Source organism: Klebsiella sp. KTE92 (assembly GCF_000398905.1).
Classification (GTDB): Bacteria; Pseudomonadota; Gammaproteobacteria; order Enterobacterales; family Enterobacteriaceae; genus Klebsiella; species Klebsiella variicola.
Map to the genome: position 1 here is coordinate 872,678 of NZ_KB976100.1, position 114,423 is coordinate 987,100.

The following is a 114,423-nucleotide window of genomic DNA, read 5'->3' on the forward strand; positions in this document are numbered from 1 at the left end:
TGCTGGAGGTATCAGAAGTGCGAATGCTGACATAAGTAACGATAAAGCGGGTGAAAAGCCCGCTCGCCGGAAGACCAAGGGTTCCTGTCCAACGTTAATCGGGGCAGGGTGAGTCGACCCCTAAGGCGAGGCCGAAAGGCGTAGTCGATGGGAAACAGGTTAATATTCCTGTACTTGGTGTTACTGCGAAGGGGGGACGGAGAAGGCTATGTTAGCCGGGCGACGGTTGTCCCGGTTTAAGCATGTAGGCGGAGGTTCCAGGTAAATCCGGTACCTTTTAACGCTGAGGTGTGATGACGAGGCACTACGGTGCTGAAGTAACAAATGCCCTGCTTCCAGGAAAAGCCTCTAAGCATCAGGTAACATCAAATCGTACCCCAAACCGACACAGGTGGTCAGGTAGAGAATACCAAGGCGCTTGAGAGAACTCGGGTGAAGGAACTAGGCAAAATGGTGCCGTAACTTCGGGAGAAGGCACGCTGGTGTGTAGGTGAAGTCCCTGCGGATGGAGCTGAGACCAGTCGAAGATACCAGCTGGCTGCAACTGTTTATTAAAAACACAGCACTGTGCAAACACGAAAGTGGACGTATACGGTGTGACGCCTGCCCGGTGCCGGAAGGTTAATTGATGGGGTTATCCGTAAGGAGAAGCTCTTGATCGAAGCCCCGGTAAACGGCGGCCGTAACTATAACGGTCCTAAGGTAGCGAAATTCCTTGTCGGGTAAGTTCCGACCTGCACGAATGGCGTAATGATGGCCAGGCTGTCTCCACCCGAGACTCAGTGAAATTGAACTCGCTGTGAAGATGCAGTGTACCCGCGGCAAGACGGAAAGACCCCGTGAACCTTTACTATAGCTTGACACTGAACATTGAGCCTTGATGTGTAGGATAGGTGGGAGGCTTTGAAGCGTGGACGCCAGTCTGCGTGGAGCCAACCTTGAAATACCACCCTTTAATGTTTGATGTTCTAACGTAGGCCCCTGACCGGGGTTGCGGACAGTGTCTGGTGGGTAGTTTGACTGGGGCGGTCTCCTCCCAAAGAGTAACGGAGGAGCACGAAGGTTAGCTAATCCTGGTCGGACATCAGGAGGTTAGTGCAATGGCATAAGCTAGCTTGACTGCGAGCGTGACGGCGCGAGCAGGTGCGAAAGCAGGTCATAGTGATCCGGTGGTTCTGAATGGAAGGGCCATCGCTCAACGGATAAAAGGTACTCCGGGGATAACAGGCTGATACCGCCCAAGAGTTCATATCGACGGCGGTGTTTGGCACCTCGATGTCGGCTCATCACATCCTGGGGCTGAAGTAGGTCCCAAGGGTATGGCTGTTCGCCATTTAAAGTGGTACGCGAGCTGGGTTTAGAACGTCGTGAGACAGTTCGGTCCCTATCTGCCGTGGGCGCTGGAGAATTGAGGGGGGCTGCTCCTAGTACGAGAGGACCGGAGTGGACGCATCACTGGTGTTCGGGTTGTCATGCCAATGGCACTGCCCGGTAGCTAAATGCGGAAGAGATAAGTGCTGAAAGCATCTAAGCACGAAACTTGCCCCGAGATGAGTTCTCCCTGAGACTTTAAGTCTCCTGAAGGAACGTTGAAGACGACGACGTTGATAGGCCGGGTGTGTAAGCGCAGCGATGCGTTGAGCTAACCGGTACTAATGAACCGTGAGGCTTAACCTTACAACGCCGAAGCTGTTTTGGCGGATTTGAGAGAAGATTTTCAGCTCTGATTCAGAGTCCGAAGGATTTTGCGCTGAGACAAGGCGGCAAACGAGGCGATGGAAGGAGCATACATAAGTATGTGACTGACATTCGCGAGAGCAGCCAACGCAGTATGAGCGCAAAAGACACAGGACGAGCACAAAGAATTTGCCTGGCGGCACTAGCGCGGTGGTCCCACCTGACCCCATGCCGAACTCAGAAGTGAAACGCCGTAGCGCCGATGGTAGTGTGGGGTCTCCCCATGTGAGAGTAGGGAACTGCCAGGCATCAAATTGCAGTAAGCCGGGGTGACAACCGGTGGTAATAAAGCGAAGAAATTCGGTGGAGCGGTAGTTCAGTCGGTTAGAATACCTGCCTGTCACGCAGGGGGTCGCGGGTTCGAGTCCCGTCCGTTCCGCCACTTATTAAGAGCCCTGAGCATTTGCTCAGGGCTTTTTTGTTTGATCTGTTCTCTATTATTGCTAATTCAGCAAAAATCCTCTGCATTAATCGCTCTTTTTCTCCTCCACACCATCAGCCATAATTTCATCCGTTAACCGAAATGAAGAAATAACGAGGAAAATCATGGCAATCCCTGCATTTGGTCTTGGCACCTTCCGTCTGAAAGATGATGTTGTTATCGCATCCGTAAAAACCGCGCTGGAGCTGGGCTATCGTGCTATCGACACCGCGCAAATCTATGACAACGAAGCCGCGGTGGGTCAGGCCATCGCCGAAAGCGGCGTGCCGCGTGATGAGCTGTTCATCACGACCAAAATCTGGATCGAAAACCTGAGCAAAGACAAACTCATCGCCAGCCTGAAAGAGAGCCTGCAGAAGCTGCGCACTGACTATGTTGATCTCACGCTGATCCACTGGCCGTCACCGAACGATGCGGTAGCTGTTGAAGAGTTTATGGCAGCCCTGATGGAAGCGAAGAAGCTGGGGCTGACCCGTCAGATCGGTATCTCCAACTTCACTATTCCACTGATGGAGCGCGCGATTGCCGCCGTTGGCGCTGAGAATATCGCGACTAACCAGATTGAGCTCTCGCCGTATCTGCAAAACCGTAAAGTGGTCGATTGGGCGCGTGAGCACGGCATCCATATCACCTCTTACATGACGCTGGCCTACGGTAAGGCACTGAAAGATGAAGTGATTGCCCGCATCGCGGCGAAACATGGTGCGACCCCAGCGCAGGTTATCCTGGCATGGGCGATGGGCGAAGGCTATGCGGTTATCCCATCGTCCACCAAACGTGACAACCTGGCCAGCAACCTGAAAGCGCAGGATCTGCAGCTGGATGATGAAGATCGTAAAGCGATCGCCGCACTCGACTGCAACGATCGTCTGGTGAGTCCGGAAGGTCTGGCTCCACAGTGGGATTAATCTCCCGCTTTCGGCATGCCGTTCGCACTGCCGTCTGAGACGATATTACGACAGCTCCTTCGGGAGCTGTTTGACGTGCTCACTTAGAAAGTCAATAAATGCCCTGATGCGCGTGCTGACCGCCCGGTCGCTGTAGTACACCGCACTGAATGGCATCTCCACCGGCAAGCGTTTGTCGGCAAGTAACTCCACAAACTCCCCACGGCCAATCTCTTTATCCACCATATAATCCGACAAACAGGCTATGCCGTTACCGGTCAGGCACAGCTGCTTGAGCGTTTCGCCGCTATTGGAGGACACCGCCGATTCGATCTCTAACAGCTGACCATCGCAACAGGAGACCGGCCAGGTATTCAGCGATACCGGCTCGGTGAACCCGAGGCAGTGATGCTGTTTCAGATCTGACGGATGCTGCGGCATACCGTAGCGCGCGACATAGTCTGGCGAGGCGACGATCTTACGATAGCTGGTAAATAGCGGTCGGGCGCGCAGGCTGGAATCCGTTAAGGTCCCGGCCCGAATGGCCACATCCACTTTTCGTTCAATCAGGTTAATAAACGTCTCTGAAGAGACGAGCGACAGCGTCATTTCCGGGTAGCGCTCGCGAAATGGCTTCACCAGCGGCATGAGAAAATGCAGCATCACCGGCGTCGCGGCATCCACCCGCAGCAGGCCCCGCGGCGTTGTGCGCGTTTCCAGCAGGTCATTCTCTGCTGCCGCCATTTCCTGCAAGACCACCTGCATCCGGCGAAAATAGCGCTCGCCTTCCTCCGTCAGACTGAGCTGGCGGGTGGTCCGATTGAGCAGGCTTACGCCTAGCTTTGATTCCAGCTTCTTGACCGCCCGGCTGACGGCAGAGTTGGCCTGTCCGAGCTGCTCGGCCGCCCGGCTGAAACTTCCGCTTTCCACCACCGCCACAAAGATGGCGATCTCCTCTGATGTGGCTCTCATTATTGCACCTGTAGCAAAATTCTATTGATACTTTGATAGTTTTTGTTATTTATACAACCCTTCATACTACGTGTCATCTTAATCCTGATGCTACGGAGTAAATTATGCCACTGGCGCTATTTGCCTTAACTATCGGTGCCTTCGCGATTGGCACCACTGAATTTGTGATTGTCGGCCTGGTCCCGACTATCGCGCAACAACTCTCTATCTCTCTGCCTTCGGCGGGACTGCTGGTCTCTATCTACGCGCTGGGCGTGGCGATTGGCGCTCCGGTGCTGACGGCGTTAACGGGGCGTATGCCGCGTAAACAGCTGCTGCTGGCGTTGATGGTCCTGTTTACGGCGGGTAATGTGCTGGCCTGGCAGGCCCCGGGCTATGAAACGCTGATCCTGGCGCGATTGCTGACCGGTCTGGCACACGGCGTGTTCTTCTCTATTGGCTCGACAATCGCCACCAGCCTGGTGGCAAAAGAGAAAGCCGCCTCAGCTATCGCTATTATGTTCGGCGGCCTGACGGTCGCGCTGGTCACCGGGGTGCCGTTCGGGACTTTCATCGGTCAGCATTTTGGCTGGCGGGAAACGTTCCTCGCGGTATCGATTCTGGGCGTGATTGCGCTTATCAGCAGTCTGCTTCTGGTGCCGAATAATATTCCGGGCCGCGCCAGCGCCAGCCTGCGCGATCAGATGAAAGTCTTAACTCATCCTCGCCTGCTGATGATCTACGCCATTACCGCGCTGGGCTATGGCGGCGTATTTACCGCCTTTACTTTTCTTGCTCCGATGATGCAGGAGCTGGCCGGTTTCAGTCCGTCTGCGGTTAGCTGGATCCTGTTGGGCTACGGTGTCTCGGTCGCTATTGGCAATGTGTGGGGAGGCAAACTGGCCGATAAGCATGGCGCCGTCTCCGCGCTGAAGTTTATCTTCGCCGCGCTGGTTGTGCTGCTGCTGGTCTTCCAGTTGACCGCCAGCATCCACTATGCTGCGCTGGCAACGGTGCTGGTAATGGGTATTTTCGCCTTCGGCAACGTGCCGGGTCTGCAGGTATACGTGGTGCAAAAAGCCGAACAGTATACGCCTGGCGCCGTCGACGTCGCTTCCGGTCTCAATATTGCCGCCTTCAATATTGGTATTGCGCTGGGGTCCATCGTCGGTGGGCAGACAGTTGAACGATATGGCCTGGCGCAGACGCCGTGGATTGGTGCGGTGATTGTGCTGGTCGCCCTGCTGTTGGTGATGCTGAGCGGTCGTTTAGATAAATCGCCGCGTCGTTCGACAGCGGTTTCTCTCGAAGGCTAGGGTTTATCGCAAATTGCATTGAAAGTGGATGGGAAAATCCCTATAACAGAAGAACCAGTCGTTGTTGGGCTGGTTTCTGTTATTGAGGATTGATGCCCAAATTGCGAAAGAATACCTATGCCATGCGCTACGTCGCCGGACAACCTGCGGAGAGGATATTGCCTCCGGGGGCGTTTGCGGGCGTCAGTCCGGTTTATCCTGCCGGCACGCCGTTAAGCAGCGATGAAAAGATCCGCGTGCTGGTATGGAATATCTTCAAGCAGCAGCGCGCAGAGTGGCAGTCGGTCCTCAAAAATTTCGGCAAAGATGCGCATTTGGTCCTGTTGCAGGAGGCGCAAACCACCCCAGAACTGGTCAGGTTCGCGACTTCAAACTATCTGGCCGCCGATCAGGTGCCGGCGCTGGTATTGCCGCAGCATCCTTCCGGCGTGATGACGCTGGCCTCCGCTCACCCCATCTATTGCTGTCCGTTGCGCGAGCGCGAGCCTATTTTGCGATTGCCGAAATCGGCCTTAGTGACCGTTTATCCGCTGCCCGATGCGCGGCTGCTGATGGTGGTCAACATCCATGCGGTCAACTTTAGCCTTGGCGTCGATGTCTACAGCAAGCAGTTGCTGCCGATCGGCGATCAGATCGCCCATCACAGCGGGCCGGTGATTATGGCCGGGGACTTCAATGCCTGGAGCCGGCCGCGAATGAACGCGCTGTACCGCTTTGCGCGTGAGATGTCGTTACGCGAAGTTCGTTTCTCTGACGATCAGCGCCGCCGTGCGTTTGGTCGTCCGCTCGATTTTGTGTTCTATCGTGGGTTAAGCGTGCACGATGCTTCCGTGCTGGTGACCCGCGCCTCCGATCACAACCCGCTACTAGTCGAATTCAGTCCCGGCAAGCCTGATTAATTTAAGGTATGTCAGGCCTGCCATCGGGCAGGTCTGCGTTCAGCACGATGCTGCCCTAAATTACTCACACAACCGAAGGACAACACAATGACAACACGCTCTCACCATGACAACGTCGAAAAGCAGTTCGGCTCCCAGGCCAGCGCCTATTTGACCAGCGCCGTGCACGCCTCCGGGCGCGATCTGCAGCGGCTGGCTGAACGGCTGGCCGATTTCCCTCAGGCGAAAGTGCTGGATATGGGCTGCGGGGCAGGGCACGCCAGCTTTACCGCGGCGGGACAGGTTGCCGAGGTGACCGCCTATGATTTATCAAGCCAGATGCTGGAAGTGGTTACCGCGGCGGCAAAAGAGAAAGGCTTTAGCAATATCGTGACCCAGCAGGGATATGCTGAAACGCTGCCGTTCGCTGATGCCAGCTTTGATGTGGTGATTAGCCGCTACTCCGCGCACCACTGGCATGATGTCGGCCAGGCGCTGCGTGAGGTGAAACGTGTTCTCAAGCCGGGCGGGGTGATGATCATAATGGACGTGATGTCGCCGGGTCATCCGGTACGTGATGTCTGGTTGCAGACCGTGGAAGCGCTGCGCGATACCTCGCACGTGCGTAATTATTCCAGCGGCGAGTGGCTGGCGCTGGCCAATGACGCAGGCCTGGTGATTAATCATTTATCGACCGATCGCCTGCCGCTGGAGTTCAGCTCATGGGTGGCGCGGATGCGCACCCCAGAGGCGCTGGTAGAAGCGATTCGCTTATATCAGCAGAGCGCTTCGGCGGAGGTCAAAGCCTACTTCGAATTACAGCAGGACGGGTCGTTTACCAGCGATACCATCCTGTTCGAAGCGCATAAAGCGGTTTAATACGGGCAACAAAAAAGGCACCGGGGGAAGTCGGTGCCTTTTTATCGAACCCTGACGTATCAGGACTCTGGTCGATCGCTGTTTTTCACAAACAGCGTTAGCTGATCGCCAGGCCGCAGATTGTCGGTATCGCTGTTCCAGCGCATCACGTCGCGAATATTAACACCGTGACGCTTGGCGATGCTCGACAGCGAATCACCTTTGCGAACACGATAGGTGATGCTATCGCTGTTGTTCGCCAGGCGCTGTGCGCTGCTACCTGCGCCGACAACCAGACTCTGCCCGACTTTTAACCCTGAACCGCGCAGATTGTTCCACTGCTGCAAATCCCGGGTCGTGACGCCGAGACGCGAAGCAATCCCGGAAATCGTGTCGCCAGAGCGTACCTTATAGCTACGGCTGGTCAGCGGCGTATTGTCCGCGAGCTGCGTTGGCTGCACGGCGGCAATGTCGCCAGAGGCCAGCGATTCACGCAGCTGAGCGGCGTGCTTCTGCGGCACCATGACGTACTTTGGCCCACTCGCGCCCAGCGTTGACCCCTTTACGCCAGCGTTGAAGGTTTTCAGTTTGCTGACCGGCATTCCTGCCATGTCCGCGAGCTGAGAAATATCAACCGGGTTGTCGAGGCGAACGCGCGCCAGCGCACGGCTTTCATCGGCCGTGGGCAGCTTTACGCCGTAACGCTTGCTGTTTTTGAGAATGTCGCTCAATGCCAGCATTTTCGGTACGTAGATTTTCGTTTCATGCGGCAGAGACAGCGACCAGAAATCGGTGGGTTTACCACGCGAACGGTTCGCTTTTACTGCTTTCATGACCCGACCTTCGCCGCTGTTATAGGCTGCGACCGTTAATAACCAGTCGCCGTCGAACATTTTGTTCAGACGTTGCATCATGTCCAGCGCCGCGGTAGTAGATGCGACGACGTCACGACGCGCATCGTAACTGCGGGTCTGTTTTAAACCATAATTGCGCCCTGTGCTCGGAATGATCTGCCAAATGCCTGCGGCATTGGCGCCAGACGTCGCGTGTGGGTCAAAAGCGCTCTCCACTATGGGTAGTAATACCAGTTCCATTGGCATGTTACGTTTCTTAACCTGCCCGGCTATCCAGTACATATACGGCTCTGCCCGTAAAGTTACATCGTGGAGATAGCTCTTATTTCTTAAGTACTTCTGTTTCTGTTCGCGAATCCGGGGATTATCCGGTATTCCCATCTTTAGCTCGTCGCCTATGGAAGTCCACAGATCCTGGTCTTGCGCGTAGAAGGTTCCATCATCTAACCAGCGCGCTTGACTTGTGAACTTACCTGCTTCCCCTTGACCAGCCGCAGAAAGGCTCTGTGCTCGCTGTTCGACGGTGCCATCGTGCTTAGACGCCTGGCACCCCACCAGCAGGACAGAGGCGAGTAATATCGCTCGTGCCTTCATGTGTGTGTCAATAGTTGCTTAAAAGACGACCAAGGATAACGGCGAAGTTGGCCGATGACAAGAATTAAATATCAGAAGTCGTCTTTCTTTGACCTTAACCATGCAAATCGCGCCACAGAGTGTTGCAAATTTGTTTCTTGGTTAATTTTATCAATTAAATCAATATCATTTGCGCGTAAAAATAAATTTATACGACGCTCATTTTTCAGAGTTACGGGTAGTGTTTTTTGTTTTTTTGCACGTAACTCATTAACTTTATGATAGTAATCGTTTATGTCCCTATCATCTGGCAGGATACTCAATGCAAACTTCATATTCGCTAACGTATATTCATGTGCGCAACATATGAGGGTTTCTTCAGGAAGGGCGTTAATTTTCATAAATGATTGATACATCTGCTCTGCAGTACCTTCGAAGAGCCTTCCGCAGCCGCCGGAGAACATTGTGTCGCCACAGAACAGATAAGGTTCGCTGTAGTAACAGATATGTCCTAATGTGTGACCTGGCGTAGAGAAAATGGAAAAATCGTGCCCGAGAATTGACAGCCGATCGCCATCGCCTACCACCTGAGTGACTCCCTTATCCTGGGTTTCCGCCGGCCCGTAAACCACTATAGAAGGGAATTTTTCACGTAATTGTTTTACGCCGCCGACGTGATCCTGATGGTGATGGGTTAGTAAAATGGCTTCGGGCTGCCATTGGTTTTCCTCAATGGCCGCCAGAACCGGCGCGGCTTCGCCTGGGTCAACGATGATGCAGCGGCCGTTATTCTCACTGAGAACCCAGATGTAGTTGTCCTGAAACGCGGGAATACTGATAAGATTCATAAATTACCTCTAAAGCGTAGCGGAAGGTGGCAATGAAGCCGGCAAGGATACCTCACACAGTGACAGCGCCTGAGCATTGGTCCAGTATGCCATGGGGCGAATACTATCGCGAAACGCTGGAGCAGCAGATGAAACCATGGCTGGCTAAATTATATGGCTTTCATCTGCTTAAGATTGGCAATCTGAGCGCGGAAATCAATACTGAAGCTTGCGCCATCTCGCACCAGGTCAATGTCTCGCTGGCAGGAAATCCGATGCAGGTTCGGGCCGATCCGCTGCATTTACCCTTTGCCGAAAAGTCCGTCGACGCCTGCCTGCTGGCGCACACCCTGCCGTGGTGTAGCGATCCGCATCGTCTGCTGCGGGAAGCCGATCGTGTACTGATCGATGATGGCTGGATGATCCTGACAGGGTTTAATCCGGTCAGCCTGATGGGGTTGCGTAAGCTGGTGCCGCTCCTGCGCAACGGTACGCCTTATAATAGCCGTATGTTTACGCTGATGCGCCAGCTGGACTGGCTGTCGCTACTCAACTTTGAAGTGCTGCACTATGGGCGTTATCAGGTTTTACCCTGGTCGCGCCACGGCGGCAAACTGCTGAGCACACATCTGCCAGCGCTGGGCTGTTTGCAATTGATTGTCGCCCGCAAACGGACCATTCCGCTGACGCTCAATCCGATGAAATCCGGTAAAGCGAAAACCCAGCTGCGGCCGGCAGTCGGCGCCACCCGGCAGTGGCGCAAGGGGCAGAATTAGCTCTCCGGCTGGTAGCCGATGTCGTCCTGAGTGGGATGGGAGGCCGCCGCGCGGGCCAGCTCGTCGCAGCGTTCGTTTTCTGGATGGCCGGCGTGGCCCTTCACCCACTCCCATTTGATCTTATGCTGGCCAAGCGCAGCATCCAGCCGCTGCCAGAGGTCGACATTCTTTACCGGTTTTTTCTCTGCCGTTTTCCAGCCGCGCTTTTTCCAGTTGTGGATCCACTGGGTGATCCCCTGGCGGACATACTGGCTGTCGGTGCTGAGTACCACCTCACAATGCTCTTTTAACGCCTCGAGAGCGACGATTGCCGCCATCAGTTCCATGCGGTTATTGGTGGTCAGACGGTAGCCGGCGCTAAAGGTTTTTTCGTGCTGGCGGTAGCGCATGATGGCGCCGTAACCGCCGGGTCCTGGATTTCCCAGGCAAGAGCCGTCGGTGAAAATTTCTACCTGTTTGAGCATCTCTGGTAGACTTCCTGTAATTGAAATCGATTTGTAAACGATAAGTCTGACATAAATGACCGCTATGAGCACTGCAATTACGCGCCAGATTGTTCTCGATACCGAAACCACCGGTATGAACCAGATCGGGGCGCACTACGAAGGACACAAGATTATCGAGATCGGCGCCGTGGAGGTGATCAACCGCCGCCTGACCGGTAACAATTTCCATGTCTATCTGAAGCCCGATCGGCTGGTGGATCCTGAAGCATTCGGCGTGCACGGGATCGCCGATGAGTTCCTGCTGGACAAACCCACCTTTGCCGACGTGGCTGATGAGTTTATGGATTACATCCGCGGCGCGGAGCTGGTGATCCATAACGCCTCGTTCGATATCGGCTTTATGGATTATGAGTTCGGTAAGCTGAACCGCGGCATTGGAAAAACCGAGACCTTTTGTAAAATCACCGACAGCCTGGCGCTGGCGCGGAAAATGTTCCCCGGCAAGCGCAACAGTCTGGATGCGTTATGTTCGCGTTACGAAATAGATAACAGCAAGCGTACGCTGCACGGGGCATTACTCGATGCCCAGATCCTTGCCGATGTCTATTTGATGATGACCGGCGGCCAGACTTCGATGGCGTTCTCTATGGAAGGCGAAAGCCAGCAGCAGGCGGGAGAGATGGGCATTCAGCGCGTCGTCCGCGCCGCCAGCCAGTTACGGGTGGTTTATGCCTCTGATGAAGAACTGGTGAACCATGAATCCCGCCTCGATCTGGTACAAAAGAAAGGCGGAAGCTGCCTGTGGCGTGCCTGATAACCACTAAAATGGATTAAAAGTAGGCGGTTGGGCGATTTTTGCAGCAAACGATTCAAAACGGTAGAAAAAGCGTTGACGGGGTAGAGGGGAATCCGTAATATTCGCCTCGTTCCCAACGGAACAACAACGCGGAGCGGTAGTTCAGTCGGTTAGAATACCTGCCTGTCACGCAGGGGGTCGCGGGTTCGAGTCCCGTCCGTTCCGCCACTATTCAGAAAGCCTGAATCAGCAATGATTCAGGCTTTCGTCGTTTTCGTCGCCGAATTTCAGCGCGCCTCTTGTTCCTCCTGCATACACTGCATGAATACCCGCATCGCCGGACTGATTGCTTTCCCGGCGTGATGGGCGCAGAGCGCATGGATCGTCAGCGGCGTCTCGCTGAACGGCAGCTCGACCAGCGTCCCGCGTTTGAGTTCCTCCTCTACCGCAAAGCGCGGCAGAAAACTCACCCCTAGATTGCCCGCCACGCACTGCTTGATGCTTTCAATACTCCACAGTTCGATGGTGTTCTCCATGGTAATGCCGCGCTGGCGCAGGGTACTTTCAAAAATCTGCCGGAACACGCACTGGGGTTCGTTGATGATAAAACTCAATGGGATATGCTGCCGCGGGCGCAGGAAGTCGACCGGCGCCTGATCGACTGACGCGACCAGCGCCAGCGGCTGCGGGCCAAGTTCCATCATGGTGAGCGCATCATCGTTGCCAACCCGGTAAAACACCCCCAGGTCGACTTCGTCAGCGAGCAGCGCATCACGGATGCTGTAGCAATTGAGCGACTGCAGTGACAGGCGGACCTTCGGGGCGCGTTGCTTAAAACGCTGCAGCACCGGCGGCATTTTGTACGCCAGCAGGGTTTCACCAGTGGCGACGCGAAGTTCGCCGCCGGGTTCATCGTCCTGGCGCGCCGCCTGGCGAATCGACGCCATCACTTTGGTCAGATCGTAGACGTGCGGCAGGACATTCTTACCCGCGGCGGTGAGACACATCCGCCGGCCAATTTTCTCAAACAGCGGGATAGCAAGCTCCTGCTCAAGCTGCTGGATATGAAAGGTTACGGTGGACTGGGTGCAGCACAGTTTCTGCGAGGCGCGCAGAAAGGATCCTTCTTCGACAACCGTTTTGAAGGTGATAAAGCGTCGCAGATCCATATTTCCTCTTTATATCGACATTCTCGAATTCAGAATGAAAAAACATTCATTTTTTTAAATTATCAGCTTCGGGTACTGTCTGCCAGTCAAGAGGAGAAAACACGTGACACCTACCCTGATTAGCGCCTTTTTAACTTACACCCTGATCACCGCCCTGACGCCCGGGCCGAATAATATTCTGGCGCTGAGCAGCGTCACCGCGCACGGCTTTCGACGGAGCATGCGGGTTCTGGCCGGCATGAGCCTGGGGTTTGTGATCATCATGCTGATTTGTGCCGGGCTGACGTTCACTCTCGTTACCCTGGATGAGGGGATAACCTCCCTGCTACGCTGGGTCGGCGCAGGGTATATCCTGTGGCTGGCCTGGCACATTGCCCGCAGCGACCCGGCCAGCGGTGGGCAGGAGGAGCGGCCTGTCAGCTTCTGGGCCAGCCTGGGGCTGCAGTTTGTGAATGTAAAAATTATCCTGTACGGCATCACGGCCCTGTCGACCTTTGTTCTGCCAGTGACTCGCGAGCCATTCTGGCTGGTGATGATAAGCCTGTTGCTATCAGTAATAGGCGTTGCCGGCAATCTTTGCTGGGCGCTGGCCGGTCAGCTGTTTCAGCCGGTGTTCGAACGCCATGGAAGAGGGTTAAATCTGCTGCTGGCGCTGCTGCTGGTCTGGTGCGCGGTACGAATGTTTATGGAATGAATTAAGGGAGCGTAACGCTCCCTTGAGGTTATTTATCCTGCGGCAGGGCGGGTTGCCCTTCATTTACCCAGGTCATGAAGATCCGATAACCGATGGCCAGCAGGGTGGCGCCGAGAAACATACCGAGAATGCCGTTAGAGGCCATTCCGCCGAGGGCGCCCAGCAGCACTACCGGCATTGGCGCGTCGACTCCGCGCCCCAGCAGCAGAGGTTTGAGGACGTTATCGGCCATGCCGGCGACGATCAGCAGGATGGTGTAGAAGATATCCATGCCGGTACTGTGGGTGCCGAGACTCCACATTAGCGCAATGGCCGGTGCCGTCACCAGGATCACCGGCACCTGGGCAATGCCGAGGATCAGGGCCAGAATAAAGAAGATCCCGACGGCGGGAATGCTGGCCATCAGCATGATCACGCCGACCAGCAGCGCCTGGATCAATGCCACCCCGATGACGCCCTGGGCGACCGCGCGGATGGTGCTGGTGCACAGGCGGGTGAGGGTCACGCCTTTATTTTCATCGGTAATACGGATGGCAATACGCTGGGCGCTGATGGCGCCCGCTGCGCCCCAGGCCATCATAATTCCTGAGACGATAAATGAAATAATAAAGCCAATCAGCCCGCCGCCCATGCTGGCCAAAATACTGAGAAACTGTTTGGCAATGTCGCCGATTTGTGAGCGGTAATTACTGAGCAGTCCCGGGAGATCGACGGAAGCTCTCATCCACAGGGCGCTAAGCCGTTCGCCAATGATCGGTAACGCGGCAATGCGCGAGGAGGGCGGGGGAATGGTAAAGCTCTGGCTGCCCATCTTGTCTATCATGGCGCTGGCGCTTTCCGCCAGCGAGGTGATCATCAGCACCGTGGGGATGACGATCAGTAAAATACCTAACAACACCAGCACCACTGACGCCAGTCCCTGTTTGCCCGCTAACAATCCGGCAAAATATTGATGTAAGGGATAGAGCGCCACGGCGAGGATCAGCGCCCAGAGCATCATATTGATAAAGGGAGAAAAGACGGTAAAACAGAATGAGGCCAGCGCCAGAATAAGCCCAAACCGAATAAACATATCGAGAAAGCGGGTGACCAGCCGTTTTTCAATCAACAGCAGATTATTATTATCCATTTTCTTTTACGCTCACATAATATTCTTACGCCAACGCTCAGCGTTGTTTAACAAAACACTCCAGCAACAGAAAATTCATGATTTACAACGCAGAAGTGAGTTGAAGGTGATCTCCGCCCATTTGGTTGTGGGGGCTTTTAATGAGTGTAGAACAGAAATGAATGGCGCCCGGCAAATATTCTGCGGTGCGCTGGCGGGCGAAATCCCGCTTTCTTTACCTGCTAAATGAGGAAGAAAGCGGAGGGAGATTAACCGAGGGTAAAAGGATCGGCATCGCGCCAGGCGGGAAATTTTTCGCGATATTCCTGGAGGGCAGCCAGCGACAATTCGGCATCAAGACGGGTGGCCTGATGCGGATCGGCAGTGGCGACAATCTCCCCCTGGGGACTGATAATCCGGCTATCGCCGCGGTAATGATGGCCGTTACCGTCAGTACCGACCCGGTTACAGCCGGCGACATAGGCCTGGTTCTCGATAGCGCGGGCGACCAGCAGCGACTGCCAGTGCAGGGAGCGCGGCGCCGGCCAGTTGGCAACATACAGCGCCAAATCATAGTCGTTCAGATTACGCGACCATACCGGAAAGCGCAGGTCGTAACAGACCAGCGGCAGGATACGCCATCCGCGCCATTCAAAGACCACGCGTCGGTCACCAGCCTCATAATGATGGTGTTCATCGGCCATACGGAACAGGTGCCGTTTATCATAATGGTGCACCGTACCGTCGGGCTCGACCAGCAGGAAGCGGTTAACAGCGCCGTGTTCGGTTTGCAGCGCTGCGCTGCCGGCAATCAGCGCCTGGGTTTGCGCGGCCCGGGCATGCATCCACTCCACCACGTCGGCTTCGGGTAAAGACTGTTTTGCCGCTTCCATGGCAAAGCCGGTGGTGAACATCTCCGGTAAAACAATGACATCGCGCCCAATAATCCCTTCCAGTTGGCGATCAAAATGGCGCAGGTTGGCAGGGCCGTCCATCCAGACCAGCGGTTGTTGCAACAGCGTAATTTTCAGGCCAGGCACAATGGTCAACTCCATTCTCATGAGGGGGTTAGGTTAACTGTAACACCATATCAGCCTCGCGGCGGTCAGCGGAATATTTTGTTAAAAAAATGCTACTCACAGAAGCCACGGAGGAGGGGGGACGAAAAAAAGGCGGGGAAAATTCCCCGCCCGGCGTGTGATGTGGTGATTGTTTTATTATGCGGCTTCAACTTTGCGAACTTTTTCCGGCAGCTTTACCGGCTTTGTCGCCAGCTCCTCTGGCGCAAAGTCGTCGACGTTGATGCTGCGCAAGCGACTGTGCTCTGCGCGGGTCAGAATAGCGGCTTCTTCCTGATTTATTAATCCTTTGGCCAGCGCGTTGTGTGCCAGCTCATCCAGACGGGTGAACGGCAGGTTTTTACCCAACTCTTTGCAGATCCGCTGGTGGATAGGATCGGCCGCCATCACTTCCAGCAGGGCCTCTTCCAGCAGACCAACCGGGTTATGCTCGCTCGGCGTCAGGTACTGACCGCGACCGATGCGGGAGCGAGTGGCGCTGGGCACCTGCAGAATTTTAGCGACTTTATGGTCCAGCTTATCCGACGGCGCATGATGATGACGCCCGGTCGGGAAGATGGCCACACGCATCGCACCTGCCACCAGACGGTTGGGGAAGTTTTTCAGCAGATCGTCGATGGCCTGTTCAGCCTGGTGCAGCGCATCCTGCACTCCCCAGTGAACCAGCGGCAGATCGGCTTCATTGCGTCCTTCATCGTCATAGCGTTTCAGCACCGCCGAGGCCAGATACAGCTGGCTTAACACATCCCCCAGACGCGCGGAGATACGTTCGCGACGCTTGAGGCTGCCGCCCAGTACCGCCATCAACACGTCTGACAGCAGCGCGAGGTTGGCACTCAGACGGTTCATTTGCTGATAGTAGCGACGGGTGGCGTCACGGGTCGGCGCGCTGCTGGTGCGTCCGCCGGTCAGGCCCAGCCAGAAACTCCGGACTTTGTTACTGCCGACATGGCCGATGTGTTTGAACAGCAGCTTATCGTAGGCGTTCAGGTCGTTATTCTGCGCGGCGGCCATCTCTTCCAGCACGTAAGGGTGGCAGCGAATAGCCCCCTGACCGAAGATCATCATGCTGCGGGTCAGAATGTTTGCGCCTTCAACGGTGATGGCGATCGGCGCGCCCTGGTAAGCCCGGGCGAGGAAGTTACCTTCGCCCAGCATAATGCCTTTCCCGCCGGTAATATCCATCGCGTCGATAATGGAGCGCTGGCCGCGGTGGGTACAGTGATATTTCACAATCGCGGACAGCACTGCCGGTTTCTCGCCGAGCATAATGCCGTAGGTGATCAGCGACGCCGCGGCGTCCATCACATAGGCGTTACCCGCGATGCGCGCCAGCGCCTCTTCAATCCCTTCCATTTTGCCGATCGAGATTTTGAACTGACGGCGAATGTGGGCGTAGGCGCCGGTCGCCATGGCGACGGATTTCAGGCCGCCGGTGGCGTTGGAAGGCAGGGTAATACCGCGGCCCACGGACAGACATTCAACCAGCATGCGCCAGCCCTGACCGGCCATGCTCGGGCCGCCGATGATGTAATCGATCGGCACGAAGATATCCTTGCCGCGGGTTGGGCCGTTCTGGAACGGGACGTTCAGCGGGAAGTGGCGACGGCCAATTTCCACGCCCGGCGTTGAGGTGGGGATCAGCGCGCAGGTGATGCCCAGCTCTTCCTCGCCGCCCAGCAAACGGTCCGGGTCAGAGAGTTTGAAGGCCAGCCCCAGCACGGTGGCGATTGGCGCCAGCGTGATATAGCGTTTGTTCCAGGTCAGGCGCATCCCCAGCACCTGTTGACCCTGCCAGTCGCCCATGCACACCACGCCTGTATCCGGAATAGCGCCGGCGTCAGAGCCCGCTTCCGGACTGGTCAGTGCGAAGCAGGGGATTTCCAGGCCGCGCGCCAGACGCGGCAGATAATGATTCTTCTGTTCTTCGGTACCGTAATGCTGCAGCAGTTCGCCCGGGCCCAGCGAGTTCGGGACGCCGACGGTGATCGCCAGGATGCCGGAGACGCCAGAGAGTTTCTGTAGCACTCGTGCCTGAGCGTAAGCGGAGAACTCAAGCCCGCCATACTCTTTCTTGATAATCATCGCGAAGAAGCGGTGCTCTTTCAGATAGGCCCACAGCTCGGGCGGCAGATCGGCCATTTCGTGGGTGATGGCGAAGTCGTTAGCCATCCGGCAGGCCTCTTCCACCGGGCCGTCGAGGAAAGCTTGCTCTTCGGCGGTCAGGCGCGGCTGCGGATAGTTATGCAGCTTGTGCCAGTCCGGGTTGCCGCGGAACAGATCGCCTTCCCACCAGGTGGTGCCGGCGTCGATGGCTTCTTTTTCCGTACGCGACATCGGCGGCATCACCTTGCGGAAAGCGCGAAATGCCGGTGCGGAAATCATCGATTTACGCATGGGGGCAAAGTTGAACGGCAACAAAATAATGGCCAGCGGCAGCAGCAGCCAGATATTCCACACTCCGGCTGCGCCGAGCGCCGCGGTCCAGGCGAGCAAAATCACACTGCTGAGCAGCAGGCTGACCCGGTGATAGAAGAGCGCACCGAGTAAAACGACGGTTGCAACAATACTCAAAATCATCATAGAGAAATGCTCCCTGAGCTTGTAGGAGGTCTGACCACTTGTGATGTATTGGTTGTAGTGCATGCGTTTTTATTTAGCAATGTGTTTACAAAATAATTACAACCTCGCTCACATTGTTGTATGCAAAAGCGGCACATAAAATCAAAAGGGCGGGGGATAACACTGCCTGCTGCTTCTCGCTTCGGCGGCTATCCGGTACACTGCCAGGGTTATTCCACTCATACTGAAGGATTATCCTCATGTACCAGGATCTTATTCGTAACGAACTGAACGAAGCCGCGGAAACGCTGGCTAACTTTCTGCAGGACGAAGCCAATATCCATGCTATCCAGCGTGCCGCTGTTCTGTTGGCGGATAGCTTTAAGGCGGGTGGGAAAGTGCTGTCCTGTGGTAACGGCGGTTCCCATTGCGATGCGATGCATTTTGCGGAAGAGCTGACCGGTCGTTATCGCGAAAACCGCCCGGGTTACCCGGCCATCGCGATCTCCGACGTCAGCCATCTCTCCTGCGTGAGCAATGATTTTGGCTATGAGTATGTGTTCTCCCGCTATGTTGAATCCGTCGGCCGTGCGGGCGATGTGCTGCTCGGCATCTCCACGTCAGGTAACTCCGGCAACGTGATCAAGGCCATTGAAGCCGCGCGGGCGCAGGGGATGAAAGTGATCACCCTGACCGGCAAAGACGGCGGCAAAATGGCGGGTTCCGCCGATGTTGAAATACGCGTGCCGCACTTTGGCTATGCCGACCGCATCCAGGAGATCCACATCAAAGTGATCCATATCCTGATTATGCTGATCGAAAAAGAGATGGTGAAAGGCTAACAGGCAGGCGAGTGTGTACTGTTGACGGCGGCCTCGCTTTGGCGCCGTCGTGATTTGTGAGGGTGAGGTGATCTATGTGCGAACTGCTCGGGATGAGCGCCAATGTGCCAACAGATATCTGTTTTAGCTTTACCGGGCTGGTGCAGCGCGGGGGCGGGACGGGGCCGCATAAAGACGGCTGGGGCATTACCTTCTATGAAGGCAAAGGCTGTCGCACATTCAAAGATCCGCAGCCGAGCTTTCAGTCGCCGATCGCGAAACTGGTCCAGGATTACCCGATTAAGTCCTGTTCCGTCGTCGCCCATATCCGTCAGGCCAATCGCGGGATGGTGGCCCTGGAGAACACCCATCCCTTCACCCGCGAACTGTGGGGGCGCAACTGGACCTATGCGCACAACGGGCAGCTCAAAGGCTATAAATCGCTGAAAACCGGTAATTTCCATCCGGTAGGTGAAACCGACAGTGAAAAAGCGTTTTGCTGGCTGCTGCACCGTTTAACCGAGCGCTATCCGCGCACGCCGGGCAATATGCTGGGCGTTTTCAAGTATATCGCCACCCTGGCGGGTGAACTGCGTGAGAAAGGGGTGTTCAACATGCTGCTGTCGGACGGGCGCTACGTGATGGCGTTCTGCTCGACCAATCTGCACTGGATCACCCGGCGGGCGCCGTTTGGCGTGGCAAAACTGCTGGACCAGGATGTGGAGATCGACTTTCAACGCGAGACCACACCCAACGATGTGGTCACGGTTATCGCCACGCAGCCGCTGACGGCCAATGAAACCTGGCACAAGATCATGCCAGGCGAGTGGGCGTTATTTTGTCTCGGGGAGCGTGTAGTTTGAGGCCAGCTGCGGCTGAACAACCTCGTGGCTGAGCGGCTTGCTTACCACATAGCGGCCGTCGGTCACTGACACAATCGGCGGTTTGTGGGTCTGCTGGAAATAGTCATAGCCAGGCTTAAGCTGTTTCCAGAAATCTGCATAGTAGGAGTATTTGTGGCGTTCCATATTGGCGTTGGTCATGCGGAACGGATAGATACTCACCTGCACGCTTGGCTGGCCGAAGACTAAGGCGCCGGTCACAAACTGGAAGATCTCATCGATCCCGCTGTCGGTCATGGCGTAGCAGCCGACTGAGACACAGTCGCCATGGATCATCAGGTATTTCCCTTCATAACCATGGGCGCGATCGTAGGCGTTCGGGAAGCCGATGTTAATGGCTTTATAGAAGCGGCTGTCGGGTTTGAGCTGGCTGCGGGTGACGCTATAGAACCCTTCCGGACTCTTGAAATCACCCTGACGCTGTTTCGGACCCAGGCCACCGGAATAGTTGCAGATCCGATAGCTGTCGAGGAGCTGGTAGGTTTCACCCATTTTGACGTAAAGGTCGAGCATGCGCTCTTCTTTAAAGATCTCAATGTAAACCGGTGAACCCATTAATTGCTGCTTGTATTCTTTGCTAACCGGCGTCGTCGGGCTATTGCTGCTGAGCAGCCCGGCAAATGACACGCACGGCAACAGAAGCATCGCAATAAATAATGCGATTTTGCGCATACTGCTTGTTCCTTGATAAAACAAAATAGCCACATTGCCAGGACGGCAAGAGAGACCCGAAATCAGAGTTTTCTGGATTTAGAGCGCTCACATTAGCATCACGGCATTTTTTCGCAAGGGCGACGTGGCGGCGTTTACAATTCAGCCTCACTTTATAACCCGCTTACGGCGAAAACACAGTCAGAACTTTGCGCAATAGCTCGCATTTTAGAAGCACTTATTGCCCCTCGTGCTACAGCCGCCGCTCACGAAATGTTACACTTGCGTCGGTTCATCACCAGAGTAAGAAAGGAGGCTTCTCTTCCGTCATGAGCGCCACTGGCGCCGTTTCGCCCTTTCTTCTCTGCCATTCTGTCAATAAGCTGGCCCCGGCCTGCGTCGGGGTTGAGGTTACGGATACCTGCTAACGATATGATTAAAATCACGAAAGGGCTGGATTTGCCCATAGCTGGCATGCCATTACAGCAGATCTCTCCTGCGCCAGCGGTGAAGCGCGTCGCGCTGCTCGGCGAAGAGTACGTCGGGATGCGTCCCGCTATGGCGGTCAAAGAGGGCGATCGGGTCAAAAAAGGTCAGATCCTGTTCGAAGATAAAAAGACCCCCGGCGTCTACTTTACCGCCCCGGCGAGCGGGGTTGTCAGCGCCATCCACCGCGGTGAACGGCGCGTTTTACAGTCAGTGGTGATTGATATCGAGGGCAATGACGCGGTGGCCTTTACCCGTTACGCCGCGGACGCACTGGCTGAGCTGCCGCGCGACACCGTACAGCAGCAGCTGCTGGCCTCGGGCCTGTGGACCGCGCTACGCACCCGGCCATTCAGTAAAACGCCGCGCCCGGGCAGCGTGCCCGCCGCTATTTTTGTCAACGCCATGGATACCAATCCGCTGGCGGCGGAGCCGCAGCCGATTATTCTGGCCGAGCGTGCCGCCTTCGATGCCGGTCTTACCGTGCTCACGCGTCTGACCGACGGGAAAGTGCACGTCTGCCAGCCCAGCGGCGGCAAGCTGGGCGGCCATCCTGCCGGCCAGGTCTGTTTTAATCAGTTCTCCGGGCCGCACCCGGCGGGGCTGCCGGGAACCCATATTCACTTTCTGGAGCCGGTGAGCCTGAATAAACAGGTCTGGCACCTCAATTATCAGGATGCGATCGCTATCGGTCAGCTTTTCCTTGAAGGTGAGCTGAACTGCGAACGGGTAATTGCGCTCGGCGGCCCGCAGGTGAAGTCGCCGCGGCTGGTCAAAACGACGCTGGGCGCCAGCCTGGACGATCTGCTGGCGGGCGAGCTGGAGGAGGGGGAAAACCGCGTCATTTCCGGCTCGGTACTTAGCGGTACCCGCGCCCACGGCCCCCACGCTTTCCTCGGGCGTTTCCATCTGCAGGTGAGCGTGGTTCGCGAAGGTCGGGAAAAAGAGCTGTTTGGCTGGGTGATGCCGGGCAAAGAGAAGTTCTCGATTACCCGCACTACGCTAGGCCATTTCTTCAAGCGCAAGCGCTTTCATTTCTCCACGGATACTAACGGCGGCGAGCGGGCGATGGTGCCGATCGGCAACTATGAGCGGGTGATGCCGCTGGATATTCTGCCAACCATATTGCTGCGCGATCTGCTGGCCGGCGATAGCGATAGCGCCCAGGCGCTGGGCTGTCTGGAGCTGGATGAAGAAGATCTGGCGCTCTGCACCTACGTTTGTCCGGGCAAATATGAATACGGTCCGGCGCTGCGCAGCGTGTTAACCCAGATTGAGCAGGAAGGATAAGAGATGGGCTTAAAGCACCTGATTGAGAAACTTGAGCCGCATTTCACGCATGGCGGCAAGCTGGAAAAATATTACCCGCTGTATGAAGCGGCGGCGACCATCTTCTACACGCCGGGGCAGGTCACCCGCGGCGCGGCGCACGTGCGCGACGCCATCGACCTCAAGCGGATGATGATCCTCGTGTGGTTTGCCGTATTCCCGGCGATGTTCTGGGGCATGTACAACGTTGGGCTGCAGACCATTCCGGCGCTGCACAAACTGTACGGCGCCGAACAGCTGCAGCAGGTGATCGCCAACAACTGGCATTACAGCGTCGCCCAGTGGTTAGGGGTCAGCTTCAGCGCTGACGCCGGCTGGCTGAGCATGATGGCCCTGGGCGCGGTCTTCTTCCTGCCGATCTATATCACCGTTTTTATCGTCGGCGGCTTCTGGGAAGTGCTGTTCGCGATTGTGCGCAAACATGAGATCAACGAAGGCTTTTTCGTTACCTCAATTCTCTTCGCGCTGATTGTGCCGCCTACGCTGCCGCTATGGCAGGCGGCGCTGGGGATCTCCTTTGGGGTGGTGATCGCCAAAGAGATTTTCGGCGGTACCGGGCGCAACTTCCTCAACCCGGCGCTGGCGGGGCGCGCGTTCCTGTTCTTCGCCTACCCGGCGCAGATTTCCGGCGATCTCGTGTGGACGGCGGCGGACGGTTTCTCCGGCGCCACGCCGCTCTCCCAGTGGGCCAGCGGCGGCGGTGAAGCGCTGGTTAACGTCGCGACCGGCATCCCGGTGAGCTGGATGGACGCCTTCCTCGGCAACATTCCCGGCTCAATTGGCGAAGTCTCCACGCTGATGATCCTGATCGGCGGCGCGATCATTCTCTTTGGCCGCGTCGCGTCCTGGCGCATCGTCGCCGGGGTGATGATCGGCATGATCGCCACCGCCACCCTGTTTAACGTTATCGGCTCCGATACCAACCCGATGTTCTCGATGCCGTGGTACTGGCATCTGGTGCTCGGCGGCTTTGCCTTCGGCATGATGTTTATGGCGACGGACCCGGTATCCGCCTCGTTTACCGATAAAGGGAAATGGAGTTACGGCGTGCTGATCGGCGTGATGTGCGTGCTGATCCGCGTGGTGAACCCGGCTTATCCGGAAGGGATGATGCTGGCGATCCTCTTCGCCAACCTCTTCGCACCGCTGTTCGATTACCTGGTGGTGCAGGCCAATATTAAGCGGAGGAAGTCGCGTGGCTGAGAAGAAAAGTAACGATAGCATCGGCAAAACGCTGCTGGTGGTGCTGGTGCTTTGTCTGGTCTGCTCCATCGTGGTAGCGGGCTCGGCCGTGGGGCTGAAATCCCGCCAGCAGGCGCAGCGGGTGCTGGATAAACAGCGCAATATCCTGGCCGTCGCCGGCCTGATACAGCCCGGGATGGATGCCGATGCGGTAGCGGAAACCTTCGCGGCGCGCATTTCGCCGCGACTGGTGAATCTGGCGACCGGCGAGCTGCTGGAGAAAGACCCGGCAAAATTTAATCAGGCCCAGGCGCTGAAGGATCCACAGCAGAGCATCGCGCTGGACGCCAGCCAGGATCCGGCCGGCATTAAGCGGCGTAGCAACCTGGCGGAAATTTATCTGGTGCGCGACGCGCAGCAACAGATTGAGCAGATGGTGCTGCCGATCTACGGCAATGGCCTGTGGTCGATGATGTACGCCTTTGTGGCGCTGGACGTTGATGGCCGCACGGTGAAAGGCATTACTTATTACGATCAGGGGGAAACCCCGGGGCTGGGCGGCGAAGTGGAGAACCCGAACTGGCGCCAGCAGTTTATTGGCAAGCAGGTGCTGGATGACAACGGCATTCCGGCACTCCGGGTGGTGAAAGGCGGCGCGCGCGCCGGTGACCTGCATGCAGTAGACGGTTTATCCGGCGCCACGCTAACGTCTAACGGCGTGCAGCACAGCTTTGATTTCTGGATGGGCGAACTGGGCTTTGGTCCGTTCCTGAAAAAAGTGCGTGAGGGAGGGCTGAATAATGGCTGAACAGAGCGATATGAAAGAGGTGAAGCGTGTGCTGGTGGGGCCGCTTATCGCCAATAACCCCATCGCCCTGCAGGTGCTCGGCGTCTGCTCCGCGCTGGCGGTGACCACCAAACTGGAAACCGCCTTCGTGATGACCATTGCGGTGACGCTGGTGACGGCGTTCTCCAGCATGTTTATCTCGATGATTCGCCACCATATTCCCAATAGCGTGCGCATCATCGTGCAGATGGCGATCATCGCCTCGCTGGTCATCGTGGTGGATCAGCTGTTGCGGGCTTTCGCTTATGAAACCTCTAAGCAGCTGTCGGTATTCGTCGGGCTTATCATCACCAACTGTATCGTGATGGGTCGCGCCGAAGCCTACGCCATGAAATCGCCGCCGCTGGCCAGCTTTATGGATGGTATCGGTAACGGTCTCGGTTACGGCGCGATCCTGATAATCGTCGGCTTCCTGCGCGAGCTTATCGGCAGCGGCAAGCTGTTCGGTATCACGGTGCTGGAGACGGTGCAGAACGGCGGCTGGTATCAGCCGAACGGCCTGTTCCTGCTGGCGCCGAGCGCATTCTTCATTATCGGTTTGCTGATCTGGGCCCTGCGTAGCTGGAAGCCTGAGCAGCAGGAAAAGGAGTAATCGATGATGGCTCATTACATTAGCCTGTTTGTCCGCGCGGTGTTCGTTGAGAACATGGCGCTGGCCTTCTTCCTCGGGATGTGTACCTTCCTCGCGGTGTCGAAAAAGGTCTCCACCGCCTTCGGCCTCGGCGTCGCAGTGACGGTGGTGCTGGGTCTTGCTGTGCCAATCAACAACCTGGTCTATAACCTGGTGCTGCGCGACGGCGCGCTGGTGGAAGGCGTAGATCTCAGCTTCCTGAACTTCATCACCTTTATCGGGGTGATTGCGGCGCTGGTGCAGATCCTCGAGATGATCCTCGATAAGTACTTCCCGGCACTCTATAACGCGTTAGGGATCTTCCTGCCGCTTATCGCCGTTAACTGCGCCATTTTCGGCGGCGTGTCGTTCATGGTGCAGCGTGATTACAACTTCCCGGAATCCATCGTCTACGGCTTCGGCTCCGGCATTGGCTGGATGCTGGCGATCGTGGCGATGGCGGGGATCCGCGAAAAAATGAAGTACGCCAACGTGCCCGCCGGTCTGCGCGGGTTAGGGATCACCTTTATCACCACCGGGTTGATGGCGCTGGGCTTTATGTCCTTCTCCGGCGTGCAGCTATAAGGGCGAATAAGTATGGAAATTATTCTTGGCGTCGTGATGTTCACGCTGATTGTGCTGGTGCTGTCGGGGCTTATCCTGGCTGCGCGCTCAAAGCTGGTGAACGCGGGCGACGTGGTTATTGAGATCAATAACGAAGCGGATAAACAGATCCGCACCCCGGCGGGTGACAAACTGCTGAACACGCTGTCCAGCAACGGTATCTTCGTCTCTTCCGCCTGCGGCGGCGGCGGCTCCTGCGGCCAGTGTCGGGTGACCATCAAAGAAGGCGGCGGCGATATTCTGCCGACCGAGCTTTCGCATATCACCAAACGCGAAGCCAAAGAAGGGTGCCGCCTGGCCTGCCAGGTGGCGGTGAAGCAGAATATGAAAATTGAGCTGCCGGAAGAGATTTTCGGCGTGAAAAAATGGGAGTGCGAGGTTATCTCTAACGATAACAAAGCCACCTTCATTAAAGAGCTCAAATTACGGGTGCCTGATGGTGAAGCGGTGCCGTTCCGCGCCGGCGGCTATATTCAGATCGAATGCCCGTCGCATAAAGTGGCCTATGCCGACTTTGATATTCCTGATGAATATCGTTCAGACTGGGACAAATTCAATCTGTTCCGCTATGTCTCTGAGGTGAAAGAACCGACCCTGCGCGCCTACTCGATGGCTAACTATCCGGAAGAGAAGGGCATCATTATGCTCAACGTGCGCATCGCCACGCCGCCGCCGAAGGTCCCGGATGCGCCGCCGGGGATCATGTCGTCCTATATCTGGTCGCTGAAGCCTGGCGATAAGGTGACGATTTCCGGGCCGTTCGGCGAGTTCTTTGCTAAAGAGACCGACGCTGAGATGGTGTTTATCGGCGGCGGCGCCGGCATGGCGCCGATGCGCTCGCATATCTTTGATCAGCTTAAGCGGCTGCACAGCACGCGCAAAATCAGCTTCTGGTACGGCGCCCGTTCGCTGCGCGAGATGTTCTACGATGATGAGTTCGAGCAGCTGGCGCGCGACAACCCTAACTTTACCTTCCACGTCGCGCTCTCCGATCCGCTGCCGGAAGATAACTGGACCGGGCATACGGGCTTTATCCATAATGTTCTGTATGAAAACTATCTGCGCGACCACCCGGCGCCGGAAGACTGCGAATTCTATATGTGCGGGCCGCCGGTGATGAACGCCGCGGTGATAAAAATGCTCAAAGACCTGGGCGTCGAAGATGAGAACATCATGCTCGACGACTTTGGAGGCTGACGATGCTGACGGTATTTGTCGCGACCTTTGTGATTTTTGCGCTGGTGATCCTCGGTATGTCGCTGGGCTACCTGGTGAAGCGCAAGAGCATTCAGGGCAGCTGCGGCGGGATCTCGTCGCTGGGGCTGGAGAAAGTCTGCGACTGTCCGGAACCGTGTGACGCGCGTAAGAAACGTCTCGCTCGCGAGGCGCAGCGTCAGCAGCGGCGTATTTTGTAATGCCCGGCGGCGCTGCGCATGCCGGGTCTGCTGCTTCGGTTTTGTAGGCCGGGTCAGCCGCCACCCGGCAACAACATGCCAGCAATGTGAGGCCGCTTTCGCGGCCTTTTTAGCCGTTGACTCCCTTACTGCCAGCTTTTCGCCTGTGCCGGAGAATCCACCATCACCCCGTCGGCACCCAGCTCCTTCGCCGTGCGGTAGTCTTCCGCACTGTTGATGCCGAAGAAAATAATGTGCGCTTTGCCCTGTGAGCGGAAGCAATCCATCGCCTCTTTATCCCAGGTGAGCGTTGCCGGGGAGATCCCTTCGCCAAGGGTAAACTTCTCCACCACCTCCACCTTGCGCTTCAGCTCCAGCCCATACCACTGCTCGCCCTCGTGCTGGCTGCTCAGTTGACACTGGTGGCTGAGTGAAATAGTCGCAAGTTTAGTGCGAGTCTCGCTGCGGGTGACGAAGCGGGGAATAGCCGATGGCAGGGCGGCGATATAGCGGTCATCGGTGGAATAGACCCGCACGCGATCGAGGCTGTCGGTGGCTTTTAACACCGCCAGCAGGCGTTCGCCCATCACCGCCGGATCGGCATCTGGAGATTTGATATCGATATAGAAAAAAGTGTGCGGCCACTGTTGCAGCACGCTTTGCAGGGTCGGGATCGTGGCCTGCTTACCGCGCCACGGGTGGCTGTCATCCCCCCATTTCCAGCCGGCGTCGACTTTCGCCAGCTCGGCGGCGGTTAAGCTGGAGACCTTACCCTCGGCGTTGGTCAGGGCGGAGAGATCGCTTGAACGGTAGAGTACCGGTACGCCGTCGCGGCTTAACTGCACCGTGACCCAGATGGCCTCAGCGTGGTTCTCCAGCGCCAGTTTAATAGCCGGCAGGGTATTTTCCGGGGCATCGCCGGTACCGCCGCGGTGGGCAATCAGCTGTGGGTTAGCTAAAGCGCTGCTGGCGGCCAGCAGGCAAAGGGCGGTGAGTCGTTTCTTCATGATTGTATCTTTCAGATTAGTTGATTAACGTTATGAAAATAAACATGATTTATTGCACTTTTATGTTGTCAGCGTTTTTTTGACCACCGCAGTAAAAAAAGCATCAAACTGGCGCGCAGTTTTTGCTATGCTGTATGGGTATACAGTGTTGAGTCTGACGATGCGTAAAATTATCCATGTCGATATGGACTGTTTCTTTGCGGCGGTGGAGATGCGCGACAACCCGGCGTTGCGCGATATTCCCCTCGCGATAGGCGGCAGTCGGGTACAGCGTGGCGTGATTAGTACCGCGAACTATCCTGCGCGCAAGTTTGGCGTGCGCAGCGCCATGCCGACGGCGACGGCGCTCAAGCTGTGCCCGCATCTCACGCTGCTTCCCGGCCGCTTCGATGCCTACAAAGAAGCCTCGAATCATATCCGCGAAATTTTCTCCCGCTATACCTCGCGCATTGAGCCGCTGTCGCTGGATGAAGCCTACCTTGACGTCAGCGACAGCGTGCATTGTCACGGGTCGGCCACTCTGATAGCTCAGGAGATCCGCCAGACCATCGAACGGGAGCTGCACCTCACCGCCTCGGCGGGCGTGGCGCCGGTGAAGTTTCTCGCTAAAATCGCTTCCGATATGAATAAACCCAACGGCCAGTTCGTTATCGCTCCCCATCAGGTGGCAGAGTTTGTGCGGGCGCTGCCGCTGGCGAAAATACCCGGTGTCGGAAAGGTGTCGGCGGCGAAGCTGGAAAATATGGGCCTGCGTACCTGTGGCGATGTGCAGAACAGCGATCTGGCCATGCTGCTCAAGCGCTTCGGTAAATTCGGCCGTATTCTGTGGGAGCGCAGCCACGGGATTGATGAGCGGGAAATCCATAACGATCGGCAACGTAAATCGGTGGGTGTGGAGCGGACGTTAGCGGAAGATATCCACGAATGGTCAGCGTGCGAAGCGATTATCGAAAATCTCTATCCCGAACTGGAGCGGCGGCTGGCGAAGGTCAAACCGGACCTGTTGATCGCCCGCCAGGGGATTAAACTGAAATTCAATGACTTCCAGCTGACCACTCAGGAGCACGTCTGGCCGCGGCTGAACAAAGAGGATCTGATTGCCACCGCCCACAAAGCCTGGGATGAGCGGCGCGGCGGACGGGGCGTGCGTCTGGTTGGGCTCCATGTGACGCTGCTCGATCCGCAACTGGAAAGGCAGCTTTTATTAGGGATTTAACCATGCATATTCGTGCTTACCGCGACAGCGATTTGCCATTGCTCTGCCAGATCTTTCTGCGCGCGGTGCAGGAAACGGCGAGCCGGGACTATACCCCGGCGCAGATTGCGGCCTGGGCGCAGGTGGATGAGATGCGCTGGCGACAAAAACTGGCCGACTCAATCGGCTTGGTGGCGGAGGTAGAGAGTCAACCGGTTGGCTTTATCACCGCCATCGGGACGCATATCGATTTGCTCTTTGTCTCGCCGGATCACGCCCGGCAGGGTATCGGCGGCGCGCTTATCGAGGCGCTCTGCGCTCAGTATCCTGAGCAAATCCTGACGGTGGACGCTAGCATTACCGCAAAGCCCTGTTTTACGGCCCATGGATTTAAAGTGGTGGCGGAGCAGCGGGTGGCAGCCCGTGGGGAGTGGTTTATTAACTACCGGATGGAAAAACGCGTGGCGCTACGGTGATGCGGGGGAAAACCGGCGGCAGACTGCCGCCGGTGGTGGGGCTTATTTAGCCGGAATGGCTTTCAGCAGCTCGGTCAGCAGCGTCCAGTACTGACCGACGCTCTCGATATGTACCTGCTCATCCGGGGAGTGCGGACCGGTAATGGTTGGCCCGATGGAGACCATGTCCATCTCTGGATACGGTTTTTTGAACAGACCGCATTCCAGACCGGCGTGGATGATCTGGATGTTCGGCGTCTTGTTGAACAGACGCTGGTAAGTCTCGCGCACCAGGTGCATTACCGGCGAGTTGGCGTCCGGCTGCCAGCCAGGGTAAGCGCCTTTGGCTTCGGTTTTCGCCCCCGCCAGTTTACCCAGAGAATCCAGCATGCTGACCACGTAGTCTTTGCCGCTGTCGATCAGCGAGCGGATCAGGCAGTGGATCTGCACGTTGTCATCGGTCATGGTGACGACGCCGACGTTCAGCGAAGTTTCCACTACGCCTTTCGCCACGTCAGAGTTGCGGATAACCCCGTTCGGCGTGGCGTTCAGCAGGCGGATGAAACCGTCGCGGGAAGTCTGCGTCAGCGCTGCTTTGTCGTTATCGACCGCTTCCAGGAGCACTACCAGGTTCTTCTCTTTGGCCTCCAGCTCGTTTTTCAGCAGCGCCTGGTAAGTATTCACCAGCGCTTTCAGCGCATCGGCTTTATCCGCGGCGACGGCGACGGTCGCGTATGCTTCGCGCGGGATGGCGTTGCGCAACGTACCGCCGTTGAAATCGACCAGACGCAAATCCAGCTCATCGGCGTGGCCGGCGAGGAAGCGCGACAGCAGCTTGTTGGCGTTACCCAGACCCAGGTGAATGTCACCGCCGGAGTGGCCGCCTTTCAGCCCTTTTAAGGTTACTTTAAAGCTCTGGAACCCGGCCGGAATCGCTTCGCGAGTCAGCGCCAGGTTAGAGGTGAAATCGATCCCGCCGGCGCAACCCATGTAGATTTCGCCTTCTTCTTCGGAGTCGGTATTGATCAGGATATCCGCCTGCAGCCAGTTGGCCTGCAGACCGAACGCGCCGTCCATACCGGCCTCTTCGGTCATGGTCAGTAGCACTTCCAGCGGGCCGTGAGCGACGCTGTCGTCGGCCAGCACGGCCAGTGCGGACGCCATCCCGATGCCGTTATCCGCGCCCAGCGTGGTGCCGCGCGCTTTCACCCATTCGCCGTCAATGTACGGCTGGATCGGATCTTTGGCGAAGTCGTGGACGGTATCGTTGTTTTTCTGCGGCACCATATCGAGGTGCGCCTGCAGCGCTACCGGCTTGCGGTTTTCCATACCGGCAGTCGCGCCTTTACGAATCAGAATGTTGCCAACCTGGTCACGTTCCGCGTGTAAGCCTTTTTCTTTTGCCCAACCCATAATGTGCTCGGCGAGCTGTTCTTCGTGATAGGACGGGTGCGGGATGGAGCAAATCTTGGCAAAAATATCCCAAAGCGGCTGCGGGGATAGTTGAGACAGTTCAGACACGGTAAGTCTCCTTACAGACTCCTGCATACAGCGGTTGCAGGACGAGGGTTAGCGTTAAAATACACAACAAGCCCGGGCTTGCGCGATGGGGTTGAGAATACCACTTTCCACCGCCGCAGGTAGTGTAAACAACGCAAAAAGCGTTGCGCAAACCGCTTAACACTGGTTTTTAGTGCGTCAGATCTCTATAATCTCGCGCAACCATTTTCCCCCTCGAACATTATTTAAGCCGTATTACACAGGCTGGGACACTTCACATGAGCGAAAAATACGTCGTCACCTGGGACATGTTGCAGATTCACGCCCGCAAACTGGCCAGCCGTCTGCTGCCGGTTGAGCAATGGAAAGGCATTATTGCCGTCAGCCGCGGTGGACTGGTACCGGGAGCCTTACTGGCGCGTGAACTGGGCATTCGTCATGTTGATACCGTATGCATCTCCAGCTACGACCATGATAACCAGCGCGAGCTGAAAGTGCTGAAACGCGCGGAAGGCGATGGCGAAGGCTTTATCGTTATCGACGATCTGGTGGATACCGGCGGTACTGCCGTGGCGATCCGCGAAATGTATCCAAAAGCACACTTTGTCACCATTTTCGCCAAGCCGGCAGGCCGCCCGCTGGTGGACGATTACGTTGTGGATATTCCGCAGGACACCTGGATTGAACAGCCGTGGGATATGGGCGTGGTGTTTGTACCGCCTATCGCAGGTCGTTAATTCTTCAGGACAGTGCTATTTACCACGCCCGGCTTGCCGGGCGTGGTTTTTTTTATCCTTTAGCAGGTTACAATAACAGGAGTGGCACTACGACGGAGGCTGCACATGTCACAGGCTAACCTCAGCGAAACGCTGTTTAAACCCCGCTTCAAACATCCCGAAACCTCTACGCTGGTGCGTCGGTTTTCCGCCGGAAAACCGCAGGCGATGCAGTCGGCGCTGAGCGGCAATCACGTCGATCACTGGTACCGTCTGATCAACCGTTTGATGTGGATCTGGCGCGGCGTGACCCCGCAGGAGATCCTCGATGTGCAAGCGCGCATTGTGATGAGCGAGGCCGAACGAACGGATCCAGAACTGTTCGATACCGTTATCGGCTATCGCGGCGGCAACTGGATCTTTGAGTGGGCGAAAGAGGCCATGCAGTGGCAGCAAAAGGCCGGGCAGGAAGCCGATCCTTTGCTGAGCGGCCGCCACTGGTTGCATGCATCGAACCTGTATAGCATTGCCGCTTATCCGCATATTAAAGGCGATGAGCTGGCCGAACAGGCGCAGGCTTTAGCCAACCGGGCGTATGAAGAGGCCGCCCAGCGGCTGCCGGGCTCGCTGCGCGAACTGGAGTTCACCATCCCTGGCGGTTCGCCAATAACCGGCTTTTTGCATATGCCAAAAGGCAATGGGCCGTTTCCGACGGTGCTGATGTGCGGGGGCTTGGACTCACTGCAGACGGATTATTACAACCTGTATGAGAACTACTTCTCACCGCTCGGTATTGCCATGCTGACGATCGATATGCCTTCCATCGGCTTCTCGTCAAAATGGACGCTGAATCAGGACACCAGCCTGCTGCACCAGCACGCGCTGCGCCATCTGGAAAATGTACCGTGGGTCGATCATACCCGGGTCGCGGCCTTTGGCTTCCGCTTTGGCGCCAATATCGCGGTCCGTCTGGGTTACCTGGAGCCGCAGCGGCTGAAGGCCGTGGCCTGTCTGGGCCCGGTCGTTCATGGTCTGCTGGTGGATCCTCTGCATCAGGGGCGCGTGCCGGAGATGTATCTTGACGTGCTGGCCTCACGGCTGGGCATGCATGACGCATCCGATGAAGCGCTACGCGTGGAGCTCAACCGCTACTCGTTAAAAACCCAGGGACTGCTGGGGCGCCGTTGCCCGACGCCGATGCTCTCGGGCTTCTGGAAGGACGATCCGTTCAGCCCCGAAGAGGAGTCGCGGTTAATCACTTCGTCATCTGCCGATGGCAAACTGCTGGAGATCCCGTTTAACCCGGTGTATCGCAATTTTGATCACGCATTGCGACAGATCGCCCGCTGGATCAATCATAGATTTGGTTAATTTATTGCTAAATTCTATTGGTTTGGTAAAACAGTTGCATCACTAAAGGAGATCGCAATGACGTTACCGAGTGGACACCTGAAAAGTAAGTTGATCAAGAAATTCACGGCGCTAGGGCCTTACATTCGCGAAGAGCAGTGCCATGACAACCGTTTCTTTTTCGATTGCCTGGCAGTTTGCGTCAATGTTAAGCCCGCACCGGAGAAGCGTGAATTCTGGGGCTGGTGGATGGAAATGGAAGCACAAGAGTCACGTTTCACCTACAGCTACCAGTTTGGCCTGTTCAATAAAGAAGGTTCATGGCAGGCGGTCGACATTGACGACCCGGAAGTGAGCGAGAGACTGGAAAAAACGCTGCGCGAGTTCCACGAGCGCGCAGCGGCGCTGCTGACCACCTTTAATCTGAAGCTGGAACCGGCCGACGATTTCAGCGAGCCGGTTCGCCTGCGGGCCTGATTGATCTACGGATACGATTTCTCCACGCCCGTGCGGCGTGGAGGAGCGTAGCGAAGACTTTGCCGCCTCATCAGTACTCCCAACCCCACCCTCTGACTCACCCTACCTGTGGCTGCAGCTTGCCAGCCATCGCCTGCTGAATAATCGGGATCGGGGTCAGTAAGTGCTCGCGCATCAGCGCGCTGGCTCGCCCGGCATCGCGCGCCAGAATGGCGTCCAGCAGGGTCTGGTGCTGGACATGCTTATCTTCCAGCATCTCTACCGACAGCACGGTGGTGCGCAGCCAGATGAAGCGGTAGCGCGCCGCCAGATCGAACAGCCTTTCGCGCATCTGCAGCAGATACTGGGAGCCGCAGCCGGCGACGATGGCGGTGTGAAACGCCTGATGGCGCTGGTCCCATTCATCGAGTAAGCGCTCACTGGCGTCACAGGACTCCAGCTTGTTGAGCAGATGGGCGCGGGCCAGCAGCTCGGCTTCCCACTCGTCGCCGCCGCGTTCGATGGCGAGGCGCACCAGCATGGCTTCCATATTGGCGCGCGCGTCGAAGATATCGAGAAGCTCCTGCTCCGACATGGGCGCCACCCGATAGCCTTTCTGATTAACCACCGTCACCAGCCTTTCCGCCACCAGCTGCGAGAGCGCCTCCCGCAGCGGCCCGACGCCGAGCTCATAGCGCGACGTCAACAGGCTCATCCGCAGCTTCTCATCGGGTTGGTAGACCCCGCGGATGATGTCGTTTTTCAGCCAACGGTACCCGTCAATGGCCGTCGCCTGGGGAATGGCGGTCATGTTCTTACTCCTGAATACTCTTCCCGGCGGGCGCCGGGAACAGGGTTAACGCGTATTTTGCAGCGGCAGTTTTTGCCACAATACCAGCTTTTTCCAGCGCGACATAATCGGTACTGTACAAATAATTCCCAATGCTAACAGGCCGGTAGAGATCACCTCCAGTTGCTGCGCCGGACGGAACAGCATCACCACCAGCACGAAGGTGATAAAGGCGATCACCAGCCAGGTCAGGTACGGATAGAGCCACATTCTCAGACGGATCTCGCCGCCTTGCGCCTGAAGGATTTTGCGCATCCGCAGTTGTGAAACGGCGATCACCAGATAGACCAGCAGGGCGATGGCGCCAGAGCTGTCGATGAGGAATTTAAACACCTTCGCGGGCGCATAGTAGTTCACCACCACGGTGAGGAACGCCGCGCCGGTGGAGAGCAGCACCGCCACGTACGGAGTTTTGCTGCGGTTGGTCCGGCCCATGATGGCCGGCGCATCGCCGCGACGGCTCAGGGAGTAGAGCATCCGCGAGGCGGTATACAGCGCCGAGTTCAGACAGCTGGTGACCGACAGGAGGATCACGCCGTCCATAATCAGCTTCGCGTAGGGAATATGCAGCAGCTCGAGCACCGAGCGGTAGGAACCGATGCTCTTCAGCCCCGGCATATTCCATGGGATGAGGGCGACGACGATAAAGATCGAGCACAGATAAAAAATAGAGATACGCCAGATCACCGAGTTGGTGGCGCGGACGATGTGTTTATCCGGCGTGTCCGATTCGGCGGCGGCAATGGTGACGATCTCCGCGCCCATAAAGGAGAACATGGTGATCAGCATCGCGCTCAGCACCGCGCCGAAGCCGTTCGGCATAAAGCCGCCGTGGTCCCACAGCCGCGAAATGCCGCTGACCTCGGCATAGGGATAAAAACCGGTAATGGCGACCGCGCCCAGTACGATAAACGCCAGAATAGCGATCACTTTGCACAGCGCCAGCCAGAACTCGAATTCACCGTAGTTCTTGACGCTCAGCAGGTTACTGCCGGTGAGGGCGAGAGTGATGACCAGGGAGAACAACCACACCGGGACGCCCGGCACCCACGAATGCAGAATAATCGCCGCGATATTGGCTTCCAGCGGAATAACCAGTACCCAGAACCACCAGTACAGCCAGCCGATGGTATACCCCGCCCAGCGGCCGATGGCTTTGTCGGCGTAGGTGGAAAAGGAGCCAGTATCCGGCGTGGCGACGGCCATTTCGGCCAGCATACGCATAATCATCACCACCAGCAGCCCGGCAAACAGATAGGCCAGCAGCACCGCCGGGCCCGCTTCGGCAATGGCGACGCTGGAACCGACAAATAAACTCGCGCCGATCACCCCGGCGATAGATAACATCGTGACGTGGCGCGACTTCAGTCCCGCCCCTAAATCCTGTGATTGCGACAGTTGCCCCATCATTTACCCTCTCGAAGTGTGTCACCTGGGAGAGCGCCCCGACATTCCCGCGCCGGGGCACGCGTATTATTGTTGTTTTGCAGGTCTCGTCTTCATTCCCTTACGAACGTACTTCGCTTCCGCATGTGTGCTGTTCTATGCCTGTTTCGCCTCAGTAAAGCAGTCGGCGATGATCTTGAGACCCTGCTCGATCTGCGCCTCTTCGATGGTCAGCGGCACCAGGATGCGCAGCACGTTGTAGTACGGCCCGCAGGAGAGCAGGATCAGGCCTTTGTCGCGGGCGCGGGCGACGATATCCGCCGTCAGCCTGGCGTTAGGCTTGCTGCGGTCGCCCTCTTCAAACAGCTCAATGGCGATCATCGCCCCCAGACCGCGAACGTCACCGATCTCCGGATGCTCTTCTGCAATCGCCAGCAGGCCCTGGCGCAGGGTGTCGCCGAGCTGGTTGGCTTTTTCCAGCAGGTTCTCCTGCTCGAAAATCTGTAATACCGCCAGGGCGGCGGCGCAGGCGATGGGGTTGCCAGCGTAGGTGCCGCCGAGTCCGCCGGGGGCGATGGCATCCATCACCTCCGCCCGCCCGGTGACGCCCGCCAGCGGGAAACCGCCGGCGATGGATTTGGCGAAGGTGGTGATATCCGCCGCCACGCCCATCTGCTCCATGGCGAACAGCGTGCCGGTACGGCCCGCGCCGCTTTGGACCTCATCGGCGATGAGCATAATGCCGTGCTCGTCGCACAGGGCGCGCAGGCGCTGCATAAAGGCCGGGGAGGCGGCATAGAATCCGCCTTCACCCTGCACCGGCTCGATAATGATGGCGGCGATATCTTCCGGCGCGGCATCGTTTTTGAAGATGCGATGGATGCTGGCGATCGCCTCGTCATCACTGACGCCGTGCAGCGCGCACGGGTAGAGGGCGCGATAGACGTGGCCCGGCATTAACCCCATACCGGCGGAATACGGGTTCACTTTTCCGGTCAGCGACAGGGTGTAATGGGTACGGCCGTGATAGGCGCCGGTGAAGGCGATGGCGCCGCTGCGCCCGGTTGCCGCGCGGGCGATTTTCACCGCGTTCTCCACCGCTTCCGACCCGGTGGTGACCAGCAGGGTTTTCTTGGCGAAATCACCGGGCACCTTCTGGTTCATCTTTTCGCACAGCGCCAGGTAAGGCTCGTAGGCCAGTACCTGAAAGCAGGTATGCGACAGCTTTTTCAACTGGTCTTCGACGGCGGCGACAACCTGCGGATGCAGATGGCCGGTATTGAGCACCGCGATACCGCCGGCAAAATCGAGATATTCCCGGCCTTCGACGTCCCACACCCGGCAGTTCTCCGCGCGTTCGGCGAAGATAGGGTGGATCTGGCCGACGCCGCGCGGGACCGCATCGCTGCGACGCGCCATCATTGCTTTATTGCTGTTCATCCATCGCTCCTGTTAAAGGCCAATACACATGTATTTGATTTCTAAATAATCTTCGATACCGTACTTCGACCCTTCGCGGCCAAGGCCGGAGGCCTTGACGCCGCCGAACGGGGCGACTTCGGTGGAGATAATGCCGGTGTTGATGCCGATGATGCCGTACTCCAGCGCTTCGCCGACGCGGAAGACGCGGCTCAGATCGCGGGCGTAGAAATAGGCGGCGAGGCCGAACTCGGTATCGTTGGCCTGGGCAATGACGTCGGCTTCATCCTTAAAGCGGAACAGCGGCGCCAGCGGGCCGAAGGTCTCCTCTTTCGCCACTTTGGCGCTGTCGGGAACGTTGACCAGAATGGTCGGCTGGAAGAAGTTGCCGCCCAGGGCGTGCGGTTTGCCGCCGGTGACGACTTTCGCGCCTTTGGCGATGGCGTCGGCAATATGTTCTTCAACTTTGGCGACGGCTTTCTCGTCGATCAGCGGGCCGGTGGTGACGCCATCCTGCAGGCCGTCGCCGATGCGCAGTTTTTCCACCGCCTGCTGCAGTTTTTCAGCGAAACGGTCATACACCCCGTCCTGGACGTACAGTCGGTTGGCGCAGACGCAGGTCTGCCCGGCGTTGCGGAACTTCGACGCCAGCGCCCCTTCGACGGCTTTATCAAGGTCGGCATCATCAAAGACGATAAACGGCGCGTTGCCGCCGAGTTCCAGGGAGACTTTTTTGATGTCTTTCGCGCACTGCTCCATCAGCTGGCGGCCAATCTCGGTCGAGCCGGTAAAGGAGAGCTTGCGCACCAGCGGGTTGCTGGTCAGTTCGCCGCCGACGGCCCCGGCGGAACCGGTGACCACGTTGAACACCCCGGCGGGGATCCCGGCGCGATTGGCCAGTTCGGCCAGCGCCAGCGCTGAAAACGGCGTCTGGCTGGCCGGTTTCAGGACCATGGTGCAGCCGGCGGCCAGCGCCGGGCCCGCTTTGCGGGTGATCATCGCCGCCGGGAAGTTCCACGGGGTGATGGCGGCGGTAACGCCGATGGGCTGCTTAATCACCAGCAGGCGTTTGTCGGCCTGATGGCCGGGAATGGTATCGCCGTAAATGCGCTTACCTTCTTCGGCGAACCACTCAATAAAGGAGGCGGCGTAGCTGATTTCGCCTTTGGCTTCCGCCAGCGGTTTTCCCTGCTCGAGGGTCATCAGGCGGGCGAGATCGTCCTGATTCTCCATCATAAGATCGAACCAGCGGCGCAGAATATTCGCCCGCTCTTTGGCGGTCAGGGCACGCCAGGCGGGAAGGGCGCGATTGGCGGCTTCAATTGCTTCGCGGGTTTCGTCGGCGCCCATTTTCGGCACACTGCCGAGCTGCTCGCCGTTGGCCGGGTTGGTCACCGCAATCACATCGCCGTTGGGCGCATCGCGCCACTGACCATCGATCAGCGCCTGCTGGCGAAACAGTGTCATATCGTTGAGTTGCATAATCGCTTCCTGTCTTAAGGGGGTTAACGGGTAAAAGCGGCGTGTAGTGTCTCCACGCTACGTGCCGCACGCAGCGTGCGTCCGGGGTTGCTCTGGCTTTCCAGCAGGGTCTGCACCTTGCTGACGATGTGCGCGCCGATCGGGATAGCGGAGGTGGCCGCCGGCGATGGCGCATTGCAGGTATGTATCGAACGCGCGGTGGTGACGAAGAGAAAATCGTCGATCAGTTTGCCCTGCGGCGATACCGCCTGCGCCCGCACGCCGGCGGGCCACGGGCGTAAATCGCTCAGCGTCAGGCTCGGGCAGTATTTCTGCACCAGCCGCAGATAGCCGCTTTTGCACAGCGAATTCTTCATTTCGCCCAGTCCGGCGCGCAGGTTGTTTTGCAGTACCCGGCGGATGCCGGGCGAGGTGAGGATCTCCAGGGTATCGGCCAGCGAGATATCGCGCTTGCGGTAGCCTTCGCGCTTCAGAGCCAGCACGGCGTTGGGGCCGACGGTGACGCTGCCGTCGATCATGCGGGTCAGGTGGACGCCGAGGAACGGCATCGCCGGATCGGGGATCGGATAGATCAGATGGTTGACGATCTGGTTGTGCTGCGGCGCCAGCTGGAAATACTCGCCGCGGAACGGACAGATGATAAACCCGGGATCGACGCCGATCATTTTCACCAGCCGATCGGCCATCAAGCCCGAACAGGCGATCAGCGTCGAGGCCTCATATTCTCCGCCCTGGCGGGTGCGGATCACCACGCCGCTGGCATGTTCTTTCAGGGCGCTGACTTCGGCGTCGTAGACGATCGTTCCGCCTTTTGATTCGAAGATCTTCGCCATCGCCGCCGCCACGTCGTGGTAGCTGACGATGCCGCTGGAAGGGACGAAGATCCCGCCGAGCCCGGTAATGTTCGGTTCGCGCTCGCGTAGCTCCCCGGCGCTTAGCCACTCGCGCTGCAGGCCGTTGGCGGCGGTGCGATCCCACAGGGCGCGCATCCGCTCCATCTCCAGCGGCGAGGTGGCGACCAGCATTTTGCCGCAGACGTCATAGCGGATGCCGTTCTGCTCGCAAAACGCTTTGGTGGCGCGGTTGCCGGCGAGGCAAAACTGCGCCTTGAGGCTGCCGGGAGTGTAATACACCCCGGCGTGGATCACGCCGCTGTTGTGGCCAGTCTGATGGCAGGCCGGACCGGTCTCTTTTTCCAGCAGCGCAATGCGGGCGTCCGGGTAAATCTCAATTAACTGCATGGCGGTCGACATGCCGATGATGCCGCCGCCGATAATCACGAAATCATACATCCGCTCAATTCCTTCGCCTGAGAACCCTTATTGATGAGTCTGGTAATGATTCGTGGAATACGCAAAGTAGCCGCGCTGGCGCATCAGTTCGCGGCGCAGGTCCGGGTGCGGCGTAAACCGGTCGCGGCCGTGCAGCCAGAACAGGTTGTTAATCAGCAGAAATTTGCCCACCGGTACCGGTATGGAAAGGATGTTTTTGCTGGTTTCCAGCGCGTCGGAAAGGCGGCTCAGCCAGGTGCCTTCTTCGAAATCTTTCGGCTGGACGAACTGGTCGATATAGCGCATTACCGGGCGGCCCAGCGAATCGACGTCGAACACCGGATGGAAGACATCCTTGCTGACGTTTTTGCTCGGCGGCGCGGCCCAGCGCATTGGGCGGCGAGCCAGCGGGTCGCGGAAAAATTCGTCGAGATGCTCCCAGTCGTCGAGATGCAGCAGCAGGGAATTACCGCCCTGCATGTTCTGCTCGTCGATCTTCATCATTAACACGTAGTCGGTTTGCTCTTCGACGTAGGTGCCGTCGTTGTGCAGCTCCATCACCCGGTGCGGCTGGCGCAGGTAGCTGTCGGAGTTATCGACATTTTTCACCACAAAGCGAGCGTAATACTGACCGCTCATGGCGTCGAAGTTGGAACGGCCAATCAGATGGGCGACGGCGGTGGCCAGCTTGACCATCTCCTCGGCCTGGCTGACGTTATCGATCCCTTCGCCGTTGATCAGCAGCGCGCCTTCCGCACGATCGAGCAATGTTTTGATCAGCAACGGCTGCAGCTGATTGCCGCACAGATCGTCGAGGATCTTGCCGACCTGGAAGCGTAAGAAAGATTTGTATTCCAGCGCCTGCACCGGCCACTGCGCGACCTGCTGCAGGAACTGCGTGGTTGTTTCGGCGGAAAAGGTGAGCTCCAGTAGGCGCGGCGACTGTGCGGAAGGGGCAATGGAAAAGCCCGGATATGGCTGGGCTAACGGCGCGGGTGTCGGTTTTACTGCGGTCAGGGCGTTCATCAGGATCGTTCCTCGCTGTAAGGTCAGGGTGATGTTCATTTCGTAGCCATAAATTAAAAATATCTACATTTTTATAAAATGCGTACGAAATGGCCTTTTTGTTTCTATTTTGTGATCTTACAACAATTATTTAACAATGCGGGGGGGGGAGATAAGGTGGTGGTTAACCTTGAGGAACAGAGCGGGTGGCGGAAAGCGCAAAATGCGGGGAAGGCTGAGGGGAAATCGTAATACCGGTCACAGTTTTTAATCTGCGCCATACCCTTATGAACTGAGGGTGTTAGTATTCAGCGCGTTAATACCTTTCAATGCTTACCGAGGCTTCGATGCTGGAGAATGTCATTATCAGATAATCAGTTCCCCGACCTGCCCAGGCCGGACTGATTATCGCTGCGCTTAAACCTTACGCACACACCTGCGGGTGTAGGCATGTTTTCGCACATGATAATGAACAGGTTTCAGTATGAATTTATCCCGTCAGGAACAACGGACCTTACACGTTCTCGCCAAAGGTGGCCGTATTGCGCACGTCCGCGATACCTCCGGCCGCATTACCGCCGTCGAATGCTACACCCGGGAAGGGCTGTTGCTGAACGACTGCACCCTCGCGGTCTTCAAAAAGCTCAAAACCAAAAAGCTGATTAAGTCGGTGAACGGCCAGCCGTACCGGATCAACACCACTGGTTTGAATAACGTTCGCGCGCAGGCGGACAACCGCTGATACAGCGACCCGGGCAGGGTCGCTGCCCGGGCGTATGGCTCTCAAGGAGAAACACCCATGATCGATATCCCTCGCATTTTTACTATCAGTGAAAGCGAACACCGTATTCATAACCCTTTTACCCCGGAAAAGTACGCCACCCTGGGACGGGCGCTGCGGATGGCGCCGGGCACCGCTATTCTTGACCTTGGCAGCGGCTCCGGCGAGATGCTCTGTAGCTGGGCGCGCGATCATCAGATCGTCGGCACCGGCGTGGACATGAGCCTGCTGTTCAGCCAGCAGGCGACCGCCCGTGCAGAAGCGCTCGGGGTAAGCGACCGGGTAACCTTTGTGCATCAGGATGCCAGCGGATACGTCGCCAGCCAGCCGTGCGATATTGCCGCCTGCGTGGGAGCCACGTGGATCGGCGGCGGGGTGGCCGGCACGATTGCGCTGCTGAAGCAGAGCCTGCGGCCCGGCGGCATGCTGCTGATCGGCGAGCCATGGTGGCGTAAACGTCCGGCCACGGCGGAAGAGGCGGTTGCCTGCGGCGCGCAGACTCCCGATGACTTCCTGACGCTGCCGGCGCTGGTCGCCCACTTTGGTGAACTGGGCTATGACGTGGTGGAGATGGTGCTGGCCGACCAGGAGGGCTGGGATCGTTATGAAGCGGCGAAATGGCTGACGATGCGCCGCTGGCTGGAGGCCAATCCGCACGATGACTTCGCGCCGGAGGTTCGCCAGCAGTTGACCACCGCGCCGCTGCGCCATGTCACCTGGACCCGGGAATATCTCGGCTGGGGCGTGTTTGTCCTGATGGCGCGTTAACCGGTATGTCGGTAGCGTCAGGAGGCGCTACCGACCATCTTCAGACCTTCAGTTCGTCGTAGCTGACCATGACGTGCTGGCGAAAGGCAGGCCGTTCGGTTAGCCGTGCATAGTAAGCCGCCAGATGGGGGAGGGAATGACGGGTGATATCGATGGCAAAGTAGCGGTACAGCACATGGCCAAACTGGATGTCGGCCAGGGTGAACGTATCGCCCACCAGATAGCGACTGCCGGCGAGACGTGCCTCGGCAATCGCCAGCTTTTGCTCCAGGGCCATCACCGCCGCGGCGATGGCCTGCGGATCCCGCTCGGCGGCAGGCGTGCGCACCACGCGCCAGAACACCGGCACCGTAAAGCCGAGGGCGATATTCTGCTTTGACCACTCGGCCCAGCGATCAACCTCAGTGCGAGCCAGCAGGTCGCCCGGCCAGAAGGCGTCATCGGCGTAGCGACTGGCTAAATAGCGAAGGATCGCGCCCGTTTCCCACAGCGGCGGATTATCGCCATCCTGCAGCACTGGCACCGTGCGATTGGGATTGAGCTGATAAAACGCCTCGCTGTCGGTACCACCATAGCGATGCCCCACGTCGAACCGGAGATAGTCCAGCCCAAGCTCGCCAACACACCACATCAGCGCCTGCACGTTAGAGGAGGTTTTTCGGCCCCAGATGGTCAGCATTGAGTTCTCCAGAGAACAGGGAAAGAAGGAGCATAGCAGGTTGGATTGAAAACGTGAGGGGGCGCAAAAGAAATGAGCCACCTCGCCGCGCAGGGGGCGGACGCGCTGGTCAGATGTTCAAACCAGGGGCGTAGCTGAGCCAGCTATTCAGCGCACAGAATAAGAGGAAGAAACAGAGGGCAACAGTTTGCCCTCTGTTTACTTGAGTGGCCTTGTACTAAGGTGTGGCGCTAAAAAACTCGCCAAATTTGACGGCCAGCCAGCCGACAGGCGTCGTGGCGCCGCCGACGATATTGGTGATCTCGGCCATCCCTTCCGGCACCGGAATATGCGAGTTCACCGCCGCCTGAGTGTATTCTTGCGAAATGTCCGTCCCGACATACAGGATGCAGGTCACGATCAGGGCTCCGGTTATGAACATGCGGAACATATTTCGTTTACAGAACGGCGTGACCATTGCCAGCAGGAACATTAATGAAGCCAGATCGACAAAGGGCAGTACGCGGTTGCCGGGCAGAATGATAGACAGCACCACAGCCATAGGGATTAACAGCAGACCGGTCGCCAGTACCGAAGGTTCCCCGATCAATAACGCTGTATCCATCCCGATGTAAAAATCGCGCCCCGGGAATTTAGCCTTCAGTTTTGCTTCAGCGGCATCACGGACAATCAACAATCCTTGCACCAGAATTTCAATCATTTTAGGCAGCAGCAGCATGGCGGCTGAAACCTTAATGGCCAGTGAAACGGCAGCGGAAACGTCATATCCAGCCAGGAAGGCCAACAGCAGTCCCAGCACAAACCCCAGGGTAAGAGGCTCGCCAAAAACGCCGAATTTTTTATTAATACTTTCCGGATCGAAATTGATTTTATTGATAAGCGGGATCTTATCAATGATGTAATTACAGGCAATGCCAAACGGCACGTAAGCTATACAGGTAAGATGTGGGAATGATATCCCTTTTAGATTATAGTTTTTTTGTAAATATGGAGCCGTTAAATCTGCCGCCAATAGCGTCAACACAAAAATAGCGAATGTAATACCGACCGAAAGCCAGTAATTTCCCGTTCCGGCATAGACCACGGACCCCATGATCAGGAAGATCCAGTAGTTAAAAATATCGATATTCACCGTTTTGGTTAATTTCAACAGAAGCATGGCCAGGTTGATGACGATAAAGCCCACTACGACGGGCAGCATCAGCGGCGAACCCCAGCCAATGGTCGATGCGGTAGGCCAACCGGTATCAACGACCGTTAACTGCAGGCCGATACGCTCAACCATCGCCTGCGATGCCGGGCCCAGGTTTGTCAGCAGCAGGCCAATCACCAGCCCCACCCCTTCAAAACCAATGCCTACCAGCATCCCTGCTTTAAATGCCGTACCGATTTTAACGCCAAAGCAAAGCGCGATAATAAAGAATATTACTGGCATCATTACTGATGCCCCCAGACTAATAATGCTGTTGATAATATCCATAATGATTCCTTAAAAGGCGGGCGAATTGGGCACGAGTAAACCCGTGCCCATTGGGCCCTGTTAATACCTTTAATGGTTCTTTTAGTATTTAACTGAGTTTCTTTAAAAGGATCTCAGCGAAGAGTTTGGGCGAATTACTGAATGCGTCAATGGTACTCCCGGCAATATGCGGCGTAATGGTCACGTTATTCAGAGTATAGAATTCACTGTCGTCAGGAAGCGGCTCGTCATCAAACGTATCAAGCGCGGCGCCCATGATTTGCCCGGATCTGAGCGCATCAATCATCTCTTTTTCATTGATTAACCCGGAGCGTGCTGTGTTAACAATGATGGCACTGCGCTTCATCAGCGCGAAATGGTGTGCGTTAATCAGATTTTCGGTTTCCGGCGTCAGGCGAGCATGTAACGAGATAACGTCGGCGCGTTGTACCAGTTCGTCCAGAGAATCGACTTTCTCATAACGTTCATGGCCTGCAACGTACTTATCGTAAAAGATAATCTCCGTGCCAAAGCCGCTGAGAAATCCCGCGACCAGTTGGGCAATATGACCGAGGCCAACCAGCCCCACGACTTTTCCGCCAAGCTCAGGGATTGCCTGATGGTTCGGGCTGTCTTTACGCCAGTATTTGTCACGCAGGGCATCGTGTGAACGGGCGATATTGCGCATTTCCGCCAGGATCATGCCGACCGTGAATTCGGCGACGCTGCGAGCGTTACGCCCCGGGGTGTTCATCACCTCAACGCCCCGGGCGTTCGCCACCTGAAGATTCACGTTTTCCACGCCACCGCGGAGCACGCCTACATATTTCAGCTTTGGTAGTTTATCGAACACCGCAGTATTGACGGGGGCAAACTGAGTGATCAGGATGTCAATATCATCCGTTCCCTGAAGCAGCGCTTCCGGTAAGGCCACGGCTTCTGCTCCTTCCTGTTCAACCCGCAAATTATCTTCCTGAAGTTTCTCAACGGAGTCATGTGACCACTCGCGTACTTCTACTTCAATCCCCTTATCCCTGAGTGCTTTCAGTCCTGATTCCATCATCGCTGCATTGATAAACAGATCGGCAATTGCCAGACATTTCATAATGATTCTCCCTAGATTAACGCATCAACATACCGCCGGTAACGTCCAGAGTTGCTCCCGTCATATAGCTGGTCTTAGGAGAAACCATGAAGACACCGATGTCGGCAATTTCTTGCGGCTGGGCCACGCGGCCCACCGGAATACGACTGACGTAATAGTCAGGGTTTTGCTCAATGTTCTTACGGATCATCGCAGTATCCATGATCCCGACGGCGATATTGTTCACATTGATTTTTTGTTTGGCGACTTCCCGCGCCAGTGAGATAGCAAAGGCGACCAGGCCGGCCTTACTTGCCGCGTAGTGCGCATGTCCCGTCGTGGAGCCATGGAACGCAGCCTGCGAGGTAATATTCAGAATGCTGCCCATCTGGTCATGCTGCAGGCAGTGATTTACAAACAGCTGGCTGAGATGGAAGATGGCTTTCAGATTGACATTCATCACCAGATCCCAGTCCTGCGGGCTGATCTCGGTGACGTAGCCGCTCAGCCAGATCCCGGCGTTATTCACCAGAATGTCGGCTTTGCCCAGTCTGTCGATACAGGTGGCAAACAGATTTTCCCGGCTCTGTTCGTCAGAGAGATCGGTTTTAACCGCGATGATCTTTACGTTCGCGCTGGCCTTCACCGTTTCGATCAGCCGTTCGGAACACTCTTCCTCACGCATATAGGTAAAGCAGATATTGACGCCTTCTTTGGCGAGAGAAAGAACAAACTCTTTCCCCAGGCCGGTTGCGCCGCCTGTCACAATGGCCGTACGATTCGTTAAATTAAGATCCATTTTTTTCCTCACTTAGTGCGCGATGTAGTTGCTGCAGCTTTTCCACGGCGACTGCATTTCTGATAACAGGTTTTTATAAAGCTGGTATTTGGTCTGGTAGACCCGGTGGTTTTCCGGATTAGGGGAGACGGTGCGTGAGACATGGACCATGTCGTTTGAGGCAGCAAATACCTCTGCAAACCAGCCCACCATGACGGCGGCGGTCATCGCGGTACCCAGGGTTCCGTGTTCTTTGACGTCAACGATTTCCAGCGTGGCCTGGAAGATATCGGCGAATATCTGCAGCCAGACCGGGGAGTTCGTGACACCGCCAGCAATACGAATTGTGCGGCTTAGCTTCGGGTTAATATTGCGTAAGCGCTCGGTGTGGTAGAGATGGCTGAAGGCCACGCCCTCATAAATCGCCCGCAGAAAATGGGCTTTTTTATGAAAGCTGTTTACACCGATAAAGCCGGCCGAGGCGTCGGGAATGGTGTTAGAGCCAAACACGAACGGAAAGAACAGCAGGTGGCTTTCATCCGGCGTCGTTGACGAAACCAGCTTATTGCACAGGTCATAGACCGACGATCCTTGTTCGGCGGAGGTTTTCCGATCGCTCTCCATAAAGTTGTTAATAAACCACTCCAGGTTGCTCGCGGAGGTAGGGCTGGCCTCGGTGATGAGCCATTTACCCTCAATGGGATAAATGGAGGTCATAAACAGATCTTTATCAATAACCGGGTGGTCGGTAACGTATTCGTTTATGCTCCAGGTGCCGGTGACGATCGCCATCTTATCGAGACTGTTAATCCCCGAGGCAATGGAAGAGGCCGAGATATCAAACACCCCGCCAGAAACCGGCGTACCTGCGCATAAACCGGTCAGACGGGCTACGTCGTCAGTGATTTTTCCGCAGCATTCTGTTGAGCGTTTGATGGGGGGCAATTTATCCCACAGTTCATCAAGTCCCCACCATGCCAGTAGTTCATCGTCATACTTGCAGTCACGTACGTTGATCAGGTTGGTCCCTGAGATATCGGTCAGCTCAAGAAAAGCCTCTCCGGTCAGGTAAAAACGGATCAGGTCCTTGACCATAAAAATATAATGCGCTTTTTGCAGCGTCTCGGGCTCGAAGTCCTTCAGCCATGCCTGCAGGGCGACAGGTTGTCCGGCCCAAATGGACTGCATTGTTTTTGGCAAAATGTCGGTAAGGAATTCTGGCGAACGTTGCCATCTCTCAACGTACTCTTTTGCCCGGCTATCGGTGGATATAATGCCGTTACGCACCGGGTGACCTTCTTCGTCAACCAGATACAGACCGTTACCATGACCGGTGACGGCCACTCCTTTTATCTGGCTGGCGTCGATACCTGATTGCTCAATTGCTTTTTTAATCACTTCGACATTAGCGGCCCACAGCTCATCGATACTGCGCTCTGTGTGGAATTCCTGGGGTGTCAGCATCTGCGTGGATTTTGAGGCGATGGCGAGCACCTGTCCTTTACGGTCATAGATGGCTGCCTTGGTGACGGTTCCACCATTGTCGATGCCCATGACGTATTCATCTTTCATTCGCGTGGACTCCTTATTGGTTACCATAAGCCGGGCTCGCTGGTGGTTATCCCTTTAAATCCGGCATGGAATATTTTATCTACAAGGTATTTGCGCTTAACAAAGCCTCCGGCGATGAATACCACATCAAAGCCTTTCAAATTTCGGCTAATCAACTCCAGGCACTGGCAGGCATATTCAGCAGGTAAGATTTCAATTGCGTCCGGTGGACTGTGCTTAACAATATCGAGCGACTGATCAAGCGATCGCGAATCGATAAGTAAAACCCGATATACGGTTATCAATCCCTCTTTTTTGGCGTAGCGTAGCGCGGAGAGATTGGAAGAAATAACACCATCAACCTTGTAATAATTTTTCAGCAGATTGATCCCCGCCTGATCCGGTTTAAAGCCGCCCAGTAATTCAAGGTGAACGAGGACCTTCTTACCGCTTTGATGGCATTTGCCAATCAGCGACTGCAGATTGCCGATATTCGCTTCGGATAGCAGCACATATTCTGACTGGCAGGATAATGCTTTCTCAAAGTATTTATACTTCCTGATGGAAGGGATGATGGTGTTATTTGAAATCATATTAATTTCCGATGTTATTTAGCCATGTAGAGGCTGTATGCATCTTCTGCTGTTGCGTTTTCATGGATGATGGCATTCAGACCTGCTACCACTTTCGCTGGCTGCGGATCCTGGGTAATGTTTCGTCCCACAGCCACGCCTTTCGCACCCATCTGCATACAGTGCTGAACAAATTTGAAGTAACCGTCGATGCCGGTTTTTGGCCCTCCTAAGGCAAGCACCGGCACGCCAGCAGCTTCAACGATCAGTCGGTCCTCTGGTGAACCGGTAAAACGCGTTTTGATGACGTCCGCGCCTAGCTCCACTGCTGCGCGGGCCGATGCAGCGATGATGGCCGGATTGTTAGAGTCATCGCTGGTGACGGGATAACCATACGGGAGCGATTCGACAATCAGCGGTACGTTCCAGCGATCCGCTGCCTGCGCGAGTTGCATCGCCATAATGTGGGTTTTTTCTTCATTGAAGGCGCCGGGGAAGGTCATGCAGACCACACCCTCGGCAGCGACTTTAAGCGCATCTTCGACGGAAAAAACGGGGGTTGTATCGGGAACGGTATTGTCAAAGATACTGACCGTGCTGTCGACGCGTAACACAACGGGAACGCTGTTTAATGCTTCCCGATAATTCTTCAACATGCCGTACGTGACGAGCGCGCAATCCAGGCCGTGTTCCACCAGAGCAGGGAGCTGATTTATTGTATTATCAATACCATTTGTTTTCGTGGAAAAATAGTAGCCATCCAGCGCTAAGGTCACGGATTTACCATCTTTTGCGAATATTCTTGAGAGACGACGTTCTTTAGACATTTATTTACTCCTGAGATAAAAAAACAAAAAAAAGCCCTCAGAGACTCGCGTCTCTGAGGGCTTTCTGTTCACATACCCTTTTGATAATGGTTCGGGATTCCAAAGCATTATCAATGCAATTTTTTAGCAAGGTGAGAAAGGTTTAACTTTTTTAAATTAAATCTGTTCTCTTGCGTGATTAAATAACTAACACACGCGATAACTTATTGTCCAGTTGGTATCGTTGAAATGAGAGATTCATCACATCAATATGTAGTATTCCATGAGAAGTGCCGGGTTAAATACAGAAACAGAACCTTTAAAAACCAGGCAATAACGCATCCGGTCAAGGGTGAGAACGCCAGGCGTTTATTTCATCCGCATGAAGATCGCATCCATGCATGCCTATGCCTGCAGGTCGTCATCTACAACGCGCATTTATTCCTGTCCGGATGGCGTACGAAAACGCTATAGCAATGTTGTCGGCATGGCGGTCTGTCCCCGGGATGGTTTCTTCCTGCCGCCCGGGCAAATTACTCGTCCGCTTTGTGCGCCCAGGCAGGCATCGCCGTCAGGTAACGTTTTGCCCGTTTCCGTGATTCCGCTACGCCCACCTTTTGCCAGGCGTCGAGAAAAGCCGCCAGACCGGATACGGCCTCTTCCCAGGATTTCAGATTACCGTCGCTGTCGCTGCAATACGCGCAATATTTATCGCTGGCCCCTTGCGCATCAGGTGCGGACATCGGCATTCCGCAGGCCTGGCAAAACCTTTCGTGCTGTGTCATAGAGCGCTCCTCCTGTCGTTTGGTTGTCTACTAAACATACAGAATTTACGCATGGCACTTAGCGTTTCAGATCAATAGATCCTGCCGTAACCGTTGTTGGGGATCTTCTGCCGGGGAGTGCGGGAGGGATAACGGGAACTTACTCCGTATCGCGCAGCTATCGCCTCCCTTATTTTTTATTGATGCAACGGATGGTCGCAGGCCGCGAGGATTGACTCATGCATCGCTTCGGAAAGTGTCGGATGCGCAAAGATCATCGACAGAAGACTTTCATCTGTGGCCTCCAGGTGACGGGCGATACCAAACCCCTGGATCTGTTCCGTGACCTGTGCGCCAACCATATGCGCGCCCAGCAACTCGCCGGTTTCAGCATCGAAAATAGTCTTCACAAAACCCTCCGTCTCGCCGCTGGCCAGCGCCTTACCATTGCTCTGATAAGAGAACTTACCGATCCTGACGGGTCGTCCTCTGGCCAGGGCCGTCGATTCCGTCAGGCCCAGACTGGCAACCTGAGGCCGGGAATAAGTGCAACCGGGCACATAGTCGCGATCAAGCGGGTGGGTGCCTTCGACACCAGCCAGTGTCTCAATGCAGATCACGCCTTCGTGGCTGGCCTTGTGCGCCAGACACGGCGGGCCGGCTACATCGCCGATGGCATAAAGCCCAAATACGTTAGTGCGACAAGCCGCATCCGTCTTGATAAAACCGCGGTCTAACTCGACGCCCAGTGCTTCCAGCCCCAGATCTTCAATATTCGGCTGTACGCCAACCGCCAGCAGCACGCGTTCGACTTCCAGGAAAGATTCGGCGCTCGTATTTTTCATTGTACAGCGCACCCCGGTATCGGTGAGCTGTACTTGCGTTACCTGGGTCTGGGTATGGACCTGAATCCCGCGCTTTTCGAATGACTTACGCACCGCCGCTGACACTTCGGCATCTTCCACGGGCAAAATCTGCGACGCTAGCTCGACCAGCGTCACTTTACAGCCCAGATCGTTATAAAGGCTGGCGAACTCGACGCCAATCGCGCCTGAACCGATGATTAATAGCGACCTGGGCAATCGCTTAGGCTGTAGTGCCTCGTAATAGGTCCAGATATATTCGCCATCTGGCTCTATGCCTGGTAATGCGCGTGGTCGGGCGCCCGTGGCCAGGATCACGTGATCGGCCCGGTAATCGTGCGCTTCCCCCCGGGCATCCGCTACCGTTATTTGTCCCTTACCGCGCAGCCGCGCGGTGCCATCAATCACCCTCACGCCATTTTTCTTCAACAGATACTCAACCCCGCCGGTGAGCTGTTGCGAAACGGCACGGCTAAACTGCACCAGTTTCTGCAGATCGACATTCACCTCACCCACGCTGATGCCCAGCTGACTGGCATGGGTGATACTGTGCGCGACCTCAGCGCCATGCAACAGCGCCTTGGTTGGAATGCATCCCCAGTTCAGGCAGATGCCGCCCAGATGTTGTTTTTCCACTAAGGCGGTACGAAGACCTAGCTGACCGGCACGGATGGCGGCCACATACCCCCCAGGACCCCCGCCGATGATCAGCACATCGTAATTATCGTGCATAGCTCGTCTCCTGGATAAACATCAGGGTAGGGGTTTCAGTCAGTCGCTTGAGTTCCTGGAGAAAAGCTGCACCTGCCGCCCCATCGATGACCCGGTGATCGCAGGATAGCGATACCGTCAGTTGGTGGCGCGCGACGATTTGCCCGTCGCGTACTACCGCCCGCATCTCGCCGGTGCCAATGGCGAGGATTGCGCTTTGCGGTGGATTGATGATGGCGTCAAACTGCCGTACGCCGAGCATCCCCAGATTTGACACGCTAAAGGTCCCCCCCTGGAACTCTTCCGGCTTCAGCGTGCCCGCTTTGGCCCTGGTCACCAGGGCGTGAATTTCGGCCGATATGTCGCTGATCGATTTCCGGTTCGCCGAGCGAACAATGGGGGTAATTAGCCCGTCAGGCAGCGCAACAGCCACTGAAATATCGGCATCCGCAAAGCGGCGGATACTTTGTGTCGCTTCATCAAACTGGATGTTGACGTCTGGCACGGCCACCAGCGCCAGGGCACAGGCTTTCACCAGCAGGTCGTTAACCGAAATCTTGACGCCGGGTACTTCGCGGTTAATTTCCTGACGAAACGCTAACAGTCGTTCCAGATCGAGATCGACACTCAAACGGAAATGGGGAGACTGTTGCTTAGAGGTTTGCAAGCGAGAAGCGATAGCCCGCCGCATACCGGACATGGGGATGCTCTCAAAGGGTGTCGGGGCACTCTCCTGCACAGGGCTGACCGGCGGGTGCCCGTCGAGCAACAACGCCGCAGCCAGCACATCATCGCGACTCACCCGACCGCGTGAACCGCTGCTTCGGCAGTCATGCAAGTTGATACCCAGCTTGCCGGCCAGGCGGCGCGCCAGCGGGGTGGCCGATACCTGGCTATCATCGGCATGCGAGCGGGGCGCTTTGCTGCGATGAACGGGTGGCGTCGGAGAGGCCAGGCGACCGCCGGCGGCAACGATCGCGCTTTCCAGATCAGAAACAGAGATACGATCCCCGCGTCCGCTGCCGCGGACCTTTTTCAGGTCGACACCCCAGCGGGCAGACAGTCGTAACGCATGGGGCGTGGCATTAACCTGAGTCACATCGGTCACGCCTTGCAGACTGACGGGGATGACGGTCTGCCCAATAGGGGGCTCCGGACTGTTGGATGGCGGCGAAACAACGGAAGGTGGCTTAGCGCCTGCCTGTGCCGCTACGTCCGGCGCGGCAGCCTCCGGGTCAGGGGCTGCGGGTTTCACCGTCGCCAGACTGGCAGCAAATTCGTCCAGTTCAGCATCGCTGACTGAAGCGTCAGCCACCAGAGCCAGCACGGCGCCAACCTGAAGCGTCTCACCCTCCCGGGCGATTATCCGGCGTAATGTACCGGCAAAAGGTGCCTCCAGCACATTGACGATTTTACTGGTTTCAATCTCACAGATTTCCTGCCCTCTGGTGAAATCGTCACCCTCCTGGATTGCCCATCGAGCGAGCAAGCCTTCCTCCATGGAAAGCCCCCACTTTGGCATTTCAAGCGTCTTGATTTCGCTCATAGGTTAATCCTCCAGCACTTGACGGACGGCGGCTTCGATACGTTCAACGCCAGGGATCCAGAGTTTTTCGAGAGCAGGGGAGAACGGGACCGGCGTGTGTGGCGGCGTTACCAGCAGTACGGGCGCTTTGAGGAAATGGAATGCCTGGGACGCAATCAGCGCCGCGACATCATGAGCAAAACCGAAGCGTGCAGCGGATTCGTCGACAATCACTACCCGCCCCGTGGAAGCCACCGATTCCAGAATACCTTCCTCATCCAGCGGCGAAATGGTTCGCGGGTCGACCACCTCGACCGAGATCCCCTCTCTGGCCAGTTTGTCCGCCACCTGGTTTGCTTTATGTACCATTGCCGACAACGCAATGATGGTGACGTCCTCTCCTTCGCGAGTGTAGTTGGCTACACCTAGCGGGATGGTATAGATCTCGTCCGGTACCTCGCCCTTGAGGTCGTACAGCATTTTATGCTCGCAGAATACCACCGGGTCGTCGTCGCGAATGGACTGGATTAACAGACCCTTGACGTCATAAGGCGTCGAGGGCACCACCACTTTCAGTCCAGGCGTGGTGGCAAAGATATTATAGGGTGACTGTGAATGCTGGGCCGCGGCGGAAAACCCTGCGCCGATCATCCCTCGCATTACCAGCGGAGCTCTGGCTTTGCCACCAAACATGTAGCGGAACTTAGCCGCCTGGTTATACAGTGCATCGTGACTCACACCAAAAAAATCCATGAACATCAATTCCGCGACTGGCCGCAGCCCCGTTGCTGCGGCGCCGGCCGCCATACCGATAATGGCCGACTCGGTAATGGGCGTGTCGATCACCCGATCGGAGCCGAACTGCGTCCACAGCCCTTTAGTGACACCCAGCACACCGCCAAAGGCTTCAATCTTTGCCTCTTCGGGCGCATTTCCGCCATGACCGCCACGCAAGTCTTCACCGATGAGCACTACGCGTTCATCGCGTTCCATTTCCTGAGCCAGGGCTTCCTTGACCGCTTCACGATAGGTTTTTATTGTCATGGTTATCACCCTCAGTATGAGACGTACACGTCTGTCAGCAGGTCTTCCGGAGCCGGGTAGGCAGCGGCGCGGGCCTTCAATACGGCATCGTTGACCAGGGCTTCTACTTCCTCGTCAATCGCCGCCAGTTCTTCCTGGGTGATATGTTGCTTGACCTTAGCGGTGAAAATCTTCAGCGGATCATGTTGTTCACGCAGGCGTTGCACTTCACCTTCCGCGCGGTATAGCGCGGGATCGCCCTCAAAATGACCATGCCAGCGGAAGGCTTTGGCCTCAATGACGCTTGGGCCACCGCCTTCTCGCGCACGCTTGACCGCCTCTGAGGTTGCCTCATAAACGGCAAAGAAATCGGTGCCATCGACGGTCACTGCCGGCAGGCCGAAGCCAGCGGCGCGCCGGGCGATATCACGCCCACCCACGGCGTAGTCATGGCCGGTCCCTTCGCCGTAACCGTTGTTCTCGAAAATAAAGACGGCTGGAAGCTGGAGCACGACGGCCATATTGATGGCTTCAAAGACCAGGCCCTGATTAGAACCCCCATCGCCCGTAAAAGAGACCCCGACGTTGCCGGTTTTTAGCGTTTTTGCCGTTAGCGCGGCGCCGATGGCCAGTGGAGGGGCCCCCCCAACGATAGCGTTCGCCCCCAGCATTCCTTTCGACAGATCGGCAATGTGCATCGAGCCACCCTTACCGCGACATAACCCGCTGTCCTTACCGAATATTTCGGCCATCATGCCGTGAATGTCACAACCTTTAGCAATACAGTGGCCATGTCCACGGTGTGTTGAACCAATGAAATCTGCGCTCGTTAAATTTTCGCAGACCCCCACCGCGATGGCCTCCTCACCGGTATAAAGGTGAATGAAGCCCGGAATATCACCGCTGGTATTTTCCTGATGCAACCGCTCTTCAAAGGTCCTGATCTCCCGCATCTTGCGGTAAGCCTGCAATAACGCCTGTTTGCTGAGCATCGTTTAATTCTCCTCAATAAAGGTCACCCAGGCGGGGCCAACAGACAAGGCGGATAACCCTGGCCACACCCATGCAATGAATCTACGAGCGGTTAAAGGGAGTGCGAAGCCACCTTCATGGGGGGGTAGGTGGGGGTTTTCATGCTTGAGGTCAAACTTTCTAAATTTTATGTAGCCATAAAGTTTGCCTGCCCCATGTCATCCCGGTGGCTGGCGTACAATTGAAAAAAAACAAAACGAGTAGACACCACGGATGAAGCCATTGGATTTAGAAGGTCGCCAATCACCCTCACTGGTCTCCGGGCCATTGCGGCTGACGCGAGGCTTGCCGCTAATCCTGACCAAATTCGTCCCGCCTCGCTCTTCAATACAATTGCTGGAGCGCCCCCGGCTTCTTCAGCTTCTCAGTCCCGTTCAGCAGTGCCGGCTGGGCGTCGTCTGCGCCGGCGCTGGATTTGGCAAAACCACTTTGTTGGCACAATGGCATCAGCAGATGGTCGCCCAGGGTGAACGTATCGCCTGGCTGAGCCTCGATGAGGATGATGATGACGTATGGCAGTTTATTCCTTATCTGCTGCAAGCATTGCGTCCACTCTATGCTGACTGGGACGCCGATTTCTGGCGTGACATGGAAGAACAGAAGCTCTCCAGCTCCGAGCAACTGCTGGCCGGGCTCATTAACCAGCTACACTATTGCCCGCATGACGTATACCTGATCATCGACGACTTCCACGTGATTAACGATCGTGGGGTCTATGAAGCCGTGGGGTATTTAATCAAGCATGCGCCTGCCGCCTTGCATCTGATCATTGGCAGCCGTTTCCACCCGAATCTTGCGCTGAGCCAGCTGCAGGCCCAGGACCAACTGGTGGAAATCTATGATCGAGACCTGCAATTCACGCTCGAAGAAACAAAACACTATTTTAGCCGCACGGTTGCGCTACCCCTCAGCAACCACCATGCACAGCGGCTACAGTCCGTGACTGAGGGCTGGATTGCAGGGATGAAGATCGCTTCATTGTCCGCAGAATTACAGCATGATCCCGAGCATCTGTTGCGCAATATGCATGGAGGAACACGGTCCATTGCCCGCTATCTGAAAGAGGTGGTACTGGATCCGCTGCCGGAAGAGGTTCTCGATTTCCTGGTAAAAACGTCCTTCCTCAGTCGGTTAAATGCCGAATTATGCAACGCAGTGACAGGACGAGATGATAGTAAAGCGATGCTGACATGGATTGAGCGACACAACCTTTTTTTGTCAGCCCTTGACGAACAAGGCTACTGGTTCCGCTACCATCCTCTGTTGCAGGAAAATCTTCGGACCATGCTGCAGCAGAACAACGATATTGATCGCAAACAGCTACATGAATTAGCCAGTCATTGGTTCGTCGAACAGAAGCTGTGGTCTGAGGCGGTACGCCATGCGCTCAGCGCAGGCAAGCCGGTGCATAGCCCCGTACAGGACGGCGCAAGCGCTCAGTCACTGGCGGAAGAAGGGGATATCGATACCTTGATCTCATGGATGCATCATTTACCGCCCAGTACCGATCCTTCGCGCATAGACCTGCAAATTAATCTGGCCTGGGCACTGGCGCATTATTTCCACTTTGATGAGTCGAGGCAGCTGCTTGATAACCTCGATCAGATGGTACTTCATCATCGTGAGGATTTAACCCGCAGCACCTGGTGTAAATTGCGGGTTGTGCGGGCAATTTGCGAAGCCTTTGCGGAAAACATCCCGGAGAGTCTGGCTATTGTTCAGCCGTTGCTGGCCGAAGTGCCCTGCGGCGACACCTGGGTTGATGGTCTGATATGCAATATTCTCAGCTATTGCCATGTTGTTAACCAGCGCTATCACGATGCGCTGGAGGTTCAACAGCATATGCCCTCTCCGGAAAGTCCTTTAGATAATCTGTTTGTCTCGGTTTATCGCGCTTTTATCATTGCCCAGTGCCATCTTTGTCAGGGCGATCTGGGTAAAGCCGGGTGGTACGCAGAGAAAACGTTGCGCCAGGCTGAATGTTATACCGGTACCCAGTCGACCAGTGGCGCGACGCTGGCGCCGCTGCTGGCGGAGATAGCCTATGAATGTCAGAGTGGTGACTCGCCCGATCATCTGTTAGCCGACCGGCTCGAATTCATCGACCGATTCAGTCCACCCGATGCGCTGCGTCGTTGCTATACCTATCTCGCGCGTCAGGCCCTGGATGGCGATATGCCGTATGAGGCCGAGCGATTGCTGGAGCATGCGCAGCGTCTTGCCGTGTCTCGCGGCTGGCAACGGCTCCAGGCCATGATGTTAGCCGAGCAGGTGAGGGTGCGGCTGCAGCGCGGCAATGTCACAGGCGCAGAGCAACTGCAGCGACAACTTGAACAAATGGCCGCCAGCTTCAGAATGGATGCCGAACATCCCTGTCAACGCGCTATCGCTCTGTCTGCATCCCTTAGCCACTGTCGCCTTCTTCTCGCCAGAGGCCAGGCGCCGCAAGCCTGTATTCTCCTGGCTGAGATGGTCTCCGATCAGGAAAGGCGGGGGGACAAGTTAACCGCAGCGCGTCTGCGTACGCTCTGGTCATTGGCCTTGTGGAACAGCGGCAAAACTGCCGCTGCGCGCACAACATTTCAGCCAGTCGTGCAGCTGGCTGAACAACAGCATCTCACGGGCCTCTTTCTTGATGCTGGCGATACCTTGCAACCTTTGCTTGCCGGTATGAATGAATCCTCTTCGGCTTGTACTGAGGAAGGGATAGTCCATGAACCCTGGGCCGGCAAGCGCGCGCCTGCAGATGGAACACCGTTTAATAGTGGAAGCCCCGATATTCATGGGGAACTCAGCGAGCGAGAATTTCAGATATTACAACTGATCGCTGAAGGTCAGATGAATAAAGAAATTGCTCGCTCCCTCGCTATTTCTGCCGAGACGGTCAAATGGCACATCAAAAACATCTACGCGAAGCTTAAAGTGAATAGCCGCACTCAAGCGATGAGCCGGGCGCTGGAGATGAAATTACTGGATTAACGGTTTGAAGAGGGAGGGCTGGATATAAAATATTATTAAGATGGCATTGCTCATCGCCGCTTACGTTACGGGGCTATGAGCCATGGATAATTGAAGTGGTCAACAAAAACTGGCCACCGCGTTAGAGTTTTTCCAGTATCGGTTTTCTGATTCGTTTGGCGGTAACCCACCATTATATTCGTGCGGTCTTAGTGCGCTGTAATATCCAACGATATAGTCCGTTATTGCGTGAGCTGCATCGCTGAAGCTTACATAGCCCGTCGCCGGCACCCATTCGTTCTTCAGACTCCTGAAGAAGCGCTCCATTGGGCTGTTATCCCAGCAGTTTCCACGCCGACTCATACTCTGCCTGATCCGGTATCGCCACAGTAACTGCCGGAACTGCCTGCTCGTATAATGGCTGCCTTGATCGCTGTGGAACATCACCCCGACGGGCTTACCACGGGTTTCCCATGCCATTTCCAGTGCTTTCATGGTGAGCCTGCTGTCCGGCGAGAACGACATGGCCCAGCCCACTGGTTTTCTTGCGAACAGGTCGAGAACAACGGCGAGGTACGCCCAGCGCTTACCCGTCCAGATATAGGTCACATCACCGCACCACACCTGATTTGGTTCCGTTACGGCGAACTGTCGCTCAAGATGATTCGGGATAGCAACGTGCTCATGACCGCCACGCTTATACCGGTGAGTCGGCTGCTGGCAACTGACCAGCCCCAGCTCTTTCATGAGTCTGCCAGCAAGCCAGCGCCCCATCTGGTAACCTCTCTGGGTTGCCATTGTGGCGATGCTTCTTGCTCCGGCAGAGCCGTGGCTGATGCCATGCAGTTCAAGTACCTGACTGCGTAATACAGCCCGTCTGCCGTCTGGCTTTTCAGGACGGTTTTTCCAGTATTTGTAGCTGCTGCGATGAACCCCGAACACATGGCAGAGAGTGGCCACAGGATAACGCGCCCTGAGTTTCCCGATTATCGAGAACTGTTCAGGGAGTCTGACATCAAGAGCGCGGTAGCCTTTTTTAATATTTCATTTTCCATTTCAATACGTTGTAGCTTTTTCCTGAGCTCACGGATTTCAATTTGTTCCGGGGTAATGGGGGAGGCTTTTGGTGTTTTGCCCTGCCGTTCATCACGTAATTGTTTCACCCATCGCGTCATTGTGGAAAGGCCGACATCCATAGCGCTGGCTGCATCTGCCACGGTGTAGTTCTGGTCAACGACCAGTTGAGCGGATTCGCGTTTAAACTCTGCGCTGAAATTTCTTTTTTTCATTATGACACCTGTGTTGTTCTGAGGTGAGCATATCACCTCTGTTCAGGTGGCCAAATTCAGTAAACCACTTCAGGCCGAGATCCGCTGTCTTCAGAAAGAGTTGAAGCGGATTACGGACGAACGAGCAGACGCCTGTCTTCTCGGAACTTTGGGAAAACTGGCTCGAGTTTCGCGCTTCCAGTATACCAATCGGTCCTCGAACGCTTATCGACTATATATGCACCTATAAAAGACACCTTGAGAAAAAGTTGGGGAAAGTTTACGTTTGTGATTTACTCCGTGCATTTCTATCCTAGCATCAGAGCGACTTACCTCAGACAAGTGCGGAATGGGGGACGAAAAGGCCTAATCATCATTAAACATGACCCTAGATCATGCCAGTCTCCAGGGGCTCATTGACCACAACCCTGCACGCCTATCCAGCTTGCTCAGGAACTGTTGTTCGGTGTTGTTCATAAGGTCGTTCGCTGTGAAAACGCAACGACGGCCCCTTGCAAGTATGATTTTGGAATGCGGTTCGCAAAAAGATACCCGGAACAGGTACCATTACATACGACACAGCGTAAAGAAATTTGCTTTTGATCGATAAATAATAGGAAACTAACCGCCATTCCATTAAATCTGCTTGCACCGTTCATCCCCTGAACGGTCGGAGTGGTTTGCGGACCACGGCGCGGCGATGACTATCACAACTCATAAATTTTGATTGAAGGTAATCAAAATGTTGTCGATGGTAATCTGAATGCTGATTAATATATTCAAAGGGTAAAAATATGTCCTGGCTTAATTCCTTTTTAGTTACTCTTACATCTGTGGAGCCCCATAATGTGCCCTTCACCGTAATCAGCATCGTAAGCTTGGCCGTTGCTTGCTTTCTTTTCTTTTATTTATTCCGAGCTATTAAAATTGTTAACAGCCTGAAAAAATACACCCGATCAATTACTAGCATTGAAAGCAGTTCTCCAGAGGAACAGCTTGCACATCTGCAAAATCTGTTTAAGCGCCCTGAGCTCAAACACGCGTGGAATGAGTTTGAAGAGTCGTTACATCCTCAACGCGAGCTAGAAGGTGGGGAAGAAAAAATTGTCCGTATTCGTGCCACGGCGCCAAGCTCTAGCTACTTCTCCGAACAACAGTTAGTCGATATCCCACTCAATACGGAATTCTTCAAGCACCTGCCCGGTATTCTGACCGGTGTGGGTATTATCGGTACATTTTACGGCCTGATGATTGGCCTCAACCACTTCGATCCCAGCACTCCAGAGCAGGTTACCAGCAGCGTCAATAATTTGCTGCACGATGTGTTGTATGCTTTCCTTGGCTCTGCCGTGGCTATTGCTGCCTCTATTTTCATCACCTGGCTGGAAAAACTATCCATCGCCAAGTGCTATAAGTATCTCGAAAAATTTACCGCCGCTATCGACAAGCTCTACGTTAGCGGCGTAGGTGAGGAATACCTCGCCTCGCTGGTGAAATCCAGCAACGAAAGCGCAACCCAGGCGCGTCATCTGAAAGAGAGCCTAGTTACCGATCTTCGTGACATGCTGCTTCATCTCGCCGAAAGCCAGAAAGTTGAAAATGAACGCCTCGCGAATACGTTAAGCAACACCTACCGTGAATCAGGCGCACAGTTTGCCGATCAGGTGAGCGGGGCAATTGAAAATAGCCTGAAGTCACCGCTGGATAAAATTGCGGGTGCGGTTCAGACTGCCAGCGGCGATCAAAGCGGCATGGTACAGAACATGCTGCAGGATGTGCTCACCGCATTTATGGCGAAGCTCGACACCACCTTTGGCCAACAGTTTACGAACCTTAATGAAATGATGGGGCAAACCGTAGGCGCCATCCAGACCATGCAGAGCGGCTTCTCCGCACTGTTGCAGGATATGCGTCAGGTCAGCGATGACTCCCGCCAGGGCAGCGCACAGTTGATGGAGCAGCTGTTATCCGAAATGAAATCGGGCCAGCAGGCAATGCAGGCTGGAATGAACGATATGCTCAGTAGCCTTCAGGCATCCGTCGCCAAAATCGGTGCTGAAGGGGAAGGCGCCGGTGAACGAATGGCACGTCAGTTGGAAAAAATGTTCGCTGACAGCGAGGCGCGAGAAAAAGCGCAGGCCGAGCACATGTCCGCATTTATTGAAGCCATTCAGAATTCAGTGCAACAGGGACAAAGTGCCACGATGGAAAAAATGGCGACCTCTGTTGAAGCGCTTGGTGAACAGTTAGGTAGCCTGTTTGGTCAGATCGATAAAGGCCAACAGCAGATTTCCGCAAACCAACAGGTAAATCAGCAATCACTGCATGAGCAGACACAGCGAGTAATGAGTGAAGTGGACGATCAAATCAAACAGCTGATCGAGACCGTTGCCAACCAGCATCAGGGAACGACCGAAACACTGAACAAACTCGCAGAACAAACCAGCCGACAGATTCAGGATATGCAAAACGGCGCAGACAAAATGCGCGTTGCCGCCGAGCGATTTGAACATGCAGGAGATCGGGTATCAGAGGCCAACCACCTCACCGCAGATGTTCTGAACAAAGCACAATCAGCCGGTTCATCGCTTTCACTTGCCACTAGCGAACTCACGTCTGTGGTGGCGGATTACCGTAATAATCGGGAAGCCGTTAGCAAATCCATCGCCATGCTGGAGCTACTTGCTGCCAATACCCAGTCAGAACAAACCACTCGCAGCCAGTTCATCACCGATCTTAAGCAGCATGGCGAGCGCCTGCAAAGTTATAACCGTGAAGCGCAGACCTTTATGGAAAATGTTAGCGACGTGCTTGGCAAAGGGTTTGAAGACTTCTCAGAGGGCGTTTCACGTAGCCTGGATAAAACACTGGGCAAACTGGATGTCGAAATGGCAAAAGCCTCTAACTTGCTCGCTGGCTCTGTCGAACAGATCGGAGAAAGCGTCAGCGAACTTGATGATGTTCTGTCTCGCGTACGTGCCTGAGGGGGGATAGATGATGTTTGCGAATGCATTTGGCGTTAAAAAGCGCCATAGTGATGAAGCTGAAAAACCCTTCTGGATTTCTTACGCCGATCTAATGACCGCTATGATGGTGTTATTTTTGGTCGTCATGGTAGCGTCATTGAGTTCAGTGACCCAACGTATTCAGCGTGCAGAACAAGGTGAAAAAACGAGGGGACAGGATATCTCCAGATTATGTGAACGCCTGGAATTGCATGCTCGCAGCGTGAATAAAACGATTGTGGTTGATTGCCACGATAACCGCATCAGCTTCGGTGAAGCAGGCCGGTTCGACCACAACCGATTTTTCCTGAATGCCGAAGGGCAAAAAGCATTACAGGATGTAGTGCCGCTTGTACTTGAAGCCTCCGACAGCGAAGAAGGTAAAAAGTGGTTTAAGCAAATCGTCATTGAAGGTTTTACTGACACCGATGGCTCGTATCTTTACAACCTGCATCTATCCTTACAGCGTTCTGAATGGGTAATGTGTAGCTTGCTCGATAGCCGCAGCCCTCTGCAAAAGAGCATCTCCGCAGAACAACAAATCCAGATTCGTAAGCTTTTCCTTGCGGGTGGCGTCTCCTTTAACAACGCTAAAGAGAGCAAAGAAGCCAGCCGTCGCGTCGAGCTACGCATGCAGTTCTTTGGGCTCAAAGATAAACGCGATGGCACTGAAGAGGTGGATTTTCCGCCTGTTGTGAATAAAGAAGTTTGCCAGTTGGTAATGCCACAATGACGCACGCACTGAGTTCACTTTCGCGACGTATTGCAGCGAAGCTGTCTTCAAGCCATCAGGATGAAAATTACCTGCATAATGATTTCAATGCGTTGAGCTCAGCAGCGAATGATATGGAAAAACGTTTTGATAACGCAGAGAAAATTCCCACTCCTCCACATGAAATGCGGTTAGCAGCCCTGCGTCGTTTCCGCCTTGCGGAAGAACTGACTGAACGTGAGTGGCGGATGGTGTTTTATGGCCTCGCCGATAGTGACCCACTACATCCAGACCAACCGGTATTACTTGAAGATGATGCTCTCTTTCCCGAAATAAACAGTGCAATTGAAAAAAGAATAGAAACCAAAACACTGAGACGTCGGGACTGGGCAGCACTCTGTTCAAGCTATTTTACCTACAGACATGAGTCTCCTGAAACAAACCCACACTGGTGTGTGCTACGCGGACATATTGCCAAAGGTTACTTCGTGGTGAAAGCTGCTATCCGCAGAGAAAAGTCGTGGATGAAAACTATTGAGTTTTATCACGACATTTTTACGCCTCAGGCAGGCGGTGTGATATCCCAGCAGCTCCTTTCCGGTGAGAGCAACTCTTTATCATCATTAGAAAGAATAGCGCAAATCCCCGACAGTAGCTGGTTGTGGAAGCGTATTTTCACGGTGCTGCTGGCGCAGCTTGATACTCTGGACGACCCTCAGTACTTGGACAAAATCAGTTGGCTTTTGGGCCTGGCCGCGCAATGGGTACGTTTTCGTGATGACATCATGACGGCGACTTTAACCCGTTACTATCATTCAACCTACCGCGATCAAGCGCATCCCGCCCTGAAACAGGCTGCACTGGAATACTGGGATAACCCGCAACTGAAAAGCCAACAGAACAAATGGCATCAGTATGTATCTGAACCTGTCGCAGCGATGGTTCGGAGCTGGCTGGCAAAACAAGATCTGATGCACTTCTTTGAGCTATTGCGCGGCAATGGTGACGTTGATCAGGCACGACTTTTTTACTGGCTGCGTTTTGCGAACCAGATGGGATTCACTCGTATCGTGATGGGGCAGGATGCCTGGACCGATCGTGACAGCGATTTTGTGAAATTCCGGGAGGAGAATCGTGGGAGGCTGAGCCATCTGCGCGGTGGCCGTAGTTTTGATAACGCGATGATCATGCAGATAAACGATTACATCTTCGTTGAATTTTCAGGAACGGGGAACGCGATGTACGCTTACCGCATCGGCGAGGCTCCGTTCAATCCCGAGTCTGGCTCTCTGGAGATTAATGTGCACTTAAAAAGCCAGGGGCGCTGCATCCTGCGATTACCGCATGCTCCTCGGGCTTATGGATACAGCAACGTTCGCATCACCGGCTGGATGCTGAAATACGATGATGAACTGCACAAGCTGGGCATTCGCTGGATGGCTGAAGAACCCATTAAGTTTGTTGATAAAAAAGAGTCCTCCCCCACTTCGCTCTCTGATGTCAAAATCATTAATCCGCTGCGGGATACGGCCATACAGCGCCTGCTGGAAAATATTTCCTGCATCGTCAGCGATAATCGGCAAAAAGGTGGCGTGTTGTCTGTACAGCTCAAAACACCGGATGACACAACGGAAAGAGAATTACTCAGACTCGGTTTCACCCCCGTGGCCAAAGAACCGCACCGTTACTGGATCAAATAATGCTAAAACGTCTGTTAAGTAAACTGACGGGAGACCGTCAGCAGATAGAACGCCACCTGAAGAATCAGTACCGGGCTGAAGAAAACGGGCTCAGCTTCCCTCAATCTTTGGTGGATGATCCCGAGCTTTGGGCGCTGGCATCCTGGCTTGAGCAACTGGCTGAAGAAGACTATCTAATATCACTCACAGACCGATGGTTGCTGAGCTGGGAGGCGTTGTATCACCTGCTGGAAGATGAAGAGCATGCCAGTAGCCTGCCTCTAATTGGCATACCTGAAGTATTGCCTTTACGTGCAAGCATGAGTTCACGAGGAGCGCTAAGCGATAAGGATTTCCGCGTCTGGATTGCTGAATGGACTACGCTTCCCTCACGTCAAACTATCCGTTTCAGCCGCACCGGGGCTATTTTTACTCATGAAAACCAGCAGCATCTGTTATCACGAGAAAACTGGGCGCTCTTGCAGGCAACCGAGCAGCTAAGCATCCAGCAAACTCAGGCCCCCGGCGAAACCACTAACCAGCTGGGATGGGCCACAATTCGCAAATGCGCGAAACAGGCCGCTGCAAAATTTGATGATTATTTAGAAAAAACGCATGTCATTAAACCCACTTCATTGTCGTTACGCCTCCGTAAGGCGACAGTTGCTGATACTGCCGTTATCGAGATTGAACCCCACTTTGAGGACCAACCCGCAAACTGGCTTGGCAGTTTTGACAAGAACTCACAGGTTCACGATAGCTATCGCATTCCCGGGGAGAACGGCGAGCTTAGCCACGTCATCATCCCACCTGAAGTAAAAGAAGTTCTGAATTCTATACACTCAATTCCCGGTCGCCGTGTTGCCGGAAGTGAAGCTCTTTCCTTTGTTCGCAATCCCTATACTTTCCTGGGTGAAGATGCCGCCAGTGTTATTGCCCCTGAGGAACACGAACAAGCACTGTTTGATGCCCATATTTTCTTTCATCACTTTAGGCTTCAACCCCAAATTAATGATGAGAATAAGATAGAGAGTATTACGCTAGTGCTGGAGCCTGTCTCACCGGTGCCGCAACCCGAGGTGTCATTCCTCTTCTCTGCTCCATGGGAGTTAGATAAATTTATTCAGGCCTTAGGGATAAGTGTTGCCGCACAAATGCCTGCAGGTTCCTGGCAGGGTTACGAACTGGAACTGAGTCAATTCACTGAACAGCAATGGCATGATTGCCAGTCGCTACTGTTACGTTGGCAACAGGAAGTCGAAGGTAAAGAATTTAACGATGTCCTGGATCTTGGTAAATATGGCGATCGGGTCATTGGCATTGGTGAGTTCGAAAAAATATCATCTCCCTGGCTAACCAAGGCGCAAAGTGAAAGCTGGCTTCCTGATGGCATCGACTTCTCCGAATTTTCGGTAGAAACACTGGATGGTTGGCAACCTGATAACCTGCAGCATTTCGATGAACTGCAGGAGAGAATCATCCAGGCAGAAGCGACTGGCGAAACGCATATCATCTCCCCCTGGAATGATTCCGAACTGATGCTAGACGCCGCGAAAACCTTCAGTAAGACTTGGGAAAAACAGCAAAAGGCAGCACAGAAATCAGAGAACATTGCTGTTGAAAAAGCTGCCCGGGCTGTACTCAAAATTGAACAGAACATTGAAGAAGCGGCCTATATCAAACAACGCCGAGATTCACTACTCAATGCACGTCATGCTGAACCTGAAATTCCTCTCAGCCTTAAAGAACATATTCGACTCAAAGACCATCAGCGTGAAGGCGTGGCCTGGCTTCAACAGCTACTCCTTCGTTCACCTCAGGAAACCGCAGGTTGCCTGTTAGCGGATGATATGGGGTTGGGGAAAACGCTGCAGATTCTGACCTTCCTGGTGTGGTTCATTGAAAAATTCCCTGACGAGCCACCAAGTCTCATCGTTGCCCCCGTCTCTCTTTTGGATAACTGGGAGCGTGAACTCGACAATTTCTTCTACACCTCTGGGATTTCGGTGATGAAATTGTATGGCGACACTATCAAAGCGGTGAAATACCCGAAACAGGCGATTCCTGCTCATCTCCAAAGTCAGGGGATTAAAAATTTGCTCAAACCCGGCTGGCAGGGTGAAGCGAAAATCATTCTGACAACCTACGAGACGCTTCGCGATCAGGAGTTCTCCCTGGCGCGCCAGCGATGGTCCATCATGGTCTGCGACGAGGCACAAAAAATAAAGAACCCGGCGGCATTAATCACTCATGCAGCCAATGCGATACAAGCAAGATTCAAAGTGGCATGTACCGGTACGCCTGTCGAAAACACGCTTGTAGACCTGTGGAGCCTTTTTGATTTCGCTCAGCCGGGACTGCTAGGGGCACTCAATGATTTTGGCAAACACTATGTTCGCCCTATCGAGAACGAAGCGGGTCGAGATACAGGGCGGCTTGAAAGCTTACGAGCACTGATTGAACCCCAGACATTACGCCGAACCAAAGAAGAGGTTGCGCGTGATTTGCCGCAAAAAATCGAAGTCGTCAGTTGTAAACAGTTGCCACTTTCAGACCCTCAAAAGCAACTGTATCTTTCTTCGATAGCGAACTGGCAACAACAGCAGGCACTTAGTGAAGGAATGCAGCAGGCGGGGGCGGGGATGCTGGGGTTATTACATCGTCTTAAACTTATTTGTGCACACCCGGCAGTCGTTAACCCTGAGCCTCGATATAGGGAAGGGTCGCCAAAGCTAAACTGGATGTTGAAAACGCTAGATGAAATTAAGCACACCAGCAAAGACAAAGTAATCATCTTTACTGAGCTGCGCGATCTCCAGCGCGAGATACAGCATGCTATTCAACAGCGATTCGGTTTCCGTCCGGTGATCATCAACGGCGACACCAGTACTAAGAATCATAGCCAGAATAGCCGCCAGCGATTGATTGATGATTTCCAGTCCCAATCCGGCTTTGGCGTGATTATTCTCTCCACCGTCGCAGTTGGATTTGGGGTTAACGTGCAGAAAGCAAACCACGTTATTCATTTCACCCGCTGTTGGAATCCGGCAAAAGAAGATCAGGCAACTGACCGCGCTTACCGTATCGGCCAGACAAAAGATGTATATGTGTATTATCCGACGGTAATGGACTCTGAAATCACGACGTTTGAAGAAACATTAGATGAACTCCTTCAGCGTCGCCGTGCATTGGCCAGAGATATGTTATGTTCTACACCTGAGCTGAGCAGTGCCGATTTTGAGAATATTTTAAAAGGGACATAAGCACTCAATTTTCGCACTACCAAAAAGAAGCTTAGATCCATTTCAAAGCCAATACCTGCTGCTGACCACCTCAATAAGAGGTAGCGTTAATCTAGGGATAAAAAAACCGCTGCATCGGGTTTGAGGTTTACCAGTAATATTCCAAGGGCCGATTGTTCGGTACCAAAGCAGGCTATCAGAATCTTCGCCAGTTACTACAGCATAAGCTAGGGCGCGATCATCAATGCGACGTCGGCGGGTCATATATAAGAAGCTGTTCCAAAGACGCGGATTTATGCCGTGATTCACGCGGGGCGCGTTGTCTCCATATCGAACGGTGTAGTGAATGTGTTTTATACGATAGTGAGTTGCGTACTGCACGCGCCAGTGCGGCAATGGTTTACCGTGGCGATTACGGTCTTTATGGGTATTAAATGTAGACATAAGTAAGCTCCAAATAAGGTACATTACAAATGTTCTACGGTGAAATCATGGTGCATTTATCCTCCTGCCAATCAGCATATCGCAAGTGGTAGTTAATCTCTTGCAAACTCATACCGTGGCGCTCACCCTGATTTCCAAACATAGGGCAAGAGCAAGATGTTTGGGGCGTGCAATGATTCCGGCCATGCGTGGCGACACTCTGGAGAAAACACGAAAATACTGGCGACGCTTCTGCTTCATGTGGCGCCCATGATGGCGGCATTCCGCTTGTGTACGTGACATTTTGAAACTCCATCATGCAGGGGCTCGTTGCCCTTACTTATGAGTTCCGAATGGGTAATCGGGCGAAAATTTATCACATTCGTTCTTATCTCTTGGCAAGCATGCCACCAGCCTTAGCTAGCCGTTGTGATCCGATGGCTGAAAACGTAGCAGAGGCGGATTTTTTATTAATCCGGTAAATCTTCCCAACATTACGCCTGTTTATTCTCTGTACTATCTTTACGGCAGGTTGCATCATTGAGCGCGGCACGAAGCGCGAGCCAGATTGATGGGGGGTCTGGGAGCGGATTAGAGATGCTGGCAACGTCATCGGTTTCAAGTCGTTGGCGGAACGATGCGACTATTCACACTTTGTACGCGTTTGAGCCAGGAAACGACACGCCGCTATGAGTTAACAATCCCAATTGCCATTATTAACCACAGCGGCAACTGCTACTAAAAATTCACTCAGTAAAAGATCCTATTTCAGGCGGTAGAAAGCTGTGCGTATCAATGGATTTAACAGGATTTTGAAGTGATGGTGCCGATAATAGGAGTCGAACCTACGACCTTCGCATTACGAATGCGCTGCTCTACCAACTGAGCTATATCGGCCCTGCAAGAGGTGTTCACGAGCGTGAATCACGAGGCAAAAGGTTAGAACTTAGCGGGCGATGCGTCAATAGCCAGTGGAATCAACTGCCTATTTTTGCATCGCCCGTTCTCATTTACGCACGAATGGTATCGTCGCCGAAACCAATCCACTTATAGGTGGTTAACGCTTCCAGCCCCATCGGGCCGCGGGCGTGCAGCTTCTGGGTGCTGACCGCCACCTCCGCGCCAAGGCCGAACTGGCCGCCGTCGGTGAAGCGCGTGGAGGCGTTCACGTAGACGGCGGAAGAGTCCACTTCATTGATAAAGCGGTTGGCGTTACGCAAGGTGCGGGTCAGGATGGCGTCGGAGTGCTGGGTGCCATGTTCGCGAATATGGGCGATAGCCTCATCCATATCGGCCACCACTTTGACGTTCAGATCCAGCGACAGATACTCGTCGTCATACTGCTCCGCTTTCACCGGCTCGACTTTCGCAGGGCCGTTTTGCAGCGTGGGGAGGGCGGAAGGGGCGGCGTGCAGGGTGACGCCGCTCTCGGCCATCTGCTTGCTTAACGCCGGCAGGAAGGTGTCGGCGATGTTGCGGTGCACCAGCAGCGTTTCCACGGTATTGCAGGTGCTCGGCCGCTGGGTCTTGGCGTTGACGATGATCTTCAGCGCAGGGGCGATCTCGGCGGTTTCATCAACGAAGATATGGCACACGCCAATCCCGCCGGTGATCACCGGGATCGTTGACTGCTCGCGGCACAGCTTGTGCAGGCCCGCGCCGCCGCGGGGGATCAGCATATCGATGTATTTATCCATCTTCAGCATTTCGCCCACCAGCGCGCGATCCGGGCTCTCAATGGCCTGTACCGCGGCGGCCGGCAGACCGCACTCCTGCAGCGCCTGCTGGATCACCTTCACCGTGGCGGCGTTGGTGCGCCAGGTCTCTTTCCCGCCGCGCAGGATCGCTGCGTTGCCGGTTTTCAGACACAGGGAGGCGACGTCGACCGTCACGTTGGGACGCGCTTCATAAATCACGCCAATCACCCCCAGCGGGACGCGGCGACGTTCAATACGCAGACCGCTATCCAGCAGCCCGCCGTCGATCACCTGGCCGACCGGATCGGCCAGATTGCACACCTGGCGCACATCGCTGGCGATGCCGCTCAGGCGCGCCGGGGTCAGCGCGAGGCGATCAAGCATCGCTTCACTCAGGCCATTGGCGCGAGCTTCAGCTAAATCTTCCGCGTTGGCGCGCAGAATATCGTCGGTCTGCGCTTCCAGATAATCGGCGATCTTTTCCAGTACCTGGTTCTTTTCCCGGCTGGAGAGTAACGCCAGCTGCCAGGAGGCCGCTTTGGCGGCAATGCCCATTTGTTCCAGCATTTTCAGCTCCTTAACGGATGATCATATCATCGCGGTGGACGGCCACCGGGCCGTATTCGTAGCCCAGAATGGCATCGATTTGCTGCGAGTGCTGGCCGGCGATAAGGCGCAGCGCGTCGCTGTTGTAGCGGCTGACGCCGTGAGCGATATCGCGTCCTTCGCTATTGCGGATGCGGATCACTTCGCCGCGGGAGAAGTTGCCGCTGACGATTTTGATGCCTTTTGGCAACAGCGAACTGCCTCTTTCGAGGATCGCCTGGGTCGCGCCCGCATCGACGGTCAGTTCACCGGCCGGCGGGGCGCCGAAGATCCAGCGCTTACGGTTCTCCAGCGGAGACTCCTGCGCGTGGAAGCAGGTGCCTACCGGCAGGCCTTCCATCGCGTGGCCGATGACGTCCGGGCGGTTGCCAGCGGCGATAATGGTATCAATCCCCGCGCGGCAGGCGACATCCGCGGCCTGCAGCTTGGTGCCCATGCCGCCGGTGCCGAGTCCGGAGACGCTGTCGCCGGCGATGGCGCGCAGCGCGTCGTCGATGCCGTAGACGTCTTTAATCAGCTCCGCCTGCGGGTTGCTACGCGGGTCGGCGGTGAACAGGCCTGGCTGGTCGGTTAACAGCAGCAGCTTATCCGCTCCGGCGAGGATCGCGGCCAGTGCGGAGAGATTGTCGTTATCGCCCACTTTGATTTCCGCGGTGGCGACGGCGTCGTTTTCGTTAATGACCGGGACGATGCTGTTATCCAGCAGCGCGCGCAGAGTGTCGCGGGCGTTGAGGAACCGTTCTCTGTCTTCCATGTCGGCGCGGGTCAGCAGCATCTGGCCAACGTGAATGCCATAGATAGAAAACAGCTGTTCCCACAGCTGGATCAGACGGCTTTGTCCCACCGCCGCCAGCAGCTGCTTGGAGGCGATGGTGGCGGGCAGTTCCGGGTAACCAAGGTGCTCGCGCCCGGCGGCAATGGCCCCGGAGGTCACGATGACAATACGGTGTCCCATGGCGTGCAACTGTGCGCACTGGCGCACGAGCTCAACGATATGGGCGCGGTTCAGGCGGCGGGACCCGCCTGTTAAAACACTGGTGCCCAGTTTTACCACCAGCGTCTGGCTTTCACTCATGATTCTCTGCCGTTCAAAAGGAATATCGATATCGAGCTGATGTTGTAGCAGGAGTCGGCCCGCTTGCCAACACCCGGGGCGGCGGGCGCGCCATTTTATTGCGCGGGATCGGGCATTCTGGAGAGGGGATGTGACAAAAATATGTCAGATACATTTAAATACTCTTTTTTATAAAAAGTTCCACCTTGTCATAAATATTTAATCTCCCGGCGTTAAAAAACTTCCTGTTTTTGATGGGCGAGCGCCCGCAATTGAATAGCGCGTATAAATAAATCACCAGGACTGAATAATGAAAAAGAGTACTCTGGCATTAATGATGATGGGCTTTGTGGCTTCAACAGCGACGCAGGCAGCGGAAGTTTATAACAAGAACGCGAACAAACTGGATGTGTACGGCAAGATCAAAGCCATGCACTACTTCAGCGATTATGACAGCAAAGATGGCGATCAGACTTACGTGCGTTTCGGTATTAAAGGCGAAACGCAGATTAACGACGACCTGACCGGCTATGGCCGTTGGGAATCTGAATTCTCCGGTAACAAAACCGAGAGCGATTCCAGCCAGAAAACCCGTCTGGCGTTCGCCGGGGTGAAGCTGAAGAACTACGGCTCCTTCGATTACGGTCGTAACCTTGGCGCCCTGTACGACGTGGAAGCCTGGACCGATATGTTCCCGGAATTCGGCGGCGATTCCTCTGCCCAGACCGATAACTTTATGACCAAACGCGCCAGCGGCCTGGCGACCTACCGCAATACCGATTTCTTCGGTCTGGTGGATGGTCTGGATATGACCCTGCAGTACCAGGGTAAAAACGAAGGCCGTGAAGCGAAGAAACAGAACGGCGACGGCGTTGGCACCTCATTAAGCTATGATTTCGGCGGCAGCGACTTCGCCGTCAGCGCGGCCTACACCAGCTCCGACCGTACCAACGATCAGAACCTGCTGGCCCGCGGCCAGGGTTCGAAAGCGGAAGCCTGGGCGACCGGCCTGAAATATGACGCCAACAATATCTACCTGGCGACCATGTATTCTGAGACCCGCAAAATGACCCCGATCAGCGGCGGTTTTGCCAACAAAGCGCAGAACTTTGAAGCGGTGGCGCAGTATCAGTTCGACTTCGGTCTGCGTCCGTCCCTCGGCTATGTGCTGTCGAAAGGGAAGGATATCGAAGGGGTGGGTAGCGAAGATCTGGTTAACTACATTGACGTGGGCCTGACCTACTACTTCAACAAAAACATGAACGCCTTCGTGGATTACAAAATCAACCAGCTGAAAAGCGATAACAAACTCGGCATCAACGATGACGACATCGTCGCGCTGGGTATGACCTACCAGTTCTGATTGACCGCAGAACCACCCGCCGCAGCCCTGGCTGCGGCTTTTTTTTTAGCGGCGATTCTTCGCCAGATGCAGGGTGTCGCTGTTCATGGTGATCTGCGCGTTATACTCCTTCGGCAGACGACGCGCCTGATAGAACGCCGATTCCCAGTAAGGGTTGTCCAGCGAAGAGCGCATCACGCCCTGGCTGCTCGAGGCGTGAAGGAAATTATGATCGGTATCGTAAAAGCCAACGTGCATCCCGGCCCGGGTGCGGAAGAAAACCAGATCGCCGGGACGTAAATCGCGTTTATTGACCCGCACGCCCATGTGCAGCAGCTCGCGGGTGGTGATCCGCTCCATCGGCAGGTTAAAGCGATCCTTCAACGTGCGCCAGACGAAACCCGAGCAGTCGACGCCGCTTTGTTCAGTACCGCCCCATTCATAGGGGGTTCCCTGCCAGGTGTGCATCTGATCATGCAGGGCCGCCACCACCGGGATCAGATCGTCCGATCCGCCGTCAATGGTCATATCCGCATGAGATTTTGTGTTCTTTGCCTGTTTCGGTGAGGAGGAGCATCCTGCCAACAACAAAAAAGGAATTAAAAAGAGAGCATGCGTCAGTTTTGGCTTCATATCGTTATTTTCGAAGTAGCAAGCAGACTGCTTTGTTTTATAGCCGATTAAAAAGAACGGCTGAATAAGCCGAGGCCGCCTTTACGTTTATTTACGATTAAAAATAAACAATCAGGCGAGAGATCACCCATAAAAGGCAGTTGTCACTTCCGAACGGCCTGTGCCAGGATTCTGATTAAACATTTCACGAGGCATTCCATGACGCATTACGCCATCTCTGGTGAGACTTTGCCCGGCGCCGCTTTCGACGCGGGGTGGATGACGTCTGCGCTTCATCATTGCTTCACCACGCTCTGCCCACCGCCTCCCCCTCCAGACCGGGTTGTTTTCGACGCTTAACGCCGTCTTTAGCAGGCGCTTACCTGCCGGTATGACGCTTGATACCTTGTGTTTGACGTTCTGGAGCATGCTATGCACGTTCGCTATTCTCTGCTCGCCTCGCAGGCGACAACGGCCATTTTTGTGCTGCTGTGGGGCAGCGCGGCCATCTTCACCCGCTGGGGACTGGACAACGCTTCGCCGATGGCGCTGCTGGTCTTTCGTTTTCTGATTGCCCTGGTCGCGCTGGCGCCGCTGGCCATCGTCCGTCGGCGCTGGCTACCCGCGCCGGGCACCCGCCTGCAGACAGCGGCCACCGGCCTGATGCTGATTGGCGGCTATTCGGTCTGTTACTTCGAGGCGATGGCTAACGGTGTGACGCCGGGACTTATCGCCACCATCATGGGGATCCAGCCCATCCTTACGCTTTGCGTGGTGGAGCGTCGCCTGCAGGGGCGGCGGCTGTCAGGGCTGCTGATTGCCCTGGCGGGGCTGGTACTGCTGGTGTGGCGCAGCCTGGCGGCCTCGCCGATGGCGATGGTGGGGATCCTGTTTGCGCTGGCGGCTCTGCTGCTGATGACCTTTGGCGCGCTGTGGCAAAAGCGCAGCCGTCAGGCGCCGGCGGATGTCCTGCCGCTGCAGTACGCTGTCAGTCTGGGGCTGTGCCTGCTGATTGCCCCGGTCAGCGGCTTCCAGTTTACCGTTAACGCCGGGTTGATTATTCCGGTGCTGTTTCTCGGGCTGCTGATTTCGGTGGTCGCCCAGTTGCTGCTGTATCGTCTGCTGAGCGCGGGAAATATTGTTAATGTCACCAGCCTCTTTTATCTGGTGCCAGTGATCACGGCGCTGCTGGATTATCTGCTGCTGGGCAACCGGCTGCCGGCGGCGGCGATGGTCGGTATGGTGGCGATCATCGGTGGGATCGTGCTGGTGTTCCGCACCGCGAAGATCCGCGCCGGCTGATGGCGAGCCGGGCGCTGCGGCGTCCGGTTCATTTTCCTGTCATCTTTTTTACGCATGCTCCCGGCAGCTTATTTTGACCAGTAAGGGAAAGTACCATGGGCAACACGCTGACGATTTTTGATCTCGATAACACCCTGATACAGGGCGATAGCAGTACGGTCTGGAGCCAGTTTATGGTTCGCGAAGGGCTGGCGACGCAGAAGGGGTATCTTGCCCGCGAGGCGCGGTTAATGGCGGATTATGACCGGGGAGAGATGAATATCGCCGATTATGTGGCCCTGATCCAGGCGCCGCTGGCCGGAATACCGAAGTCGGACGTTGATGCGCTGGTGGCCCGCTGCGTGCGCGAGGCGATCCTGCCCCGGGTCTATCCGCAGGCGTGGGAGCTCATTCGTCGTCTGCGGGCCGAGGGGGAGCAGATGCTGATTATCTCCGCCTCGGTTAGCCTGCTGGTGCAGGCGGTGGCCGCCGCGCTGGAGATTGATCAGGCGCTGGGCATTGACGTGGAGATGGTCGACGGCGGCTACAGCGGGGTCATTGCCGGGATCCCTAGCTATCAGCAGGGGAAGGTGGCGCGTCTGGCGCAGTGGCGCGAGGCGCATCCGCAGTATGACGGCGAGGTGACTTTCTATACCGATTCCATTAACGATCTGCCGCTGTGCCTGCATGCGGATCGCGTGCGGCTGGTCAATCCCTGTCCGCAGCTGCAGGCGGCGGGTGCCGGATATGGCTGGCCGGTGCTGAGCTGGCGGCTGGAATAGCGGAGCGGATAAATATTTCTTCGGGTTCAGCCGTTCCAGGCCGGATAAGCCCTGTAGGCCGGGTAAGGCGCCAGCCGCCACCCGGCGAAATATCGGCGCAACCGGAAATGTCCCTGCTCGCGCTACGCTTAGCAGGGCTACCACTCCTGTGTTATTTCCGGGCACATTGCGCTCCCAATATTTTTTCTGCGCTATGTCACTCATGGCGCAGGGAGCGCACAGGGGGCGGCCAGTCGCCGCCGCCCCCTGTACCCCCGGGCTCCGGCCAGCAACATCGCCACTGCGTGGTGCCTTCGACTTATCCCTGCAGGCTTCGGGTCGGGCCGAGGCAGCATCCCTGCAAAACACGGCCCTCAGCCCGCATCCATGCGGGCTGCCCCGGCCTTCCGGGAACGTCTCAGCGATGTTGAGGCCGCCAGTACCGGCAGTTTCAGTTGCCCCAGGCCCGGCGGTGAGTCAACAGCCAGTCCTGGACGAGTAGGCCGGATAAGGCGAAGCCGCCATCCGGCGCAAAGGTGTGCTAGCGTCCGCCCTGATACAGCGGCACCGCGGCGCCGCCGATATAGCGACGGCGCAGCCAGGCGGAAAGGGTGTCCATGATCATCACCACCGCCACCAGCAGCAGGGTGATAAACATCACCACATCCCAGTTCCACAGGCGCATGTTCTCGGCATAGATAAGCCCGATACCCCCGGCGCCGACGAAGCCCAGCACCGCCGCGGAGCGGGTGTTGGATTCAATCTGATACAGGCTCAGGGCGAGGAAGGTTGGGAACGACTGGGTAAAAATGCCAAAGCGATGCTTTTGCAGGCCGTTCGCGCCCACGGCGGTCAGCCCGCGCCCGGGCGAGCGGTCCACGGCTTCGTGTCCTTCCGCGTACAGCCGTCCCAGCAGACCGGTGTCCTGCATGATGATCGCCAGCACCCCGGCCAGCGGCCCGAGGCCGACCGCGCGCACGAAAATCAATCCCCAGATAGCCATGTCGATCCCGCGCAGCACATCAAACAGGCGGCGCATCAGCAGAGCGAGGGTCCCCAGCACCACGCCGCGCATGATGTTGCGGGCGGCAAAGAAGGAGAGCAGCAGCGCCAGCACCGTGGCGGTCAGCGTCCCGGCGAAGACGATAGCCAGGGTGATGCCGATTTGCGTGAAGTAATAGCCGAACGGCCAGTTCCAGAAGTCGTGCCAGACGAACATCCGCGCCAGGTAGCGGCCAATCTGCTGCAGACCGGTGGTCAGCTGCTCGCCGCTGATGCCAAACTGCAGAAAAAACCAGACGTAATAGAGCACGCAGGCCAGCGCTACCAGTCCAACGTAGCGCAGGTAGCGCCCCTGAACCTGATAGAGCTGTTTATGCTGCCGCCGGCTGGCGGCGATATCCGGTTGCATGTGCCAGACGCTCATTTCTTACCCTCCAGTACCCACAGGCGCAGACGACCGGACAGCATGTCCAGCGCCGACACCACCAGAATGATCAGCAGCAGGGTGATGCTCACCTGATCGTAGCGGTCGAGCTTGATATTGGTCATCAGCTCCTGGCCGATACCGCCCGCGCCCACCAGCCCGAGAATCGTCGACGAACGGAAGTTGATTTCAAGCCGCATAAAGCCGTAGGAGAGAAACAGCGGTTTCACTTGCGGCCACAGGGCGAAGCGGATTTTCTGCAGCGGCGACGCGCCGCAGGCCGCCAGGCCGCGTACCGGTTTGTTTTGCGCGCTCTCCACCGCCTCGTAGAACAGTTTGGTCAGGCTGCCGACGGTGTGCAGCATCAGCGCCAGAAAGCCCGGGATCGCGCCGATGCCGAACGCCATGACAAAGATCACCGCCCACGCCAGCTCGGGCATGGTGCGCAAAAACGCCACCAGTACCCGAATGGCAAAGCGTACCGGCGCTGGGGTCCAGGCGTTGTTGGCGGCGAGGAACGCGAAGATGGTGGCAATGGCGACCGCCACCAGCGTCGAGGCCAGCGCCAGCTGCAGGGTTTCCCAGATGAGCGGCAACTGGATCGGCAGGCGATAGCCCCACCAGGCCAGCGAGCCTTTGGTCTGCACATCGGCGAACAGGTTACCGGCACTCAGAGGCGGAATGGTCTCTGCCATATAGTCAAAGAAGTGGGGCAGCGAGTGCCAGATGGTCAGCAGATTAAATTCTGCGGCGCTGCCGGCGGCAAAATAGAGCGCCAGCAGGAGTAACGACCAGCAGACGGTATCGCGCTTTTGCCGCGAGCGTACCTGCTGGTAATAGCGTTCAAATTCGGTGTGGGTCGTCTTCATGCGTCGGGGATCTTCAACGTAGCGCCGCCGCTCACCCTGGGGGCAAGCAGGCGGCGTTGAGGCAGGATTAACGCGCGCTCACCAGCTCGCGTTTCATGTCGATAATCTGCTGGAAGTCAGCCACGCTGCCCGGACCGATGTGCTGGGTACCGCCCATCGCTTTGATAAAGCAGGCGTGATCCTCGGTGTCCAGTTTTTTCACCGCCGCCACGACCTTCGCCTTAAAGTCCGCCGGCAGCGCATTGCTCACCAGGATCGGGCCGTTCGGGATCAGCGGCGATTGCCAGATAATGCGGATCTGCTTCATCAGATCCGGATGATCCATGCGAATCAGACGGTTGAACGCGCCGGTGGTGTAGCCGGTGTTGTAATCGCCGACCATCGAGGTCCAGGTGACCGCGCCCGCGAACTGACCGTTCAGCACGCCGAGGATGTCCTGCTCGTGGCCGCCCGAGAAGGTGACGCTGGAGAAGGTATTGTTGTATTTGTTGTCGGCGTTTCCGCCAAATTTTTCTTTAAACGCATGGTTAGGGATCAGATACCCGGAAGTGGAATCCGGATCGGCGAAGCCGAAGGCTTTGCCTTTTAAATCGTCCAGCGTTTTGTACGGGGAGTCGGCTTTGACGATCACCACGGAGTGATAGCCGCGAGACTGATCTTTATCGTCCACGGCGATGCCGACGATATCCACGGCTTTCGGGTTATTGATATAAACCGAAGCGTAAGAGGAGGGGGACATGCTCAGCACCACGTCGACTTTACCCCCCAGCAGACCCTGGATCACCCCGGAATAGTCGGAAGAGTTACGCAGTTTGGTATCCACGTTCAGCTCTTTATCGAGGAAGGTCTTCACACACTGGTTATCACCGATTTGCTGGGTGGCGTTCTGCCCGCCGAGAATGCCCAGATTCAGCTCTTTCGGCTGCGCTGCCGCCGCCTGCCATGCCATCATCATGCCCGCGACCACTGCGGATAAACGAACTGCGCCAGTCATATATTTTTTCATTATGTTGCCCGTGTGAGTGAAATTAATGCAATTGGCTAACTTCATCGCCGTACAGCTGCTGCAGCACATCCTGCGTCAGCCGGGAGGGGTGATCGTCAAAAATAAGCTGGCCGCTGGCGACGCCGATAACCCGGGTGCAGTAGGCCTTCACCAGCTCTACCGAATGCAGGTTCACCATCACGCTGATGCCCTGCTCGCTGATCTCGCGCAGCACATCCATGATGCGCTGGGTGTTCTTCGGATCCAGCGAGGCGACAGGTTCGTCGGCCAGCAAAATGCCGGGGTTTTGCATCAGCGCCCGGCAGATTGCCACCCGCTGCATCTGTCCCCCGGAGAGATTCTCCGCCCGCTGCAGCGCGTGCGGCAGCATGTTCATCCATTCGAGCAGCGCAATGGCGCGCGCCCGGTCGGCGGCGGGGAAAATTTTAAACAGCGACTTCAGGGTTGAAGTCTGGCTGAGGCGGCCAAGCAGGACGTTGGTGAGCACGTCGAGGCGCGGTACCAGGCAGAAGTCCTGAAAGATCATCCCGCACTGACTGCGCCAGGCGTTGAGTGAGCGGCCTTTCAGCTTTGAGACATCGTGTGGCATACCGACTTCCGGATAGCTAAGAATTTCACCGCCGCTGGCGCTGTGCGTACCATTAAGGACATGCAGGAGCGTCGATTTGCCGGCGCCGGAGCGGCCAATGACCCCGACCATTTCACCGGCGTGCAGGTCAAAGCTGATGCCGTCCAGCACCTTGTGCTGAGCATGATAGGCTTTAGTCAGGTTACGCACGCTTAAGACCTTCCGCTGCAGGCCGGTATCGAGATCGGTGAACGGCTGGAAATCAGTTTCGGCCACCGCGGCAAGAGAGCTGTTCATAAGAGTGTCCAGGTTCGTCATTAACTGGGCACTATTAATAGGTCTTTATATGAAATTTCGATGACGGTATTGCGAACAAAGCGTGAACAGGCGGGAAAAGGCGGGGATGACAGGCCGACCGCGCGGCTTGCTGACCGCTGGCGAAGCCTTGAAAAGCGGCTATGCTTTCGGGGGGCGCGAAGGCAGGCGCACCCGTGACGGCAGGCACCTATCGGCAAAACTCGTTTTATCTTGCTAATGAGGTCTGTTTAATCGAATAGATAATGCTTCTACCTTTGTTTAGCATTCATCATTCCGCAGAATTAACATATGCATAACTATTTTGTGCGGCAGGTTAATCTATTCATGTGGCTTATGAATTGGTAAATCATCCTGGTTATTGCTTATATTCAGAGTTATATTCTTTATTTTGTTGTTAATTTGGTTTATTTGACAACTCCATCCTGCCCCTCATTAAGAATATTCCTAACATAATAGGGCGAAGATCCTGGGTAATATAAAGCACAAGTAAGAATTGAGGGTAATATTGCCAATAACCTCATGAAAATAAATGTCTTTTTCCACTCCTCAAAAATCCGATATTTTCAGTTTTTGTAAATATTGACCCAGGCACGAAATTGATTGCCTGTCCGCGTGTTGACACTCCATAGGAAAAAACTTAAATTCAACGCCATGCAGAAATAATTAAAATTAAACCCGGCTTATCAAATATTGATAAGTAATGCGTGTCTTATTTAATGGCGATTTATTAAAGGAAGCGAATACGCCAGTTAACTTTGTAGGCCTGGCAAACAGTGAAGTTGTAAAAATGATTACTTCAAGGACTATGAGGTTAAAAACTATATGGAATATAAATGCTGTTCCGATAAGTACATTTGGTCTGCCCATGACTCCTACTTCTATAAAGGACTATCCGAACTCATTCTGGATATCGATGAATTAATTTATCTGTCGCAGGAGAAGATTAGAAAGGATTTTGTGTTTATCAATCTCAACACGGCTTCTTTAAATGAATTTATCAGGCGCGATAGCGAATGGCTATCCGCGGTAAAGGGGAAACAGGTCGTATTGATTGCGGCCAGGAAATCAGAAGCCTTAGCAAATTACTGGTATTACAATAGCAATATTCGCGGCGTGGTATATGTTGGCCTGAGTCGCGATATTAGAAAAGAACTGGCCTACGTAATTAATGGCAGATTTCTCCGCAAAGATATTAAGAAAGATAAAATTACTGACCGGGAAATGAAAATAATCCGCATGACCGCTCAGGGCATGCAGCCGAAATCGATCGCCAGAATTGAAAATTGTAGCGTGAAGACAGTATATACCCATCGGCGCAATGCTGAGGCCAAACTGTATTCCAAAATATATAAGTTAGTTCAGTAACACCCAGGCAATATTGTTTTTTAAATGGTTCACCGGGACATCATGTCCTTAATTCAACTCAGGATGAAAAAGCGATGAAAAAAAAGGTTCTGGCAATAGCTCTGGTAACAGCGTTTACCGGTATGGGTGTGGCGCAGGCTGCTGACGTAACGGCTCAGGCTGTTGCGACCTGGTCGGCGACCGCTAAAAAAGACACCACCAGCAAGCTGGTTGTGACCCCGCTCGGCAGCCTGGCATTCCAGTACGCCGAAGGCATTAAAGGCTTTAACTCGCAGAAAGGTCTGTTTGACGTGGCGATTGAGGGTGACGCAACGGCGACCGCCTTTAAGCTGACCTCGCGCCTTATCACCAACACCTTAACCCAGCTGGACACCTCCGGCTCCACGCTGAGCGTGGGTGTGGATTATAACGGCGCCGCGGTCGAAAAAACGGCAGATACCGTGATGATCGATACCGCTAACGGCGTGCTGGGCGGCAACCTCAGCGCGCTGGCTAATGGCTACAACGCCAGCGGCCGTACCACCGCGCAGGATGGTTTCACTTTCTCCATCATCAGCGGCACCACCAACGGCACCACCGCAGTGACCGATTACAGCACCCTGCCGGAAGGGATCTGGAGCGGCGACGTCAGCGTCCAGTTCGACGCCACCTGGACCAGCTGATCCTTCTGATGCACCAGCAGGGGGGGCTCCCCCTGCTTTTTTCACGGACGGAATTGTTATGAAAAAGCACCTTCTGGCTCTCGGGCTGCTGCTTGTCGGGGTGTCGCCGGCGCAGGCGCTGGATGTCGGCGATATCTCATCTTTTATGAACAGCGGCAGCAGCACGCTGAGCAAAACAATCAAGAACAGCACAGACAGCGGTCGACTGATCAATATCCATCTCGAACGGCTCTCTTCCCCGCTGGATGGTGGGCAGGTTATCCCGATGGATAAACCGGATGAGGTGCTGCTTACCCCCGCCAGCCTGCTGCTACCCGCTCAGGCCAGCGATGTCATCCGTTTCTTCTACAAAGGCCCGGCGGATGACAAAGAGCGTTACTACCGCATTGTCTGGTTCGATCAGGCACTCAGCGATGCCCAGCGCGATAACGCCAACCGCAGCGCGGTAGCGACGGCGTCCGCCCGCATCGGCACCATTCTGGTGGTGGCGCCCCGGCAGGTGAATTACCGCTTTCAGTACGCCAACGGCTCTCTGACCAACACCGGGAATGCGACGCTGCGGATCCTCGCCTACGGCCCTTGCCTGAAGGCCGCCGACGGTAAGGAGTGTAAAGAGAATTACTACCTGATGCCGGGTAAATCGCGCCGTTTTACGCAGGTGGACACGGCGAATAAAAAAGGACGGGTTGCGCTTTGGCAGGGTGAGCAGTTTGTTCCCGTGAAATAGACAGTTGTGCAGATGGATAACGACGATGCCTCTACGACGGATTTCCCCAGGACTGAAAACGCAGCTTGCCTTCGGCATGATCTTTTTGTTCGTTCAGCCCGACGCCAGCGCTGCTGCCGTACGTGCCCAGCAGATTGGCGGGGTGATTATTCCGCAGGCCTTCAGCCGGGCGCTGCAGGACGGTATGAGCGTCCCGCTCTATATTCATCTTGCCGGCAGCCAGGACACCCGTGACGATCAGCGGATCGGCAGCGCCTTTATCTGGCTGGACGACGGCCAGCTGCGTGTCCGGCAGATCCAACTGGAGGAGAGCGAGGGGAACGCCAGCGTCAGCCAACAGACCCGACAGCAGCTGATCGGCCTGGCCAACGCCCCGTTCAGCGAGGCACTCACCATTCCCCTGACCGACAGCGCGCAGCTGGATCTCAGCCTGCGCCAGCTGCTGCTGCAGCTGGTGGTCAAACGCAAGGCGCTGGGCACCGTGCTGCGCTCGCGCAGCGAAGATATCGGTCAGTCCAGCGTGAACACCCTCAGCAGCAACCTGAGCTATAACCTCGGCGTCTATAACAACCAGATGCGCAATGGCGGGAGCAACACCTCCAGCTACCTGTCGCTGAACAACGTCACCGCGCTGCGGGAGCATCACGTGGTGCTCGACGGCTCGCTGTACGGGATCGGCAGCGGTCAGCAGGACAGTGAATTATATAAGGCCATGTATGAGCGCGATTTCGCCGGCCACCGCTTTGCCGGCGGGATGCTCGACACCTGGAACCTGCAGTCCCTGGGACCGATGACCGCTATTTCGGCCGGCAAGATTTACGGCCTTTCCTGGGGGAATCAGGCCAGCTCCACCGTCTTCGACAACAGTCAGTCGGCCACGCCGGTGATTGCCTTTTTACCGGCGGCGGGCGAGGTGCATCTCACCCGTGACGGCCGGTTGCTGAGCGTCCAGAACTTCGCCATGGGCAACCATGAAGTGGATACCCGCGGCCTGCCGTACGGTATTTACGACGTGGAAGTGGAGGTGATCGTTAATGGTCGGGTGGTCAGCAAACGCACCCAGCGGGTCAATAAGCTGTTCAGCCGGGGACGCGGCATCGGCGCGCCGCTGGCGTGGCAGGTATGGGGCGGCAGTTTCCATATGGATCGCTGGTCGGAAAGCGGCAAAAAGACCCGGCCGGCAAAAGAGAGCTGGCTGGCAGGCCTCTCGACCTCCGGGTCGTTCAGCACCCTGAGCTGGGCGGCAACGGGCTATGGCTACGACAACCAGGCGGTGGGGGAAACCCGCCTGACGCTGCCGCTGGGCGAGTCGATCAACGTTAACCTGCAGAATATGCTGGCCAGCGACAGTTCCTGGAGCAGCGTCGGCAGCATCAGCGCCGCGTTGCCCGGGGGCTTCAGTTCAGTGTGGGTCAACCAGGAGAGAACCCGCATTGGCGATCAATTGCGGCGCAGCGATGCCGACAACCGGGCGATCGGCGGCACCCTCAACCTGAACGCGCTGTGGTCGAAGCTGGGGACGTTCAGCGTCAGCTACAACGATGACCGCCGCTACAACAGTCATTACTACACAGCGGATTACTATCAGACGGTCTACAGCGGCGCCTTTGGATCGCTCGGCCTGCGGGCGGGGATCCAGCGCTATAACAATGGCGACAGCAGCGCCAACACCGGGAAATATATCGCTCTCGATCTCTCGCTGCCGCTGGGCAACTGGTTCAGCGCCGGGATGACCCATCAGAACGGCTACACCATGGCTAACCTCTCAGCGCGCAAGCAGTTTGATGAAGGCACTATTCGCACCATCGGCGCCAATCTGTCGCGGGCCATCTCCGGCGATACCGGGGATGACAAAACCCTCAGCGGCGGAGCGTATGCCCAGTTCGACGCCCGCTACGCCAGCGGCACGCTGAACGTCAACAGTGCGGCGGACGGCTACGTCAACACTAACCTCACCGCCAGCGGCAGCGTCGGCTGGCAGGGCAAAAACATCGCCGCCAGCGGACGAACTGACGGTAACGCCGGAGTGATCTTCAACACCGGGCTGGAGGACGATGGTCAGATTAGCGCCAGGGTTAACGGGCGGATTTTCCCGCTCAGCGGCAAGCGTAACTACCTGCCGCTCTCTCCCTATGGCCGCTATGAGGTGGAGCTGCAGAACAGCAAAAACTCGCTCGATAGCTACGACATCGTCAGCGGGCGTAAGAGTCATCTGACCCTTTATCCGGGCAACGTCGCAGTGATTGAGCCAGAGGTGAAGCAGATGGTCACCGTCTCCGGTCGTATTCGTGCAGAAGACGGCACGCTGCTGGCGAATGCGCGGATTAACAACCATATCGGCCGTACCCGGACCGATGAAAACGGCGAGTTTGTCATGGACGTGGATAAGAAATACCCCACTATCGATTTCAGCTACGGCGGCAATAAAACCTGCGAAGTGGCGCTGGAGCTCAGCCAGGCACGCGGCGCCGTCTGGGTCGGGGATGTGGTCTGCAGCGGCCTCTCGTCGTGGGCGGCGGTGCAGCAGACAGGAGAAGAGAATGAAAGTTAATGCACTGATGGCGCTGGCGATCCTCGCGCTGCTTTGGCCGGCAGCCGCACTCAGGGCGGCGGTGACCAAGACCACCTGGTCGGATGCGCCGGCGCGCGAGTTTGTGTTTGTTGAAAACAACTCCGACGACAACTTTTTCGTCACCCCCGGCGGGGCGCTGGATCCGCGTATGACCGGCGCTAACCGCTGGACCGGCTTAAAATACACCGGCTCCGGCACCATTTATCAGCAGAGTCTCGGCTATATCGATAACGGCTACAACACCGGGCTCAATGCCAACTGGAAGTTTGATATGTGGCTGGAAAACTCGCCGGTTTCGCACCCCTTAACCGGCCTGCGCTGCATCAACTGGTACGCCGGGTGCGATATGGCCACCAGCCTGATCCTGCCGCAAACCACCGACGCCAGCGGGTTTTATGGCGCGACGGTGACCAGCGGCGGCGCGAAGTGGATGCACGGCATGATGTCGGACGCGTTTTATCAATATCTGCAGCAGATGCCGGTCGGCGGCAGCTTTACGATGACCATCAATGCCTGTCAGACCTCGGTGAACTACGATGCCAGCAGCGGTGCGCGCTGTAAGGATCAGGCCTCCGGTAACTGGTATGTGCGCAACGTCACCCACACCAAAGCCGCGAACCTGCGGTTGATTAATACCCACTCGCTGGCGGAGGTGTTTATCAACAGCGACGGCGTGCCGACCCTGGGAGAAGGGAACGCCGACTGCCAGACGCAGACCATCGGCAGCCGCGCAGGATTAAGCTGTAAGATGGTCAACTATACCTTGCAGACCAACGGCTTAAGCAACACCTCGATCCATATTTTCCCGGCGATCGCCAACTCGTCGCTGGCCTCGGCCGTCGGGGCGTACGATATGCAGTTCAGCCTCAACGGCAGCTCCTGGAAGCCGGTGAGCAATACCGCTTATTACTACACTTTCAACGAGATGAAGAGCTCAGACTCGATCTATGTTTTCTTCTCCAGCAACTTCTTTAAGCAGATGGTGAATCTCGGGATCAGCGATATCAACACCAAGGATCTGTTCAACTTTCGCTTTCAGAACACCACCTCGCCGGAGTCAGGCTGGTATGAGTTTTCCACCTCCAACACGCTGATTATCAAGCCCCGTGATTTCAGCATCAGCATTATCTCGGACGAATATACCTCGGCGCCGTCGCGCGAGGGATATGTCGGCAGCGGCGAACCGGCGCTCGATTTCGGCTACATCGTCACCACCAGCGGTAAAACGGCCGCCGATGAAGTGCTGATCAAGGTGACCGGACCGGCGCAGGTGATTGGCGGGCGTTCCTACTGTCTCTTCAGCTCTGATGACGGTACGGCGAAAGTACCGTTCCCGGCGACGCTCTCTTTTATCACCCGCAGCGGCACGACGCAGACCTACGATGCCGGGTGCGATGACAGCTGGCGGGATATGACCGATGCGCTGTGGCTGACCACGCCATGGACCGATATCTCCGGCGAAGTGGGGCAGATGGATAAGACCACGGTGAAATTTTCGATTCCGATGGATAACGCCATTTCGCTGCGGACGGTAGACGATAACGGCTGGTTTGGCGAAGTCAGCGCTTCAGGAGAGATTCATGTCCAGGCGACGTGGCGCAACATTAACTAAGGCCCTGCTGACGGTGGGCTGCCTGCTGGCAGCGCCGCTGGCGCAGGCGATCTCGGTCGGCAACCTGACCTTTTCCCTGCCGGCCGAAGCGGATTTCGCCAGTAAACGGGTGGTCAACAACAATAAAAGCGCGCGGCTGTACCGCATCGCCATCAGCGCCATCGATCGTCCGGGCGGCAGCGAAGTACGCTCCCGGCCGGTGGATGGCGAACTGCTGTTTGCCCCCCGCCAGCTGGTGCTGCAGGCAGGTGAGAGCGAGTATTTTAAATTTTACTATCATGGCCCGCGGGATAACCGCGAGCGCTACTATCGGGTCTCGTTTCGCGAAATCCCCACCCGCAACCTGACGAGGCGCAGCCCGACCGGCGGCGAGGTCAGCATGGAGCCGGTGGTGGTGATGGATACCATTCTGGTGGTGCGCCCACGCGAGGTGCAGTTTAAATGGTCTTTCGATAAGGTGGCCGGGACGGTGAGCAACACCGGCAATACCTGGTTCAAGCTGCTGATTAAACCCGGATGCGATTCGACCGAAGAGGAGGGGGACGCGTGGTATCTGCGTCCTGGCGACGTGGTTCGCCAGCCGGCATTGCGCCAGCCGGGGAACCACTATCTGGTTTATAACGACAAATTTATTAAGATCAGCGATACCTGCCCGGTGAAGCCCCGTCCCGCGGAGTGAGCCTTATCCGGCGGTCGCGCGGCGGGTAAAACGCCGGCTGGCCAGCAGGCTCAGACCGCAGCACAGCAGGTAGTACACCGCGCCGGTGAAGACGAAGATCGCCAGGGGATAGATTTGCACCCGGTTGTTGACCTGGCCGGCCACGGTGGTCAGCTCCGGGACGTTGACGATAAACGCCAGCGACGTGTCTTTCAGCAGGCCGATAAAGATCCCCACCAGCGAGGGCTGAACATTGCGCAGCGCCTGCGGGAGCAGCACCAGGCGCAGCGTTTGCCCGGGGGCGAACCCCTGGGTCAGCGCCGCCTCATACTGTCCTTTCGGCAGCGACTGCAGCCCGGCCAGCACCGAGTGCATCACCGAGGCGGCGGTAAACCACGCCAGCGCCAGGGTCACGGTTACCGCGCCGGGCAGATCGCCGCCGGTCAGCATCGGCAGCAGATACCACAGCCAGAAGATGACAAATATCAGCGGGATGCCGCGAATAATTTCCGCCCACAGAAACAGCAGACGCCGCACCAGCCCGCCGTAGCGCCAGGCCAGGCCCGCCAGCGCAATGCCTCCCGGCAGCGCCAGCAGGGTGGCGCCGATGGCCATCAGCAGGGTCAGCGCCACGCCGCCGGGCTGGCCCTCCGCCAGTCGGCCCCACAGCAGGTAATCGAGGTTATCGGCGATCACCGCCAGATTAGCGTTCATGTTGGGCGCTCCGTTGCAGTTTTCTTCCCGGGCCGAGACGCGTTAGCGCCACGCCCATCGCCACCCCCAGCGCCAGGTACAGCGCGGTACCGACGGCAAACGCCTCCAGGGCGTGCGCGTTATAGCTCTCAATCTGTCGTACCTGATAGGTCAGTTCCGCAAAGCCGATGCCGCTGGCCAGCGATGAGAGTTTCATCAGGTTAAGATACTGGCCGACAATCGGCTGCCAGGCGTTGGCCAGCCCCTGCGGCAGGAGGATAAAGCGCAGCTCCTGCCACGGCGTAAAGCCCTGCGACAGCGCGGCTTCCCGCTGCCCGTGGCTGACGGCGCGCAGTCCGGAGGCGATCTCTTCCACCAGAAAGGCGGAGGTAAAGACCCCCAGCCCCCACATCGAGCAGAGGAACTCCGGCGTCAGCCACCAGACGTTACCCGGCAAAATGGACCAGGCGTGTTCGTCGTTCACCACCTCCTTCACCGCCAGCGGCAGCAGGTTCCAGGCGGCAAAGTACCAGAACAGCAGCTGGACCAGCAGCGGGGTATTGCGAAACAACGAGACCCACGCGGCCACCAGTCCGCGCCCCGCGCGGCCGCCGCCGAGGCGCAGGGCCAGCAGCAGGACCGCCAGCAGGGTGGCGAGCAGGATCCCGGCGACGCTGACCCAGACGGTGGTGAGAAAACCAGAGATAATCCATTGCAACGGCTGCCCGCTCAGGACGCCGTGCCAGTCAAGCATCGGCGTCACTCGAGGCTCTCCTGGTGCAGCGGATCCAGCACCTTCTGCAGAAAACGCCGTGCACGGGCATGCTGCGGATGGGCGAAAAACTCAGCCGGCGGGGCGACCTCGAGAATGTCGCCGCCGTCGATAAACACCACCCGGTCGGCAATTTCGCGGGCAAACTGCATCTCATGGGTCACCACCAGCATGGTGATCCCGCTGTGGGCGAGGGTTTTCATCACCTGCAGCACTTCGCCGATCATCTCCGGGTCGAGCGCCGAGGTGGGCTCATCGAACAGGATAATCTGCGGCGAGGAGGCCAGGGCGCGGGCGATCGCCACTCGCTGCTGCTGGCCGCCGGAGAGCTGCGCCGGCATCTGCTGCGCTTTTTCTTCCAGTCCGACCTGGCGCAGCAGCGCCAGCGCCCGCTCCTGAGCCGCGCTTTTCCCCCAGCCGTGAACGCGCTCCAGCGCCAGCGTGATGTTCTCCTGCGCCGTCAGGTGGGCGTAAAGGTTGAACTGCTGGAAGACAAAGCCGACGCGGCTGCGCAGCTGGCGCAAGGCGCTGCCGCTCAGCCGGCTGGTCGGTTTATCGTCGATCAGGATCTCGCCGCCGCTTAAGGATTCGAGCTGGTTGATCAAGCGGATCAGCGTCGATTTTCCCGAACCGGAAGGGCCGAGGATCGCCACCACTTCGCCGGGCTCGACCTGCAGGTTGATGGCGTTTAGCACCTGATGATCGCCGTAGCGCTTGGCCACATCACGGAACGTAATGCTGGCGCGCTGCAGACGTGAAAAATCCGCGGCCGGGGCCGCGGAGTGGGAGAGTAAACCCGAGAACATATTATTTCGCTTCTATGGTAAAGGCGCGCGGCTGCGGCGTTTTAGTGGCAGGTCCAAACCAGACATCATAGATTTTCGCGGCTTCGCCGGTTTTCTCCAGCTTCACCAGCTCATCGTTAACGGCTTTCAACAGGGCCGGTTCGCCTTTCTTCACGCCCACGCCAATCTCTTCTTTGCTGAGCAGGTCGGGCAGAATTTTAAACTTGGCTTTATCCGGCGCTTCCGCCAGCAGACCGGCGAGGATGGTGCTGTCCTGGGTGATGGCCTGGACGTTGCCGTTGCGCAGGGCGGTCAGGGCCAGCGGAATATCGTCATAGGAGAGGACGCGAGCCTGCGGGAAACGCTGGTGCAGGGCCTGTTCGCCGGTGGTGCCTTTCACCGCGCCGATGCGCGCTTTGCTGTACTCATCAAGCTTATCCGGAGAGCCGGCAGGCACGAGGAACTGCTGGCCGGTGACGAAATACGGCGTTGAGAAATCAATAACCTGGGCCCGCTCCGGGGTGATGGTAATGTCGGCGACGATCAGGTCGGCTTTGCCGGACTGCAGCAGCGGAATACGGTTGGCCGGGTTGGTGGCCACCAGCTCGAGTTTGACGCCGAGCGCTTTTGCCAGCGCCTGGGCAAAGTCGACATCGTAGCCGACGATATGGTGGGTTTTGGCATCCACGGAGCCGAACGGCGGGTTGGCGTCGAAGGTGGCGACTTTCACGACGCCGGCGGCTTTGATGTCAGCCAGCTGGTCTGCCTGTGCCTGAGACGCGAGCAGCAGCATACCCAGCGCCAGTGCAATTTTTGTGGTTTTATTGCGCATGTTTTTTCCCCTGAATCCCTGTTTTGTTTTGTGGACATCACGCTCCCACAAATTCCCCGTCGGCGGCAAAGAAGAAAAAATTCTTATCTATAACGAAAAAGAACTTAACAAACCTGTGGGTATTCTTTATGCGCCGCTGGCGTTTTACCGGCGCGGCAACGATTGCCGGGCGGCCCTCTCTCCCTCCGGAGAGAGGGAGAGGGGATAGGGGTAATTTTCCATTCATCGTGCGCATGGGCGTTAGCCCCGCGGTGTATACCGGGGCTGTAACGATTGCCGGGCGGTTCCCTCTCCCTCAGGGAGAGGGTTAGGGTGAGGGGATAGGAGCGGGCGTAATATGCGCCAGCCAGGATTGCAAATTCGGAATTAATATTTCCCGCGCCCGGCCAACTGTGGTTGAAATAGACCCAGGCGATTCGCTTCCCGACAGAGGAGAAAATGAAAGTGGCATTGTGGCAACGATTAACGGGCTGGCTGGCTTTTTTGTCCAACGGTGAAGCCGGACAGCAGGATACCCAGCGCGTCATGGAGGCGATACTGCCGGTGGCCAGCCTCTACGGCGTGGACATTGGCAACGTGGAAACCCGGTGGTTCCGTCATGATAAGACATACTGAGCGACGCAGGACGCGAGAAGCCTACTGGAACGAGGTGTGCTTTGTGTAGCAAGAGACTGCCTGAGGTTGCGGCAACACAGGATGCGCCGCCGCAGCCCAGGCAGTTTTGACCACGCTTATCCCCCCAGATACATCCGCTTAATTTCCGGGTTAGTCAGCATCTCCCGCGCCGCGCCTGACAAGGTGATCCGGCCATTCTCCAGGACATACGCCCGATCGGCGATAGCCAGCGCGGCCGTCGCATTCTGCTCCACCAGCAGCACCGTCATATTATCTTCGCGCAGTTGCTTAATGATGCCGAACAGCTCGCCGACAATTTTCGGCGCCAGCCCGAGGCTCGGTTCATCCAGCATCAATAACACCGGCTCGCTCATCAGCGCCCGGGCGATGGCCAGCATCTGCTGCTCGCCGCCGCTCATGGTGCCCGCCATCTGATGGCGTCGTTCCTTGAGCCGTGGAAAGAGGGCGTACATGCGATCGCGCAGGCGGGTGTAGCCGGCGAGATTATTGTAAGCGCCCATGCGCAGGTTCTCTTCGATGGTCAGGTTGGTAAAGACCCGACGTCCCTCCGGCACCAGCGCCAGTCCGCGGCGCACAATCTGGTGGGTCTGGCTGCGTGAGATATCGTCGTTGAGGAAGCTGACGCGCCCGCTGGAGCGCACCAGGTTGACGATCCCGTTGAGGGTGGAGGTTTTACCGGCGCCATTGCTGCCGATCAGGGTGACGATCTCCCGGTCATAGACGTCGATATCAACGCCTTTCAGCCCCTGGATCACGCCGTAAAAGACCTTCAGTTCCCGGGCGTTAAGCATAATTGGCTTCTCCCAGATAAGCGGAAATGACGTCAGGATGCTGGATCGCCTCGGCCATCAGGCCGCTGAACAGCGGCTTACCATACTCCAGCACCATCACCCGCTCGCACAGGCGATTGACGAAGGGCATATCGTGCTCAATCAGCAGGACGCTGAGCTGATAGTCATGTCGCATGCGGAAGATAAGCTCCGCCAGGTCCTCGGTTTCCTTCGGGTTCATCCCGGCGGCCGGCTCATCGAGCAGCAGCAGCTTCGGCGCGGTGGCCAGCGCGCGGGCGATCTCCACTTTGCGCTGGTTGCCATAGCTTAGGTTTGTGGCTTGCATATGCGCGAAGTGGGCGATACCGATGTCCTCCAGGATGGCCATGGCTTTGGCCTTCGCCGCCCGCTCGGCCGGAAAGTAGCGGCCAATATGCAGAGCTGCCTCCAGCAGCGAGTAGCGGCTGGCGCGGTCGAGTCCGACCATCACGTTCTCCAGCACCGTCATGGAGTTAAACAGACGGATATTCTGGAAGGTACGGGCGATCCCGGCGTTCACCACCTGGTTGGGCTTCAGCCCCTTCAGCGACGTACCCGCCAGGGTGACGTTGCCGCTGGTGGGTTTATAGTTGGCGGTGATGACGTTAAACAAAGTGGTTTTGCCCGCGCCGTTAGGGCCGATAAGGCCAAAGATCTCCGCTTCATCAACATGGAAGCTGACGTTGTCGATGGCCCGCAGGCCGCCAAACTGCATGGTGACGTCCTGCACCTGCAGGATAACGTTATTTTCCGCCATAGCTGCTGTTCCTTCTTCCCATCTGCCAAATCTCTTTTTTCCCCAACAGCCCTTCGCGGGCGAAGAGCATGATGATCAGCAACAGCAGGGAGAAGACCACCATTCGCAGGCCCGGATAGGCGCCAAGATCGTGGCCGAAAAACTGCAGCGGCTGGTCGAGGAAGCGCAGCCATTCGCCGCTGCCGACCACCAGTACGGTGCCGAGCAGGGCGCCGGTGGTGCTGCCGAGTCCGCCGAGGACGATAATAATCAGCAGCTGGAAGGTGAGCATAAAGTCGAACAGCCCCGGGGAAATGGTGGTCAGCAGCGAAGCCAGCAGACCACCGCCGATCCCTTCGAAGAAGGCGCTGGTGGCGAAGGCGCAGGTTTTGATGCGGAAGGTGTTGACCCCCATGGCGATCGCCGCATCTTCATCGTCGCGAATGGCTTTCATCATCCGGCCATACTTCGACCACACCAGCTGAAGGATCATGCCGGTGGCCAGCAGGGCGAACAGCCCGCACCAGAACAGGAGATGCGGCTGCTGCGGAATATCGTTCAGCCCGATGGCGCCGTTGGTGATTTGCGGATTGTTAATAGCGAGGATCTTGATGATAAACCCAAAGCCGAGGGTGACAATGGCCAGGTAGTCGCCACGCACCCGGAAGACCGGCACGGCGAGGCACACCGCCAGCGCCGCCGCGCACAGGCCGCTTATCAGCAGGGCAGGGAGGAAGCCTGCGTGCAGGCTGAGGATCCACGGGCTGGGGGCGGCCATTTCAAACATGTCTACCTTGCTGTCGCTGGAGAGGATCAGCAGGGCGGTGACGTAGGCGCCCACCGCCACGAAGCCGTTCGGCTCCAGCGACAGCTGGCCGGTCACGCCGTTGATCAGGTTGTAGCTGACCGCAAGGATCATAAAGATAAAAATGGTGCTGATGACACGAACAATGTAGTCATTGAAAACCACGTTGATTCCGGCCAGCAGCGCGATACAGATGACAATAATGGCCAGGTTGCGCAGCTGCGCCCCGGCGGTCGTCGTCGCGTTGAGCATCAGAAACGGCTCCTTTCCAGACGTTCGTCGCCCATAATGCCGACCGGGCGGAACAAGAGGACCAGAATCAAGAACAGGAAGGCGAAAGCGTCTTTATAGCCGCCCAGTTCGGGGAAGATCGCCACGGCGACCACTTCGGTAAAACCGAGGATAAAGCCGCCCAGCACCGCGCCGGTGACGCTGCCGATCCCGCCCAGCACGGCGGCGGCGAAGGCCTTCAGGCCGATAAGCACGCCCATCAGGGGATCGATAGTGGGGTAGCTGATGGAGTAGAACACGCCGCCGAGCGCCGCGAGACTACTGCCGAGGGCGAAGACCAGGGAGATGATCCGGTTGGCGTCAATGCCCATCAGGCGCACGGTGTTGACGTCAAAGGCCACCGCGCGGATCGCCATCCCATAGCGGGTGCGGTACAGCAGCCAGAGGATCGCCAGCAGCAGCAGGACGGTGATCAGCGGCACAATCCACGCCACGTTGGTAATGATGACGCTGCCGAAGGCGCGGGTCTGGTTGAAAAAGTCAGGGGCGGAGAAGAAGCGTGAGCTGCCGCCGAACAGCACGTTAAACAGGTTTTCGAGGAAGAAGCTGACGCCGATGGCGGTGATCAGCATGGAGATTTTCGAGGCCTGACGCAGCGGACGATAGGCGACCCGGTCAATCAGCATACCAAACAGGCCGCACAGCCCGAGGGTCAGGAAAACGGCTACCCCGAAGGGTAGCCCAACTGAAGAAAATAAAAACAGCGTACTAAACGCGCCGACCATCATCACGTCCGCATGGGCGAAGTTGATCAGCCGTAGCACGCCATAAACCATCGTATAACCGATGGCAATCAGGGCGTACATGCCCCCAAGACTCATTCCATTGACCACTTGCTGGAGAAAAATGGCGCCGTCCATTTTGTAGCCTCGTCACAACTTAAGGGTTAACCACGGTACGAAACGCCAGCTTGCCATCTTTCACTTCGTTGATGACCGCGCTGCGAATGGCATCGCCGTTCTGTAACGTCAGCGTGCCGGTCACGCCCTGGAAATCTTTGGTGGCGCGGATTTTTTCATTCACGCAGACCCGATCGTGGGGATCGCTGCACTGGTTCATGGCGTTGACGATGACGTTATAGGCGTCCGCCGCCATTGCGCCCCAGGTATGGGTCGGCTGCTGGTATTTGGCTTCCCAGGCTTTGATGAAGGTTTCCCCGGCCGGGGTCTGCTCTTTGGCGTTCGGCGAGTAATAATCGGTGGTCATATAGCCGTTGACCGCGTCTTTACCGACATCGAAGAAGACCTGATCCGCGGCCAGACCGTCGCCGCCCACCACCGGTTTGTTGAGCCCCAGTTGTTTAGACTGCACGGCAATCAGCGCCCCTTCGGTGTAGTAGATCGGCATGTAAATCATGTCGACATTCTTCGCCTTGACGCTCGCCAGCTGGGCTTTAAAGTCCTTGCTGCCGCCCGGGGCCTGTACCTCGATGGGAATGGTGCCGCCGTTTTTCAGGAACTGGGTGCGGAACGCTTTCGCCAGGCCGACGGAGTAGTCGTTGCTGCTGTCAAACACGATGGCGGCGGTTTTGGCTTTCAGATCGCGGGAGGCCAGATTTGCCCCGACCACCCCCTGGAAGCTGTCCGAGAAACAGACCCGGCTGACGTACGGATGGTTACGGGTGACGCGGTCGTTGGTGGCGGTGGAGGAGACCAGCGGCGTTTTGCTGTCGTCGGCGATCTTGGTCATCGCCAGGGTGTTGGAGGAGGTGACTTCCCCGATCACGGCATCCACTTTATCGCTGGAGACCAGGCGCTGCATGGCGTTGGCCGCTTCGACTTTGTCGCTTTTATCATCGATAACGATAAGCTTGATGGTATCGCCATTTTTTAACGTCGGGGTGATGGCCTGAATAATGTCCAGCCCTTTCTGCGACGGCTGGCCGTAGCCGCTGAGGGCGCCGCTCAGGGGTAATACCACCCCGATTTTAATTTCCGCTGCCTGCGCGCTGCTGGCGCCGACCAGCGCGGCAACCAGCGTGGCCATTAAAGACGCTTTCCCGGAAAACGATTTCATTGGTATTTCTCCGTCGGTCGATTATTTATCTTTAACCATCAATGACTGCATAACATTGAGGAATAATTCGCCAGCGTGTCCGACGAATTATTGGCTGTTATGTTGAATAGATAACGAGATATATACCCTAAATAATTCGAGTCGCATGAAGGCGGCAAGTGAGCGAGTCCCCAGGCGCTTACAGAAGTCAGTGACTGGGGGGAGAGAACGCAGCCAACGCACATGCAACTTGAAGTATGACGGGTATTTTTAATGCGCTGATTTACCTTACAACGTCCGTTTCGTTTTTACTCATGCAATATTCTTATTACCTGCTGGGAGGGGCATAAGGCTGATGACAACACGGTTTTTGGTACGGTGAACGCATTTTGCCGGGGGGCGACTGGCGCCTTACCCGGCCTGAAAAATCCACCATATAAACCGGTTGAACGGTTTGCGCAGGCCCGCGCAAGCGAAGCGCCGTCGGGCAATTTCAGCGCGCACCCGAATATAATATTCAGGTGCGCCCGGTAGTATTAAAATTTATTCTGCTGCTGGTGTGACTTATTCTTTTAAAGGGGGCAATGGTTTTATTTTTCCATGCAGCGCCGGATTATCACTTTCATCTTTTAACTGCACGCCGGTGACGCGGCGTAAAAAAGCCTGCTCCAGCAGCCAGGCCAGTTTAAAGGCGGCGGCGTCATGGCCTAATCCCTCCGGACGAATATTGGAGATACAGTTGCGCTCAGATTCCAGACGCTGACGATGGGGCTGCCAGGTGAGGTAGACGCCGAGGCTGTCCGGCGAGGAGAGACCCGGTCGTTCGCCAATCAGGATCGCCACCGCGCGGGCTTTCAGGGTTTCGCCAATATCATCCCCCAGCGCCACCCGCGACTGATGCGCCAGCACTACCGGCGCCAGGCCGATACCCAGCGTTTGCAGATAGGGCAGCAGGGCGCGGATCAATGGCACCGCCTGGCGCTCTACCGCCCAGGAAGAGAGGCCATCGCCGATCACCAGCAGCAGATCGGCGGGGCGGACGCCGCTGGCGGCGAGGTCGGTGCGGCTTTCGTCGGCGAGCTGCCGCCCGAGATCCGGACGCCGAAGATAGGTGTGACGGTCCGGCGCGGCGCTGTGCACCGTCAGGGCGTCGAGGCCGAGCGCCGCCAGCGGCGCCACCAGCTGCTGGCTGGCGAACGGCTGATGAATAGCATCCCGCGCTCTGGCATGGGCCAGACCAAAGTTAAGGACTTCGCGGGTCGGCAGGCTGGCGCCGCTGCGGCCCAGGGCGATCCGCGCATCGGTAAATTCACGCAGCGGGTTCCAGGCATCGGGACGGTTCATACGGAGGCTCCTTGCGGCAGGACGGACAGCAGCGGATGGCGGGCGTCGGTGAGCCGCAGCGTGCCGTGCGGATCGATAATCTGCATCTTCGCCAGCCAGTCGGCGAACTCCGGGGCATGCTTTAAGCCCAGCAGGCGACGGGCGTACAGCGCGTCATGGAACGAGGTGCTCTGGTAATTGAGCATGATATCGTCCGCTCCGGGCACGCCGATCAGGAAGGTGAGCCCGGCGGCGCACAGCAAGGTCAGCAGGGTGTCCATATCATCCTGATCCGCTTCCGCGTGGTTGGTATAGCAGACGTCGCAGCCGATCGGCAGGCCCATCAGCTTGCCGCAGAAATGATCCTCCAGCCCGGCGCGAATAATCTGCTTGCCGTCGTAGAGATACTCCGGACCGATAAAGCCGACCACGGTATTGACCAGTAGCGGTTCAAAGTGACGGGCGACGGCGTAGGCCCGCGCCTCACAGGTTTGCTGATCGACGCCGTGGTGGGCGTTGGCCGACAGGCAGCTTCCCTGGCCGGTCTCAAAATACATCACATTGTTGCCGAGGGTACCGCGCCTGAGGCTGAGGGCCGCCTCACGGGCCTCCTGCAGCATGGCAAGATTGATGCCGAAGCCGCTGTTGGCCGCTTCGGTTCCCGCCACCGACTGAAACACCAGATCCACCGGCGCGCCGCGCTCAATCAGCTGCAGCGTATTGGTGACATGGGTCAGAATGCAGGACTGGGTGGGAATGGCGAAGCGCTGAATAATATCGTCCAGCATGACGTTCAGCTGCGCCAGCACCGGTAAGCTGTCGCTGGCCGGGTTGATGCCGATCACCGCGTCCCCGGCGCCGTACAGCAGCCCGTCGAGCATACTGGCGGCGATGCCTTTCAGGTCGTCGGTAGGATGGTTGGGCTGCAGGCGTACGCTGAGGTGGCCGGGCAGGCCGATGGTGTTGCGAAAGCGCGTCACCACCTGGCATTTGCTGGCGGCAAGGATCAGATCCTGATTGCGCATCAGCTTACTGACCGCCGCCGCCATCTCCGGGGTGATGGCGCGGGCGACCCGCTGCAGCGTGGCGGTATCGGTGGCATCATCCAGCAGCCAGTCGCGAAAATCGCCGACCGTCAGATGGCGCAGGGCGGCAAAGCCCTGCGCATCATGGGTGTCGAGGATCAGGCGAGTCACTTCATCCTGCTCGTAAGGGATAAGCGGGTTGTCGAGAATGTCGGTCAGCGGCACCTCGGCGAGGGCCATTTTCGCCGCCATCCGCTCTTCGGCTGAGGTGGCGATAACCCCTGCGAGGGCGTCGCCGGAGCGGGCTGGCGACGCTTTCGCCATCAACGTTTTCAGACTATCAAAGCGCCATACCTGGCCCGATAGCGTGGTTTTATACATGCCGCCTCCTCAGGAGACCGTGCGCAGTTGAGGATCCACTGGCGCCCGTTCACGGGCCGCTGCGGTTTTGCGGAACCACAGGTAGCCGCCGAGCATCATCGCCGCGAAAATCAGCGCCAGCAGCAGGTTATACCAGACCATCGCCACCAGGCAGAGCACCGCCATGCCGAGGGCAAAGGCCGGCGCCAGCGGGTAGAGCGGGGCGCGGAATGGGCGGATCAGCTTCGGCTCGCTACGGCGCAGTTTGAACAGCGCCGCCATGGAAGTGATATACATAACAATAGCCCCAAATACCGACATAGTGACGATACAGGCGGTCAGCGGCATGCCGCTGATGGTGATCAGCGAGTCGGAGAAGATCGCGGCGATACCGACCACGCCGCCGGCGAGGATCGCCAGATGCGGGGTGCGGGTGCGGCGGTTGAGGGTCGCCAGCCCGGCGGGCAGATAGCCGGCGCGGGCGAGGGAGTAGATCTGCCGCGAATAGCCCATAATGATGCCGTGGAAGGAGGCGACGAGGCCAAACAGCCCCAGCCACACCAGCATATGCAGCCAGCCGCTGCCATTGCCCACCACCGTCTTCATCGCCTGGGGCAGCGGATCGTTAATATTGGACAGCGCGCGCCAGTCGCCGACGCCGCCGGCGAAGACCATCACGCCGATCGCCAGCACCGTCAGCGTCAGAATGCCGCCGCCCAGGGCGCGCGGAATGGTGCGCTGCGGATCTTTGGCCTCTTCGGCCGCCATGGAGGCCCCCTCAATGGCGAGGAAGAACCAGATGGCGAACGGAATGGCGGCGAACATCCCCGGCAGCGCCAGGCCGCTGAAGCTTTCCGCGCCCGCCCAGCCGTTAGTGGTGAAGTGGCTCCAGGAGAAGCCGGGCGCGACCACGCCCATGAACACCAGCAGCTCGAAGATGGCCAGCAGGGTGACGATCAGCTCGAAGGTGGCGGCAATGCCGACGCCGAGAATATTGAGCGTCATAAAGATCACGTAAGCGCCGCAGGCGACCCATTTCGGATCCAGCGCCGGAAACTGCACGTTGAGGTAGGCGCCGATGGCCATGGCGATGGCCGGCGGGGCGAAGACGAATTCAATCAGGGTGGCAAAACCGGCGATAAAACCGCCGGTGGGCCCGAAGGCGCGGTAGGCATAGGCGAAAGGGCCGCCAGCGTGCGGGATGGCGGTGGTCAGCTCGGTAAAGCTGAAAATAAAGGCGCAGTACATCGCGGCGACCGCCAGGGCGACGACCATAAACCCCATCGTGCCCGCCTGCGACCAGCCGTAGCTCCAGCCGAAGTACTCCCCGGATATCACCAGTCCGACGGCGATCCCCCATAAACGAAAACTGCCGAGCGTTCTTTTTAAGGTGGTGGTTTGCTCTGTCATACGTGTTGCCTCGCCAGATAGAAAGGTTCTGAACGACAGGCTGCAAAGAGAGTGCCAGAACGTGGTCCGTCGCGATGAGGCGTCAGCGCGTGGCGCGCCCGCTGGCGCTGCGCAAAAATGGGGCAGGCTGCACGCTGTCGGCGCGTGCCCTGGTGCAGCGGCTTTGCTTTTTCCGCGGCGGCACGGTATAACACTTCTTCTTTTGGATGTTTAGATGTCTATACGTTTATACGCATCATGACCCGGGCAAGCGGGCTGGCGTGAGAAAATAAAATGCAAAGCACAACACAACAACAAGGTGGGCAACTGAAGCGCACCATGAAAACGCGCCATCTGATCATGCTGTCGCTCGGCGGCGTGATTGGCACCGGCTTATTTTTTAATACCGGCTATATCATCTCCACCACCGGCGCGGCCGGGACGCTGCTGGCGTATCTGATTGGCGCCCTGGTGGTCTGGCTGGTGATGCAGTGCCTCGGTGAATTGTCGGTGGCGATGCCGGAGACCGGCGCCTTCCACGTTTACGCGGCGCGCTATCTTGGCCCGGCGACGGGCTATACCGTGGCGTGGCTCTACTGGCTAACGTGGACGGTGGCGCTGGGTTCGAGCTTCACCGCGGCGGGTTTCTGCATGCAGTACTGGTTCCCGCAGGTGCCGGTCTGGATCTGGTGCGTGGTGTTCTGCGCGGTGATCTTCGGCCTTAATATCATTTCGACGCGCTTCTTCGCGGAAGGCGAGTTCTGGTTCTCGCTGGTGAAAGTGATCACCATCATCGCGTTTATTATTCTCGGCGGCGCGGCCATTTTCGGCATCATTCCGATGCAGGATGGCTCGCCGGCGCCGGGCCTGCACAATATCACCGCCGAAGGCTGGTTCCCGCACGGCGGCCTGCCGATCCTGATGACCATGGTGGCGGTGAACTTCGCCTTCTCCGGGACGGAGCTTATCGGCATTGCCGCCGGAGAGACGGAAAACCCGCATAAGGTTATTCCGGTCGCCATCCGCACCACCATTGCCCGGCTGATTATTTTCTTTATCGGCACCGTGTTCGTGCTGGCGGCGCTGATCCCAATGCAGCAGGCGGGGGTGGAGAAAAGCCCCTTCGTGCTGGTGTTTGAAAAGGTGGGCATCCCTTACGCGGCGGATATTTTCAACTTTGTGATCCTGACGGCGATCCTCTCGGCGGCTAACTCCGGCCTGTACGCTTCCGGGCGGATGCTGTGGTCGCTGTCGAACGAGAAGACGCTGCCGGCCTGCTTTGCCAAAGTCAATAAACGGGGCGTGCCGGTGACCGCGCTGTCGGTGAGTATGCTGGGCGGCGTGCTGGCGCTGTTCTCCAGCGTGGTGGCGCCCGATACGGTGTTTGTGGCGCTGTCGGCGATCTCCGGTTTTGCGGTAGTGGCGGTGTGGTTGAGCATCTGCGCCTCGCACTTTATGTTCCGCCGCCGCCATCTGCAGCAGGGTAAGGCGCTGAGCGATCTGCAGTATCGCGCTCCCTGGTATCCGGTGGTGCCCGTTCTGGGGTTTGTGCTGTGCCTGGTGGCCTGCGTGGGCCTCGCCTTTGACCCGAGCCAGAGAATTGCGCTGTGGTGCGGGATCCCCTTTGTGGCCCTGTGCTATGGTGCCTGGTATCTCACTCGTTCACGGAATATGACTCAGGAGTCCCAACATGTCGCAGACTAACCCGTTCACTGCTCTGCTTGCCGCCCAGCCTTATGTCCTGCTGGACGGCGCCATGGCCACCGAGCTGGAGGCCCGCGGCTGCAATCTGGCCGACAGCCTGTGGTCGGCGAAAGTGCTGCTGGAGAACCCGCAGCTGATCCGCGATGTGCATCTCGACTACTTTCGCGCCGGGGCGCAGGTGGCGATCACCGCCAGCTATCAGGCCACCCCGGCGGGCTTTGCCGCGCGCGGGCTGGATGATGCGCAGTCCCGGGCGCTGATCGGCAAAAGCGTCGAACTGGCGCGCAAAGCGCGCGAGGCGTACCTCGCCGAGAACCCGCAGGCCGGCACGCTGCTGGTGGCCGGTTCGGTAGGGCCGTATGGCGCGTTTCTCGCCGACGGCTCGGAGTATCGCGGCGATTATCAGCGCAGCGCGGCAGAGTTCCAGGATTTCCACCGCCCGCGCGTCGAAGCCCTTCTGGATGCGGGCGCCGACCTGCTGGCCTGTGAAACCCTGCCGTCATTTGCTGAGATCCAGGCGCTGACGGCCCTGCTGCAGGACTATCCCCGCGCCCGCGCCTGGTACTCTTTCACGCTGCGCGACGCCGAACATCTCAGCGATGGGACGCCGCTACGCGAGGTGATGGCTGCCCTGGCGGATAACCCGCAGGTGGTGGCGGTGGGCATCAACTGTATCGCCCTGGAAAATACGCCCGCGGCGCTGGAGCATCTGCACAGCCTGACGGCCCTGCCGCTGGTGGTCTATCCTAACTCCGGCGAACATTATGATGCGGTGAGCAAGACCTGGCACCATCATGGCGAAGCCTGCGCCACCCTGGCGGATTATCTGCCGCAGTGGCTGGCGGCCGGGGCGAAGCTGATTGGCGGCTGCTGCCGCACCACGCCGAAGGACATCGCCGCGCTTAACGCGAAGCGCTGAGTTTTTTGCCGGGTGGCGCTGCGCTTACCCGGCCTACATATTGCGCGATCCGTCGCCGCCACCCGGCGCCAACCATCTGCCACTCACCAACCGCTCAAAACCAACTATCCTTTCCCGCTTTTGTTCTAAAAACGATTCGCTATTAGCCAGAATTTTTAATTACTTCATCTCCCTCCTGATGCCGGAAATACTGCACCTATAACAACTCAGGGGAAGCAGACATTATGGCATTCACATCGCGAATTACTCTTCTGGCGGCGCTGGCTGTCGCCGCCTTCCAGGCGCAGGCGGTCAACGTGACCGTGGCGTATCAAACCTCCGCTGAGCCGGCGAAAGTCGCCCAGGCGGACAATACCTTCGCCAAAACCAGCGGCGCGACCGTCGACTGGCGGAAATTCGACAGCGGCGCCAGCGTGGTGCGTGCCCTGGCCTCCGGCGATGTGCAGATCGGCAATATCGGCTCCAGCCCGCTGGCGGTGGCCGCCAGTCAGCAGGTGCCGATTGAAGTGTTCCTGCTCGCTTCAAAGCTCGGCAACTCCGAAGCGCTGGTGGTGAAAAAAAGCATTACCAAACCGGAAGATCTGATCGGCAAGCGCATCGCCGTGCCGTTTATCTCCACCACCCACTACAGCCTGTTGTCGGCGCTCAAACACTGGGGCATCAAGCCGGGCCAGGTGCAGATTATTAACCTGCAGCCGCCGGCGATTATCGCCGCCTGGCAGCGCGGGGATATCGATGGCGCTTACGTCTGGGCGCCAGCGGTTAACGAACTGGAAAAAGAGGGCAAGGTGCTGACCGATTCGGCGCAGGTTGGGGAGTGGGGCGCGCCGACCCTCGATGTTTGGGTGGTCCGTAAGGACTTCGCCGAGCAGCATCCGGAGATCGTCAAAGCCTTTGCTAAAAGCGCCATCGACGCCCAGCAGCCCTACATCGCCAACCCGGAAACATGGCTGAAACAGCCGGACAACATCAGCAAGCTGGCGCGCCTGAGCGGCGTGCCGGAAGCTGATGTCCCCGGGCTGGTGAAGGGGAACACCTACCTGACCGCCGCTGAGCAGGCGCAGGCGCTGAATGGTCCGGTCAATCAGGCCATCGTCGATACCGCGCGCTTCCTGAAAGAGCAGGGCAAAGTGCCCGCGGCGGGAACCGATTATCGTCAGTACGTCACTGACCGTTTCGTGAAGTAAAGGAGGCGGCGATGCTGCAAATCTCGCATCTTTCCGCCGACTACGGCGGTAAACCGGCGCTGGCGGATATCAACCTGACGCTGGAGAGTGGGGAGCTGTTGGTGGTGCTGGGGCCTTCGGGCTGCGGTAAAACTACCCTGCTGAACCTGATTGCCGGATTCGTGCCCTATCAGCACGGCAGCATCACCCTCGAAGGTCAGCGGGTGACCGGGCCGGGCGCAGAGCGCGGCGTGGTCTTCCAGAACGAAGGCCTGCTGCCGTGGCGCAATGTGCAGGATAACGTGGCGCTGGGCCTCCAACTGGCGGGCGTGGATAAAGCGCAGCGCCGGCAAGCGGCGGCGCAGATGCTGAAGAAGGTGGGTCTCGAAGGGGCGGAAAAACGCTTTATCTGGCAGCTGTCCGGCGGTCAACGCCAGCGGGTGGGCATCGCCCGGGCGCTGGCGGCGAATCCGCAGCTGTTGCTGCTGGATGAGCCCTTCGGCGCGCTTGACGCCTTTACCCGCGAGCAGATGCAGACATTGCTGCTGAAACTGTGGCATGAGACCGGCAAACAGGTGCTGCTGATCACTCATGACATTGAAGAGGCCATCTTTATGGCCACCGAGCTGGTGCTGCTGTCGCCGGGGCCGGGACGGGTGGTGGAGCGGCTGCGGCTTGATTTTAGCCGTCGCTTTGTCGCGGGCGAATCCTGCCGCAGCATCAAATCCGACCCGCGGTTTATTGAACAGCGGGAATACATTCTGAGCCGGGTGTTTGACCAACGGGAGGCTTTCTCATGAGCGTGGTACTGAACGACAAACCGCGTCAGACGACGCTGAAGTGGCGCTGGCCGCTCTCCCGTCAGCTCACCCTCAGCGTGGCGACTCTGGCGGTATTGCTGGCCGTCTGGTGGGCGGTCGCGGCGCTGCAGCTGATTAGCCCGCTGTTTCTGCCGCCGCCGGGTCAGGTACTGCAAAAGCTTATCACCATCGCCGGGCCGCAGGGTTTTATGGATGCGACGCTCTGGCAGCATCTGGCGGCGAGCCTGACGCGGATCGTCATCGCCTTGCTGGCGGCAGTGCTTATTGGCGTACCGGTGGGGATCGCCATGGGGCTCAACTCGACGGTGCGTGGGATCCTCGATCCGCTGATCGAACTCTATCGTCCGGTGCCGCCGCTGGCCTACCTACCGCTGATGGTGATCTGGTTTGGCATCGGTGAAACCTCGAAGATCCTGCTGATCTACCTGGCGATTTTCGCGCCGGTAGCCATGTCGGCGCTGGCAGGGGTAAAAAGCGCGCAGCAGGTGCGCATTCGCGCCGCCCGTTCGCTGGGCGCCAGCCGGGCGCAGGTGCTGTGGCTGGTGATCCTGCCCGGCGCGCTGCCGGAGATCCTCACCGGGCTGCGCATTGGTCTCGGGGTGGGCTGGTCAACGCTGGTGGCCGCTGAGCTGATCGCTGCCACCCGCGGATTAGGATTTATGGTGCAGTCTGCCGGCGAGTTTCTCGCCACCGATGTGGTGCTGGCGGGGATCGCGGTGATTGCCATTATCGCCTTTTTACTGGAACTGGGTCTGCGCGCGCTGCAGCGTCGCCTGACGCCCTGGCATGGAGAAGTACAATGAGTGAACGTCTGAGCATTACCCCGCTGGGGCCCTATATTGGCGCGCAGGTGACCGGGGCAGATTTAACCCGTCCGCTGAGCGACAACCAGTTTGAACAGCTGTATCACGCGGTGCTGCGTCATCAGGTAGTATTCCTGCGCGAGCAAAATATCACCCCGGCGCAACAGCGCGACCTGGCGCTGCGGTTTGGCGACCTGCATATCCATCCGGTCTACCCTCACGCCCCTGGCGTGGAAGAGATTATCGTCCTCGATACCCACAACGATAATCCGCCGGATAATGACAACTGGCATACCGATGTCACCTTTATCGACACGCCGCCCGCCGGCGCCATTCTGGCGGCGAAAGAGCTGCCGACGACCGGCGGGGACACCCTGTGGACCAGCGGCATTGCCGCCTGGGAAGCGCTGTCAGAACCTTTCCGGCAGCTGCTGAGCGGCCTGCATGCCGAACACGATTTCCGCAAATCGTTCCAGGAGTATAAGTACAACAAGACCGAAGCCGAGCATCGGCGCTGGCAGGAAGCGGTGGCGAAGCATCCGCCGCTGCTGCACCCGGTAGTGCGTACCCACCCGGTGACCGGCAAGCAGGCGCTGTTCGTTAATGAAGGGTTTACCACGCGAATTGTCGAGGTGAGTGAGAAAGAGAGCGCAGCGCTGCTGAACTTCCTGTTTGCTCATGTCACTAAACCGGAGTTTCAGGTGCGCTGGCGCTGGCAGCCGAACGATGTCGCTATCTGGGATAACCGGGTGACCCAGCATTACGCCAACGCCGACTATCTGCCGCAGCGGCGGATCATGCACCGGGCGACGATCCTCGGCGATAAGCCGTATTACCGGGCGGGGTAATGCTTGTAGCCGGTTAAGGCATCAGCCGCGAGCCGCGGAGAAAAGCGGATGCTGCATTGCCCGCTGCTTCCCGGAGGCGGCGCCTGACGCGCCTTTTCCGGGCGACCGATCCGTCGGAAATGGTGTACCGTAGCCCGGCTAAGGCGCAACGCGCCGCAAGCCGGGAAAAAGCGTTTATGCCGATTTTTGCGCACCCAGATGCGCGCCAATATAGCGCTGATAGCGATTGGCCTTCAGGTAGGTGAGATCCACCAGCACCAGACCATCCACGCAGTTATTGAAATCCGGATCGCTGCCGAAATCGATAAACTGCACGCCGCCCGGCTCGCACACTTCCGAGTACTGCTTATACAGCGGCGGGATCGCGCAGCCGAGATTGCCGAGCAGGGACTTCAGCCGGGCCAGGTCGTCGTTGTAATCCTCCCCGCCAAACTGCGCCAGCACGTCGGGCAGCGACGCCGGATAAGGTCGACGCGACTCCGCCAGCGGATGCGTCGCCGGGAACCACAGCCGGTAGAACGCCACCAGCAGATCGCGGGCGGCGGGCGGCAACCCGCCAGAAATCGACACCGGACCAAACAGATAGCGATAGTGCGGATAGCGCGCCAGATAAGCGCCGATGCCTGACCACAGGTAGTCCAGCCCGCGACGCCCCCAGTAGCGCGGCTGGATAAAGCTGCGCCCCAGCTCAATGCCGTGCTGCAGGACATCGTCCATCCGCCCGTCGTAATGGAACAGGCTGTAACTGTAGATCCCTTCCAGGCCGCGCTTTGCCAGCTGGATGGCCGTCGGCATAAAGCGGTAAGCGCCGACGATTTCCAGATCGTCTTCATCCCACAGGATCAGATGCAGATAGTCGTCGTCATACCCGTCGATATCCCGCCGTTTGCCGCTGCCTTCCCCGACCGCGCGGAAGGCGATTTCCCGCAGACGTCCCAGCTCGCGCAGCAGCGGCGCGTCCTCCTGGCCGTTGCGCTGCCAGAGGTAAATCACTTTGCCGTCGGTGGTGCGGCCCAGACACTCGGCCTTATGCAGTTCGCGTTTGAGCAATGCCCGGTCTTCCGGACGGGCGATGGCGCTTTCGGTTTTGAACTGCCCCGGCAGCCCTTTGCGCAGTTGTTCCAGGTGCTGATAGCAGCGGCCGGTAAGCTCGCGAGCGCTGGACTTGGCATCGAACCAGCTCGACCAGGGGATCTGCTGGCCGATGCGCACCGGCAGGCTGCTGTTGCGCCGGCGAAACATCTGCTGCATCAGCAGGAGCAGCGGCAGGTTGTCGGAGACCAGCGTGCTGGCGTAAAACAGGGCGCTGTTGTGGGCGTTAATCCACGCCGGCAGCAGCGGGGCGCGATATTTTGCCGCCAGCTTAATAAAGCCGGAGTGCCATTTTTTATCGCGGATACCGCGACGGGTGAGGCGGGAGACTTCCCCCGCCGGGAAGAAGATCAGCACCCCGCCGGCCTGCAGCTGGTGATCCATCTGCTGCAGCGCCGCTTTAGCGGTGCGGCCATGAATATTATCTACCGGGATAAACAGCGAGCTCAGGGGCTCAAGGTGGGTGAGCATGCGGTTGGTGACCACTTTGACATCGCGGCGCACGCGGGATACCGCATACAGGAGCGCCAGGCCGTCGAGGGTGCCGGTGGGGTGGTTGGCGATAATGACCAGCGGGCCATATTCGGGGATTTGTTCGAGATCGTGCGCCGGGATGGCGCAGCGGATATTGAGGTATTCCAGTACCTGTTCGACCGTATCAAGCCCCTTCAGGTGGCGATGACGATCGGCAAATTGTTGAAACTCTTCCTCATAAAACAGCTTTTTTAACAGTTTCTTTTGCCAGGGGGCGGGCCTCGCCTGAGGCCACAGGTCATCGAGTACGTTGTCGAGACTAAACATAGTGGCTCCTCCTCCGTCCTGCCCAGACAGTAGAAGGTGGAGATGTCGTTCAGATTACAGTTGGGTGAAGTTTCGGTCGCAGCGGGGGAGGTTTCCCGGATAGCGGCTAACGCCTCATCCGGGCTACGGTTGGCGCCGATTTGTAGCCCCGGTAAGCGTCAGCGCCACCGGGGAGAGGCTATCGGCGTTCACCGCAGCTAAGATCAAAGCTATCGCCAGCCCAATTTGGGGGATATAGCCCGCGCTGGAAATCGCGATGAAAGGTTGAAAATGGCCAATCGATCACCCGGGTGACCCAGCCATGCTTAAGTGGATTGATATGGATGTAATCAACGTGTCGGCGGTAATCATCTTCATCGCGTATGGCATGCTCCCAGAAGCGCGGTTGCCAGAGGGGTTGTCGTTTTAACGTTCTGCTAAAACAGCCTTTGATATCTCTCCAGCGTGAAGAAAAATCGTCATCATTATGAGGTAGTGTCCAGATGCAATGCAGATGTTCAGGCAACACCACCCAGGCATCAATAATAAAGGGGCGATGTTGTTTAACAACGGCGACAGAGTAGCGCAATAATTCTATGTTTTCAGTTAGGTGCATGCTTCTACGGTCTTTAAGGTTAACAGTGAAGAACCAGGTTCCCCCCTTAATGTAATAACGTCGATAAGCCACCACAGGATCTCCTGGAATTCGGTATTTATGATGTGGTTTAACACGTTAGAAGGCGAAATCCGGTACGCCAAGGAGAAGGCGCAGAAGGTGGAAAGCGGCGCGCAAAGTTTTAGCTACAGATATTGGTTAGCGCCTGTCCCCGGATAGCGGCGCAAGCGCCTTATCCGGGCTACGGTGTGGTGGTCGCGATAAATACAGCGCACCGGGGATGAGGTTTGGTAGCCCCGGTAAGCGAAGCGCCACCGGGGAGGGGCGGGTTTAACGGAGGATTTTTTTCTCGGCCAGATCGAGGGCGAAATAGCTGAAGATCAGGTCGGCGCCTGCGCGTTTGATAGCGCCGAGGCTTTCCAGAACCACTTTCTCTTCATCGATAGCGCCCGCCTGGGCAGCGAATTTGATCATCGCGTACTCCCCGCTGACCTGATAGGCGCCGAGCGGCAGATCGCTGCGTTCGCGGATATCGCGCAGAATATCCAGGTAGGCGCCAGCCGGTTTCACCATCAGGCAGTCGGCGCCCTGGGCTTCATCGAGCAGCGACTCGCGAATGGCTTCCCGGCGGTTCATCGGGCTCATCTGATAGGTTTTCCGATCGCCCTTCAGCGCGGTACCGGCCGCTTCGCGGAACGGGCCGTAGAAGGAGGAAGCGAACTTGGTGGAGTAGGACATAATCGCCGTATTAGTGAAACCGGCGGCATCCAGCGAGCGGCGAATCGCCTGTACCTGTCCGTCCATCGCGGCGGAAGGAGCGATGAAATCCGCCCCTGCGGCGGCGGCGACAACGGCCTGCTTGCCGAGGTTTTCCAGGGTCGCGTCGTTATCCACCCCGTGGTCGCACAGCACGCCACAGTGACCGTGGGAAGTGTATTCGCAGAAGCAGGTATCGGACATGACGATCATCTCCGGCACCGTGGACTTGCAGATCCGCGACATACGCGCCACCAGGCCATTTTCATTCCAGGTATCGCTGCCGGTGGCATCGGTGTGATGAGAAATGCCAAAAGTCATCACCGAGCGAATGCCGGCGTTAGCGATGCGTTCGATTTCACGTGCCAGATATTTTTCCGGAATGCGCATCACGCCGGGCATGGCCTCGATCGCTTTGTAATCATCAATTTCTTCTTCAACAAAGATCGGCAACACCAGGTCGTTCAAACTCAGTGTTGTCTCTTCAAACAGGGCGCGCAGCGCAGCGGATTGACGCAGGCGGCGGGGGCGAGTGATTAAATCTGTCATGGTTTGCCTGATTTTGTGAAATGAAAGACGTTAGTGTAACTGAAATGGCATGGGGATGTTTCGCCAAAACGATCGTTATGTCGTGTTGGCGAAACCCCCGCGAACTTACTGGCTGGCCGTCTGCATGTTGGGCTGCGCGCCGCTCAGCTCGCTGACCAGGTCGTTGATGCCATCGCTCATATTGTTGAAGCGGGTTAACGGCGAGCGGGTTACCACCACAAAAGCGCCGACGTTAGCCTGCGGATTCATCGCCATATAGGTGATAAACCCGCCGCCACCGCCGGTTTTCTGAATAATCCCCGGATGGCCATTCTTCGGCTTCATATACACCCAGCCAAGTCCCAGCGCGTCGGCGCGGCCCGGCACGTCCATACCAATCACCCGGGTCAGTTGGTTACGCTGATAAATCAGCGTCTGCATCCGATCGGCCTGCTGGCTGCGGGTATAGAAATCGGATGACAGGAACTGCTGCATCCAGCGCATCATATCCCCCGGCGTCGAGTAGACTCCGCCGCTGCCGATCGCCGCCAGGGTGTTGTTGCATGGGCTGGCGCCTTTTTCCGGGATCATCAGCCGCTGGCACTGATCCGGTGACGGGGTAAAGGTGGTGTCCTTCATCCCCAGCGGCCGGGTGATCTGTTCTTCAAACAGCTGCGGATAAGGTTTGCCGGCAGCGGTGGAGAGCGCGTCCGCCAGTAAATCAAAGGCCAGGTTGGAGTAGGCCGCCTGTGAGCCCGGCGCGGTCTTCAGGGTCGCGGTAGAGAGCCAGTTCCAGCGCTGCTGGCGGGTCGGCCAGACAAACACCGGACGATGAGCGGCGCCGCCAGGCTGCTCGCGCGGCAGGGCGCTGGTATGGGTTGCGAGGTTAACCAGGGTGATTGGTTTTCCCTGCCAGTCAGGCACCCGGGTACCCGGCGGGGCGTATTTGCTCAGCGGATCGTTGAGTTTCACCACTCCCTGGTCGAGCAGCTTTACCAGCATCTCGCTGGTCATCAGTTTGCTGAGGGAGGCGATACGGATCACCGAGTCGAGCTGCGGGTGCTGATTATTCCCCGGGCGGGTTTCGCCAAAGCTGCGAAAAACACGCTGATTGCCATCGATAACCACCAGCGCCATGCCGGTGGCGCCGCTGCCGTAGTAGATATGATTGGCGTAACGATCGACCACATCCGAGGCGAAAACCGGGTCAACGGTAGGCTGTGCGGCCTGCACCGAGGTCCACGACGCCGCGCACAGCGCAGCAAAAATGAGCAAACTACGTTTCAACGGAGATCATCCATTAAATAAATAAAAAAGAAGAGGGTATTTATACTACGAAGTGGCGCAGAACAAAGTGGGATTCACGACATTCCTGCAGGAAAAAGGTAACGGTGCGTAAAAAAGACTTTTTTACGCTTTCAGATATCGGCTTTTTCCGCTGCCGCGTATGATGACCGTTTGGCTGAAAGTTCGTGGGAGAGAACAATGACGGTTCAACGGGTAGTGATGGTCGTGGATATGCAAAACGGCGTGTTCGCCACGCCGCGTCTGGCGCGCGAGCGCTGCGTCGCGCAAATTAATCGTCTGGTGCGCGCGGCGGACAAGGTTATTTTCATTCAGCATGATGAGGCCGGCGGCCTCGAAGCCGGCAGCGAAGGCTTCGCCCTGCTTCCCGAGCTGGAACAGCCAGCTGGCGCGCTGTATGTCACCAAAACCGCCTGCGACGCCTTCTACCACACCTCGCTGGCGCAGGTGCTGGACGAACACGACATTCAGCAGTTCGTCATCTGCGGCTGCGCCACCGACTACTGCCTCGACACCACCATTAAAAACGGCGCCAGCCGCGGGTACGGTATTGTGATCGCGGAAGATGCCCATACCACCGCCGACCGCCCCGCCGCGCAGGCCGCGACGCTTATCGCCCACTACAATGAGGTGTGGCGTACGCTGACCGTTCCTGGCAATCCTTTACAGGTGAAACCCACAGAAACAATTCTGCACGCCTGGCAGCAGAACTAAGCTGTTGATATCCGGTCTTATCATTCGTCTGCCCCGCGAGAGCGCATCCACGCGGCGGCCGACGTATGCGTCGTACACAGCAATAGCAGAACGATAAGAAGTTAGCAGGAGACAATGATGTTTAAATCTTTTTTCCCCAAACCGGGGCCGTTTTTTATTTCTGCCTTTATCTGGTCGCTGCTGGCCGTGATCTTTTGGCAGGCGGGCGGCGGCGACTGGCTGCTGCGGGTCACCGGAGCATCGCAAAATGTGGCGATCAGCGCGGCGCGCTTCTGGTCGCTCAACTATCTGGTGTTCTACGCTTACTATCTGTTTTGCGTCGGCGTGTTTGCACTCTTCTGGTTTGTCTACTGCCCGCATCGCTGGCAGTACTGGTCGATTCTCGGCACGTCGCTCATCATCTTCGTCACCTGGTTTCTGGTGGAAGTCGGGGTGGCGATCAACGCCTGGTATGCGCCGTTCTACGACCTGATCCAGAGCGCGCTGGCCACCCCGCATAAGGTCAGCATCAACCAGTTTTATCATGAGATCGGCATCTTTCTCGGCATCGCGCTCATCGCGGTGATCATTGGCGTGATGAACAACTTCTTCGTCAGCCACTACGTCTTCCGCTGGCGCACGGCGATGAACGAACACTATATGGCCCACTGGCAGCATCTGCGCCATATCGAAGGCGCCGCGCAGCGTGTGCAGGAAGATACCATGCGCTTTGCCTCCACCCTGGAAGATATGGGGGTAAGCTTTATCAACGCGGTGATGACCTTGATCGCCTTCCTGCCGGTGCTGGTGACGCTCTCCGAACACGTTCCCGACCTACCTATCGTCGGCCATTTGCCGTATGGTCTGGTGATTGCCGCTATCGTCTGGTCGCTGATGGGGACCGGCCTGCTGGCGGTGGTGGGGATTAAGCTGCCGGGCCTGGAGTTTAAAAACCAGCGCGTGGAAGCCGCCTATCGTAAAGAGCTGGTCTACGGTGAGGACGATGAAACCCGCGCCACGCCGCCGACGGTGCGCGAGCTGTTCAGTGCGGTGCGTCGCAACTATTTCCGTCTCTATTTCCACTATATGTATTTCAATATCGCCCGCATTCTCTACCTGCAGGTGGATAACGTTTTCGGCCTTTTCCTGCTGTTTCCGTCGATCGTTGCCGGTACGATTACCCTCGGGCTGATGACGCAAATTACCAACGTCTTCGGCCAGGTGCGCGGCTCGTTCCAGTACCTGATTAGCTCGTGGACGACGCTGGTGGAACTGATGTCCATCTACAAACGTCTGCGCAGTTTTGAACGCGAGCTGGACGGCAAGCCGCTGCAGGAAGCGATCCCGACATTACGTTAATTAAGACAAGGAAGCATGATGGCCGCACGTTTATCGCGCATTATTCCCGGTTCATTGACGCTGTTGGCGGCCATGGTGCTGAGCGCCTGTACCAGCCAGCAGGCCCCGACGCTGAAAAAGGGCGAGAAGCCCGTTGACGTGGCGTCGGTGGTGCGGCAGAAAATGCCGGCCAGCGTCAAGGATCGGGAGGCCTGGGCGCAAGCCATCGCCACCGCGTTTGACAGCCAGAAGCTGGCGCCGACGGAAGAGAATGTCTGCTCGGTGCTGGCGGTCGCGCAGCAGGAGTCTAACTATCAGTCCGATCCGGTGGTGCCGGGGTTGAATAAAATCGCCTGGCAGGAAATTGACCGCCGGGCGGAAAAAATGCACATTCCGCCGTTTCTGGTCCATACCGCGCTGAAGATCACCTCGCCAAACGGTAAAAGCTATAGCGACCGTCTGGACAATGTGAAGACGGAAAAGCAGCTGAGCGCCATTTTTGATGACTTTATCGGGATGGTGCCTATGGGGCAGAAGCTGTTCGGTTCACTTAACCCGGTGCACACCGGGGGGCCGATGCAGGTCAGCATTGCCTTTGCCGAGCAGCACACCTCCGGCTACCCGTGGAAAATGAACGGGACGGTGCGCCAGGAGGTCTTCAGCCTGCGCGGTGGCCTGTGGTTTGGCACCTATCATCTGCTGAACTACCCGGCCAGCTACAGCGTGCCGCTGTACCGCTTTGCCGACTTCAACGCCGGCTGGTATGCCAGCCGTAACGCCGCCTTCCAGAACGCGGTGGTGAAAGCCAGCGGGGTGAAACTGGCGCTCGACGGCGACCTTATCCGCTACGACAGCGAGGAACCGGGCAGCACCGAGCTGGCGGTGCGTCGTCT

General features: G+C 56.9%; 102 protein-coding genes, 3 tRNA genes, 1 rRNA gene and 2 other annotated features (1 of these 108 running past the window's edge). Of the genes, 52 read left to right on the forward strand and 54 right to left on the reverse strand.

What is annotated here, in order from left to right:
- Positions 1-31: 31 nt before the first annotated feature.
- Positions 32-790, forward strand: a sequence feature (23S ribosomal RNA rRNA prediction is too short).
- A gap of 1 nt (position 791) precedes the next feature.
- Positions 792-1,664 (forward strand) — a sequence feature (23S ribosomal RNA rRNA prediction is too short).
- A 205-nt stretch (positions 1,665-1,869) separates the two neighbouring features.
- From rrf to dkgB, 3 genes are all read left to right on the forward strand, one after another.
- A 5S ribosomal RNA gene (gene rrf, locus A1WC_RS20945) occupies positions 1,870-1,985 on the forward strand.
- Between the two features lie 57 nt (positions 1,986-2,042).
- A tRNA-Asp gene (locus tag A1WC_RS20940) sits at positions 2,043-2,119 on the forward strand.
- Between the two features lie 164 nt (positions 2,120-2,283).
- Positions 2,284-3,087, forward strand: a complete 804-nt coding sequence (dkgB, locus tag A1WC_RS20935) for a 2,5-didehydrogluconate reductase DkgB (protein WP_012542802.1) — start codon at positions 2,284-2,286, stop codon at positions 3,085-3,087.
- Positions 3,088-3,132: 45 nt separating this feature from the next.
- Here the strand turns inward: dkgB and yafC are convergent, their stop codons facing one another.
- Positions 3,133-4,038, reverse strand: a complete 906-nt coding sequence (gene yafC, locus A1WC_RS20930) for a DNA-binding transcriptional regulator YafC (RefSeq protein WP_012968896.1) — start codon at positions 4,036-4,038, stop codon at positions 3,133-3,135.
- Between the two features lie 104 nt (positions 4,039-4,142).
- Between yafC and A1WC_RS20925 the strand changes: the two genes are divergently transcribed.
- The 3 genes from A1WC_RS20925 (at position 4,143) to A1WC_RS20915 (ending at position 7,090) form a co-directional block, all read left to right on the forward strand.
- Positions 4,143-5,333: an MFS transporter gene (locus tag A1WC_RS20925; RefSeq protein ID WP_008805250.1), complete on the forward strand. Its 1,191-nt coding sequence runs from the start codon at positions 4,143-4,145 to the stop codon at positions 5,331-5,333.
- 101 nt (positions 5,334-5,434) lie between these two features.
- A complete protein-coding gene (locus tag A1WC_RS20920) occupies positions 5,435-6,232 on the forward strand; it encodes an endonuclease/exonuclease/phosphatase family protein (RefSeq protein ID WP_002889629.1) in 798 nt (265 codons plus the stop codon).
- Between the two features lie 87 nt (positions 6,233-6,319).
- Positions 6,320-7,090: a class I SAM-dependent methyltransferase gene (locus tag A1WC_RS20915; RefSeq protein ID WP_008805251.1), complete on the forward strand. Its 771-nt coding sequence runs from the start codon at positions 6,320-6,322 to the stop codon at positions 7,088-7,090.
- Between the two features lie 59 nt (positions 7,091-7,149).
- On the opposite strand, the gene mltD is transcribed toward A1WC_RS20915, so the two are convergent.
- A complete protein-coding gene (gene mltD / locus A1WC_RS20910; protein ID WP_012542801.1) occupies positions 7,150-8,517 on the reverse strand; it encodes a murein transglycosylase D in 1,368 nt (455 codons plus the stop codon).
- A 71-nt stretch (positions 8,518-8,588) separates the two neighbouring features.
- Complete coding sequence (gene gloB / locus A1WC_RS20905) at positions 8,589-9,344, reverse strand: hydroxyacylglutathione hydrolase (RefSeq protein ID WP_016160334.1); 756 nt, start codon at positions 9,342-9,344, stop codon at positions 8,589-8,591.
- A gap of 32 nt (positions 9,345-9,376) precedes the next feature.
- On the opposite strand from gloB, the gene A1WC_RS20900 reads away from it, so the two are divergent.
- Positions 9,377-10,099 carry a class I SAM-dependent methyltransferase gene (locus tag A1WC_RS20900; protein WP_012968892.1) on the forward strand — a complete coding sequence of 241 codons (723 nt, stop codon included), beginning with the start codon at positions 9,377-9,379 and terminating at the stop codon, positions 10,097-10,099.
- On the opposite strand, the gene rnhA is transcribed toward A1WC_RS20900, so the two are convergent.
- A complete protein-coding gene (gene rnhA, locus A1WC_RS20895) occupies positions 10,096-10,563 on the reverse strand; it encodes a ribonuclease HI (RefSeq protein WP_004204620.1) in 468 nt (155 codons plus the stop codon). The two genes, A1WC_RS20900 and rnhA, sit on opposite strands and share 4 nt — an antisense overlap.
- 64 nt (positions 10,564-10,627) lie before the next feature.
- On the opposite strand from rnhA, the gene dnaQ reads away from it, so the two are divergent.
- Together dnaQ and A1WC_RS20885 are read left to right on the forward strand one after the other, a co-directional pair.
- A complete protein-coding gene (gene dnaQ, locus A1WC_RS20890) occupies positions 10,628-11,359 on the forward strand; it encodes a DNA polymerase III subunit epsilon (protein ID WP_004204621.1) in 732 nt (243 codons plus the stop codon).
- A gap of 133 nt (positions 11,360-11,492) precedes the next feature.
- Positions 11,493-11,569 (forward strand) — tRNA-Asp (locus tag A1WC_RS20885).
- A 59-nt stretch (positions 11,570-11,628) separates the two neighbouring features.
- Here A1WC_RS20885 and A1WC_RS20880 read toward each other — a convergent pair.
- Entirely contained in the window at positions 11,629-12,510 is an 882-nt protein-coding gene (locus tag A1WC_RS20880; RefSeq protein ID WP_012968890.1) for a LysR family transcriptional regulator, read from the reverse strand.
- Positions 12,511-12,613: 103 nt separating this feature from the next.
- On the opposite strand from A1WC_RS20880, the gene eamB reads away from it, so the two are divergent.
- Positions 12,614-13,204, forward strand: a complete 591-nt coding sequence (gene eamB / locus A1WC_RS20875; protein WP_012968889.1) for a cysteine/O-acetylserine transporter — start codon at positions 12,614-12,616, stop codon at positions 13,202-13,204.
- Positions 13,205-13,232: 28 nt separating this feature from the next.
- Here eamB and A1WC_RS20870 read toward each other — a convergent pair whose 3' ends face one another.
- The 3 genes from A1WC_RS20870 to fadE all read right to left on the reverse strand — a co-directional run bounded on the left by A1WC_RS20870 (position 13,233) and on the right by fadE (position 17,974).
- Positions 13,233-14,333, reverse strand: a complete 1,101-nt coding sequence (locus A1WC_RS20870; protein WP_012542797.1) for an AI-2E family transporter — start codon at positions 14,331-14,333, stop codon at positions 13,233-13,235.
- A gap of 248 nt (positions 14,334-14,581) precedes the next feature.
- Entirely contained in the window at positions 14,582-15,352 is a 771-nt protein-coding gene (locus A1WC_RS20865) for an amidohydrolase (RefSeq protein WP_016160335.1), read from the reverse strand.
- Between the two features lie 177 nt (positions 15,353-15,529).
- Entirely contained in the window at positions 15,530-17,974 is a 2,445-nt protein-coding gene (gene fadE / locus A1WC_RS20860; RefSeq protein ID WP_016160336.1) for an acyl-CoA dehydrogenase FadE, read from the reverse strand.
- A 239-nt stretch (positions 17,975-18,213) separates the two neighbouring features.
- Here fadE and lpcA point away from each other — a divergent pair, with 239 nt between their 5' ends.
- Positions 18,214-18,795, forward strand: coding sequence for a D-sedoheptulose 7-phosphate isomerase (gene lpcA, locus A1WC_RS20855; protein ID WP_008805261.1), 582 nt, complete (start codon positions 18,214-18,216; stop codon positions 18,793-18,795).
- Positions 18,796-18,869: 74 nt separating this feature from the next.
- Positions 18,870-19,637: a class II glutamine amidotransferase gene (locus A1WC_RS20850; protein WP_008805262.1), complete on the forward strand. Its 768-nt coding sequence runs from the start codon at positions 18,870-18,872 to the stop codon at positions 19,635-19,637.
- Here the strand turns inward: A1WC_RS20850 and dpaA are convergent.
- Positions 19,608-20,348 (reverse strand): peptidoglycan meso-diaminopimelic acid protein amidase, encoded by a 741-nt coding sequence (gene dpaA / locus A1WC_RS20845; RefSeq protein WP_008805263.1) that lies wholly within the window; start codon positions 20,346-20,348, stop codon positions 19,608-19,610. The genes A1WC_RS20850 and dpaA overlap by 30 nt on opposite strands.
- 411 nt (positions 20,349-20,759) lie before the next feature.
- Here dpaA and A1WC_RS20840 point away from each other — a divergent pair, with 411 nt between their 5' ends.
- The 7 genes from A1WC_RS20840 to nqrM are packed head-to-tail and all read left to right on the forward strand — an operon-like array spanning position 20,760 to position 26,820.
- Positions 20,760-22,103 carry a Na(+)-translocating NADH-quinone reductase subunit A gene (locus tag A1WC_RS20840; RefSeq protein ID WP_012968886.1) on the forward strand — a complete coding sequence of 448 codons (1,344 nt, stop codon included), beginning with the start codon at positions 20,760-20,762 and terminating at the stop codon, positions 22,101-22,103.
- A 3-nt stretch (positions 22,104-22,106) separates the two neighbouring features.
- Positions 22,107-23,345, forward strand: coding sequence for an NADH:ubiquinone reductase (Na(+)-transporting) subunit B (locus tag A1WC_RS20835; protein WP_016160337.1), 1,239 nt, complete (start codon positions 22,107-22,109; stop codon positions 23,343-23,345).
- On the forward strand, positions 23,338-24,132 hold the full coding sequence (locus tag A1WC_RS20830; RefSeq protein ID WP_016160338.1) for a Na(+)-translocating NADH-quinone reductase subunit C: 795 nt from the start codon (positions 23,338-23,340) through the stop codon (positions 24,130-24,132). Before A1WC_RS20835 ends, A1WC_RS20830 begins: the two co-directional genes overlap by 8 nt.
- Positions 24,125-24,763, forward strand: coding sequence for an NADH:ubiquinone reductase (Na(+)-transporting) subunit D (locus A1WC_RS20825; RefSeq protein ID WP_002889716.1), 639 nt, complete (start codon positions 24,125-24,127; stop codon positions 24,761-24,763). Before A1WC_RS20830 ends, A1WC_RS20825 begins: the two co-directional genes overlap by 8 nt.
- Before the next feature lie 6 nt (positions 24,764-24,769).
- Positions 24,770-25,366 carry an NADH:ubiquinone reductase (Na(+)-transporting) subunit E gene (gene nqrE, locus A1WC_RS20820; RefSeq protein WP_004177335.1) on the forward strand — a complete coding sequence of 199 codons (597 nt, stop codon included), beginning with the start codon at positions 24,770-24,772 and terminating at the stop codon, positions 25,364-25,366.
- A 12-nt stretch (positions 25,367-25,378) separates the two neighbouring features.
- Entirely contained in the window at positions 25,379-26,602 is a 1,224-nt protein-coding gene (nqrF, locus tag A1WC_RS20815; RefSeq protein ID WP_008805267.1) for an NADH:ubiquinone reductase (Na(+)-transporting) subunit F, read from the forward strand.
- 2 nt (positions 26,603-26,604) lie between these two features.
- Positions 26,605-26,820 carry a (Na+)-NQR maturation NqrM gene (nqrM, locus tag A1WC_RS20810; RefSeq protein WP_004204638.1) on the forward strand — a complete coding sequence of 72 codons (216 nt, stop codon included), beginning with the start codon at positions 26,605-26,607 and terminating at the stop codon, positions 26,818-26,820.
- A 125-nt stretch (positions 26,821-26,945) separates the two neighbouring features.
- Here the strand turns inward: nqrM and A1WC_RS20805 are convergent, their stop codons facing one another.
- Positions 26,946-27,806: a glycerophosphodiester phosphodiesterase family protein gene (locus tag A1WC_RS20805; protein WP_012542789.1), complete on the reverse strand. Its 861-nt coding sequence runs from the start codon at positions 27,804-27,806 to the stop codon at positions 26,946-26,948.
- A gap of 160 nt (positions 27,807-27,966) precedes the next feature.
- Between A1WC_RS20805 and dinB the strand changes: the two genes are divergently transcribed.
- Together dinB and A1WC_RS20795 are read left to right on the forward strand one after the other, a co-directional pair.
- Positions 27,967-29,022, forward strand: a complete 1,056-nt coding sequence (gene dinB / locus A1WC_RS20800) for a DNA polymerase IV (RefSeq protein ID WP_008805269.1) — start codon at positions 27,967-27,969, stop codon at positions 29,020-29,022.
- 2 nt (positions 29,023-29,024) lie between these two features.
- Positions 29,025-29,477, forward strand: coding sequence for a GNAT family N-acetyltransferase (locus A1WC_RS20795; RefSeq protein WP_016160339.1), 453 nt, complete (start codon positions 29,025-29,027; stop codon positions 29,475-29,477).
- 42 nt (positions 29,478-29,519) lie between these two features.
- Here the strand turns inward: A1WC_RS20795 and pepD are convergent, their stop codons facing one another.
- Complete coding sequence (gene pepD / locus A1WC_RS20790) at positions 29,520-30,977, reverse strand: cytosol nonspecific dipeptidase (RefSeq protein ID WP_008805271.1); 1,458 nt, start codon at positions 30,975-30,977, stop codon at positions 29,520-29,522.
- A 257-nt stretch (positions 30,978-31,234) separates the two neighbouring features.
- On the opposite strand from pepD, the gene gpt reads away from it, so the two are divergent.
- From gpt to crl, 3 genes are all read left to right on the forward strand, one after another.
- The gene (gene gpt, locus A1WC_RS20785; protein ID WP_002889733.1) at positions 31,235-31,693 is read left to right on the forward strand and encodes a xanthine phosphoribosyltransferase; all 459 of its coding nucleotides are present in this window, start codon (positions 31,235-31,237) and stop codon (positions 31,691-31,693) included.
- Positions 31,694-31,798: 105 nt separating this feature from the next.
- Positions 31,799-33,043, forward strand: a complete 1,245-nt coding sequence (frsA, locus tag A1WC_RS20780; RefSeq protein WP_016160340.1) for an esterase FrsA — start codon at positions 31,799-31,801, stop codon at positions 33,041-33,043.
- Between the two features lie 57 nt (positions 33,044-33,100).
- Positions 33,101-33,499 (forward strand): sigma factor-binding protein Crl, encoded by a 399-nt coding sequence (gene crl / locus A1WC_RS20775; RefSeq protein ID WP_004178681.1) that lies wholly within the window; start codon positions 33,101-33,103, stop codon positions 33,497-33,499.
- 97 nt (positions 33,500-33,596) lie between these two features.
- On the opposite strand, the gene csiR is transcribed toward crl, so the two are convergent.
- From csiR to glaH, 6 genes are all read right to left on the reverse strand, one after another.
- The gene (gene csiR, locus A1WC_RS20770; protein ID WP_016160341.1) at positions 33,597-34,289 is read right to left on the reverse strand and encodes a DNA-binding transcriptional regulator CsiR; all 693 of its coding nucleotides are present in this window, start codon (positions 34,287-34,289) and stop codon (positions 33,597-33,599) included.
- A gap of 45 nt (positions 34,290-34,334) precedes the next feature.
- A complete protein-coding gene (gene gabP, locus A1WC_RS20765) occupies positions 34,335-35,735 on the reverse strand; it encodes a GABA permease (RefSeq protein WP_002889795.1) in 1,401 nt (466 codons plus the stop codon).
- A gap of 135 nt (positions 35,736-35,870) precedes the next feature.
- A complete protein-coding gene (gene gabT, locus A1WC_RS20760; RefSeq protein ID WP_016160342.1) occupies positions 35,871-37,154 on the reverse strand; it encodes a 4-aminobutyrate--2-oxoglutarate transaminase in 1,284 nt (427 codons plus the stop codon).
- Positions 37,155-37,166: 12 nt separating this feature from the next.
- On the reverse strand, positions 37,167-38,615 hold the full coding sequence (gene gabD / locus A1WC_RS20755) for an NADP-dependent succinate-semialdehyde dehydrogenase (protein ID WP_002889845.1): 1,449 nt from the start codon (positions 38,613-38,615) through the stop codon (positions 37,167-37,169).
- A 23-nt stretch (positions 38,616-38,638) separates the two neighbouring features.
- Entirely contained in the window at positions 38,639-39,907 is a 1,269-nt protein-coding gene (lhgO, locus tag A1WC_RS20750; RefSeq protein ID WP_016160343.1) for an L-2-hydroxyglutarate oxidase, read from the reverse strand.
- Between the two features lie 27 nt (positions 39,908-39,934).
- Positions 39,935-40,912, reverse strand: a complete 978-nt coding sequence (glaH, locus tag A1WC_RS20745; RefSeq protein ID WP_012542782.1) for a glutarate dioxygenase GlaH — start codon at positions 40,910-40,912, stop codon at positions 39,935-39,937.
- A 463-nt stretch (positions 40,913-41,375) separates the two neighbouring features.
- Here glaH and A1WC_RS20740 point away from each other — a divergent pair, with 463 nt between their 5' ends.
- Positions 41,376-41,633, forward strand: a complete 258-nt coding sequence (locus A1WC_RS20740) for a YjhX family toxin (protein ID WP_008805277.1) — start codon at positions 41,376-41,378, stop codon at positions 41,631-41,633.
- A 57-nt stretch (positions 41,634-41,690) separates the two neighbouring features.
- Complete coding sequence (locus A1WC_RS20735; protein ID WP_016160344.1) at positions 41,691-42,440, forward strand: SAM-dependent methyltransferase; 750 nt, start codon at positions 41,691-41,693, stop codon at positions 42,438-42,440.
- Positions 42,441-42,480: 40 nt separating this feature from the next.
- Here A1WC_RS20735 and A1WC_RS20730 read toward each other — a convergent pair whose 3' ends face one another.
- The 12 genes from A1WC_RS20730 to A1WC_RS20675 form a co-directional block, all read right to left on the reverse strand.
- The gene (locus A1WC_RS20730) at positions 42,481-43,119 is read right to left on the reverse strand and encodes a glutathione S-transferase family protein (protein ID WP_016160345.1); all 639 of its coding nucleotides are present in this window, start codon (positions 43,117-43,119) and stop codon (positions 42,481-42,483) included.
- Positions 43,120-43,336: 217 nt separating this feature from the next.
- Positions 43,337-44,599, reverse strand: a complete 1,263-nt coding sequence (locus A1WC_RS20725; RefSeq protein ID WP_012542781.1) for a PTS galactitol transporter subunit IIC — start codon at positions 44,597-44,599, stop codon at positions 43,337-43,339.
- 88 nt (positions 44,600-44,687) lie between these two features.
- Complete coding sequence (locus A1WC_RS20720) at positions 44,688-45,683, reverse strand: 2-hydroxyacid dehydrogenase (protein ID WP_008805281.1); 996 nt, start codon at positions 45,681-45,683, stop codon at positions 44,688-44,690.
- A gap of 16 nt (positions 45,684-45,699) precedes the next feature.
- Positions 45,700-46,461, reverse strand: a complete 762-nt coding sequence (locus A1WC_RS20715; RefSeq protein WP_016160346.1) for an SDR family NAD(P)-dependent oxidoreductase — start codon at positions 46,459-46,461, stop codon at positions 45,700-45,702.
- A gap of 12 nt (positions 46,462-46,473) precedes the next feature.
- On the reverse strand, positions 46,474-48,012 hold the full coding sequence (locus A1WC_RS20710) for an FGGY-family carbohydrate kinase (RefSeq protein ID WP_016160347.1): 1,539 nt from the start codon (positions 48,010-48,012) through the stop codon (positions 46,474-46,476).
- A 20-nt stretch (positions 48,013-48,032) separates the two neighbouring features.
- The gene (locus A1WC_RS20705; protein WP_008805284.1) at positions 48,033-48,584 is read right to left on the reverse strand and encodes a glycerol-3-phosphate responsive antiterminator; all 552 of its coding nucleotides are present in this window, start codon (positions 48,582-48,584) and stop codon (positions 48,033-48,035) included.
- Positions 48,585-48,598: 14 nt separating this feature from the next.
- Positions 48,599-49,390 (reverse strand): class I fructose-bisphosphate aldolase, encoded by a 792-nt coding sequence (locus A1WC_RS20700; RefSeq protein WP_002889868.1) that lies wholly within the window; start codon positions 49,388-49,390, stop codon positions 48,599-48,601.
- A gap of 512 nt (positions 49,391-49,902) precedes the next feature.
- A complete protein-coding gene (locus A1WC_RS20695; protein WP_002889874.1) occupies positions 49,903-50,154 on the reverse strand; it encodes a zinc ribbon domain-containing protein in 252 nt (83 codons plus the stop codon).
- Between the two features lie 176 nt (positions 50,155-50,330).
- Complete coding sequence (gene lpdA, locus A1WC_RS20690; protein WP_016160348.1) at positions 50,331-51,728, reverse strand: dihydrolipoyl dehydrogenase; 1,398 nt, start codon at positions 51,726-51,728, stop codon at positions 50,331-50,333.
- Positions 51,718-53,253, reverse strand: coding sequence for a 2-oxo acid dehydrogenase subunit E2 (locus A1WC_RS20685; protein WP_016160349.1), 1,536 nt, complete (start codon positions 53,251-53,253; stop codon positions 51,718-51,720). Before A1WC_RS20685 ends, lpdA begins: the two co-directional genes overlap by 11 nt.
- Before the next feature lie 3 nt (positions 53,254-53,256).
- The gene (locus A1WC_RS20680; protein ID WP_002889881.1) at positions 53,257-54,276 is read right to left on the reverse strand and encodes an alpha-ketoacid dehydrogenase subunit beta; all 1,020 of its coding nucleotides are present in this window, start codon (positions 54,274-54,276) and stop codon (positions 53,257-53,259) included.
- Positions 54,277-54,287: 11 nt separating this feature from the next.
- Positions 54,288-55,247: a thiamine pyrophosphate-dependent dehydrogenase E1 component subunit alpha gene (locus tag A1WC_RS20675; RefSeq protein ID WP_002889884.1), complete on the reverse strand. Its 960-nt coding sequence runs from the start codon at positions 55,245-55,247 to the stop codon at positions 54,288-54,290.
- Between the two features lie 253 nt (positions 55,248-55,500).
- On the opposite strand from A1WC_RS20675, the gene A1WC_RS20670 reads away from it, so the two are divergent.
- Positions 55,501-58,266: a LuxR C-terminal-related transcriptional regulator gene (locus tag A1WC_RS20670; protein ID WP_016160350.1), complete on the forward strand. Its 2,766-nt coding sequence runs from the start codon at positions 55,501-55,503 to the stop codon at positions 58,264-58,266.
- Positions 58,267-58,365: 99 nt separating this feature from the next.
- Here the strand turns inward: A1WC_RS20670 and A1WC_RS0124900 are convergent.
- Positions 58,366-59,534 (reverse strand): IS3-like element ISEc52 family transposase gene (locus A1WC_RS0124900; protein WP_085929673.1). Its coding sequence is split into 2 segments (ribosomal slippage): positions 58,366-59,285 and positions 59,285-59,534, totalling 1,170 coding nucleotides; the frame shifts between segments, so codons are not numbered across the junction.
- 773 nt (positions 59,535-60,307) lie between these two features.
- On the opposite strand from A1WC_RS0124900, the gene zorA1 reads away from it, so the two are divergent.
- The 4 genes from zorA1 to zorD are packed head-to-tail and all read left to right on the forward strand — an operon-like array spanning position 60,308 to position 68,172.
- Complete coding sequence (zorA1, locus tag A1WC_RS20660; protein ID WP_016160352.1) at positions 60,308-62,497, forward strand: type I Zorya anti-phage system protein ZorA1; 2,190 nt, start codon at positions 60,308-60,310, stop codon at positions 62,495-62,497.
- Positions 62,498-62,510: 13 nt separating this feature from the next.
- Positions 62,511-63,251, forward strand: a complete 741-nt coding sequence (zorB1, locus tag A1WC_RS20655) for a type I Zorya anti-phage system protein ZorB1 (protein ID WP_004195968.1) — start codon at positions 62,511-62,513, stop codon at positions 63,249-63,251.
- Complete coding sequence (gene zorC / locus A1WC_RS20650; RefSeq protein ID WP_016160353.1) at positions 63,248-64,930, forward strand: type I Zorya anti-phage system protein ZorC; 1,683 nt, start codon at positions 63,248-63,250, stop codon at positions 64,928-64,930. Before zorB1 ends, zorC begins: the two co-directional genes overlap by 4 nt.
- On the forward strand, positions 64,930-68,172 hold the full coding sequence (zorD, locus tag A1WC_RS20645; RefSeq protein ID WP_016160354.1) for a type I Zorya anti-phage system protein ZorD: 3,243 nt from the start codon (positions 64,930-64,932) through the stop codon (positions 68,170-68,172). The genes zorC and zorD overlap by 1 nt, the downstream gene beginning before the upstream one ends.
- 1,223 nt (positions 68,173-69,395) lie before the next feature.
- Here the strand turns inward: zorD and A1WC_RS20640 are convergent.
- The 3 genes from A1WC_RS20640 to proB all read right to left on the reverse strand — a co-directional run bounded on the left by A1WC_RS20640 (position 69,396) and on the right by proB (position 71,952).
- Positions 69,396-69,471: transfer RNA gene (locus tag A1WC_RS20640), tRNA-Thr, on the reverse strand.
- Between the two features lie 113 nt (positions 69,472-69,584).
- Complete coding sequence (gene proA / locus A1WC_RS20635) at positions 69,585-70,838, reverse strand: glutamate-5-semialdehyde dehydrogenase (protein WP_016160355.1); 1,254 nt, start codon at positions 70,836-70,838, stop codon at positions 69,585-69,587.
- A gap of 10 nt (positions 70,839-70,848) precedes the next feature.
- Positions 70,849-71,952 carry a glutamate 5-kinase gene (proB, locus tag A1WC_RS20630; protein WP_008805306.1) on the reverse strand — a complete coding sequence of 368 codons (1,104 nt, stop codon included), beginning with the start codon at positions 71,950-71,952 and terminating at the stop codon, positions 70,849-70,851.
- A 289-nt stretch (positions 71,953-72,241) separates the two neighbouring features.
- On the opposite strand from proB, the gene phoE reads away from it, so the two are divergent.
- The gene (gene phoE / locus A1WC_RS20625) at positions 72,242-73,294 is read left to right on the forward strand and encodes a phosphoporin PhoE (RefSeq protein ID WP_008805307.1); all 1,053 of its coding nucleotides are present in this window, start codon (positions 72,242-72,244) and stop codon (positions 73,292-73,294) included.
- 45 nt (positions 73,295-73,339) lie between these two features.
- On the opposite strand, the gene A1WC_RS20620 is transcribed toward phoE, so the two are convergent.
- Entirely contained in the window at positions 73,340-73,906 is a 567-nt protein-coding gene (locus tag A1WC_RS20620; RefSeq protein ID WP_004222859.1) for an NlpC/P60 family protein, read from the reverse strand.
- A gap of 411 nt (positions 73,907-74,317) precedes the next feature.
- On the opposite strand from A1WC_RS20620, the gene A1WC_RS20615 reads away from it, so the two are divergent.
- Together A1WC_RS20615 and A1WC_RS20610 are read left to right on the forward strand one after the other, a co-directional pair.
- Positions 74,318-75,187 (forward strand): DMT family transporter, encoded by an 870-nt coding sequence (locus tag A1WC_RS20615; RefSeq protein WP_016160356.1) that lies wholly within the window; start codon positions 74,318-74,320, stop codon positions 75,185-75,187.
- A 95-nt stretch (positions 75,188-75,282) separates the two neighbouring features.
- Entirely contained in the window at positions 75,283-75,948 is a 666-nt protein-coding gene (locus A1WC_RS20610; protein ID WP_012542740.1) for an HAD family hydrolase, read from the forward strand.
- A gap of 520 nt (positions 75,949-76,468) precedes the next feature.
- Here the strand turns inward: A1WC_RS20610 and phnE (A1WC_RS20605) are convergent.
- The 4 genes from phnE (A1WC_RS20605) to phnC form a co-directional block, all read right to left on the reverse strand.
- On the reverse strand, positions 76,469-77,353 hold the full coding sequence (gene phnE, locus A1WC_RS20605) for a phosphonate ABC transporter, permease protein PhnE (protein WP_012968865.1): 885 nt from the start codon (positions 77,351-77,353) through the stop codon (positions 76,469-76,471).
- Positions 77,350-78,222: a phosphonate ABC transporter, permease protein PhnE gene (phnE, locus tag A1WC_RS20600; RefSeq protein ID WP_012968864.1), complete on the reverse strand. Its 873-nt coding sequence runs from the start codon at positions 78,220-78,222 to the stop codon at positions 77,350-77,352. Before phnE (A1WC_RS20600) ends, phnE (A1WC_RS20605) begins: the two co-directional genes overlap by 4 nt.
- A gap of 67 nt (positions 78,223-78,289) precedes the next feature.
- Positions 78,290-79,228, reverse strand: coding sequence for a phosphonate ABC transporter substrate-binding protein (phnD, locus tag A1WC_RS20595; RefSeq protein WP_032691132.1), 939 nt, complete (start codon positions 79,226-79,228; stop codon positions 78,290-78,292).
- Positions 79,229-79,250: 22 nt separating this feature from the next.
- A complete protein-coding gene (phnC, locus tag A1WC_RS20590) occupies positions 79,251-80,093 on the reverse strand; it encodes a phosphonate ABC transporter ATP-binding protein (RefSeq protein WP_016160357.1) in 843 nt (280 codons plus the stop codon).
- An 843-nt stretch (positions 80,094-80,936) separates the two neighbouring features.
- On the opposite strand from phnC, the gene ecpR reads away from it, so the two are divergent.
- From ecpR to A1WC_RS20560, 6 genes are all read left to right on the forward strand, one after another.
- Entirely contained in the window at positions 80,937-81,479 is a 543-nt protein-coding gene (gene ecpR, locus A1WC_RS20585) for an ECP biosynthesis operon DNA-binding transcriptional regulator EcpR (protein WP_008805314.1), read from the forward strand.
- A 74-nt stretch (positions 81,480-81,553) separates the two neighbouring features.
- Entirely contained in the window at positions 81,554-82,141 is a 588-nt protein-coding gene (gene ecpA, locus A1WC_RS20580; protein WP_012542737.1) for a common pilus major fimbrillin subunit EcpA, read from the forward strand.
- Positions 82,142-82,199: 58 nt separating this feature from the next.
- Positions 82,200-82,868 (forward strand): fimbrial chaperone EcpB, encoded by a 669-nt coding sequence (locus A1WC_RS20575; protein ID WP_008805316.1) that lies wholly within the window; start codon positions 82,200-82,202, stop codon positions 82,866-82,868.
- A 25-nt stretch (positions 82,869-82,893) separates the two neighbouring features.
- Positions 82,894-85,419: a fimbrial biogenesis outer membrane usher protein gene (locus tag A1WC_RS20570; RefSeq protein ID WP_016160358.1), complete on the forward strand. Its 2,526-nt coding sequence runs from the start codon at positions 82,894-82,896 to the stop codon at positions 85,417-85,419.
- On the forward strand, positions 85,409-87,052 hold the full coding sequence (gene ecpD, locus A1WC_RS20565; protein WP_012968862.1) for a fimbrial adhesin EcpD: 1,644 nt from the start codon (positions 85,409-85,411) through the stop codon (positions 87,050-87,052). The genes A1WC_RS20570 and ecpD overlap by 11 nt, the downstream gene beginning before the upstream one ends.
- Positions 87,021-87,731, forward strand: a complete 711-nt coding sequence (locus tag A1WC_RS20560; RefSeq protein ID WP_012542735.1) for a fimbria/pilus periplasmic chaperone — start codon at positions 87,021-87,023, stop codon at positions 87,729-87,731. The genes ecpD and A1WC_RS20560 overlap by 32 nt, the downstream gene beginning before the upstream one ends.
- Before the next feature lie 3 nt (positions 87,732-87,734).
- Here the strand turns inward: A1WC_RS20560 and A1WC_RS20555 are convergent, their stop codons facing one another.
- The 4 genes from A1WC_RS20555 to A1WC_RS20540 are packed head-to-tail and all read right to left on the reverse strand — an operon-like array spanning position 87,735 to position 90,792.
- Positions 87,735-88,424 carry an amino acid ABC transporter permease gene (locus A1WC_RS20555; RefSeq protein WP_008805320.1) on the reverse strand — a complete coding sequence of 230 codons (690 nt, stop codon included), beginning with the start codon at positions 88,422-88,424 and terminating at the stop codon, positions 87,735-87,737.
- Positions 88,414-89,166, reverse strand: coding sequence for an amino acid ABC transporter permease (locus A1WC_RS20550; protein WP_012968860.1), 753 nt, complete (start codon positions 89,164-89,166; stop codon positions 88,414-88,416). The genes A1WC_RS20555 and A1WC_RS20550 overlap by 11 nt, the downstream gene beginning before the upstream one ends.
- The gene (locus tag A1WC_RS20545) at positions 89,163-89,981 is read right to left on the reverse strand and encodes an amino acid ABC transporter ATP-binding protein (protein ID WP_008805322.1); all 819 of its coding nucleotides are present in this window, start codon (positions 89,979-89,981) and stop codon (positions 89,163-89,165) included. The genes A1WC_RS20550 and A1WC_RS20545 overlap by 4 nt, the downstream gene beginning before the upstream one ends.
- A gap of 1 nt (position 89,982) precedes the next feature.
- On the reverse strand, positions 89,983-90,792 hold the full coding sequence (locus A1WC_RS20540) for an ABC transporter substrate-binding protein (protein WP_002890106.1): 810 nt from the start codon (positions 90,790-90,792) through the stop codon (positions 89,983-89,985).
- A gap of 438 nt (positions 90,793-91,230) precedes the next feature.
- Between A1WC_RS20540 and A1WC_RS27075 the strand changes: the two genes are divergently transcribed.
- Entirely contained in the window at positions 91,231-91,407 is a 177-nt protein-coding gene (locus A1WC_RS27075) for a hypothetical protein (protein ID WP_012542732.1), read from the forward strand.
- Positions 91,408-91,523: 116 nt separating this feature from the next.
- Here A1WC_RS27075 and A1WC_RS20530 read toward each other — a convergent pair whose 3' ends face one another.
- The 5 genes from A1WC_RS20530 to A1WC_RS20510 are packed head-to-tail and all read right to left on the reverse strand — an operon-like array spanning position 91,524 to position 96,055.
- Complete coding sequence (locus A1WC_RS20530; RefSeq protein ID WP_016160359.1) at positions 91,524-92,219, reverse strand: ABC transporter ATP-binding protein; 696 nt, start codon at positions 92,217-92,219, stop codon at positions 91,524-91,526.
- Complete coding sequence (locus A1WC_RS20525; protein WP_008805323.1) at positions 92,212-92,994, reverse strand: ABC transporter ATP-binding protein; 783 nt, start codon at positions 92,992-92,994, stop codon at positions 92,212-92,214. Before A1WC_RS20525 ends, A1WC_RS20530 begins: the two co-directional genes overlap by 8 nt.
- The gene (locus A1WC_RS20520; protein ID WP_008805324.1) at positions 92,981-94,030 is read right to left on the reverse strand and encodes a branched-chain amino acid ABC transporter permease; all 1,050 of its coding nucleotides are present in this window, start codon (positions 94,028-94,030) and stop codon (positions 92,981-92,983) included. The genes A1WC_RS20525 and A1WC_RS20520 overlap by 14 nt, the downstream gene beginning before the upstream one ends.
- Entirely contained in the window at positions 94,030-94,929 is a 900-nt protein-coding gene (locus A1WC_RS20515) for a branched-chain amino acid ABC transporter permease (RefSeq protein ID WP_002890128.1), read from the reverse strand. The genes A1WC_RS20520 and A1WC_RS20515 overlap by 1 nt, the downstream gene beginning before the upstream one ends.
- 19 nt (positions 94,930-94,948) lie before the next feature.
- Positions 94,949-96,055, reverse strand: a complete 1,107-nt coding sequence (locus A1WC_RS20510) for an ABC transporter substrate-binding protein (RefSeq protein WP_004147267.1) — start codon at positions 96,053-96,055, stop codon at positions 94,949-94,951.
- On the opposite strand from A1WC_RS20510, the gene A1WC_RS27795 reads away from it, so the two are divergent.
- Complete coding sequence (locus A1WC_RS27795; RefSeq protein WP_046881799.1) at positions 96,048-96,191, forward strand: hypothetical protein; 144 nt, start codon at positions 96,048-96,050, stop codon at positions 96,189-96,191. The genes A1WC_RS20510 and A1WC_RS27795 overlap by 8 nt on opposite strands.
- 437 nt (positions 96,192-96,628) lie before the next feature.
- Here A1WC_RS27795 and eutC read toward each other — a convergent pair whose 3' ends face one another.
- The 3 genes from eutC to eat are packed head-to-tail and all read right to left on the reverse strand — an operon-like array spanning position 96,629 to position 100,182.
- Positions 96,629-97,408 (reverse strand): ethanolamine ammonia-lyase subunit EutC, encoded by a 780-nt coding sequence (gene eutC, locus A1WC_RS20505; protein WP_016160360.1) that lies wholly within the window; start codon positions 97,406-97,408, stop codon positions 96,629-96,631.
- Positions 97,405-98,793, reverse strand: coding sequence for an ethanolamine ammonia-lyase subunit EutB (locus A1WC_RS20500; RefSeq protein WP_016160361.1), 1,389 nt, complete (start codon positions 98,791-98,793; stop codon positions 97,405-97,407). Before A1WC_RS20500 ends, eutC begins: the two co-directional genes overlap by 4 nt.
- Before the next feature lie 9 nt (positions 98,794-98,802).
- Positions 98,803-100,182 carry an ethanolamine permease gene (gene eat / locus A1WC_RS20495; protein ID WP_008805328.1) on the reverse strand — a complete coding sequence of 460 codons (1,380 nt, stop codon included), beginning with the start codon at positions 100,180-100,182 and terminating at the stop codon, positions 98,803-98,805.
- Positions 100,183-100,256: 74 nt separating this feature from the next.
- Here eat and A1WC_RS27800 point away from each other — a divergent pair, with 74 nt between their 5' ends.
- The 7 genes from A1WC_RS27800 (at position 100,257) to tauD (ending at position 106,422) form a co-directional block, all read left to right on the forward strand.
- Positions 100,257-100,373, forward strand: a complete 117-nt coding sequence (locus A1WC_RS27800) for a hypothetical protein (protein ID WP_012542728.1) — start codon at positions 100,257-100,259, stop codon at positions 100,371-100,373.
- Positions 100,374-100,455: 82 nt separating this feature from the next.
- Positions 100,456-101,865, forward strand: coding sequence for an S-methylmethionine permease (gene mmuP / locus A1WC_RS20490; protein ID WP_008805329.1), 1,410 nt, complete (start codon positions 100,456-100,458; stop codon positions 101,863-101,865).
- Entirely contained in the window at positions 101,852-102,784 is a 933-nt protein-coding gene (gene mmuM, locus A1WC_RS20485) for a homocysteine S-methyltransferase (RefSeq protein WP_016160362.1), read from the forward strand. Before mmuP ends, mmuM begins: the two co-directional genes overlap by 14 nt.
- Before the next feature lie 224 nt (positions 102,785-103,008).
- Positions 103,009-103,971 carry a taurine ABC transporter substrate-binding protein gene (tauA, locus tag A1WC_RS20480; protein ID WP_008805331.1) on the forward strand — a complete coding sequence of 321 codons (963 nt, stop codon included), beginning with the start codon at positions 103,009-103,011 and terminating at the stop codon, positions 103,969-103,971.
- An 11-nt stretch (positions 103,972-103,982) separates the two neighbouring features.
- A complete protein-coding gene (gene tauB, locus A1WC_RS20475; protein ID WP_004893960.1) occupies positions 103,983-104,750 on the forward strand; it encodes a taurine ABC transporter ATP-binding subunit in 768 nt (255 codons plus the stop codon).
- Positions 104,747-105,574, forward strand: a complete 828-nt coding sequence (gene tauC / locus A1WC_RS20470) for a taurine ABC transporter permease TauC (RefSeq protein WP_008805332.1) — start codon at positions 104,747-104,749, stop codon at positions 105,572-105,574. The genes tauB and tauC overlap by 4 nt, the downstream gene beginning before the upstream one ends.
- Entirely contained in the window at positions 105,571-106,422 is an 852-nt protein-coding gene (tauD, locus tag A1WC_RS20465; RefSeq protein WP_004144604.1) for a taurine dioxygenase, read from the forward strand. Before tauC ends, tauD begins: the two co-directional genes overlap by 4 nt.
- Before the next feature lie 174 nt (positions 106,423-106,596).
- Here tauD and A1WC_RS20460 read toward each other — a convergent pair whose 3' ends face one another.
- The 4 genes from A1WC_RS20460 to ampH all read right to left on the reverse strand — a co-directional run bounded on the left by A1WC_RS20460 (position 106,597) and on the right by ampH (position 111,481).
- On the reverse strand, positions 106,597-108,315 hold the full coding sequence (locus A1WC_RS20460) for a lysophospholipid acyltransferase family protein (protein ID WP_012542727.1): 1,719 nt from the start codon (positions 108,313-108,315) through the stop codon (positions 106,597-106,599).
- Positions 108,316-108,493: 178 nt separating this feature from the next.
- Entirely contained in the window at positions 108,494-108,985 is a 492-nt protein-coding gene (locus A1WC_RS25765) for an REP-associated tyrosine transposase (protein WP_016160363.1), read from the reverse strand.
- A 255-nt stretch (positions 108,986-109,240) separates the two neighbouring features.
- The gene (gene hemB, locus A1WC_RS20455) at positions 109,241-110,215 is read right to left on the reverse strand and encodes a porphobilinogen synthase (RefSeq protein WP_002890201.1); all 975 of its coding nucleotides are present in this window, start codon (positions 110,213-110,215) and stop codon (positions 109,241-109,243) included.
- Between the two features lie 105 nt (positions 110,216-110,320).
- Positions 110,321-111,481, reverse strand: coding sequence for a D-alanyl-D-alanine-carboxypeptidase/endopeptidase AmpH (ampH, locus tag A1WC_RS20450; protein WP_008805334.1), 1,161 nt, complete (start codon positions 111,479-111,481; stop codon positions 110,321-110,323).
- Between the two features lie 219 nt (positions 111,482-111,700).
- On the opposite strand from ampH, the gene A1WC_RS20445 reads away from it, so the two are divergent.
- From A1WC_RS20445 to A1WC_RS20435, 3 genes are all read left to right on the forward strand, one after another.
- A complete protein-coding gene (locus tag A1WC_RS20445; protein ID WP_162493340.1) occupies positions 111,701-112,213 on the forward strand; it encodes an isochorismatase family protein in 513 nt (170 codons plus the stop codon).
- Positions 112,214-112,330: 117 nt separating this feature from the next.
- Positions 112,331-113,551: a peptide antibiotic transporter SbmA gene (sbmA, locus tag A1WC_RS20440; protein ID WP_008805336.1), complete on the forward strand. Its 1,221-nt coding sequence runs from the start codon at positions 112,331-112,333 to the stop codon at positions 113,549-113,551.
- A gap of 18 nt (positions 113,552-113,569) precedes the next feature.
- Positions 113,570-114,423 carry the 5' portion of a DUF1615 domain-containing protein gene (locus tag A1WC_RS20435; protein ID WP_008805337.1) on the forward strand. 253 nt of this gene lie beyond the right edge of the window, so 854 of the gene's 1,107 nt are visible here — the first part of the coding sequence; it begins with the start codon at positions 113,570-113,572; the stop codon falls past the right edge of the window.

What these genes read in the sequence shown, in the direction of transcription:
- dkgB (WP_012542802.1), top strand. Translation starts at nt 2,284, where the DNA reads ATGGCAATCCCTGCATTTGGTCTTGGCACCTTCCGTCTGAAAGATGAT.
- yafC (WP_012968896.1), bottom strand. Translation starts at nt 4,038, where the DNA reads ATGAGAGCCACATCAGAGGAGATCGCCATCTTTGTGGCGGTGGTGGAA.
- A1WC_RS20925 (WP_008805250.1), top strand. Translation starts at nt 4,143, where the DNA reads ATGCCACTGGCGCTATTTGCCTTAACTATCGGTGCCTTCGCGATTGGC.
- A1WC_RS20915 (WP_008805251.1), top strand. Translation starts at nt 6,320, where the DNA reads ATGACAACACGCTCTCACCATGACAACGTCGAAAAGCAGTTCGGCTCC.
- mltD (WP_012542801.1), bottom strand. Translation starts at nt 8,517, where the DNA reads ATGAAGGCACGAGCGATATTACTCGCCTCTGTCCTGCTGGTGGGGTGC.
- gloB (WP_016160334.1), bottom strand. Translation starts at nt 9,344, where the DNA reads ATGAATCTTATCAGTATTCCCGCGTTTCAGGACAACTACATCTGGGTT.
- A1WC_RS20900 (WP_012968892.1), top strand. Translation starts at nt 9,377, where the DNA reads ATGAAGCCGGCAAGGATACCTCACACAGTGACAGCGCCTGAGCATTGG.
- rnhA (WP_004204620.1), bottom strand. Translation starts at nt 10,563, where the DNA reads ATGCTCAAACAGGTAGAAATTTTCACCGACGGCTCTTGCCTGGGAAAT.
- dnaQ (WP_004204621.1), top strand. Translation starts at nt 10,628, where the DNA reads ATGAGCACTGCAATTACGCGCCAGATTGTTCTCGATACCGAAACCACC.
- A1WC_RS20880 (WP_012968890.1), bottom strand. Translation starts at nt 12,510, where the DNA reads ATGGATCTGCGACGCTTTATCACCTTCAAAACGGTTGTCGAAGAAGGA.
- A1WC_RS20870 (WP_012542797.1), bottom strand. Translation starts at nt 14,333, where the DNA reads ATGGATAATAATAATCTGCTGTTGATTGAAAAACGGCTGGTCACCCGC.
- fadE (WP_016160336.1), bottom strand. Translation starts at nt 17,974, where the DNA reads ATGATGATTTTGAGTATTGTTGCAACCGTCGTTTTACTCGGTGCGCTC.
- lpcA (WP_008805261.1), top strand. Translation starts at nt 18,214, where the DNA reads ATGTACCAGGATCTTATTCGTAACGAACTGAACGAAGCCGCGGAAACG.
- A1WC_RS20850 (WP_008805262.1), top strand. Translation starts at nt 18,870, where the DNA reads ATGTGCGAACTGCTCGGGATGAGCGCCAATGTGCCAACAGATATCTGT.
- dpaA (WP_008805263.1), bottom strand. Translation starts at nt 20,348, where the DNA reads ATGCGCAAAATCGCATTATTTATTGCGATGCTTCTGTTGCCGTGCGTG.
- A1WC_RS20840 (WP_012968886.1), top strand. Translation starts at nt 20,760, where the DNA reads ATGATTAAAATCACGAAAGGGCTGGATTTGCCCATAGCTGGCATGCCA.
- A1WC_RS20835 (WP_016160337.1), top strand. Translation starts at nt 22,107, where the DNA reads ATGGGCTTAAAGCACCTGATTGAGAAACTTGAGCCGCATTTCACGCAT.
- A1WC_RS20825 (WP_002889716.1), top strand. Translation starts at nt 24,125, where the DNA reads ATGGCTGAACAGAGCGATATGAAAGAGGTGAAGCGTGTGCTGGTGGGG.
- nqrE (WP_004177335.1), top strand. Translation starts at nt 24,770, where the DNA reads ATGGCTCATTACATTAGCCTGTTTGTCCGCGCGGTGTTCGTTGAGAAC.
- nqrF (WP_008805267.1), top strand. Translation starts at nt 25,379, where the DNA reads ATGGAAATTATTCTTGGCGTCGTGATGTTCACGCTGATTGTGCTGGTG.
- nqrM (WP_004204638.1), top strand. Translation starts at nt 26,605, where the DNA reads ATGCTGACGGTATTTGTCGCGACCTTTGTGATTTTTGCGCTGGTGATC.
- A1WC_RS20805 (WP_012542789.1), bottom strand. Translation starts at nt 27,806, where the DNA reads ATGAAGAAACGACTCACCGCCCTTTGCCTGCTGGCCGCCAGCAGCGCT.
- dinB (WP_008805269.1), top strand. Translation starts at nt 27,967, where the DNA reads ATGCGTAAAATTATCCATGTCGATATGGACTGTTTCTTTGCGGCGGTG.
- A1WC_RS20795 (WP_016160339.1), top strand. Translation starts at nt 29,025, where the DNA reads ATGCATATTCGTGCTTACCGCGACAGCGATTTGCCATTGCTCTGCCAG.
- gpt (WP_002889733.1), top strand. Translation starts at nt 31,235, where the DNA reads ATGAGCGAAAAATACGTCGTCACCTGGGACATGTTGCAGATTCACGCC.
- frsA (WP_016160340.1), top strand. Translation starts at nt 31,799, where the DNA reads ATGTCACAGGCTAACCTCAGCGAAACGCTGTTTAAACCCCGCTTCAAA.
- crl (WP_004178681.1), top strand. Translation starts at nt 33,101, where the DNA reads ATGACGTTACCGAGTGGACACCTGAAAAGTAAGTTGATCAAGAAATTC.
- csiR (WP_016160341.1), bottom strand. Translation starts at nt 34,289, where the DNA reads ATGACCGCCATTCCCCAGGCGACGGCCATTGACGGGTACCGTTGGCTG.
- gabP (WP_002889795.1), bottom strand. Translation starts at nt 35,735, where the DNA reads ATGGGGCAACTGTCGCAATCACAGGATTTAGGGGCGGGACTGAAGTCG.
- gabT (WP_016160342.1), bottom strand. Translation starts at nt 37,154, where the DNA reads ATGAACAGCAATAAAGCAATGATGGCGCGTCGCAGCGATGCGGTCCCG.
- gabD (WP_002889845.1), bottom strand. Translation starts at nt 38,615, where the DNA reads ATGCAACTCAACGATATGACACTGTTTCGCCAGCAGGCGCTGATCGAT.
- lhgO (WP_016160343.1), bottom strand. Translation starts at nt 39,907, where the DNA reads ATGTATGATTTCGTGATTATCGGCGGCGGCATCATCGGCATGTCGACC.
- glaH (WP_012542782.1), bottom strand. Translation starts at nt 40,912, where the DNA reads ATGAACGCCCTGACCGCAGTAAAACCGACACCCGCGCCGTTAGCCCAG.
- A1WC_RS20740 (WP_008805277.1), top strand. Translation starts at nt 41,376, where the DNA reads ATGAATTTATCCCGTCAGGAACAACGGACCTTACACGTTCTCGCCAAA.
- A1WC_RS20735 (WP_016160344.1), top strand. Translation starts at nt 41,691, where the DNA reads ATGATCGATATCCCTCGCATTTTTACTATCAGTGAAAGCGAACACCGT.
- A1WC_RS20730 (WP_016160345.1), bottom strand. Translation starts at nt 43,119, where the DNA reads ATGCTGACCATCTGGGGCCGAAAAACCTCCTCTAACGTGCAGGCGCTG.
- A1WC_RS20725 (WP_012542781.1), bottom strand. Translation starts at nt 44,599, where the DNA reads ATGGATATTATCAACAGCATTATTAGTCTGGGGGCATCAGTAATGATG.
- A1WC_RS20720 (WP_008805281.1), bottom strand. Translation starts at nt 45,683, where the DNA reads ATGAAATGTCTGGCAATTGCCGATCTGTTTATCAATGCAGCGATGATG.
- A1WC_RS20715 (WP_016160346.1), bottom strand. Translation starts at nt 46,461, where the DNA reads ATGGATCTTAATTTAACGAATCGTACGGCCATTGTGACAGGCGGCGCA.
- A1WC_RS20710 (WP_016160347.1), bottom strand. Translation starts at nt 48,012, where the DNA reads ATGAAAGATGAATACGTCATGGGCATCGACAATGGTGGAACCGTCACC.
- A1WC_RS20705 (WP_008805284.1), bottom strand. Translation starts at nt 48,584, where the DNA reads ATGATTTCAAATAACACCATCATCCCTTCCATCAGGAAGTATAAATAC.
- A1WC_RS20700 (WP_002889868.1), bottom strand. Translation starts at nt 49,390, where the DNA reads ATGTCTAAAGAACGTCGTCTCTCAAGAATATTCGCAAAAGATGGTAAA.
- A1WC_RS20695 (WP_002889874.1), bottom strand. Translation starts at nt 50,154, where the DNA reads ATGACACAGCACGAAAGGTTTTGCCAGGCCTGCGGAATGCCGATGTCC.
- lpdA (WP_016160348.1), bottom strand. Translation starts at nt 51,728, where the DNA reads ATGCACGATAATTACGATGTGCTGATCATCGGCGGGGGTCCTGGGGGG.
- A1WC_RS20685 (WP_016160349.1), bottom strand. Translation starts at nt 53,253, where the DNA reads ATGAGCGAAATCAAGACGCTTGAAATGCCAAAGTGGGGGCTTTCCATG.
- A1WC_RS20680 (WP_002889881.1), bottom strand. Translation starts at nt 54,276, where the DNA reads ATGACAATAAAAACCTATCGTGAAGCGGTCAAGGAAGCCCTGGCTCAG.
- A1WC_RS20675 (WP_002889884.1), bottom strand. Translation starts at nt 55,247, where the DNA reads ATGCTCAGCAAACAGGCGTTATTGCAGGCTTACCGCAAGATGCGGGAG.
- A1WC_RS20670 (WP_016160350.1), top strand. Translation starts at nt 55,501, where the DNA reads ATGAAGCCATTGGATTTAGAAGGTCGCCAATCACCCTCACTGGTCTCC.
- zorA1 (WP_016160352.1), top strand. Translation starts at nt 60,308, where the DNA reads ATGTCCTGGCTTAATTCCTTTTTAGTTACTCTTACATCTGTGGAGCCC.
- zorB1 (WP_004195968.1), top strand. Translation starts at nt 62,511, where the DNA reads ATGTTTGCGAATGCATTTGGCGTTAAAAAGCGCCATAGTGATGAAGCT.
- zorC (WP_016160353.1), top strand. Translation starts at nt 63,248, where the DNA reads ATGACGCACGCACTGAGTTCACTTTCGCGACGTATTGCAGCGAAGCTG.
- zorD (WP_016160354.1), top strand. Translation starts at nt 64,930, where the DNA reads ATGCTAAAACGTCTGTTAAGTAAACTGACGGGAGACCGTCAGCAGATA.
- proA (WP_016160355.1), bottom strand. Translation starts at nt 70,838, where the DNA reads ATGCTGGAACAAATGGGCATTGCCGCCAAAGCGGCCTCCTGGCAGCTG.
- proB (WP_008805306.1), bottom strand. Translation starts at nt 71,952, where the DNA reads ATGAGTGAAAGCCAGACGCTGGTGGTAAAACTGGGCACCAGTGTTTTA.
- phoE (WP_008805307.1), top strand. Translation starts at nt 72,242, where the DNA reads ATGAAAAAGAGTACTCTGGCATTAATGATGATGGGCTTTGTGGCTTCA.
- A1WC_RS20620 (WP_004222859.1), bottom strand. Translation starts at nt 73,906, where the DNA reads ATGAAGCCAAAACTGACGCATGCTCTCTTTTTAATTCCTTTTTTGTTG.
- A1WC_RS20615 (WP_016160356.1), top strand. Translation starts at nt 74,318, where the DNA reads ATGCACGTTCGCTATTCTCTGCTCGCCTCGCAGGCGACAACGGCCATT.
- A1WC_RS20610 (WP_012542740.1), top strand. Translation starts at nt 75,283, where the DNA reads ATGGGCAACACGCTGACGATTTTTGATCTCGATAACACCCTGATACAG.
- phnE (WP_012968865.1), bottom strand. Translation starts at nt 77,353, where the DNA reads ATGAGCGTCTGGCACATGCAACCGGATATCGCCGCCAGCCGGCGGCAG.
- phnE (WP_012968864.1), bottom strand. Translation starts at nt 78,222, where the DNA reads ATGAAGACGACCCACACCGAATTTGAACGCTATTACCAGCAGGTACGC.
- phnD (WP_032691132.1), bottom strand. Translation starts at nt 79,228, where the DNA reads ATGAAAAAATATATGACTGGCGCAGTTCGTTTATCCGCAGTGGTCGCG.
- phnC (WP_016160357.1), bottom strand. Translation starts at nt 80,093, where the DNA reads ATGAACAGCTCTCTTGCCGCGGTGGCCGAAACTGATTTCCAGCCGTTC.
- ecpR (WP_008805314.1), top strand. Translation starts at nt 80,937, where the DNA reads ATGGAATATAAATGCTGTTCCGATAAGTACATTTGGTCTGCCCATGAC.
- ecpA (WP_012542737.1), top strand. Translation starts at nt 81,554, where the DNA reads ATGAAAAAAAAGGTTCTGGCAATAGCTCTGGTAACAGCGTTTACCGGT.
- A1WC_RS20575 (WP_008805316.1), top strand. Translation starts at nt 82,200, where the DNA reads ATGAAAAAGCACCTTCTGGCTCTCGGGCTGCTGCTTGTCGGGGTGTCG.
- A1WC_RS20570 (WP_016160358.1), top strand. Translation starts at nt 82,894, where the DNA reads ATGCCTCTACGACGGATTTCCCCAGGACTGAAAACGCAGCTTGCCTTC.
- ecpD (WP_012968862.1), top strand. Translation starts at nt 85,409, where the DNA reads ATGAAAGTTAATGCACTGATGGCGCTGGCGATCCTCGCGCTGCTTTGG.
- A1WC_RS20560 (WP_012542735.1), top strand. Translation starts at nt 87,021, where the DNA reads ATGTCCAGGCGACGTGGCGCAACATTAACTAAGGCCCTGCTGACGGTG.
- A1WC_RS20555 (WP_008805320.1), bottom strand. Translation starts at nt 88,424, where the DNA reads ATGAACGCTAATCTGGCGGTGATCGCCGATAACCTCGATTACCTGCTG.
- A1WC_RS20545 (WP_008805322.1), bottom strand. Translation starts at nt 89,981, where the DNA reads ATGTTCTCGGGTTTACTCTCCCACTCCGCGGCCCCGGCCGCGGATTTT.
- A1WC_RS20540 (WP_002890106.1), bottom strand. Translation starts at nt 90,792, where the DNA reads ATGCGCAATAAAACCACAAAAATTGCACTGGCGCTGGGTATGCTGCTG.
- A1WC_RS27075 (WP_012542732.1), top strand. Translation starts at nt 91,231, where the DNA reads ATGAAAGTGGCATTGTGGCAACGATTAACGGGCTGGCTGGCTTTTTTG.
- A1WC_RS20530 (WP_016160359.1), bottom strand. Translation starts at nt 92,219, where the DNA reads ATGCTTAACGCCCGGGAACTGAAGGTCTTTTACGGCGTGATCCAGGGG.
- A1WC_RS20525 (WP_008805323.1), bottom strand. Translation starts at nt 92,994, where the DNA reads ATGGCGGAAAATAACGTTATCCTGCAGGTGCAGGACGTCACCATGCAG.
- A1WC_RS20520 (WP_008805324.1), bottom strand. Translation starts at nt 94,030, where the DNA reads ATGCTCAACGCGACGACGACCGCCGGGGCGCAGCTGCGCAACCTGGCC.
- A1WC_RS20515 (WP_002890128.1), bottom strand. Translation starts at nt 94,929, where the DNA reads ATGGACGGCGCCATTTTTCTCCAGCAAGTGGTCAATGGAATGAGTCTT.
- A1WC_RS20510 (WP_004147267.1), bottom strand. Translation starts at nt 96,055, where the DNA reads ATGGCCACGCTGGTTGCCGCGCTGGTCGGCGCCAGCAGCGCGCAGGCA.
- eutC (WP_016160360.1), bottom strand. Translation starts at nt 97,408, where the DNA reads ATGAACCGTCCCGATGCCTGGAACCCGCTGCGTGAATTTACCGATGCG.
- A1WC_RS20500 (WP_016160361.1), bottom strand. Translation starts at nt 98,793, where the DNA reads ATGTATAAAACCACGCTATCGGGCCAGGTATGGCGCTTTGATAGTCTG.
- eat (WP_008805328.1), bottom strand. Translation starts at nt 100,182, where the DNA reads ATGACAGAGCAAACCACCACCTTAAAAAGAACGCTCGGCAGTTTTCGT.
- A1WC_RS27800 (WP_012542728.1), top strand. Translation starts at nt 100,257, where the DNA reads ATGAGGCGTCAGCGCGTGGCGCGCCCGCTGGCGCTGCGCAAAAATGGG.
- mmuP (WP_008805329.1), top strand. Translation starts at nt 100,456, where the DNA reads ATGCAAAGCACAACACAACAACAAGGTGGGCAACTGAAGCGCACCATG.
- mmuM (WP_016160362.1), top strand. Translation starts at nt 101,852, where the DNA reads ATGTCGCAGACTAACCCGTTCACTGCTCTGCTTGCCGCCCAGCCTTAT.
- tauA (WP_008805331.1), top strand. Translation starts at nt 103,009, where the DNA reads ATGGCATTCACATCGCGAATTACTCTTCTGGCGGCGCTGGCTGTCGCC.
- tauB (WP_004893960.1), top strand. Translation starts at nt 103,983, where the DNA reads ATGCTGCAAATCTCGCATCTTTCCGCCGACTACGGCGGTAAACCGGCG.
- tauC (WP_008805332.1), top strand. Translation starts at nt 104,747, where the DNA reads ATGAGCGTGGTACTGAACGACAAACCGCGTCAGACGACGCTGAAGTGG.
- tauD (WP_004144604.1), top strand. Translation starts at nt 105,571, where the DNA reads ATGAGTGAACGTCTGAGCATTACCCCGCTGGGGCCCTATATTGGCGCG.
- A1WC_RS20460 (WP_012542727.1), bottom strand. Translation starts at nt 108,315, where the DNA reads ATGTTTAGTCTCGACAACGTACTCGATGACCTGTGGCCTCAGGCGAGG.
- hemB (WP_002890201.1), bottom strand. Translation starts at nt 110,215, where the DNA reads ATGACAGATTTAATCACTCGCCCCCGCCGCCTGCGTCAATCCGCTGCG.
- A1WC_RS20445 (WP_162493340.1), top strand. Translation starts at nt 111,701, where the DNA reads ATGGTCGTGGATATGCAAAACGGCGTGTTCGCCACGCCGCGTCTGGCG.
- sbmA (WP_008805336.1), top strand. Translation starts at nt 112,331, where the DNA reads ATGTTTAAATCTTTTTTCCCCAAACCGGGGCCGTTTTTTATTTCTGCC.